Annotated in this window: 111 protein-coding genes, 7 pseudogenes, 2 riboswitches and 1 other annotated feature (1 of these 121 cut by a window edge); of the genes and pseudogenes, 36 read left to right on the forward strand and 82 right to left on the reverse strand. The window is 35.7% G+C overall.

Going from position 1 to position 115,343, the window contains the following annotated elements:
- Together NSS97_RS16810 and NSS97_RS16815 are read left to right on the forward strand one after the other, a co-directional pair.
- Positions 1-1,328: the 3' portion of a DHA2 family efflux MFS transporter permease subunit gene (locus NSS97_RS16810; protein ID WP_165497883.1), read on the forward strand. 187 nt of this gene lie to the left of the window's left edge; the window shows 1,328 of its 1,515 coding nt (coding positions 188-1,515); its start codon lies beyond the left edge, outside the window; its stop codon occupies positions 1,326-1,328.
- Positions 1,329-1,495: 167 nt separating this feature from the next.
- On the forward strand, positions 1,496-2,752 hold the full coding sequence (locus NSS97_RS16815; protein ID WP_113770827.1) for a cytochrome P450: 1,257 nt from the start codon (positions 1,496-1,498) through the stop codon (positions 2,750-2,752).
- Between the two features lie 503 nt (positions 2,753-3,255).
- Here NSS97_RS16815 and NSS97_RS16820 read toward each other — a convergent pair.
- The 7 genes and pseudogenes from NSS97_RS16820 to NSS97_RS16850 all read right to left on the reverse strand — a co-directional run bounded on the left by NSS97_RS16820 (position 3,256) and on the right by NSS97_RS16850 (position 13,966).
- Complete coding sequence (locus NSS97_RS16820; RefSeq protein ID WP_341113506.1) at positions 3,256-3,801, reverse strand: alpha/beta fold hydrolase; 546 nt, start codon at positions 3,799-3,801, stop codon at positions 3,256-3,258.
- Positions 3,802-4,278: 477 nt separating this feature from the next.
- Positions 4,279-5,508: a serine hydrolase domain-containing protein gene (locus NSS97_RS16825; protein WP_002084484.1), complete on the reverse strand. Its 1,230-nt coding sequence runs from the start codon at positions 5,506-5,508 to the stop codon at positions 4,279-4,281.
- 507 nt (positions 5,509-6,015) lie between these two features.
- Positions 6,016-7,548 (reverse strand): thiol-activated cytolysin family protein, encoded by a 1,533-nt coding sequence (locus tag NSS97_RS16830; RefSeq protein WP_341113509.1) that lies wholly within the window; start codon positions 7,546-7,548, stop codon positions 6,016-6,018.
- 411 nt (positions 7,549-7,959) lie between these two features.
- Entirely contained in the window at positions 7,960-9,129 is a 1,170-nt protein-coding gene (locus tag NSS97_RS16835; protein WP_341113511.1) for a serine hydrolase domain-containing protein, read from the reverse strand.
- A gap of 782 nt (positions 9,130-9,911) precedes the next feature.
- A pseudogene (locus NSS97_RS16840) lies at positions 9,912-10,328 on the reverse strand (phospholipase D-like domain-containing protein); the annotation flags it as partial.
- Positions 10,329-10,616: 288 nt separating this feature from the next.
- The gene (locus tag NSS97_RS16845) at positions 10,617-12,701 is read right to left on the reverse strand and encodes a serine hydrolase domain-containing protein (protein WP_341113513.1); all 2,085 of its coding nucleotides are present in this window, start codon (positions 12,699-12,701) and stop codon (positions 10,617-10,619) included.
- Between the two features lie 95 nt (positions 12,702-12,796).
- The gene (locus tag NSS97_RS16850) at positions 12,797-13,966 is read right to left on the reverse strand and encodes a serine hydrolase domain-containing protein (RefSeq protein WP_341113515.1); all 1,170 of its coding nucleotides are present in this window, start codon (positions 13,964-13,966) and stop codon (positions 12,797-12,799) included.
- 366 nt (positions 13,967-14,332) lie between these two features.
- Here NSS97_RS16850 and NSS97_RS16860 point away from each other — a divergent pair.
- Both NSS97_RS16860 and NSS97_RS16865 read left to right on the forward strand, forming a co-directional pair.
- A pseudogene (locus tag NSS97_RS16860) lies at positions 14,333-14,590 on the forward strand (IS4 family transposase); the annotation flags it as partial.
- Between the two features lie 738 nt (positions 14,591-15,328).
- Entirely contained in the window at positions 15,329-15,892 is a 564-nt protein-coding gene (locus NSS97_RS16865; RefSeq protein WP_002128246.1) for a GNAT family N-acetyltransferase, read from the forward strand.
- A 270-nt stretch (positions 15,893-16,162) separates the two neighbouring features.
- Here NSS97_RS16865 and NSS97_RS16870 read toward each other — a convergent pair whose 3' ends face one another.
- Positions 16,163-16,831 (reverse strand): serine/threonine protein kinase, encoded by a 669-nt coding sequence (locus NSS97_RS16870; protein WP_341113516.1) that lies wholly within the window; start codon positions 16,829-16,831, stop codon positions 16,163-16,165.
- A gap of 649 nt (positions 16,832-17,480) precedes the next feature.
- On the opposite strand from NSS97_RS16870, the gene NSS97_RS16875 reads away from it, so the two are divergent.
- Complete coding sequence (locus NSS97_RS16875) at positions 17,481-17,699, forward strand: hypothetical protein (protein WP_044443376.1); 219 nt, start codon at positions 17,481-17,483, stop codon at positions 17,697-17,699.
- 177 nt (positions 17,700-17,876) lie between these two features.
- On the opposite strand, the gene NSS97_RS16880 is transcribed toward NSS97_RS16875, so the two are convergent.
- Together NSS97_RS16880 and NSS97_RS16885 are read right to left on the reverse strand one after the other, a co-directional pair.
- Positions 17,877-19,517: a M20/M25/M40 family metallo-hydrolase gene (locus NSS97_RS16880; protein WP_044443374.1), complete on the reverse strand. Its 1,641-nt coding sequence runs from the start codon at positions 19,515-19,517 to the stop codon at positions 17,877-17,879.
- Positions 19,518-19,592: 75 nt separating this feature from the next.
- Positions 19,593-20,342, reverse strand: coding sequence for an IclR family transcriptional regulator (locus NSS97_RS16885; protein WP_341113525.1), 750 nt, complete (start codon positions 20,340-20,342; stop codon positions 19,593-19,595).
- A 263-nt stretch (positions 20,343-20,605) separates the two neighbouring features.
- On the opposite strand from NSS97_RS16885, the gene NSS97_RS16890 reads away from it, so the two are divergent.
- The gene (locus NSS97_RS16890; RefSeq protein WP_341113527.1) at positions 20,606-22,030 is read left to right on the forward strand and encodes an amino acid permease; all 1,425 of its coding nucleotides are present in this window, start codon (positions 20,606-20,608) and stop codon (positions 22,028-22,030) included.
- 272 nt (positions 22,031-22,302) lie between these two features.
- Entirely contained in the window at positions 22,303-22,650 is a 348-nt protein-coding gene (locus NSS97_RS16895) for a VOC family protein (RefSeq protein ID WP_002033235.1), read from the forward strand.
- 162 nt (positions 22,651-22,812) lie between these two features.
- Here the strand turns inward: NSS97_RS16895 and NSS97_RS16900 are convergent.
- A pseudogene (locus tag NSS97_RS16900) lies at positions 22,813-22,956 on the reverse strand (IS6 family transposase); the annotation flags it as partial.
- Positions 22,957-23,254: 298 nt separating this feature from the next.
- Between NSS97_RS16900 and NSS97_RS16905 the strand changes: the two are divergent.
- Complete coding sequence (locus NSS97_RS16905) at positions 23,255-24,601, forward strand: short-chain fatty acid transporter (protein WP_002128252.1); 1,347 nt, start codon at positions 23,255-23,257, stop codon at positions 24,599-24,601.
- A gap of 40 nt (positions 24,602-24,641) precedes the next feature.
- Here NSS97_RS16905 and NSS97_RS16910 read toward each other — a convergent pair whose 3' ends face one another.
- The 4 genes from NSS97_RS16910 to NSS97_RS16925 form a co-directional block, all read right to left on the reverse strand.
- Positions 24,642-24,995: a hypothetical protein gene (locus tag NSS97_RS16910; RefSeq protein ID WP_002165385.1), complete on the reverse strand. Its 354-nt coding sequence runs from the start codon at positions 24,993-24,995 to the stop codon at positions 24,642-24,644.
- The gene (locus NSS97_RS16915; RefSeq protein ID WP_044443366.1) at positions 24,992-25,567 is read right to left on the reverse strand and encodes an NAD(P)H-dependent oxidoreductase; all 576 of its coding nucleotides are present in this window, start codon (positions 25,565-25,567) and stop codon (positions 24,992-24,994) included. The genes NSS97_RS16910 and NSS97_RS16915 overlap by 4 nt, the downstream gene beginning before the upstream one ends.
- Positions 25,568-25,589: 22 nt before the next feature.
- On the reverse strand, positions 25,590-26,027 hold the full coding sequence (locus NSS97_RS16920; protein ID WP_080784602.1) for an SWIM zinc finger family protein: 438 nt from the start codon (positions 26,025-26,027) through the stop codon (positions 25,590-25,592).
- A 215-nt stretch (positions 26,028-26,242) separates the two neighbouring features.
- Entirely contained in the window at positions 26,243-26,563 is a 321-nt protein-coding gene (locus NSS97_RS16925; RefSeq protein WP_002110869.1) for a hypothetical protein, read from the reverse strand.
- Positions 26,564-26,601: 38 nt separating this feature from the next.
- A riboswitch (SAM riboswitch) is annotated at positions 26,602-26,700 on the reverse strand.
- Positions 26,701-26,821: 121 nt separating this feature from the next.
- On the opposite strand from NSS97_RS16925, the gene NSS97_RS16930 reads away from it, so the two are divergent.
- Positions 26,822-27,013, forward strand: a complete 192-nt coding sequence (locus tag NSS97_RS16930; RefSeq protein WP_002084448.1) for a hypothetical protein — start codon at positions 26,822-26,824, stop codon at positions 27,011-27,013.
- Between the two features lie 30 nt (positions 27,014-27,043).
- Here NSS97_RS16930 and NSS97_RS16935 read toward each other — a convergent pair whose 3' ends face one another.
- From NSS97_RS16935 to rraA, 7 genes are all read right to left on the reverse strand, one after another.
- On the reverse strand, positions 27,044-27,766 hold the full coding sequence (locus tag NSS97_RS16935) for a YwiC-like family protein (protein WP_044443362.1): 723 nt from the start codon (positions 27,764-27,766) through the stop codon (positions 27,044-27,046).
- A gap of 184 nt (positions 27,767-27,950) precedes the next feature.
- Positions 27,951-28,652, reverse strand: a complete 702-nt coding sequence (locus NSS97_RS16940; RefSeq protein WP_341113533.1) for an ECF transporter S component — start codon at positions 28,650-28,652, stop codon at positions 27,951-27,953.
- A complete protein-coding gene (locus tag NSS97_RS16945; protein ID WP_044443359.1) occupies positions 28,625-30,286 on the reverse strand; it encodes an ABC transporter ATP-binding protein in 1,662 nt (553 codons plus the stop codon). Before NSS97_RS16945 ends, NSS97_RS16940 begins: the two co-directional genes overlap by 28 nt.
- A complete protein-coding gene (locus tag NSS97_RS16950) occupies positions 30,259-31,137 on the reverse strand; it encodes an energy-coupling factor transporter transmembrane component T (RefSeq protein WP_044443357.1) in 879 nt (292 codons plus the stop codon). Before NSS97_RS16950 ends, NSS97_RS16945 begins: the two co-directional genes overlap by 28 nt.
- Before the next feature lie 23 nt (positions 31,138-31,160).
- Positions 31,161-31,988, reverse strand: coding sequence for a DUF4430 domain-containing protein (locus NSS97_RS16955; RefSeq protein WP_341113538.1), 828 nt, complete (start codon positions 31,986-31,988; stop codon positions 31,161-31,163).
- A gap of 123 nt (positions 31,989-32,111) precedes the next feature.
- Positions 32,112-33,932 (reverse strand): DUF4430 domain-containing protein, encoded by a 1,821-nt coding sequence (locus NSS97_RS16960; protein ID WP_341113539.1) that lies wholly within the window; start codon positions 33,930-33,932, stop codon positions 32,112-32,114.
- Between the two features lie 395 nt (positions 33,933-34,327).
- Positions 34,328-34,813: a ribonuclease E activity regulator RraA gene (gene rraA, locus NSS97_RS16965; protein WP_107888012.1), complete on the reverse strand. Its 486-nt coding sequence runs from the start codon at positions 34,811-34,813 to the stop codon at positions 34,328-34,330.
- A 198-nt stretch (positions 34,814-35,011) separates the two neighbouring features.
- On the opposite strand from rraA, the gene NSS97_RS16970 reads away from it, so the two are divergent.
- Positions 35,012-36,442 (forward strand): YfcC family protein, encoded by a 1,431-nt coding sequence (locus tag NSS97_RS16970; RefSeq protein ID WP_341113543.1) that lies wholly within the window; start codon positions 35,012-35,014, stop codon positions 36,440-36,442.
- 142 nt (positions 36,443-36,584) lie between these two features.
- Here the strand turns inward: NSS97_RS16970 and NSS97_RS16975 are convergent, their stop codons facing one another.
- The 5 genes and pseudogenes from NSS97_RS16975 to NSS97_RS16995 all read right to left on the reverse strand — a co-directional run bounded on the left by NSS97_RS16975 (position 36,585) and on the right by NSS97_RS16995 (position 39,278).
- On the reverse strand, positions 36,585-37,412 hold the full coding sequence (locus NSS97_RS16975) for an endonuclease I family protein (protein WP_341113546.1): 828 nt from the start codon (positions 37,410-37,412) through the stop codon (positions 36,585-36,587).
- Between the two features lie 474 nt (positions 37,413-37,886).
- Positions 37,887-38,075, reverse strand: a pseudogene (locus NSS97_RS16980) (phosphorylase family protein); the annotation flags it as partial.
- Positions 38,076-38,427: 352 nt separating this feature from the next.
- A complete protein-coding gene (locus tag NSS97_RS16985) occupies positions 38,428-38,637 on the reverse strand; it encodes a glycine zipper domain-containing protein (RefSeq protein ID WP_000764044.1) in 210 nt (69 codons plus the stop codon).
- 92 nt (positions 38,638-38,729) lie between these two features.
- A pseudogene (locus tag NSS97_RS16990) lies at positions 38,730-38,963 on the reverse strand (DDE-type integrase/transposase/recombinase); the annotation flags it as partial.
- Between the two features lie 114 nt (positions 38,964-39,077).
- On the reverse strand, positions 39,078-39,278 hold the full coding sequence (locus tag NSS97_RS16995; protein WP_000218933.1) for a DUF1657 domain-containing protein: 201 nt from the start codon (positions 39,276-39,278) through the stop codon (positions 39,078-39,080).
- Positions 39,279-39,488: 210 nt separating this feature from the next.
- Here NSS97_RS16995 and NSS97_RS17000 point away from each other — a divergent pair, with 210 nt between their 5' ends.
- Positions 39,489-40,715, forward strand: a complete 1,227-nt coding sequence (locus tag NSS97_RS17000) for a phospholipase D-like domain-containing protein (RefSeq protein ID WP_341113548.1) — start codon at positions 39,489-39,491, stop codon at positions 40,713-40,715.
- Between the two features lie 212 nt (positions 40,716-40,927).
- Here NSS97_RS17000 and NSS97_RS17005 read toward each other — a convergent pair whose 3' ends face one another.
- The 3 genes from NSS97_RS17005 to ybaK form a co-directional block, all read right to left on the reverse strand.
- Positions 40,928-41,794 carry a PhzF family phenazine biosynthesis protein gene (locus tag NSS97_RS17005; protein ID WP_113936101.1) on the reverse strand — a complete coding sequence of 289 codons (867 nt, stop codon included), beginning with the start codon at positions 41,792-41,794 and terminating at the stop codon, positions 40,928-40,930.
- A 227-nt stretch (positions 41,795-42,021) separates the two neighbouring features.
- Complete coding sequence (locus NSS97_RS17010; RefSeq protein WP_165927688.1) at positions 42,022-42,198, reverse strand: hypothetical protein; 177 nt, start codon at positions 42,196-42,198, stop codon at positions 42,022-42,024.
- A gap of 194 nt (positions 42,199-42,392) precedes the next feature.
- A complete protein-coding gene (gene ybaK, locus NSS97_RS17015) occupies positions 42,393-42,869 on the reverse strand; it encodes a Cys-tRNA(Pro) deacylase (RefSeq protein ID WP_107888007.1) in 477 nt (158 codons plus the stop codon).
- A 341-nt stretch (positions 42,870-43,210) separates the two neighbouring features.
- Here ybaK and NSS97_RS17020 point away from each other — a divergent pair, with 341 nt between their 5' ends.
- A complete protein-coding gene (locus NSS97_RS17020; RefSeq protein WP_341113555.1) occupies positions 43,211-44,506 on the forward strand; it encodes a histidine--tRNA ligase in 1,296 nt (431 codons plus the stop codon).
- Positions 44,507-44,665: 159 nt separating this feature from the next.
- Here NSS97_RS17020 and NSS97_RS17025 read toward each other — a convergent pair whose 3' ends face one another.
- Positions 44,666-44,947, reverse strand: a complete 282-nt coding sequence (locus NSS97_RS17025) for a DUF1292 domain-containing protein (RefSeq protein WP_002013967.1) — start codon at positions 44,945-44,947, stop codon at positions 44,666-44,668.
- A 363-nt stretch (positions 44,948-45,310) separates the two neighbouring features.
- Positions 45,311-46,363: a pyruvate kinase gene (locus tag NSS97_RS17030; protein ID WP_341113557.1), complete on the reverse strand. Its 1,053-nt coding sequence runs from the start codon at positions 46,361-46,363 to the stop codon at positions 45,311-45,313.
- Between the two features lie 267 nt (positions 46,364-46,630).
- Here NSS97_RS17030 and NSS97_RS17035 point away from each other — a divergent pair, with 267 nt between their 5' ends.
- Positions 46,631-48,304, forward strand: coding sequence for an alkaline phosphatase (locus NSS97_RS17035; RefSeq protein ID WP_341113560.1), 1,674 nt, complete (start codon positions 46,631-46,633; stop codon positions 48,302-48,304).
- Between the two features lie 84 nt (positions 48,305-48,388).
- Here NSS97_RS17035 and NSS97_RS17040 read toward each other — a convergent pair whose 3' ends face one another.
- Positions 48,389-49,069 carry an NAD(P)H-dependent oxidoreductase gene (locus tag NSS97_RS17040; protein WP_107888003.1) on the reverse strand — a complete coding sequence of 227 codons (681 nt, stop codon included), beginning with the start codon at positions 49,067-49,069 and terminating at the stop codon, positions 48,389-48,391.
- A 127-nt stretch (positions 49,070-49,196) separates the two neighbouring features.
- Here NSS97_RS17040 and NSS97_RS17045 point away from each other — a divergent pair, with 127 nt between their 5' ends.
- Complete coding sequence (locus NSS97_RS17045) at positions 49,197-49,571, forward strand: winged helix-turn-helix transcriptional regulator (RefSeq protein WP_002167960.1); 375 nt, start codon at positions 49,197-49,199, stop codon at positions 49,569-49,571.
- 240 nt (positions 49,572-49,811) lie between these two features.
- A complete protein-coding gene (locus tag NSS97_RS17050) occupies positions 49,812-50,270 on the forward strand; it encodes a hypothetical protein (protein ID WP_107888002.1) in 459 nt (152 codons plus the stop codon).
- A 54-nt stretch (positions 50,271-50,324) separates the two neighbouring features.
- Here the strand turns inward: NSS97_RS17050 and NSS97_RS17055 are convergent, their stop codons facing one another.
- The 7 genes from NSS97_RS17055 to NSS97_RS17085 form a co-directional block, all read right to left on the reverse strand.
- Positions 50,325-50,612 carry a hypothetical protein gene (locus NSS97_RS17055; RefSeq protein ID WP_044443329.1) on the reverse strand — a complete coding sequence of 96 codons (288 nt, stop codon included), beginning with the start codon at positions 50,610-50,612 and terminating at the stop codon, positions 50,325-50,327.
- 248 nt (positions 50,613-50,860) lie between these two features.
- Entirely contained in the window at positions 50,861-51,562 is a 702-nt protein-coding gene (locus NSS97_RS17060) for a hypothetical protein (protein WP_341113565.1), read from the reverse strand.
- Between the two features lie 336 nt (positions 51,563-51,898).
- Positions 51,899-52,657: an SDR family oxidoreductase gene (locus NSS97_RS17065; RefSeq protein ID WP_044443324.1), complete on the reverse strand. Its 759-nt coding sequence runs from the start codon at positions 52,655-52,657 to the stop codon at positions 51,899-51,901.
- Positions 52,658-52,713: 56 nt separating this feature from the next.
- Positions 52,714-54,378, reverse strand: a complete 1,665-nt coding sequence (locus NSS97_RS17070) for a putative ABC transporter permease subunit (protein ID WP_002167957.1) — start codon at positions 54,376-54,378, stop codon at positions 52,714-52,716.
- Positions 54,371-55,096 (reverse strand): ABC transporter ATP-binding protein, encoded by a 726-nt coding sequence (locus NSS97_RS17075; protein WP_002033261.1) that lies wholly within the window; start codon positions 55,094-55,096, stop codon positions 54,371-54,373. Before NSS97_RS17075 ends, NSS97_RS17070 begins: the two co-directional genes overlap by 8 nt.
- 88 nt (positions 55,097-55,184) lie before the next feature.
- Positions 55,185-55,379 (reverse strand): hypothetical protein, encoded by a 195-nt coding sequence (locus tag NSS97_RS17080; RefSeq protein WP_002142517.1) that lies wholly within the window; start codon positions 55,377-55,379, stop codon positions 55,185-55,187.
- Between the two features lie 305 nt (positions 55,380-55,684).
- Positions 55,685-56,647 carry a tubby C-terminal domain-like protein gene (locus tag NSS97_RS17085; protein ID WP_012261291.1) on the reverse strand — a complete coding sequence of 321 codons (963 nt, stop codon included), beginning with the start codon at positions 56,645-56,647 and terminating at the stop codon, positions 55,685-55,687.
- Positions 56,648-57,181: 534 nt separating this feature from the next.
- Between NSS97_RS17085 and NSS97_RS17090 the strand changes: the two genes are divergently transcribed.
- Entirely contained in the window at positions 57,182-57,679 is a 498-nt protein-coding gene (locus NSS97_RS17090; protein ID WP_002128293.1) for a DinB family protein, read from the forward strand.
- A 424-nt stretch (positions 57,680-58,103) separates the two neighbouring features.
- On the opposite strand, the gene NSS97_RS17095 is transcribed toward NSS97_RS17090, so the two are convergent.
- From NSS97_RS17095 to NSS97_RS17110, 4 genes are all read right to left on the reverse strand, one after another.
- A complete protein-coding gene (locus tag NSS97_RS17095) occupies positions 58,104-58,814 on the reverse strand; it encodes a YjjG family noncanonical pyrimidine nucleotidase (protein WP_107888000.1) in 711 nt (236 codons plus the stop codon).
- A 48-nt stretch (positions 58,815-58,862) separates the two neighbouring features.
- Positions 58,863-59,807 (reverse strand): phosphotransferase family protein, encoded by a 945-nt coding sequence (locus NSS97_RS17100; RefSeq protein ID WP_044443315.1) that lies wholly within the window; start codon positions 59,805-59,807, stop codon positions 58,863-58,865.
- A 163-nt stretch (positions 59,808-59,970) separates the two neighbouring features.
- Positions 59,971-61,002, reverse strand: a complete 1,032-nt coding sequence (locus tag NSS97_RS17105; RefSeq protein WP_107887998.1) for a tyrosine-protein phosphatase — start codon at positions 61,000-61,002, stop codon at positions 59,971-59,973.
- 180 nt (positions 61,003-61,182) lie between these two features.
- Positions 61,183-61,905 (reverse strand): GNAT family N-acetyltransferase, encoded by a 723-nt coding sequence (locus tag NSS97_RS17110; RefSeq protein WP_044443311.1) that lies wholly within the window; start codon positions 61,903-61,905, stop codon positions 61,183-61,185.
- A 123-nt stretch (positions 61,906-62,028) separates the two neighbouring features.
- On the opposite strand from NSS97_RS17110, the gene NSS97_RS17115 reads away from it, so the two are divergent.
- Together NSS97_RS17115 and NSS97_RS17120 are read left to right on the forward strand one after the other, a co-directional pair.
- Complete coding sequence (locus NSS97_RS17115) at positions 62,029-62,868, forward strand: DUF2785 domain-containing protein (protein WP_002013997.1); 840 nt, start codon at positions 62,029-62,031, stop codon at positions 62,866-62,868.
- A gap of 17 nt (positions 62,869-62,885) precedes the next feature.
- Positions 62,886-63,344 carry an NUDIX hydrolase gene (locus tag NSS97_RS17120; RefSeq protein WP_088293872.1) on the forward strand — a complete coding sequence of 153 codons (459 nt, stop codon included), beginning with the start codon at positions 62,886-62,888 and terminating at the stop codon, positions 63,342-63,344.
- Here NSS97_RS17120 and NSS97_RS17125 read toward each other — a convergent pair.
- Positions 63,341-64,339, reverse strand: a complete 999-nt coding sequence (locus NSS97_RS17125; protein ID WP_341113578.1) for a tryptophan--tRNA ligase — start codon at positions 64,337-64,339, stop codon at positions 63,341-63,343. The two genes, NSS97_RS17120 and NSS97_RS17125, sit on opposite strands and share 4 nt — an antisense overlap.
- A gap of 51 nt (positions 64,340-64,390) precedes the next feature.
- Positions 64,391-64,598, reverse strand: a binding site (T-box leader).
- 135 nt (positions 64,599-64,733) lie between these two features.
- Here NSS97_RS17125 and NSS97_RS17130 point away from each other — a divergent pair.
- Positions 64,734-65,891, forward strand: a complete 1,158-nt coding sequence (locus NSS97_RS17130) for a 1-deoxy-D-xylulose-5-phosphate reductoisomerase (RefSeq protein WP_002084398.1) — start codon at positions 64,734-64,736, stop codon at positions 65,889-65,891.
- A gap of 28 nt (positions 65,892-65,919) precedes the next feature.
- Here NSS97_RS17130 and NSS97_RS17135 read toward each other — a convergent pair whose 3' ends face one another.
- Positions 65,920-67,041: an AI-2E family transporter gene (locus NSS97_RS17135; protein ID WP_002033358.1), complete on the reverse strand. Its 1,122-nt coding sequence runs from the start codon at positions 67,039-67,041 to the stop codon at positions 65,920-65,922.
- A 64-nt stretch (positions 67,042-67,105) separates the two neighbouring features.
- The gene (locus tag NSS97_RS17140) at positions 67,106-67,354 is read right to left on the reverse strand and encodes a GlsB/YeaQ/YmgE family stress response membrane protein (protein WP_002033357.1); all 249 of its coding nucleotides are present in this window, start codon (positions 67,352-67,354) and stop codon (positions 67,106-67,108) included.
- 231 nt (positions 67,355-67,585) lie between these two features.
- On the opposite strand from NSS97_RS17140, the gene NSS97_RS17145 reads away from it, so the two are divergent.
- Together NSS97_RS17145 and NSS97_RS17150 are read left to right on the forward strand one after the other, a co-directional pair.
- Positions 67,586-68,056 (forward strand): GNAT family N-acetyltransferase, encoded by a 471-nt coding sequence (locus tag NSS97_RS17145; protein WP_044443305.1) that lies wholly within the window; start codon positions 67,586-67,588, stop codon positions 68,054-68,056.
- Positions 68,057-68,084: 28 nt separating this feature from the next.
- Positions 68,085-68,227, forward strand: a riboswitch (cyclic di-AMP (ydaO/yuaA leader).
- 97 nt (positions 68,228-68,324) lie between these two features.
- On the forward strand, positions 68,325-68,468 hold the full coding sequence (locus NSS97_RS17150; RefSeq protein ID WP_000945246.1) for a hypothetical protein: 144 nt from the start codon (positions 68,325-68,327) through the stop codon (positions 68,466-68,468).
- Between the two features lie 81 nt (positions 68,469-68,549).
- Here NSS97_RS17150 and NSS97_RS17155 read toward each other — a convergent pair whose 3' ends face one another.
- The 4 genes from NSS97_RS17155 to NSS97_RS17170 form a co-directional block, all read right to left on the reverse strand.
- A complete protein-coding gene (locus tag NSS97_RS17155) occupies positions 68,550-70,451 on the reverse strand; it encodes a collagen-like protein (RefSeq protein WP_341113582.1) in 1,902 nt (633 codons plus the stop codon).
- 23 nt (positions 70,452-70,474) lie between these two features.
- Positions 70,475-72,982: a collagen-like protein gene (locus NSS97_RS17160; protein ID WP_341113585.1), complete on the reverse strand. Its 2,508-nt coding sequence runs from the start codon at positions 72,980-72,982 to the stop codon at positions 70,475-70,477.
- Between the two features lie 147 nt (positions 72,983-73,129).
- Positions 73,130-73,885, reverse strand: a complete 756-nt coding sequence (locus tag NSS97_RS17165) for a class I SAM-dependent methyltransferase (RefSeq protein WP_044443301.1) — start codon at positions 73,883-73,885, stop codon at positions 73,130-73,132.
- Between the two features lie 41 nt (positions 73,886-73,926).
- Positions 73,927-74,469 (reverse strand): CGNR zinc finger domain-containing protein, encoded by a 543-nt coding sequence (locus NSS97_RS17170; RefSeq protein ID WP_044443502.1) that lies wholly within the window; start codon positions 74,467-74,469, stop codon positions 73,927-73,929.
- A 112-nt stretch (positions 74,470-74,581) separates the two neighbouring features.
- Between NSS97_RS17170 and NSS97_RS17175 the strand changes: the two genes are divergently transcribed.
- Positions 74,582-75,778 (forward strand): MDR family MFS transporter, encoded by a 1,197-nt coding sequence (locus NSS97_RS17175; protein ID WP_341113588.1) that lies wholly within the window; start codon positions 74,582-74,584, stop codon positions 75,776-75,778.
- Positions 75,779-75,860: 82 nt separating this feature from the next.
- Here NSS97_RS17175 and NSS97_RS17180 read toward each other — a convergent pair whose 3' ends face one another.
- Entirely contained in the window at positions 75,861-76,775 is a 915-nt protein-coding gene (locus tag NSS97_RS17180; RefSeq protein ID WP_044443297.1) for a tetratricopeptide repeat protein, read from the reverse strand.
- 369 nt (positions 76,776-77,144) lie between these two features.
- Here NSS97_RS17180 and NSS97_RS17185 point away from each other — a divergent pair, with 369 nt between their 5' ends.
- Positions 77,145-77,525 (forward strand): hypothetical protein, encoded by a 381-nt coding sequence (locus NSS97_RS17185; protein WP_002084382.1) that lies wholly within the window; start codon positions 77,145-77,147, stop codon positions 77,523-77,525.
- A 75-nt stretch (positions 77,526-77,600) separates the two neighbouring features.
- Positions 77,601-77,828, forward strand: coding sequence for a DUF3923 family protein (locus NSS97_RS17190; RefSeq protein ID WP_107887992.1), 228 nt, complete (start codon positions 77,601-77,603; stop codon positions 77,826-77,828).
- Positions 77,829-77,924: 96 nt separating this feature from the next.
- Here NSS97_RS17190 and NSS97_RS17195 read toward each other — a convergent pair whose 3' ends face one another.
- The 4 genes from NSS97_RS17195 to NSS97_RS17210 all read right to left on the reverse strand — a co-directional run bounded on the left by NSS97_RS17195 (position 77,925) and on the right by NSS97_RS17210 (position 81,016).
- Positions 77,925-78,476, reverse strand: coding sequence for a DUF2179 domain-containing protein (locus tag NSS97_RS17195; RefSeq protein WP_002014015.1), 552 nt, complete (start codon positions 78,474-78,476; stop codon positions 77,925-77,927).
- A gap of 220 nt (positions 78,477-78,696) precedes the next feature.
- The gene (locus NSS97_RS17200; RefSeq protein WP_002084378.1) at positions 78,697-79,110 is read right to left on the reverse strand and encodes an ATP synthase subunit I; all 414 of its coding nucleotides are present in this window, start codon (positions 79,108-79,110) and stop codon (positions 78,697-78,699) included.
- 53 nt (positions 79,111-79,163) lie between these two features.
- Complete coding sequence (locus tag NSS97_RS17205) at positions 79,164-80,492, reverse strand: hemolysin family protein (RefSeq protein ID WP_044443291.1); 1,329 nt, start codon at positions 80,490-80,492, stop codon at positions 79,164-79,166.
- Positions 80,493-80,611: 119 nt separating this feature from the next.
- Positions 80,612-81,016 (reverse strand): MerR family transcriptional regulator, encoded by a 405-nt coding sequence (locus tag NSS97_RS17210; RefSeq protein WP_078178706.1) that lies wholly within the window; start codon positions 81,014-81,016, stop codon positions 80,612-80,614.
- Positions 81,017-81,310: 294 nt separating this feature from the next.
- Here NSS97_RS17210 and NSS97_RS17215 point away from each other — a divergent pair, with 294 nt between their 5' ends.
- From NSS97_RS17215 to NSS97_RS17235, 5 genes are all read left to right on the forward strand, one after another.
- On the forward strand, positions 81,311-82,078 hold the full coding sequence (locus NSS97_RS17215; protein WP_107887990.1) for a glycosyltransferase family 2 protein: 768 nt from the start codon (positions 81,311-81,313) through the stop codon (positions 82,076-82,078).
- A 117-nt stretch (positions 82,079-82,195) separates the two neighbouring features.
- Entirely contained in the window at positions 82,196-82,963 is a 768-nt protein-coding gene (gene rfbF, locus NSS97_RS17220; RefSeq protein WP_044443287.1) for a glucose-1-phosphate cytidylyltransferase, read from the forward strand.
- Between the two features lies 1 nt (position 82,964).
- Positions 82,965-84,020, forward strand: a complete 1,056-nt coding sequence (rfbG, locus tag NSS97_RS17225; protein ID WP_341113591.1) for a CDP-glucose 4,6-dehydratase — start codon at positions 82,965-82,967, stop codon at positions 84,018-84,020.
- A 12-nt stretch (positions 84,021-84,032) separates the two neighbouring features.
- Positions 84,033-85,256, forward strand: coding sequence for a class I SAM-dependent methyltransferase (locus NSS97_RS17230; protein WP_044443282.1), 1,224 nt, complete (start codon positions 84,033-84,035; stop codon positions 85,254-85,256).
- A complete protein-coding gene (locus tag NSS97_RS17235; protein WP_326997156.1) occupies positions 85,253-86,176 on the forward strand; it encodes an NAD-dependent epimerase/dehydratase family protein in 924 nt (307 codons plus the stop codon). Before NSS97_RS17230 ends, NSS97_RS17235 begins: the two co-directional genes overlap by 4 nt.
- Here NSS97_RS17235 and NSS97_RS17240 read toward each other — a convergent pair.
- Positions 86,145-86,930 (reverse strand): glycosyltransferase family 2 protein, encoded by a 786-nt coding sequence (locus NSS97_RS17240; protein WP_326997180.1) that lies wholly within the window; start codon positions 86,928-86,930, stop codon positions 86,145-86,147. The genes NSS97_RS17235 and NSS97_RS17240 overlap by 32 nt on opposite strands.
- Before the next feature lie 333 nt (positions 86,931-87,263).
- Between NSS97_RS17240 and NSS97_RS17245 the strand changes: the two genes are divergently transcribed.
- Complete coding sequence (locus tag NSS97_RS17245) at positions 87,264-88,151, forward strand: DMT family transporter (protein WP_044443276.1); 888 nt, start codon at positions 87,264-87,266, stop codon at positions 88,149-88,151.
- Positions 88,152-88,174: 23 nt separating this feature from the next.
- Here the strand turns inward: NSS97_RS17245 and NSS97_RS17250 are convergent, their stop codons facing one another.
- Together NSS97_RS17250 and NSS97_RS17255 are read right to left on the reverse strand one after the other, a co-directional pair.
- Positions 88,175-88,708, reverse strand: a complete 534-nt coding sequence (locus NSS97_RS17250; RefSeq protein ID WP_012261303.1) for a hypothetical protein — start codon at positions 88,706-88,708, stop codon at positions 88,175-88,177.
- 21 nt (positions 88,709-88,729) lie between these two features.
- Positions 88,730-89,584, reverse strand: a complete 855-nt coding sequence (locus tag NSS97_RS17255) for a pentapeptide repeat-containing protein (RefSeq protein ID WP_341113594.1) — start codon at positions 89,582-89,584, stop codon at positions 88,730-88,732.
- Between the two features lie 195 nt (positions 89,585-89,779).
- On the opposite strand from NSS97_RS17255, the gene NSS97_RS17260 reads away from it, so the two are divergent.
- Positions 89,780-89,953: a DUF1272 domain-containing protein gene (locus NSS97_RS17260; RefSeq protein ID WP_001162783.1), complete on the forward strand. Its 174-nt coding sequence runs from the start codon at positions 89,780-89,782 to the stop codon at positions 89,951-89,953.
- Between the two features lie 69 nt (positions 89,954-90,022).
- Here the strand turns inward: NSS97_RS17260 and NSS97_RS17265 are convergent, their stop codons facing one another.
- From NSS97_RS17265 to NSS97_RS17295, 7 genes and pseudogenes are all read right to left on the reverse strand, one after another.
- Entirely contained in the window at positions 90,023-90,499 is a 477-nt protein-coding gene (locus NSS97_RS17265) for a heme-degrading domain-containing protein (protein ID WP_002033314.1), read from the reverse strand.
- Positions 90,500-90,804: 305 nt separating this feature from the next.
- Positions 90,805-90,999, reverse strand: a pseudogene (locus NSS97_RS17270) (esterase); the annotation flags it as partial.
- 25 nt (positions 91,000-91,024) lie between these two features.
- Positions 91,025-91,849, reverse strand: a complete 825-nt coding sequence (locus NSS97_RS17275) for an MBL fold metallo-hydrolase (protein ID WP_107887985.1) — start codon at positions 91,847-91,849, stop codon at positions 91,025-91,027.
- Between the two features lie 29 nt (positions 91,850-91,878).
- Complete coding sequence (locus NSS97_RS17280; RefSeq protein ID WP_341113596.1) at positions 91,879-92,436, reverse strand: DUF7010 family protein; 558 nt, start codon at positions 92,434-92,436, stop codon at positions 91,879-91,881.
- 27 nt (positions 92,437-92,463) lie between these two features.
- On the reverse strand, positions 92,464-93,303 hold the full coding sequence (locus tag NSS97_RS17285) for a phosphotransferase (protein ID WP_341113597.1): 840 nt from the start codon (positions 93,301-93,303) through the stop codon (positions 92,464-92,466).
- A gap of 111 nt (positions 93,304-93,414) precedes the next feature.
- The gene (locus tag NSS97_RS17290) at positions 93,415-93,906 is read right to left on the reverse strand and encodes an NUDIX hydrolase (RefSeq protein ID WP_002014049.1); all 492 of its coding nucleotides are present in this window, start codon (positions 93,904-93,906) and stop codon (positions 93,415-93,417) included.
- Between the two features lie 5 nt (positions 93,907-93,911).
- Positions 93,912-94,661: a Nif3-like dinuclear metal center hexameric protein gene (locus NSS97_RS17295; protein WP_241138512.1), complete on the reverse strand. Its 750-nt coding sequence runs from the start codon at positions 94,659-94,661 to the stop codon at positions 93,912-93,914.
- An 84-nt stretch (positions 94,662-94,745) separates the two neighbouring features.
- On the opposite strand from NSS97_RS17295, the gene NSS97_RS17300 reads away from it, so the two are divergent.
- Positions 94,746-94,955 carry a hypothetical protein gene (locus NSS97_RS17300; RefSeq protein ID WP_341113605.1) on the forward strand — a complete coding sequence of 70 codons (210 nt, stop codon included), beginning with the start codon at positions 94,746-94,748 and terminating at the stop codon, positions 94,953-94,955.
- Positions 94,956-94,990: 35 nt separating this feature from the next.
- Here NSS97_RS17300 and NSS97_RS17305 read toward each other — a convergent pair whose 3' ends face one another.
- The 6 genes from NSS97_RS17305 to NSS97_RS17330 all read right to left on the reverse strand — a co-directional run bounded on the left by NSS97_RS17305 (position 94,991) and on the right by NSS97_RS17330 (position 100,331).
- Positions 94,991-95,890: a PhzF family phenazine biosynthesis isomerase gene (locus NSS97_RS17305; RefSeq protein ID WP_044443256.1), complete on the reverse strand. Its 900-nt coding sequence runs from the start codon at positions 95,888-95,890 to the stop codon at positions 94,991-94,993.
- An 11-nt stretch (positions 95,891-95,901) separates the two neighbouring features.
- Positions 95,902-96,678: a GNAT family N-acetyltransferase gene (locus NSS97_RS17310; RefSeq protein WP_131929406.1), complete on the reverse strand. Its 777-nt coding sequence runs from the start codon at positions 96,676-96,678 to the stop codon at positions 95,902-95,904.
- Positions 96,675-97,379, reverse strand: coding sequence for an SDR family NAD(P)-dependent oxidoreductase (locus tag NSS97_RS17315; RefSeq protein ID WP_088039858.1), 705 nt, complete (start codon positions 97,377-97,379; stop codon positions 96,675-96,677). The genes NSS97_RS17310 and NSS97_RS17315 overlap by 4 nt, the downstream gene beginning before the upstream one ends.
- Positions 97,376-97,939, reverse strand: coding sequence for a GNAT family N-acetyltransferase (locus tag NSS97_RS17320; RefSeq protein WP_002142553.1), 564 nt, complete (start codon positions 97,937-97,939; stop codon positions 97,376-97,378). Before NSS97_RS17320 ends, NSS97_RS17315 begins: the two co-directional genes overlap by 4 nt.
- 144 nt (positions 97,940-98,083) lie before the next feature.
- Positions 98,084-99,586 (reverse strand): class I adenylate-forming enzyme family protein, encoded by a 1,503-nt coding sequence (locus NSS97_RS17325; protein WP_044443249.1) that lies wholly within the window; start codon positions 99,584-99,586, stop codon positions 98,084-98,086.
- A 211-nt stretch (positions 99,587-99,797) separates the two neighbouring features.
- Positions 99,798-100,331: an NAD(P)H-dependent oxidoreductase gene (locus NSS97_RS17330; protein ID WP_012261316.1), complete on the reverse strand. Its 534-nt coding sequence runs from the start codon at positions 100,329-100,331 to the stop codon at positions 99,798-99,800.
- 124 nt (positions 100,332-100,455) lie between these two features.
- Between NSS97_RS17330 and NSS97_RS17335 the strand changes: the two genes are divergently transcribed.
- Entirely contained in the window at positions 100,456-100,779 is a 324-nt protein-coding gene (locus NSS97_RS17335; protein WP_002167925.1) for a winged helix-turn-helix transcriptional regulator, read from the forward strand.
- A gap of 192 nt (positions 100,780-100,971) precedes the next feature.
- On the opposite strand, the gene NSS97_RS17340 is transcribed toward NSS97_RS17335, so the two are convergent.
- Positions 100,972-101,772: a hypothetical protein gene (locus NSS97_RS17340; RefSeq protein WP_044443246.1), complete on the reverse strand. Its 801-nt coding sequence runs from the start codon at positions 101,770-101,772 to the stop codon at positions 100,972-100,974.
- A gap of 355 nt (positions 101,773-102,127) precedes the next feature.
- Here NSS97_RS17340 and NSS97_RS17345 point away from each other — a divergent pair, with 355 nt between their 5' ends.
- Positions 102,128-103,330 carry an ankyrin repeat domain-containing protein gene (locus NSS97_RS17345; RefSeq protein ID WP_044443245.1) on the forward strand — a complete coding sequence of 401 codons (1,203 nt, stop codon included), beginning with the start codon at positions 102,128-102,130 and terminating at the stop codon, positions 103,328-103,330.
- A 160-nt stretch (positions 103,331-103,490) separates the two neighbouring features.
- Here NSS97_RS17345 and NSS97_RS17350 read toward each other — a convergent pair whose 3' ends face one another.
- From NSS97_RS17350 to sigI, 3 genes are all read right to left on the reverse strand, one after another.
- A complete protein-coding gene (locus NSS97_RS17350; RefSeq protein WP_002167922.1) occupies positions 103,491-103,757 on the reverse strand; it encodes an ArsR/SmtB family transcription factor in 267 nt (88 codons plus the stop codon).
- 180 nt (positions 103,758-103,937) lie between these two features.
- Positions 103,938-105,266: an anti-sigma factor domain-containing protein gene (locus tag NSS97_RS17355; RefSeq protein ID WP_341113609.1), complete on the reverse strand. Its 1,329-nt coding sequence runs from the start codon at positions 105,264-105,266 to the stop codon at positions 103,938-103,940.
- Positions 105,259-105,981, reverse strand: coding sequence for an RNA polymerase sigma factor SigI (sigI, locus tag NSS97_RS17360; protein WP_002128341.1), 723 nt, complete (start codon positions 105,979-105,981; stop codon positions 105,259-105,261). Before sigI ends, NSS97_RS17355 begins: the two co-directional genes overlap by 8 nt.
- Before the next feature lie 530 nt (positions 105,982-106,511).
- Here sigI and NSS97_RS17365 point away from each other — a divergent pair.
- A complete protein-coding gene (locus NSS97_RS17365; RefSeq protein ID WP_044438759.1) occupies positions 106,512-106,718 on the forward strand; it encodes a hypothetical protein in 207 nt (68 codons plus the stop codon).
- 68 nt (positions 106,719-106,786) lie between these two features.
- On the opposite strand, the pseudogene NSS97_RS17370 reads toward NSS97_RS17365, so the two are convergent.
- The 5 genes and pseudogenes from NSS97_RS17370 to NSS97_RS17390 all read right to left on the reverse strand — a co-directional run bounded on the left by NSS97_RS17370 (position 106,787) and on the right by NSS97_RS17390 (position 111,051).
- Positions 106,787-107,156, reverse strand: a pseudogene (locus NSS97_RS17370) (hypothetical protein).
- A 61-nt stretch (positions 107,157-107,217) separates the two neighbouring features.
- Positions 107,218-107,802 (reverse strand): recombinase family protein, encoded by a 585-nt coding sequence (locus NSS97_RS17375; RefSeq protein ID WP_107887982.1) that lies wholly within the window; start codon positions 107,800-107,802, stop codon positions 107,218-107,220.
- Positions 107,803-108,086: 284 nt separating this feature from the next.
- Entirely contained in the window at positions 108,087-108,275 is a 189-nt protein-coding gene (locus NSS97_RS17380) for a hypothetical protein (RefSeq protein WP_002137395.1), read from the reverse strand.
- 237 nt (positions 108,276-108,512) lie between these two features.
- Entirely contained in the window at positions 108,513-108,698 is a 186-nt protein-coding gene (locus NSS97_RS17385) for a hypothetical protein (RefSeq protein WP_002137396.1), read from the reverse strand.
- Between the two features lie 1,609 nt (positions 108,699-110,307).
- Positions 110,308-111,051 (reverse strand): M15 family metallopeptidase, encoded by a 744-nt coding sequence (locus NSS97_RS17390; protein ID WP_033709884.1) that lies wholly within the window; start codon positions 111,049-111,051, stop codon positions 110,308-110,310.
- 244 nt (positions 111,052-111,295) lie between these two features.
- Between NSS97_RS17390 and NSS97_RS17395 the strand changes: the two genes are divergently transcribed.
- Entirely contained in the window at positions 111,296-111,550 is a 255-nt protein-coding gene (locus NSS97_RS17395) for a SunI/YnzG family protein (protein ID WP_044438768.1), read from the forward strand.
- A 513-nt stretch (positions 111,551-112,063) separates the two neighbouring features.
- Here the strand turns inward: NSS97_RS17395 and NSS97_RS17400 are convergent.
- Entirely contained in the window at positions 112,064-115,333 is a 3,270-nt protein-coding gene (locus NSS97_RS17400; protein ID WP_044438770.1) for a VaFE repeat-containing surface-anchored protein, read from the reverse strand.
- Between the last annotated feature and the right edge of the window lie 10 nt (positions 115,334-115,343).

The following is a 115,343-nucleotide window of genomic DNA, read 5'->3' on the forward strand; positions in this document are numbered from 1 at the left end:
ACATGCTAGTAAACGGCGTCTTGATTCCTATTACCGCTTATTTAATGCAACGGTTTACCACACGTGAACTTTTTCAAACTTCCATGCTTATATTTCTAGCTGGAACCATTGTTTCAGCTGTAGCAACAGGATTCCCGGTCTTGTTAACCGGACGTATGATTCAGGCAGCCGGCGCAGGAATCATTATGCCATTGCTTACACATGTTATTTTGACCATCTTCCCTCGCGAAAAGAGAGGAGCAGCTATGGGAATGGTGGGGCTTGCTGTCATTTTTGCTCCTGCAATTGGTCCTACAATTGCAGGATACATTATTGATAACTACAAATGGGAAACGATGTTTTACGGAATGATTCCATTTGCTGTCCTTGTTATTGTGCTGGGATTCATTTATCTCCGAAATGTATCCGACCGAATCAAGACAAAATTTAATATCCTAAGCGTCATTCTCTCTACCATTGGTTTCGGTTCATTAATTTATGGTTTCAGCCAAGCCGGAAGTCTTGGATGGTCAGATATAGAGGTAGTAGGTACGATTACTGTAGGTATCTTAGCCCTTACACTCTTTTCATGGAAGGAATTAAGATCACAAAATCCATTGCTTGACTTACGTGTATTTAAATACAATATGTTTTCTTTAACAACAATCATTAATATCGCAGTTACTATGGTTATGTATGCAGATATGATGTTACTTCCGTTATACCTCCAGAATATGCGTGGTTACACTGCTATTGAGTCTGGTCTTCTGCTTCTTCCAGGTGCGTTGGTAATGGGATTCCTTATGCCAGTTACCGGTAAGCTATTCGATCGCTTTGGTGCGAAATGGTTAGCTATTATTGGAATGACAATTACCATTATTACAACAATTGGTTTTATCAACCTGACAGACTCTACTAGTTATACCTATTTGGTTCTCATGTCAACAGGACGTCGCATTGGAATGGCCTTAATGATGATGCCTATACAGACTGCTGGTCTAAATCAATTGCCACAACGGTTACATGCACATGGAACAGCAATAAGCAATACGATTCGTCAAGTTGCCGGTGCCGTCGGTACTTCGCTTCTCGTGACAGTGATGACGAGCCGTACGAAATCACATCTACAGGATTTGATTCCTACCGCAGCTGCTAAAGGATTGACTCAAAAAGAGCTTGTTACAGAAGCCTCCATACAGGGGATAAATGATGCCTACCTTGTCATCATTGGAATTGGTATCATCGGATTACTACTTACCTTCTTTATAAAGAAAGTTAAACAGGCTTCCGAATTAGAATCTAACAATCCCGCAGAGATGGTAACGACAGAGAAATTAAAAACAAATTAAAACCATTTGAATTTCTGAATAAAAAAGAAGCAATTTATACCAATTGTTAGTCAACATGTTTGCAGTAAATCGCTTCTATCCTTATGCTGGCTAGGAATGGGATGTACTCCAAATATGACTATTTATAGAGTGATTTATACAATTTGTAATTTTAAGGAGGAATATCAGTGAATAAAGAGGTTATTGCAATTCAAGAAATCCCTAATTTCCAGACGCGTACTGAAGAGTTTTTCCCTTTAAAGTGGTATAAAGAAATGCTTCACAATCATTCTGTTTATTATCACGAAGAAACGAATACATGGAATGCGTTTAAGTATGAAGATGTTAAACAGGTGTTAACCAATTATGAATTCTTTTCAAGTCAAGGGCCTAGAAGTGGTATTTTTGTCGGCGATAATAAAAAGCAAAAAAACACTTCACCTATAACAATGATTACGTTCCTGGATCCTCCTGATCATCGAAAAATACGTTCCTTATTGGCAGCTGCTTTCACTCCCCGCAGTTTAAAAGAGTGGGAACCTCGTATTCAGCAAATTGCAACGGAGCTTGTAGGAAATATACAAGAAAATTCTACAATTAATATTGTGGAAGCTTTGGCATCCCCTTTACCTGCTCTAGTAATTGCCAATTTATTCGGCGTACCTGCACAAGGTCAAGGTCAATTTAAAGAATGGGTTGATATTTTGTTCCACCCATACGACAAAGAAAGGTTAGAAGACCTTGAACAACAAAAACAAAAGGCAGCGAAAGAATATTTTGAATACCTTTATCCTATTGTAGTTCACAAACGTTCGAATCTTTGTGATGATATTATCTCTGACTTGATTCAAGCGGAAGTAGATGGGGAAAAACTTACGGATGAGGAGATTGTACAAACAACTATGTTACTTTTAGGGGCAGGTCTTGAAACAACTAGTCACGCAATAGCCAATACATTCTATTCATTGCTTTATGATGACAAGTCATTATATGGAACACTAAGAAATGATATAGGATTAGTCCCAAAAGCCGTTGAAGAAATGCTTCGATATCGTTTTCATATTTCAAGAAGAGATCGTACGGTCAAACAAGATAATAATCTATTAGGGGTTGAGTTAAAGAAAGGTGACGTAGTCATTGCTTGGATGAGTGCATCTAATATGGATGAAAACATGTATAGCGATCCTTTCTCTATAGACATTCATCGTTCAAACAATAAAAAGCACCTGACTTTCGGAAGTGGTCCACATTTTTGTTTAGGTGCACCTCTTGCACGATTAGAAATGAAAATTGCATTAGAGGCATTCTTACAAAAAATTTCTTCTATCGAATCAGTAGAAGGGTTTGAATTAGAAAAAAACTTAACTGCTTCTGCTACGGGACAGTCCTTGACTTATCTACCAATGAAAGTTTATGGGATTCAGCCGAAAAACGTGAGAAAATAGGTCATAAATAAGCTTTACTTTATTTCTATTATTAGTTTTTTAGATAAAAACAACGACCTGATGCTACACAAAAAGCCAATTTTCTATAAGCTAAGGAATCAACTCTTTTATGTTCTTACTTTGCTGTATAATTGTTTACAATATAGAGGTGCAATTAGCACCTCTATTGCATTTATTTTAGTATTTAAATTAGCGCCCAAATTACATGGATTTTGGTCAAGCCCCATGCTCAACAACTTAAGAATTTTATTGTACCCCAGATTGAAAATTCTATCTATTCTTGAAAGAAAACTGCTTATTTTTTTCGTTTTTGGCATTTGCTTTTCTTAGCTTGATGGTGATGTGGTACTACCCCTTACAAGACAGAATTATCAATCACTGAGTATTAATATTCTATAATTGAGTAACAGCTCCAAAACTGATTTTCAATAGAAAAAAAGAGTTACAAATTCAATTGTGGCCCTTTTTCCAAGTGTTTTTGTTTTATGCGATTCCTATAATGATTATAAGAGTGAAGTATGGTTCGAAATAGCGCTGATTATATGAACCCAATCGTCGCAATGAATCTCGTGCCCCGATCCTTCGGTTAGTAATACAGCATGGGGAATTCCATTAACAAGAGCAAGACCATGCTCGTATGGAAGCACTGTATCTTCTGTACCGTGGATAACCAAAGTAGGTATATTAATTTCTTTTAACTTCCCCTCATAAGAATCATCGCCTTTAAGAAGTGAGTGATTAAACATACTGAGTAGGTTATTTGCTCGTTTTATTTCTTTTTCTACCTGCTTATAAGCCCTCTTCTCATCGAACTTATGCTTTGAACCACAGAGTAACACTGATCCTGTAACCAAGTAATTTGCAACAGATTCTTCATCCGACCAATTTAGTTTGGCCCCATTAGCATGGTAAGTGAGTATCTTCTCATCGATCGGAGGCAAATTCCGTTTGTTGTCTTCAGAGCCAAAAATATTTGATGCAATCAAAGTTATACTTAGAACTCGCTGAGGGTTCCTCAAGGCTACAATTTGAGCAATCATTCCACCCATTAAAAAAAGCAGGACAATAATATTAAATTGGCTTCCATTCGCAGGAGTTTAAGCCTTGTATTTATGACTATTTGGTTAAGCAATCGATATGTTGTGCTGAAACGTCAATATATTTTAAAAAGGATCTCTCTTGATAAAGAGAGATCCTTTTCTTATTTCTTCTTCTTTTCTGTCGGTTGGCTTTGTTTAGCGAAATTAGATGAATCATCGAAATTCGGTTGCTTTTTACCAGCATTATTACTTCTACCTTTTCCCATATGTAATGCACCTCCCCTCATCCTTACTATTCCCAATAAAAAAAATCCTCTTGCATCCAAGAGGATTTTTTATTTGGCTCTTATTAATAATGCCAAACTGTTCTCGTAGTACTTCCAACACTTCCCGTCCTGCCATAGCTTTTAACCATGGTGTTGATGGTGGCCATCATGCGTATAATTTGTCTTGGAGTTTTCCTTTAAACAATACCTAAGTTCGGTTTCAGTCTTCGATTGCTTGGTAGACCGTGGTCCAGAAGTCTTGGATAAGATGCGATGGGGCCGGAGTTGACATCCCAACCTGGGTGAACAGAATTCCAATAAACTGTTTGTCTGGATCAGCGTAAGCTGTAGTGCCAGTTCCGCCATCCCAGCCGAATTGACCGATAGACGCGTAGTCTCCAAGATAGGTACGCACCCCCATCCCAAAGCCCCAGCCACCTTGTATCCCTTGTCCAAACGACAAATGGACGTTGTTTTTGGCCAAATCGTCTCGGTATACTTGTTGTTCAGGAGTAAGACGGTTGGTGGTCATCAGCTGGACTGCGGGCCTAGACAGAATCCGTTTGGTTCCGTGCATCCCTTTGTTCAACAGCATCTGCAAATACGCGTGATAATCGTCGATGGTTGCGAGCAGCCCACCACCGCCTGCTTGAAATGCTGGAGGTTTGCTGTAACGTCCGCCTGTACCCTCATCCCACACGATGAACTCACCTGTCTGCGGATCTGGGTTGAAGGCAGGTGGAAGCCGGTCAATCTTGAGCTCAGGCACGTAGAAACCAGTGTCCTTCATTCCCAGTGGATCGAATATGCGTTCGCGCAGGAACGACTCGAATGTCTGACCCGTGACCCTGGCAACAAGAATGCCGAGCACTTCAATACTGATATGATACTGCCACCGCTCTCCGGGCTGGTAGCTTAGCGGAAGTGCACCTAGGCGACACATAAACTCATCTGGATCGGGCATATCCTGCCCTGGCGTGTCGAATATCCCACTCTCGAAGAACGCGTTCATGATCGGAGAACCCATCAACGTGAGATCCACTCCGAGACCGAATGTGGAGGTCAACAGGTCTCGTACAGTGATAGGACGCCGTGCTGGGACGGTCTCTTCCAGTGGACCATCGGGCTGTTTCAACACCTGCCGGTCAGCGAGTTCGGGCAGCCATTTGTCTACTGGGTCGTCTAAATGCAGTTTGCACTCGTCGAGCAGAACCATTACTGGTGAAACTGCGATCGGCTTGCTAGTGGACGCCAATCGAAAGATCGTGTCCCGACGCATTGGTGCGCCACCATCATGCCTCATTGTTCCAAGCGCTTCGACGTGCGTCTCCCCGTTTCGGCTGACTAAGGCGACGAGCCCAGGAATCTTTCCAGAATCGACATGCTGCGCCAGTACATTGCGCATTTTGCGCAATCCTGTTTCAGAAAAGCCTTTATTGTTTTGTCCCATTTTGTTCTCCTTTAGTTTAGATTGAGATTTCTAATACATATTGACAATCAATTATTAGTTCTTCAAATAGAAAAATTCCCCTTTTTAATAATTTCGACAAAATGTATTTATGTATATGGAGGCATCATACATCACTATCAACCTAAGATAAATTTATATCCATAATTCACAGAGAACGTTATTCTTTTTGTAGAAATATACAGAAAGGATGGCGATGTGTTGCTATCCCATTGTAGATTAAGTAAGAAGAGGCACTTTGATGATAGTGCCTTTTCTTTATAAAAAATCCAAATGCTGATACATAATGAATTAATAAAGATAGGCTAATTTAAATTTATGGAGATTTAATAATAAGGAATGAAATCATTGAAAACATTCATGCAGCCATTAAAAATATGATTATAAGATTTGCGAATTGATTATGATATATTTGAAAAACGCCGATATACTTTCAACTAAGTAAAAAAGCGCCCTGTAAACAGGGCGCTTCGGACGTATACGTTGCCTTTAATTATGATTAATATTAGCAGTTGGGTATAATGTTGTTCCTCCAATTGAAACCTTTATTTCATTTGTTAACGGAACATTTTGTTCATTAATAATTGTTCTCCACCATTCCCATGCAAGACCTGTACATTCTCTCGCTATGACTTTTACATTTTTTGAATTCGGTGGAAGTAGTATGACTGTAGAGAAATGAGCAGTTTTGTCTCTACCGCTTCCTTCCCAAGTTTTATGTGTTAGTACTTCTTTCCCATTTTGATCATATGAGAATTCATCCCAAGATACATCAAATTGAGCAACATATGCACCGTAATGATCAAGCGTCATTTTAGCACTTGAATATTCTGTAGTTGTAGTCTCAATATAATCTGTATTGTTATGAACAGCCACAGTTGAATTATCTTTTAAGAAAGTGCTTGTATATGAAATTGGGTATGCTGGATTTTTAAGACTTAATTCTGCATTATCTTTAATGATATTTCGTATTTCATTAAAATCTTTTGTAACAACCTTGTTATGCTCTTTTGAATCTCCACCTAATACTACAGCGGTAAAAGTACTTTCTTCAAAAATATCTTTGTACTGTCCACTCGTTTCCACGCTGTTATTCTTAAGTAAGGCTTTAAAGGCAGCTTGTACATCTTTGCTCTTAGATGTTGTTTCTAACTTCACATAAATTGTTCTGCCATAAGCTACATGTGACACCATAACAGGGGGAGCCGCATTACTTACCCCTTTACGAGTTAACTCACTAAAAGTAACACTATTATCAAAAAGATCTGATGGATTGTTAGGTAGTTCAGCACTTACTGTATAAAATATTTGCTTATATGCCGCAACCATCACTTTTTTCTCTCCATTTACAATCGCACTAAAGTCAATGTTCAGCCCATTATCAAGATATTTAGCGTTAACATTAAGAGCACTCGCTATTTGTGATTTACTATAAACCATAGATTCTGCATACTGCATTCTTGCAGGTAACGTATGTGTTGTTGAATACTTTTCATTCCAAGTAGATACTAAATCATCTACTGCTCCAGACACATTACCATATGTTGGATTTGGAACGGTTATTGTATTTTCTTTTCTCATGCCAGGTAAGTCTATACTAATATTCAAAGGTTTTCTCTTAGCCACTAATAAACTAGGTTGATTATCTGCAAAAGCTTTATTTGCAAGTTGTACGGCTCCTGGATAAGTACGATTAGCCACAGAATCAATAATCGAAATATCGACTGGTGAAGTTGTAAGTGATTTTTTCTCACGGTCAACTACTACAAATTTACCATTTGAATTGATACTTTCTTTCGGAACAAAACTCTCTACTCTATCACCATTTACTGCTAAAATATCTCTACTATCATACTTTAAACTTGCTATGCCAGTATCAATGCCACTAGCATTTTTTGTTGCATCATTTGCATTACCTGTTTGTGTTTCCGCGAAGGAAATAGATGAATAATTAATAGTGCATAAACTAACTAATAAACATGTTAGAAATTTTATTCCTTTGTTGTTTTTCTTAATTTTCAAAAAATATCCCCTTCTGTTTTTCGTATTAAGGTATGATAATTATTTATAAATAATTGCCGAATAATAAACTTACATAAATACTTTTAAAAGTTCTTGAACTAATGGAATTACTCCACCTAAAAATTTCAAAACTGCCATTGCGATTTCCATATTATTTCCTCCTCTTTTGTTGTTGCTAAGATGTGATTTATCTTTATGTTTCTATTATGTTAAGCGCTTTCATTCTCATCAACACATTCTTATATGCAATACTACATATAGGAGTCACCATACATATCTATCAATTTAAGAAGAATAAACGCCACCAAAACAAAAAAAGCCCCAAATTTTTTTAAAAATAAGTTGGGGCTTTTGAACTAGAAAAGTATATTTTTAACTATGAAAACTATGAAAAAAATTTTTCCTTTTTACCTACTTACCAAATTCAGCAAGTAAAATATTTTTAAAAGGATCAGGACTGTTAGCTCTACCCATACTGTTCAAACTGACGGCCAACGTATGCTTACCTCCAAGTATACCTCCAGCAAAAGTACTAAATCCTGGAATACCACCTGTGTGTCCCCATATCGGGACACCGTTTGGAAGCTTAGTTTCATAGATTCCAAGACCGTATCTCCCGATTTCAGCTCTTCCTGTAGGAACTGTAGTAAGCATTTGTTTTAGTTGCTGTTCTTTCATTAATTTGCCACCGAGCAAGTAAGAAAAGAATTTGTTTAAGTCGTCAGCAGTAGAAATCATATCTCCAGCCGAGCTACCTATACTTGGATTAAAATAAGTAACGTCTTTTAGCTCACTTGCTCCGTCTGGTTGGACATATCCACGGGCATGCTTAGTGCCTGGAATAACGCTTGAATTGCCAGGTAGGAATGTATTCGACAATTCAAGCGGTTCAATAATCCGATTTTCAATCTCTTCCGCATAACTGTTTCCGGTTACTTTTTCAATAAGGATACCCAGTAATACGTATCCTGTGTTTGAATAAGACCAGCCCTTTCCTGGGGCAAAGTCTGGGGGCATCGAAAGTCCAATCTTCACTAGCTCTTCAGCGGTATACAATCTTTTTGTATGCGTAAAATCAGCTTCTTTTGACCTTGAGTATTCAGCGATACCACTTGTATGGTTCAACATCTGACGGATAGTAATCTGTTTAGCATCATATCCATTTCCTTGAATGACACCAGGCAACCATTTTTCGATGGAGTCGTCTAGATTCAGGCGGTTCTCTCCAGCTAATTGAAGTAAAACCGTTGCCGTGAACGTCTTCGTCACACTGCCAATGCGAAAGCGAAAATCTGTTTTCATTGGTTGCTTGCTACTCAGATCCGCTACCCCAGCGGCATAACCCCACGTTTTTCCACCCTCGGAAGTTTTAGCAAGTATCCCCGGGTATCCAAGTTGCAATGTATCCCGCATTGCTTGCTTGACGGAAGTACGATCTCTTTGAGTGCTTGTTTGTAACGAACTAGATACATTTTGAGTGGGCTCTGCTTTTACAATTGAAGTTGGCGTTGTGTATAACAGGGCACTTCCAGCTATTAAAAGGGCAAGACTTGCAAATTTAATTTGGCTACGTGTTTTCATAAGGCGTTCCTCTCCTCTATTCATATTGTATAGGTGGTTGCTTGCTGTTTCGTACTCACCACACAGCTATCATCTCTACCGATGACAAAAAGTCAACATTGAATTCGTAATCATCTTCATAATTATTATTTTTACAAACACCATTCTGTCCTAGGTAAACCCCTCTTTTCCCACATATATGTTAACCCCAAAAATTACTTCTTTTCCTTGAAACACTCTTGTTACTGGTTTGTTTTTCATATATAAGTCATATCTGTTCCGCCTTTCACGCCTCTTTATATTTTTATCATACACAATGAAAATCTCTTTTTTCTTACCCATTTCTTACAAATTACTTACGTTCAAAATAGCTTCTATAATAGGATAGAAGGAGTATCTGTACCGGAAAGTTCAGTAAATATATTAATCAAAAAGAAACACAGAGGTTTTTCACCTCTGTGTTTCTTTTTTCCATCCTTTTAAATATTAAAAGTCGATTTACTCTTAACAGGATGAATTCTGGCTCTTTTTTAATGTAATTTTTCTTCTTGCAATACAACACAAATGACATTGTGCTGCATGAAACACTCCTAACGTTGTTAAAATCAATTGTTTTTAAGTCGAAATTTATTAAATATCCATCAACCTAACAGAACAGATTGCCCAAAAACGATAAAAATGAACTTTGTATCTATAAAAAACACAAAATTTTCGTTTAAGAGGAACTTCAAAATCTTAACTTGATAGGCATGTGGCGAGACCCCTATCATTTTACTATTCCTTAATATAAAAATTCTTTGTTTTTACAAATAATACTCAAACATTTTTGCAACCTTTTCTTTCATTTTTTCTTTTATAGATAATTGATTGACGTCAGAGGATGTTACCCTCTTTGAATTTTGTAAGTCTGCAGTAATGACTGGCTTTATTTTCGAAATATAGACAGGGTCTTGGATATAACAGTTCATTTCTTCATTTAAATGAAACGAGCGCGAATCAAAATTCACGGTCCCAACCATCAATACTTTTTCGTCAATCAAAAATACTTTACCGTGTAACACTCCCTTTTTATAACCATATACTTCTATTCCCTGTTTTAATGCTTTTCGGATATATGGATACGCTGCTTCTTTAACTAACAGTGCATCCGAATGAGGTGAGAACAGAATTTTGACACGGACTCCCCTCTTTCTTGCATCTACTAATGCTTTCCAAATAGTAAGGAATAATATTCATACTATAAACTATGTGGTTACTTCATAGTCAATAAATAAAAAAATTTAAAATCAAAACTGGCTGTTTTTAGTGATGAAGGAGTACATGTCTGGTTCTGTTGCAAAGTTTCTTAACAGCTAAAAAGTTGGTATGATAGCTGTTCTTGCAGAGTTTGAGCGTGATATTATTCGTGGAAAGCCTCTTCGTAAAGATAATGCGTAAATACAAACAAAACCAGCAAAACACCTTTTCTGTGTCGTACTGGTTTTGTTGAAGTCCATCTTGAATTGTAGCTAGTTCAACGTGATTGCAAATTCCGAGTTCGGCGCGCCAGCAAATACAACCGATCCGTTTTTCGGCAGTTTTACTTTGTTATTGCCGCTCACAACGGTAAAATTGACGCATACTCCCTTCTCATCATACACCGCGAATGAACTCTTCGATGACAACGTCACGCTCATCGTTTTCCCTGCTGTCGCTTGTGGGATCGTAAACCATTTCGCATGCCCATTTGCTTGTAGCGTAACTTTGGATGATTGGCCTGCATCAAGCGGTTTTACGTTGGATCCACTTACGTATAACAATCCGGCCATCTCCATATATTCACTGCCGCCTTCTGTATAGAAATGAGTTTCCGTCGTATCACGGCCATTCATCACGGGGATCTGGAGCTGATGCGCCGCGGTGTTCGGACCTGTAATTTTTCTGCCGTCCCAATAGCCCTCCAGGCCTTCCTTGCGAGTAATTTGTGTGGTAATAAGTTTCGGTTGAACGAGATATTCAATAGAACTAAATTTCTCGTTCACGAGATAGAACTTGACGCCTTCCCGCTTCGCCCATGCGGCAGCGGTTTTCTTCGATAGCACGTTGTCTTCTAGTTTCTCGGCTAAATAGTGAGTCATCACATTTTGCCCTAAGCCTGGCGTCGATTTATATGTGCTCTCCTTCAAATAAGTTCTTCCATTCTTCTCAGTGACGAAGTTGAGCTTGGAAGTACCCTTCTCATTAATAAAGCTTCCATTCGCAGTATATACATATTTTTCTTCTCGATTAGATGGTAAGAACAGTTCTCCATTCTTCGTAATTTCTATTTTGAAATGACTTTCGCTATTGCCGTAAAAGCCCGCTTTCTTCGTCACGTCTTGAGGCATCTTGGCCTTGACCGGCTTGCCAAAGGATTTTTTTGGCTTGATGTCCTTAATTGTGCCCTTCTCTTTAAGCGCGGCGAGCAGTAATTCAGTTGCCAGTAGTTGATTTGTAGAGCTTTGGCCGCCGGATGACAACACAGCCACTGCCATCTTCTGTTCCGGAAGCACGACCAGTATAGCATGTTGCAGTGTTGTATCGCCGCCCTTAGCCATGCTTTTTATCCCATATTCACTGAATGGGTATAGTTTCACACTATCCCAGCCAAGACCATAGTTAAAAATATTACCTCCATCCCCCGGCCACATTCCTTTTTTATATTCCTCTTGCTCCATCGCCTTGACTGCCTTATCAGAGAGGATCCCTTTTCCCTGTCCCATAAATAATTGTGAGAATCGTACCATATCTTCTGCCGTGGAAGAGATCCCTCCCGAACCAATCACATTCACCGATTCAATGGGAAGCTTCCCTTGGTACGCCGGAAAATAGAGTCCAGCCCGCTTATCGTCTTCCCATTTGTCCTGCGGCGTTTTCGTATGATTCAGCTGTAAGGGTTCTGTAAACCGTTGATGTATAAATTCGGTAAAGCTCATACCGCTGACTCTTTCCACCAAAATCTCGGCCAGCGTAAAGCCGTCGTTGCAGTATACCGAGAACGCGCCAGGATCCGCCTTCAAGCTTTGGTTGGACAATTGCCGCATCAAGACATCATGGGCATAGGTATCATTATCGTTAAATAAAAATGCATTACTTAACGTGGAACCTTGCAAGCCGGAGGAGTGGTTTAACAGCATACGTGGCGTAATGCGTTTGTACCGCTCGTCTTTCATCTTGAAATCAGGAACATAGTGGACGACAGGAGCATCCAAATCGACTTTTCCTTCGTCGACCAATTTCATTACAGCCGCTGTTGCATACATTTTACTGACTGAACCAATCCCATATAGAGTATCTTTGTTCAGCCGCTGTTTTCCTTCCATATCGTTCTTGCCTGTCTGACCCGACAAAATAAGTTTACCATTATCAATTAGCGCATACTGCACGCTAGTCGTCCCATAGGACTTCGTGAGTAGCGCAGCCTTCTCTGCCGCAATCTTCTCCAGTTCTTGGTTAGCAACTTCTTGGTTAGCTACAACCGGAGTCTTACTGCTTGAAGATGCTATCGCCCCTGTTGGTAGGATCATCGTTAGCGCTAATGTAGCGGCTAACACCCCAGATAGTTTATTTTTCATGAGAGAATTGCCTCCTTAGATAAGTAATCGAATTCATCACTTATTTGTTTAACTATAAAAAAATATGACAAAATTTATCCGTTTTCCTTTTTTACCTACTTACCAAATTCAGCAAGTAAAATATTTTTAAAAGGATTAGGACTGTCAGCTCTACCCAAACTATTCCAATTGACGACCAACGTATGCTTGCCTCCAAGTTTACCTCCAACAAGAGTAGTAAACCCTAGAACGCCACCTGTGTGTCCCCATATCGAGACATCGTTTGGAAGCTTAGTTTCATAGATTCCAAGACCATATCCATCGATTCCTTCTTTTCCTGTAGGAACTGTAGTAAGCATTTGTTTTAGTTGCTGTTCTTTCAGTAATTTACCCCCGAGCAAGTAAGAGAAGAATTTGTTTAAGTCGTCAGCAGTAGAAATCATATCTCCAGCTGAGCTACCTGCACTTGGGTTATAATAAGTAACGTCTTTTAGCTCACTTACTCCGTCTGGTTGGACATATCCACGGGCATGCTTGGTGCCTGGAATAACGCTTGAATTGCCAGGTAGGAATGTATTCGACAATTCAAGCGGTTCAATAATCCGACTTTCAATCTCTTCCGCATAGCTGTTTCCGGTTACTTTTTCAATAAGAATACCTAGTAATACGTATCCTGTGTTTGAATAAGACCAGCCCTTTCCTGGGGCAAAGTCTGGGGGCAGAGAAATCCCCATCTTCACTAACTCTTCAGCCGTATACGATTTTTTTGTATCCGTAAAGTCAGCGTCTTTTGACCTTGAGTATTCAGCGATACCACTTGTATGGTTCAATATCTGCCGGATAGTAATCTGGTTACCATCATATCCGTTTCCTTGAATGACACCAGGCAACCATTTTTCGATGTAGTCGTCTAGATTCAAGCGGTTCTCTCCGACTAATTGAAGTACAACCGTTGCCGTGAACGTCTTCGTCACGCTGCCAATGCGAAAGCGAAAATCTGTTTTCATTGGTTTCTTGGTTCTCAGATCCGCTATCCCAGCGGCATAACTCCACGTTTTTCCACCCTCAGAAGTTTTAGCAAGTATCCCCGGGTATCCAAGTTGCAATGTATCCCGCATTGCTTGCTTGACGGAAGTACGATCTCGTTGAGTGCTTGTTTGTAACGAACTAGATACATTTTGAGTGGGCTCTGCTTTTACAATTGAGGCTGGCGTTGTATATAACAGGGAACTTCCAGCTATTAAAAGGGCAAGACTTGCAAATGTAATTTGACTACGTGTTTTCATAAGGCATTCCTCTCCTCTATTCATATTGTATAGGTGGTTGCTTGATATTTCATACTCACCACACAGCTATCATCTCTACCGATGACAAAAAGTCAACATTGAATTCGTAATCATCTTCATAATGATTATTTTTACAAGCTCCATTCTGTCCTAATAAACGGTAAATCCCTCTTTTTGCATGTATGTTAACCTCAGAAATTATTTCTTTTCCATGAAACACTCTTATTAACTGGTTTGTTTTTCATATATAAGTTATATCTGTTCCTCCTTTCATGCTTCTTTATATTTTCATCATACAAAATGAAAATCTCTTTTTCCTTACCTATTCCTTACAAATCCCTTACGTTCAAAATAGCTTTTGTGTCTCAAATGTGCCAATTAATTCTCATCAAGAAGAAACGAGAATTAAGCGAATATAAAGCGATTTATATCATAAAAGATTATTTTCTACTTATTTATGAATCTCTACAAAAAGACACCAAAGAATTAACAAAGATATTGTTTCGTCTGTTTGATCTCTTACAGAAAAACGGACGAAAATCCCATAGGTATGAGAAGAAAACCGTCTTTGATATCTTAGGCGTCGTATATAACCTTTCTATGCCTCACAAGCATGTAGCGTAATCCAAAAAATTAAAACCCAATAGGGTTTATCTGGTATGAAAATATTTAAAGAACTTACACTGGATCTTTAGAAAAAAGAAAAAAGCCCATCAAACTAAGGTTTTGAAGTACCCCCTAAATGAAAATTTTCTTTCTCTACAGTTAATTTTTTTGAGAAGTCAGCTCATTTTTTTGTTTGTGGGGTGTTAACTTTTCTTAAGTTGATAGGAATGTGGTGCTACCCCATTATGCAAAAGACAAAAGTTGGAATCTGATAGATGAAAAATAATAATTCCTTATTCAACTAACGCATGCATTAGTTAAACAACCTAAGGCTGCTTCGGTAGCCATTTTTTGTACCAACTGGCAGTTTAGTTTTCAATATGTGAAAAGGGATTTCTAAGTGATTAATTGAATATATATTTATTGTTTACTACTTTTTGGGAGGTCCCTTTATGGGAGATAAGCTTTGCTGTATATCAAGTTCTTAATGAAGAAAGACTAGGAGCTTCGCACGGTTCTATAATAACTTATAGTGATGCTTTGACGGGATCTCCTGTTAGTGAGATAGGGTGTTTTTTAATTTATTTATCATAATAACGTAACCGAAGAAGTTGATATAGTGACATATCAACAAACTGAGGTGGTACCACGAAATTGCAACTCTCATCCTCAAGAATTATTTCTTTTGGGTGAAAGTTTTTTTATTATATAAGTTTCATTCTGTCATAATTTAAAGTTTTCGAGAGGAGAAATGATATGAATTCTATTTTATTAGATGTTCCGTTACAAATAGAAACAGACAGACTAATTCTTCGAGCACCACTTCAAGCTGGTGATGGGAATGTCGTACACCAAGCTATTAAGGATTCAATTAATGAGTTAAAACAATGGTTGCTTTTATTTCAGTCAATTCCTACTGTTGAAGAAACGGAAATTCTCCTGAGAAATGCCCATATAGATTTTTTGAAAAGAGAAAGCTTTCGCTATCTTATCTATCATAAGGATACTAATGATTTTATTGGAACTGCTAGCCTTCACGGAATTAATTGGAAAATTTCTAAATGTGAAATTGGATACTGGATTAATACGCAATTTAGTGGCAATGGATATATGACAGAGGTAGTAAGTGAGTTAACAAACCTTGGATTTCAGTTACTCAAATTTAGAAGAATTGAAATACGCTGTGAATCTACTAACACTAAAAGTCGTACGATCCCTGAAAAACTAGGTTTTGAGCTTGAAGGGATATTACGTAATGAAGATCTTTCAGCTGACGGTAAAAAACTAACTGATACCTGCATCTATGCAAAGGTAAATTAGATTGAAATTTTAATACTCAATTGAGTCTGTGTACATTGTTTATTCCCCTTCTAATCCATTATTGTGATTTGTTTAGAACTATAGTACATCAATATATTTAAAATGAAATGTACTGAAATGGTATATTCTATTGTTACAATAATTTTATAAATAAATTACTTCATGAAGTTATAAAATTAGGACCGTACATATTAGACCTATCTAAAATGTACGGTCCTTTTGTTTACTAGTGGTTCACTTAGCTAACCTAAAGATAAGTATGTGGTCCATTTACAATTTGAATTTCTTTGTAAGCTTCTTATATTTTCTATATGAACGTCTAACAATGTTTAACATGAAATACGGTATTTTAACAGGGAAAGGCAATTTATAAATGAAAGGCAAGTAAAAGGTGAAATATGCCTTTTCTAAGTCTCTCCACTTACTATCTTCTTTTGTTTTTAAGAAATCAGATACATCGACTACATATCCCCTTCCGTTTTCCATCATCACATTTTTTCCGTGAACATCACAAGGAGTTAATCCTTTCTCCCTTGCATACTCTATAGCTTCATTGATATCAAGGATTACCTGCTTAGGAATTTTAATCCCCTTATGGATAGCATCGTATAAGGTAATTTCTTTTAAACGTTTCAATACTATGAAATTTTCTCCTTTATGCATAAGCTTCGAATAAGAAGGATGATTTCCGATTCTTCGGTATACTTCTGACTCTTTTTCAATTCCTTCTCCTTCTCGCGCGTAAACTTTCACTACCCAATCTTTGTATTCTTTGTGCATAAATACTGCGGCATAATTACCTGTCCCTAAACACTTCCAAAGTCTAGGAATATCTTTAACTACTATAGGCTCGAATTCATCCTCACTTCTTATGCTTACCTCTTTTAATAATTCGTCCTTTATCAATCTCACAAAACTATTTATACTCATCATTTCCACTCCGGTTTTGCTAAAAGGGTCCCCCCATACCCATCACAAGTTAAGAAGTACCTTCTTCCCTAATACGAAAAAATGAGCAAACTTCACTAAGTAACTAACTTTAGAGAAATAAAATTTTCATTTAGGGGGGTACTTCAAAACCTTAAAATGGATATTCTACGCAAATATATATTATTGATACAATAAGTTATGTTAACTTCACATAATTATATTATACAAAAACTCAGCAAATACCGTTACAAAAAGTGTACAAGCCATATCTACTCTCTCTAAATAGTTTACTGCGAATCTATTTTAAGGAGATAAGTAAATGGCATATTATGTAGGCTTAAATATATTTGTTTCCCCAAATGCTAATAGTAGTAATGATAGACTTGCTCAAATATTTATAGGAGCTCAAGACTATTGATTTGCCTATACCAATGAAGAGTATTCCGCAGATAAAATTGACTGTTTTAATCCAGATATTTTAAAAGATTTACTCCCATATACTCAAGAAGTTAACGAATGGATTGGTTTATTTTTTGCCCGAGGAAATAGATTAGCAGATGGAGAAAGTACTGGGTGCACTTCGTATGTACCGATTGTTCAGAATGGTGAAACAACTGATTCCCAAGCTAATATTGTTGTCACTGATGAAGCAGATCATTTGTTACTTGCTCATGAAATCGGACATGCACTATTTGCTAGAATAGTAGGGAACAATATAGAAAGCACAGCACCTTGTTGTCCAAATGATCCTACAGGTCATAGTAACGAAGAAAATGATTTAATGCTTCCTATAGTACCAGCAATTCCTAACCCTATTCTCACACAAGAAGAGGTAGAAAAAGCTCTGCAAAGTCCTAAAGCTTTTTATGTTAAATAATTAATATAAAAAAGGAAAAGAAACTTCTGACATCATAATTTTCTCCCCTTTCTCTACTTATCGAGTAACATTAATAAATGAGGTACCGTCACATTGTCATAAAGCTAAGGATTCACACTAATTATTAAGCAAAAAAGACCGTATCACTACGGTCCTTTTCTCGCTCTTATGCAAACACTATGACTGTGTAACTTTATTAGAAACAAGTAGTTTTTCAATACATATAGGTAACATATCTAATAACGTTTCAAATGCGTAATTTACGTCCAGACGCTCCGTCCATTGATGTGCATCTTTTCCTACTGGCCCCATATTTAATACTGGAACGTCAAACTCTTCTAATTCCTCTAGTGGAATCGAATAACCTTTATCCCATAATGGCATATTGTCTACAAGAGAACTCATTGAATCCAATGGGTTTTGTAAGCCCACATAGCTTAAATCTGAAATTCCTCCAAAATAATTTTGGTTTTCAAATGTAATGCTATGATTATAGTGGGCATACTTTTCCATTTCTACAACTACCTCTTTAATGAAAGGATTGTTGCGTGAACTCACAGCTGGATAGTATGGCGGCGCAAAGAAAAGTACAATCATTGGAGCCTTTTCTTTACATAAGATAGATAATTTGTCTACTAAATCAATAGTTACTGCACGATCATCTTTATCTTCTCTATTTTTTATAATATTGGATTGAATTTCATCTATTTTTTCTCTTCCATGTTGTTCAATTGCATAAGCGATAAGCTCTTCATACGTTAATACATTTACTTTAAGATTCGGCGGTATGAACGGATTATACTTAGAAAAATGATACGCTCGCTCCTCATACGATTCTTCGATTTTCTCTGCTACTTTCGTTACTTTTTGGCGTAACAATGAAACTACATCTGTCATCGTTTTTTCAAGTAAAAACAAATTAAATAATGTGACTGCACGATGAGGAATTTGTACAGAATAATCCTCCTTTAAGTCTCTTTGCAGCAAGTTAGTTGGTGGAGGACTCGCTTCACCATCTACAATATCACAAAGGTCCGTATTCAACTCTAATTCAGCTGTTAATAATGCAGCCATATAGCTCCCATTTAACCCTGCAAAAGGTTCGCCTACATGTGTCTCTTTTCCATAGCAAAGGAAACCAGGTAACACCTTACCAATAGAACCAGTATAAATATACTTATTTTGGTCACCAGGATGTCTTGAAAACATAGGCTCTGAATTTAGGACCGTTTTATACTCTAAGTCATGTTCTTTTGCTAAGTCTAATAATCTTGGAACAGCAGCCCTCATCCCTACAGAGTTCACTTCTTCATCTGGAACAGCCAATAAAAGAACATTCCCATCAAATCTTCCTTCACAAGCTTGCTCAACCATGGCCATTTGTAAAGCTAGACCACATTTCATATCCATCGTTCCTCTACCAAATAGCCAATCTCCTTGTTCAATATCTTCACGTACATGATCTGGTAGCTCATCTTTATGAGAATAAAACATAGATGTTAACTTTTTAGGGTTAAATGCATCTTCTTTCCACACTCCGTAATCTTGTACATCTACAACATCAAAGTGACTAACAAGAATTACAGTATTTTTCGTACTATCACTTTTCTTTACTAGAGCTGTAACAAAATATCGTCCATCCCCCGTCGGATTTTTTTGTAAATGATGCGGATTTTGTTTGAAATACTGTAAGTCAGATAATTGTTCTACAACAAAGTCTGGCAATATAACTTCAGCTTCTGAACCTGTAATACTAGGAATTTCAACAAGATTGCTTAATAATTGAACCAATTGTTCTTTAGATTGCCACTTTGACATATAAATCCCCCTATTTTTCCGCATTATGAAATTCATTTCCAATATATGAATAAAAAATGACGACAGCAATCAAAATTATAATTCTGATGTACTGCCGATTTTTACTGATATTTCATGAGCTGCTTGTTTTACCTTACTAATAAGAAAAGATAGTCGATCATCATTAATCCGATGACTAATTAACCCAACACTTAATGCTCCTACTACTTTATGATTAAATCCTATAATAGGTGCAGCTACTGAAGCTGTCCCCTCTGTTTTTTCACCATAACTCACAGCATATCCTTCATTTCTTATCTGCTTTATTTGATCGAAAAGAATTTGCTTTAGTTCTGGTAAAGAAGAAAGTAAATGTTCTACAATGTGTTCCATTTCATTCGTGTTCATATTGGCAAGCATCGTTTTATTTGCGGCTCCAATCGAAAGTGGAATCTGCTCCCCTAAGTTATCGATAACTCGAATTTTTAAAGGGCTATCAATTCTTTCAATGATAATAGAATGTGTTCCATTTGGAATGTTCAAATAAACACTTTCTTCAACTTCAGAGGCCAAACGCTTCATCACTTCTCTTGCAACAGATCTGTAGTCTACCTTCTCCAATTGACGTAATCCTATTTCCATCCACATTGGTCCAATCTTGTACTGTTTTGTTTCTGAAATTTGCGTAACTAATCCATGCTCCATTAAAGAGTTCAGTAACCTATGTACTGTACTAACCGGGAGATGTGTTCTATCAGCTATATCAGAAATAGCCCAATACTCTTTTTCATTTGTAGAATTCAGTAACTTAATAATACCTATCGCTCGATCAATGGACTGTACCATAACTCGCCTCAACTTTACTTGTAGTATGTTTAGCCTAATTACCTATCAATTTATCAAAAATTCAAACTGAAATCAATTAATTTATTTAATTTTCTAAAAATAGAGGTATAACACTATCAAAAAATGAAAACGCAAACAAAAAAATATTGACTTTTCTTTTTAATTATCTGAAAATTAGAACAAGATTTCACATCACGGAATACATTCCATAATACGGAAAAACATCAATTTTCATACTACCAATTATGAAAGTGAGGAAAACAATGACGCAAGTAAACAATACAAACAATGAATTAAAGCGCACGATGAAAGGTAGACATTTATTCATGATTGCACTCGGTGGTGTGATTGGAACGGGGTTATTTAACGGATCTGGTTTTATTATAAGTCAAGCTGGACCTGGTGGATCCGTACTTGCCTTTATGGCCGGTGGATTATTAATGTATCTCGTTATGCTATGTCTTGGTGAGCTTGCTGTAGCAATGCCAGTTTCAGGTTCCTTCCAGGAATATGCCACTAAGTTCATCAATCCCGCAACTGGGTTTACCATCGGATGGTTGTATTGGCTAAGCTGGGCGAATACGACTGGTCTTGAATTTACCACTGCTGGTATTACAATGCAGCGATGGTTTCCTGATATTCCTGTCTGGGTTTGGTGTTTAATATTTGGTGTTACAATATTCACTATTAACGCATTATCCGCTCGTAGTTATGCAGAAACAGAATTTTGGTTCTCAAGTATAAAAGTATCTGCCATTATTGCTTTCATTATTCTTGGCGGCGCCGCTATGTTCGGCTTTATTGATTTAAAAGGAAACGAACCCGCTCCGCTTCTTTCAAATTTCGTAAATCATGGTGGTTTATTCCCAAATGGACTTGCCGCTATCTTATTAACAATGGTTACAGTCAATTATTCCTTCCAAGGTACAGAACTTGTTGGAATCGCAGCAGGTGAAAGTGAAGATCCAGCAAAGACTTTACCTCGTTCTATTAGAAATATAATATGGCGCACGATGTTCTTCTTCGTCTTAGCAATCTTTGTTCTCGTGGCTTTAATTCCTTGGGAAGAGGCAGGATTAACAAAGAGTCCGTTTGTTGCTGTATTTGATAATATAGGTATTCCATATGCAGCTGATATTATGAACTTTATTATTCTTACTGCTGTTCTTTCTGTCGCAAACTCAGGACTGTACGCTGCAACTCGAATGCTTTGGTCATTATCAAAAAATGATATGGCTCCAGCCTTTTTAAAGAAATTATCATCACAAGGAATACCTTTAAACGCTTTAATCTTAACGATAGCTATTTCTGCTTTTTCTCTTTTGACAAGCGTTGTAGCTGCTGAAACTGTTTACTTATGGCTCATTTCAATTTCTGGAGTCATTACAATTATTGTTTGGATGTCAATTTGTGTTTCTCAATTCTTTTTCCGTAAACATTATTTAGCCGACGGTGGAAAATTAGAAAACTTAAAATTTAAAACTCCACTTTATCCTCTTGTACCAATTCTTGGTTTTGGATTGTATGGCATTATATTAATAAGTCTTATCTTTATCCCAAGTCAAAGACTAGGAATCTATTGCACTGTACCATTTATCATTTTTTGCTACACCTACTATCACTTTAAGATTAAGAAAAGAATTGCTAATAACACTCATACAGAGACTAAAATTAGCGAAACTTCGTAATACTATACTTAAAAGCCCGCACATTACTCTTACTTAATGTACGGGCTTTTATCATTCCTTCATTCATTTTCTCAGGAACAGTTCCCCCTATTTTCCCCACACTATTAGAAGAATAATGTCGGTATCATTAATGTGGTAAATGCTACAATACCTGCAATTATGTTTACTGTTCATAAGTTGCTGATTTCCCTTACTATTCCTGTTTTGTTTTGATATATTAAATACATACTACGTCACATTAAAAATTAAAAGACAGACAGGAGTTAAATACAATGATAAAAGGTTTCGGAGGAATATTTTGGAGAACTAAAAATCTTGATGTTATAAAAAAATGGTACAGTGAAGTGTTGAAGATTGAAATAGAAAATTGGAACGGGACTGTGATTAAACCCGAATTAGGAACTGAGACTATCTTTTCTTTCTTTGCCGAGAATGATAGTTATTTTCCTACAGAACAACAAGTGATGTTAAATTTCCAAGTACATAATCTAAACGAGACTATTCAGCATCTTGAACAAATTGGCGTACCTCTTGAAAAGAAAGAAGAGATTAGTGAATTTGGAAAGTTTATTTGGATTAAAGATCCTGAAGGTCGATTGATCGAACTGTGGGAGAAATAGCCGGTTGCAATCATTTGCTATTAAGCTAACAGGTGCTTTAGTTCAATAAAAAAAGTTGATTCCTTTGAAGTGCACCTTCGTTTATTAGACACAGTCTAACAATCGGAGGTGCACTTTTTTATGGATTAAAACTTCTTAGTGTTGTAAATTCGCATTTTCCTGTGTGTTAGCTATTGATAACCCTCTTTCCTCCATCATTTGCACCAGGTTACGGAAGCTCAAATTGTACCGTAGATACCATCTTACTGTTAATAAGATTAGTTCAGACTGATAATGCTTCCATTTAAACAAATTTTCCTTTTCCATACTTATCACGCACCTGTTTTAGAGTCATACTTTCAATATGTCCAGGCTTAAGAGATTACTTGCAAGGGTCTTGAATTTTTCGTACCAGAACCATAAAAAGTCATCCTATTATTTCTAAAAATTGTATAAAAATATTGTCCCACACACAAGATTAAGTGGCCTTATATATCTAAATGAAAAAATAACCCATACTTCATTGACAATCACTTTAAATATCTGAATTTTCCATATATTAAAGGATATTACTCAATCAACCTCGAATAATTGTAATAAATATACATAAGGAGGTTGAGCTATTTTGTTTCGTTCATTTACAAATGGATGTGTTGCCCTTGTGCAGCGTTTCTTACCAGAACCGTTTATTTTATCATGTTTATTAACTGTTTTCGTTATCTTCTTCGGTATGTTTGCAACGAGCCAAACACCTGTAGAAATGATTAATCACTGGGGTAATGGAATTTGGGGACTTCTCGCTTTTTCTATGCAAATGGCTCTTGTACTCGTGACAGGATCTGCATTAGCAAACGCTCCTCTTATTAAAAAAGGATTAACGAGAGCAGCGAAATTACCGAAAACAAATGGACAAGGTATTATTGCTATTTCAATCGTAAGTTTACTAGGAGCATACATAAACTGGGGATTTGGTATTGTTGTATCGGTTTTATATGCAAAAGAAGTGGCCAGACAGTTAGAAGGATTAGATTATAGGTTAGCAATTGCTTCTTCCTACTCTGGATTTCTCATTTGGCATGCAGGCCTTTCTGCTTCTATCCCTCTTACGTTAGCAACTGGCGGCGAAACGTTAATTAAAACGACAGCTGGAAGTATTAAAGAAGCGATTCCAATAACAGAAACGTTATTCTCACCATACGCACTCGTGCCAGTTATTATTTTTCTCGTTACGATGCCTCTCATTAACCGGGCCATGCATCCAGATGAAAAACATACGATAACTGTAGATCCTAGCGTATTCCATGAAGAAGCTGCCGCTCAAGAAGTAGGGAACAATACGTTCGCTGAAAAAATGGAAAATAGTATGATTATTACACTTTGCATCGGATTATTAGGTCTTATTTATATTTTTAACTATTTTAGTACGAAAGGCTTTAACCTTACACTTGATATCGTTATTTTTATGTTATTAATTGCCGGTCTTATTTTCCACCGTACTCCGATTCAATATATTCGCGCTTTCTCTGACTCAACTAAGAGTGCTTCAGGTATTTTACTTCAGTTTCCGTTCTATGCTGGAATTATGGGGATGATGATTGGAGTAAATAGTGAAGGTCTTTCGCTTGGAGGAGCTATTTCTACTTTCTTTATTAGTATTTCAAATGAAACCACATTCCCGCTCTTTACATTTTTAAGTGCTGGCATTGTAAATATTTTCGTTCCATCTGGAGGCGGTCAATGGGCAGTGCAAGCACCAATTATGATTCCAGCTGGTGCTGAACTTGGTGTACCTGCCGCGAAAACAGCGATGGCAATTGCATGGGGCGATGCTTGGACAAATTTAATTCAACCTTTTTGGGCATTACCGGCATTAGCGATAGCTGGTTTAAGCGCGCGTGATATTATGGGATTTTGTGTTGTTAACTTACTATATGCAGGATTTATCATTAGTCTATGTTTCTTATTTATTTAAACGAAAAGCTAGTTTTATACTAGCTTTTTTATATAATAAATCATTCATTATCTATACAGCTTATTACCTTCCTCCACTCTACCTCTGCATGATTTAATGCTTCATATGTAAACAAATCTTCACATACTTTTTCAATCATATGAGGATTGTTCTTAAGGAAATTCCACTGCAATACTTTAGGGAGCACGTACGTTTCATATTCTTTACTTCCCTTTATTACCTCATCAACTTCTCTTTCACAAATCCCTCTTATTAAATAATCATTTCTTAATTGTATTTGAATTTGTTGAAACGTTTCGCTGTATTTCTTCAATTGGACTAAACAATTAATATACGTACGCAAAAGTTCGTCATCACAATTGCAACACTTTATAATACGATCGATTTCATTCATAATGTACGAGCCGCTTCTTCTATTTGTAACAGCCATTTTTCACGCTTCTCTAGTTTACTCGTTTTCACAGATTGAAAAGCAGAACGTTTTATATCGCGAATACCACAAAAACGTAAAACCCCTCTTTTCATCATAATCCAATCCGCTGATCGATATAATAGGGCCACGTACCATAACGGTGAGTCTAACGTATTAATAACCCATGCTTTCTTTCCTTTAAATAAGCCTTTCGGTAATGACCCCTCATATTTATAAGCAAATCCAGCTACAAAAATACGATCGATAAATCCTTTTAAAATAGCAGGCATGCCCCACCACCATATCGGATATATGAAAAGAAGAATATCCGCTTTCTGCACTAATTCTCTATATCGCTTCGTCTCTTCTTCATTTAGTAAATCACGTCTTTTCTTCTCTTCATTAAATACAAGCACTGGATCAAATTGTTCTTTATATAAATCAAGTAGCGTAACAGAGTGATTTGTTTCCTCAAGTCCTTTTTGCACATGCTCTAAAATTGCCCCATTAAAGCTTGAAGGATTAGGGTGAGCATATATAATTAGTACGTTCACTACAAAACAACTCCCTCTTTAGTTAAAGTTTCCCCTTCTTTAACATCGTCTCTACAATTTGCACATTTTTCGAACTTTGTAACAAACGATTTAATACTGTTAGTAACTCTTCTTTTTCTAGACCTTTCAATTGCTCTTTAACTGTACTCTCACCAGCACCTTGAATTTCATACACAACTGCCGCCATATGTTTACAATAATTTTCATAAGGACACTCACAGCTACTTTCTGCAAAATCTTCAAGATCAATAATCACTTCATAATTCCCTGCATTTCCAGTAACGAACGCAGATACTTTCTTGTCGTGTATTTCAACATCTTCTACATGTCCCTCTTCATAATATTCATATCCTCTATCTATAATGTACTTTGGAATCCATTTCATTATATCTTTTAATAAGTAAGCGTACATAACAACACCTCTTCCTCTAATTCCCTTTTGACTTCCAAAATCCTGCATGTTATTCTAATAACTGTCAAGTAGCGAGTCTACGTGACAAAACGACTGACACCTATTCGGCGGAGGTGTCTCTTTTCATTTGCAGCCGATATGAAGTGCCTCTTTCAGGCACATTCAATCTTTGACACTACACACTCAACACCATTCCCTTGTATCAGGCTGCTTTAGCAGTCTTTTACGCTACATACTTTGTTATTTCAAGAAAAAAAGAGAGCCTAGCTCCCTTTTCCCGCTTTATAAAATACCCCTTTTTCAGCATAGCGATATTCATCATCAGCTAAAGTAATTTTCCCATCCAGTTTGAGTTCATCTAATAGTCTTGATAAATAAAATTGATGTAACATTTTTTTAGTGAATTTTCCTTCATGATGCGAAACGATATGTTCTTGAATATCTAACAATGATATTGGCTTATCTTGCTCTATCATATATTCATAAACTGTACTACGCAGTTTTACGTATTTCTCGAGTGTCACAGTACTTCGCAACCCCTTTCTTCTTATTATATGTTTTCGTAATCGGTTTTTTTGCAACAAAAAAACCTCTCCGATAAGAAGAAGTTACGTATATCTTCGTCTTATCTCCCAGAACAAATATGTTCTGCTGGAATTAGCACCTGCATCGCGGTTGCTGGGTTTCATCGGGCCAGTCCCTCCACCTCTCTGGATAAGAAAATATTCACTTTAAATTTAACTATACGTAATTTTATTATAATTGTCAAATAAATATAAAAAATTATATTTTCTTCTTTATTGTTCATACTACAAAAAGATGTACAAAAGGAGGCTACTACTTTGAAAAAGAATGCTCGTGGATACGTACAAGATTCTTTTCATTCCTTACAAGAAGCGAAACATTGTTTAGAAGATGCATTACAGACTGTTGAAGAAGACTTTAATCGCGCACGTATTGAACAATCCCTTTACGCTGTAGAGCAAGCATTACAAAGATGCGATTATACCGTTCACATTTTAGAACAAGAATGAAAACTTCCCATCAAAAGATGGGAAGTTTTTTCAAATGGCATACTTCATCATTATTACCGTTATTATTAAAAAATATACAGAATTAACAATTTCTAACATCCCTACTTTTAATATAGAAATCTTTTTGCCGTACAACATAATGGCCCGAATTACACTTGGTACAAATATGAGTGAACACCATGGATTTATAGCAAATACAATTACCGTTAATACAATATGGTATCCCCAAGATATAAAACGATACTTCGGATTATTTTTTTCACGAATCATCGTTTTTACATAAAACGTACTTCCTAAAAAATATAGAAATGAAATAAGCGCAATGAATAATGCTGTTTTATCTATGAATTTCACGGAGAAATAATAACTGATTAAACCACCTATACAAAACACTATAATCGCACAAACATCATTTAGTAATGCTCGTTCATTTTTTTGACGAGCGTAATACATATTTACAATAAACAATGGAATCATTAATACTGCGAATAAAAGAATTCGCCATTCATATAATAAAGAAATCATCCCAAATATAAATGCAATGATAAAATAAACAATTGCAGCGTGTAGAAATTTTTTTTTTCGTCTTTGCCTTATGTACATGAGAAATGGATAAGTGGCTAGATAGATAAAGAACCAGGCTAAAAACAGTGGGATATGATAAAAAGTAGGTTTACCAAGTAATACACTTAATAGAAATGGTATGACAAGCATCGCCCATGCTCCATGTTGCTTCGGAATAACTAACTTCATTAACTATACACCTCCCTCTTGAAAATAATTCTCACCTACTATTATACAAATAATTTCATATAATAACGGATATATATTGAATCTATTTTTTGACAATAAAAAATGCTTCTTACAATATGTAAGAAGCATGAAAGAGGCAAACGAATATGTAAGTCGCGACCCTACCTTATATGAGTATGCTTTTCTATGTCACGTTATGCTCATCTAATATACCGTATTTCTTTTTAAATCTTGTGAGGATCGTAATCCATGACGTACTAAATAGCAGAAGGAAAATAACATTCGATATCGCGTGACTCAGATCAAAGTAAAAACTTGCGACATAGTAAGCAATAACTGTTTCCCACGTTGCTTCCTGTATAAAACCAAGAAGACCCCAAAAATTCATAATCCAGCCAAATAGAAATCCAAAGGCAAATCCGTACAACAGTCTTCCCCACAGTTTTTTCATTAAAAATGTATTACGTAATAGTCCAGCTATAAACCCGATCATGCCCCAAGAGAACATTTGCCACGGCGTCCACGGACCTTGTCCTAAAAAAATATTAGATACAATAACCGCCGTTGCCCCAATCATAAAGCCAGTTTCACTCCCAAAAACAATTGCAGAAACGATAATGACAAAAGAAGTCGGTTGTACACTTGGTAAAATAGAAAATGGTACCCTGCTAACCGCTGCAATCGCCGCTAACACAGCAACGATAACAATTTCACGTGAAACAAACGCCTTCCTTTCAAAACGAACATAGAAAGGTAACATAATGACAGCTAATAAAAACAAACTACTTACCATGTAATACCCGTCCATAATAAAAGTCGTAAAGAGTAGTGTACATATTACAACAGCAAAAATAAATATTATGAATGCAACATATCGTTTGGACACGCTTCGTACACATCCTCCCACGTTAATGCAAATGGCAACTCTCTACGGATGAATCGATTAATAGATGTTGTATAAAAGAAGTTACCACTAAAGAACTCTTTCGGTGCATCATTCATAATGACTTTCCCGTCAAATAACATCATGCACTGATCAACGTATTTCGCTGCAAACTCAATATCATGCGTTGCCATTACAATTGTTGTACCTTCTTTTTGCAACTGTTTAAATAGCTCTCCTACTCTTTCCTTTTTCCATGGATCTAGTCCCTTTGTCGGCTCATCGAGTAATAATAAAATTGGCTTTGATAATAACGTTGTACATAATGCGAGTAATTGTTGCTCTCCGCCGCTACAATCATGCGGATGGCGCTCTTTAAGTGAATCTAACCAGAACTTTTTCAACATTTCTTCTGCTATTGTTTTTCCCTCTTCACCATATGATTCACGCGCACGCTCATAAACCTCTTCCCATACTGTATCAAAAGTAAAATGATAGTACGGATGTTGCGATACGTACCCTATACTTTTAAACCGTTCTTTTGAATCAATTTTATGTATCACTTTTCCATTCCACTTTACCTTACCTCTTCTAGCTTTTTGCAATCCTGCTAAAATCGTTAACAGTGTAGACTTCCCTGTTCCGTTTTTCCCAACTAGAGCTGTCCATTTTCCCTTTTCGATGTTCACTGTTAAATCTCGTAAAATAAGTGGACTATTTTTTTCATATTGAAAAGATATATGTTCTGCACTTAAAATTACATCTCGCTTTTCACATTGTTCTACTTGCCCATTCCTATATGATATCGCTAAAAAATCATTCATTTTCATTTGTGCTTCTCGCACTGTAAATGGAATCTCTTTCACATTCCACTCTAAAAACAATCTTGGAATTTGCGGAATGAATGGACGAAACTTTTCTACTTCCCACATGTTCGCTATCACATTTTTAGGAATATCATCATAAATAATTCTGCCATTATCCATACAAACAACGCGTGTTGCGAGCGGTATAACTTCATCTAAACGATGTTCACTTAAAATAATCGTAATTCCAAGTTCTTCATTAATACGTTTTAATAATCCTAAAAACTCTTTCGCAGCAATCGGATCTAGTTGTGCTGTCGGTTCATCCAGTAATAATAGTTTCGGCTGCATGACTAACACCGCAGCTAAATTTACAAGTTGTTTTTGACCACCAGATAAAGTATGAACAGATTGATGTAATAAATCTTGAAATCCCAAAAAGCTAATGAGCTCCGCTATTCTTTGTTGAATAATATGTGATGGTAGCCCGATATTTTCTAAAGAGAATGCTAATTCTTGAATAACGGTATCCATTACGATCTGATTTTCTGGATTTTGAAATACCATACCAATTTCTTGGGCAGATAATAAATCTGGTACTTCTTCTAATAAAGCACCATCATAATATGTATGTCCAGAACGCGTGCCAATTGGAAGTAACTCCTTTTTAAAATGTTTTAATAAAGTTGTCTTCCCAGAACCTGAACCGCCAGCAAGTACTATAAATTCTCCTTTTTGAACAGAAAGAGAAATATGCTGTAACGCTTCTTCATTTTCATCAGTATATATAAATGATAAATTCTTCATTTCTGCATGCGCCACCATATCCATTCCCTTCCTTCCATCATAATTGGTAAACTAACAAACATCATAAATACTATAAACATAATTCCATCGTATTGCTGGAACAGTATTGATTCCACTTTCGGATAAATAATCAATTTCCCTCCGCCATAATAACTAAATATAAATGAAGTTATTAATAGAAAAACTAAATAACTTAGCGTATACAAATCACGTCTTTCCATTCTATATCGAATATATGTCGTACGCTTCGTTACACCAAACCCACGAGCTTGCATAGAATCTGCCGTTTGAAGTGCATCTTCTAGTGAACAAATTAATAATACTTGCAGTAATTTCATTCCATTTTTTATACGCTCAATGATTGAACCTGAATCTAATTGCACACCTTTCGTTTTTTGGACGAGTGTAATTTTCTTTAACCGCCTAATAAACAAAGGAACAAACCTCACTGTAATCATCGTTAACAATGCTACTTTCGGTGAAATTCTTGAAAATAAATATAAAAATTTATGACTCGAAATAATATCGTTATAAGAAGCAAACGTAAACATAATCGCAACTAATAATAAACCCATAACAAGTCCATACATACAGGCCTCAAGCTTAATCCGGCTATCTCCTAACCAAAATAACGTAGTCGCCCCTCTATGCGTTAATAAAGAGTTAAATAAAATAACCATCAAAAAGAATACGATAGTACTAGGTAACATCTTTCTGATTTTCTCACCATTTCCCTGTACTATATTTAAGATTACAATTAGTATAATCGCTCCAATTAAAAAAAGAGGATGAAGACACATCATACATAGTATCATCACCCCAATATAATAGAAAAAATTAACAAAAGGATGTAAAGAAGAAAAGCTTATTTTCATAGTCCTTTACCGAAGATCCTTTCCTATTTTAATACAAACACCCACTCGATTGTATCGCCTGGTTTTACTTTAACTACACCAGCACTATAGTTTGGAAAAGCACCGTTCACACGATATTTCCAGCCACTAGTAGCAGTAATATCTTTCTCGTATAAATCATTAATACCTTTTACATAAATATCACCTTTAGAGCCCATTGCATCAATCTCTAATCCTGTGCCCGTTAGCACACTGTAAACTGTGTCGCCTTCTTGTACATCAACCTTTTTCGCACCTAATAAGTATCCTTCATGACCTTTTACGGAGATAGTAACTTGTTTCGATTGCGGTTTCGGTACTGGTACTGGATCTGGTTTTTGTGGTTCAGGATTTGGTACTGCCGGAGTCGGTATCGTTTTCTCCTCTTTATTCGGATCTTCCTTTTGCTCCTGCTTTGGTGTTTCTTTCGGCTGATTAACAACCTTTGCTTCTTCTTTTACTTCTGGCGCTTTCTGTTGCTGGGGTTTCTCTTCTTGTACTTTTTGTTGCTCTGGTTGTTTATTTGCAGCAGGCTGTTCCTTTGGTTTCTCTTCTTTCTTTACTTCAGGTTGTTCCTGCGCTTTTTCTTCTTTCGGTTTCTCTTCTACTTTTTGTTCTTGTTTATCTTTCTGCTCTTCTTGTTGTTTCTGTTCCGGTTCAGCTTGCTTCTCTTCCGGTTTCGGTACATCTTTTTGTTCTTCCTGTTTCGCTACTTCTTTTTGCTCTTCTTGCTTCGGTTCTGCCTTCTTCTCAGGTTTTACAGCCGTTTCTTCACATCCGGCTAATAATCCCAATGAAAGAACTAAAGAAATGAACCATTTCATCTTACTCATGCTGTCCCTCACCCTTCATATTAAAGTGAAACTTTAATGAGTGGAGATTTTGTTCATCCCCACTCATTATTAGCCCTCACTTTTATAATAAAATTAGGAGCAAATGATTGCTCCTAATTTTTGTTAAGCTGCTTTACGTCTCCATAATACATATGCAGAAGCGATACATAATACACCCATACCTACTTGTGTTGCTGCACTATGAGAAGATGCTCCTGTTTGTGGTAATTGATTCTTATTCTTGTTTGTTTCTTTATTAACTCGTTCGTTATCTACAACAACTTTTAGATTTTCATCTTTTGGTTGTTTTTGTAACTCTTCTTGTTGTTTCGGCTGTTCTACAACTTCTTTTTCTTCTACAGTTGTCTCTGGCTCTACAATTGGTTTCGTATCAATTTCATTCTCTACTACATTTGACCAATCATAAATCGATTTCCCGAGATCTTTAAACTGAAGTAACGCTAAAAATGCTTGCTCTGTAGCCATTCCGCTACCTTTTTGATCACTTGATAACCATTTGAACTCACCATTTGGAAGCTGGTATGACATTAAATTTTGTACTGCTTTATTAAGACGATCGTGATCTACATCTTTAACTAGCGATAGTCCAATAATTGCTTGTGCAGTACTATTAGAATTCTCTTGTCCATCAGCGGCAAAACCACCATTACCTAGCTGCTGCTTGTATAAATAATCAACAGCTTTTTGAATAGCTGGCTTTACATCTGCTTGATCTTGATAAGGAGCTAATGCTGCTAATACCATACTTGTTACATCAACGTTACTAGCACTTTCTTTACTACTTGAACTATCATATGTCCAGCCACCGTCTGTATGCTGCGCTTGTAAAAGTGCTTGTACTAAAGCAGCTCGATTCCATTTTGCTTCGGCCGGAATCTCATATTTCTTTGTATCTAATGCAAGTAATGTAAATGCGTATCCTGTAACAGAATTCACTTTATCTGATTCAAATAAATTTTGCACTAAATTTTGTCCCTCTACCTTTGTAGGATCAACATTCATTGCATTCATCATAATAATCGTTCTAGCTAAATCTGTTGCTGAAAAACGATTTAAACGCTTCTTAACCTTTTCAGCTACTGGCTTAACATAGTTTATTTTCGTTTCAAGCGGAACATTTACACCTGAACGAGCAAGTCCAATCGCAACCCAATCACTACCAATTCCATCTTGTAACATCTTTTCTGACGTTTTAGAAATCGCTTCGTTTAATTGTGCTGCTGGAATTTCGACTTTTTCTTGCTTTGGTTGTTCTGTTACTTTATCTTCTGGTTTACCATCTGGCTTTTCTGTTTTCGGTTCTTCTGGCTTACCATCTGGCTTTTCTGTTTTCGGTTCTTCTGGTTTATCATCTGGCTTTTCTGTTTTCGGTTCCTCTGGTTTACCATCTGGTTTTTCTGTTTTCGGTTCCTCTGGTTTACCATCTGGTTTTTCTGTTTTCGGTTCCTCTGGTTTTGGCTCTTCTACAGTTTTACAAGTGCCAAATTTATCTAACGTTTGTTGCAACGTTTGTTGACTCATATTGCTCCAGTCTGCAACGTAACGAAATGCAACAACATCCCCAGACTCTAATTTATAACTATCCGCCCCAACTTCTGCAGATTTATCATTTACATCATACAACCAACCGCTCGTTGCTCCGGCCATTAATCCATCGATGCCCTTTATATACGTTCCAAATGACATACTTTCAGATGTTACTTTGTCACCCATAACTTTTTGTAGCAAACTAAAAGCTGTTTCTCCATCTTCAATGGAAACTTCTTTCGGACATAACATAATTCCTTTTTGTGATTCACCAATAATTGCAAGTTTCGCTGTCTTTCCTTCAGCAAACGTAATATGTACTGTATTCGCAAAAGAAACAAATACAAGTGCCACTGCCATTAATGATGTAAGCAGCCATTTCTTTAACATTGCCATCCCAAAATTCCCTCCCTTTACTAACATTCACACAAAAAAAGACCCTTTAAGGGTATGCGGTTGACACTCTCTTTTTGTAAGTGTCGAAAAAAAATGTACAACACCTCCTACCCGCATTAACGAGCAGTAAGACCCCCACCTCAAATTCAACGAAAGCAAAGAAGTTAGGTAGGGATCAACTGCCCGTAAATGCCCGATTGGTGAAGGCTAATAATCAGTGGGATGAACAAAATCCCCACTGATTAAAATTTCACTTTATCGTAAATACGATAAACCTATACATTCTACAAATTTTGATTTTCTGTATTATTTTACTATTGACAAAGAATTTTGTCCATGCTTTATCGGATTTATTTTCTAAGAATAATAGCTTAATAGCCTTCCATTATTAGAAGTCATCCCTCACTATGTAAGCTTTTATCACTAACTATAATTCCATCTTCATCTACATAAACATATTCATTCGGTTTCCATTCGACTTCACCAAACTGCAATGAAATATTTCGCTCTCCTTTTCCTTCTTTTACACTTCTATTTGGCATCGTCCCTAACGCTAAAATACCAATATTAATATTTTTTAATTCACTAGAATCACGAACATATCCATTTACAATAATTCCCGCCAAATTTCTTTCTTCCGCAATAGCTGCTAAATTATCACCGAGTAACGCGCAATTTTTAGAAGCTCCGCTATCAACAACTAATACTGTTCCTTCTGGCAGTGTTTGTAACCCCTCTTTTACTAGTACATTATCATCCTTCACTTTTACCGTTGCGATTTTTCCATAGAATTGTTCTTTCTTCCCGAAAGACCGAAAAGACTGGCGACATATTTGTAATTCCTTTTCAAATTCATCACATAGATCCGTAGTTTTCCACATCTCTTTCCCTCTTTTCTTTTCCTTTTATATTACATATTCTTGGATTTTTTTCGTTTCCCTGTCTAATGTTGCAACAATTTGTATGTGCAGAAAAAGGATAGAAAAACTATTGCCTTAAGAAGCCACCTTTATTATAATCTATTTCACAGATAAATTTCAGAATATTAAAAATTAACCAGGTGAAAAAGGAGGGGTTTTATGCAATTACAGACCGAGGTAAAAAAACAGCCGAGTAAACGAAAGTTTAAAATGCCTGACGCGTACGTACTACTATTTTTTATCGCCTTACTTTGTGCCATTGCTACATATTTCGTTCCTGCTGGAGAATTTAAAAGAGTTACAAACGGTACTGTTACAACGACAATACCAGGAAGTTATCATTCTGTTCCACAATCGCCGGTAGGGTTTGTTTCTTTTTTTACCGCTATTGAAAAAGGAATGACACTTGCTGCTCCGATCATCTTCTTAATTTTATTTACAGGTGGAGCTATTGCGATTCTTGAAAAAACAGGTGCTCTTGACGGTTTAATCTATCATGTAATTAACAAATTTCGTAATCAGCAATTACTTTTCATTTGCATTGTCGCCGCACTCTTTTCTATTCTCGGCACGACTGGCATTATCGTTAACTCAGTTATCGGCTTTATCCCCATCGGCATCATCGTTGCGCGCACATTAAAATGGGACGCTATCGTCGGCGTAGCAATTATTTATTTAGGCACTTATGCTGGTTTTAATGCTACTATTTTATCTCCCTCACCTTTAGGCATTTCACAAAAAATCGCAGAACTCCCGATGTTTTCAGGAATTGGTTTACGTACGGCAAGTTATATCTCTTTTTTAATTGCTACCATTTTGTATATTAATTGGTATGTAAAACGCTTAAAAAAATCGAATAAAGGAAGCATACTCGGAGATAACTGGTTTCCAAGTAATGCTCTTTCAAGTGAGAAAGAAACAGAGAAAACAGAAGTTCCTTGGACAATACGTCATAAATTAATTTTACTCGTTTCAGCTTTATCAATAATTGCATTTTTAATAGGCGCTTTTCGTCTACATTGGACGGACGCAGAAATGACCGCTACTTTTATATTCATAGCAATTACAGCGGGAATAATAGGTGGTATGAAAGCAAACGATATCGCTTCTACTTTTCTAGCAGGCTGCCAAAATCTCATATACGGTGCTTTGATCGTCGGAATGGCTCGTTGTATTTCAGTCATTTTAGAACAAGGCAAATTACTTGATACAATCGTTAATCAACTCGCACAGTCTCTCGAAGGACATAGCCCTGTATTTGGCGTTCTCGGCATGTATGTAAGTAGTGCCGCATTACATTTCCTCATTTCATCCGGGACAGGAGAATCTGTTATTTTCATTCCGATATTAGCTCCATTAGCCGATTTCATGCATATTACACGCCAAGTTACAGTACAGGCTGTTATGCTTGGAGAAGGTGTAGTGAACTGCCTCAATCCAACTTCCGGTGTTTTAATGGGCGTTCTCGCAGCGAGCGGCATTTCTTATGGAAAATGGATTCGCTTCATGGCTCCACTTGCATTCATTTGGTTTATCATTGGACTTATTTTTCTTATTGTTGGCGTGAATATTGAGTGGGGACCGTATTAAAAGACTCATATTATACTTAACTTAATAAAATATCTATTCTATTCTCCAATCCTATAAAAATCACTTATTCTAGTATAGATATAAACAGGGATTGATCATAGTGATCAATCCCTTCTCTCAAAGCAAAATACCTTTAAATATTTTAATTCCAAATTTTATTTATCCATTCTGGATGATCAATAAAAGGATTACGATTATGTTGATATTTCGTAAAAATCACTTCATTACGCTTTCGCTCTAAATCATCTACCGGGTCTTGTTCATTCCATTTTAGTAAAACGGATAGTTTACCCATGTATGGATCTTTATTGTTATTCACCTTTTCATTTAATTCTAAGTCTATTTCGCCGTTGTCTCCTTCATAACGAACAGCCATGTAAAATAGCATTCTAGCGATATCTCCTTTTACACTATCACGAGGTTCCCAAGAATCACTATCGTACTTACATTCTGTCGCTTCTGAATGATTCACACCACCATTATCAAAATCCAGATTTCCACGTGAGCTATTTACAGATACATCCGTCGCTCTTAAATGATGCAAATCTGTTCCAGCTCCTGCAGTCGTTCCAAAATCACCGTGAGATTTTGCCCAAACATGCTCTCGGTTCCAATTATCAACTCCTGAACCATTCGTAAGTTTCCCTTGCGAACGCCCAGTATATAAGAGTAGCACATTGTTTTTATTATTTGGATCTTCATCAGTATCTCTTAGTGCTTCCCAAACCGCACTGTATGATAACTTTGTATGATCATCAATAATATTATGAAGTTCCTTCTTTAATTCTAAACCCATTTTTCCTATTGCATTATTATAATATGTATCGTCATAGCTTTTTACAATAATCTCTTGTGGTGATGCAGCAGCTACTTCACCGTGTATGATATCTGTGAATGATAGAGATGCAGTACCTAAAATAAAAAATGAAGATAGTGTAACCATAGCAAGCCTTGTATTTCTAAACTTCATATACCCATTTCCCCTTTAAAATATAATTTGAAGCTATTAACTAAAAAATGCTTTCTAGCCCCCAAAAACTTTTAGAAAGCCATACCCATCCTTTTCTTTTTATTTAATACAAAACTCTATTGAGTCTATATTATTTCCACACTTTTTGTTTATCTACTTTTCACAAGGAATATCCTTCTCTAGTAAAGATTATTAAAATATTCTTTACAATTAAAAAGTAGTTTAATGTTAACTTATAAATTTCAATTTTTTTATGCAATTATGCATATTTGATAAATCGTTCGACTTTTCTTTTTTCTATAACTGTCTTTATTTTTTGTGTAAAACCCTTCTTCCTCTGTAGAATAAGTACAAAAATAGATTGGATACCATGTAAGGCACCAATCTATTTTAATTAAAGAAACTTTGGTAATTCTGAGTTCACAACACATTGTGCAGTAATGATAACATTTTTATATTGAGACAGAACTACTACTATTTATTTGGTATCGAATCTATATACTTTTTAACTACTTCATATACATATTCTTGATTTGCCGCCGCTGTATTTGGATTGTATTTTCCGCCGTTTGTTTTATTGTTAGATAATACTCGAATCCCTAAAAATGGTACGTCATAAGCTTTTGCAATTTGCGCTGCGGCAGCGCCTTCCATTTCTTCTACTTAGGTGGTGCTATTAAATTTTAAAAGCTAAAACAAGCATAACCCCGTTCTAAATTTAGGACGGGGTTAAAATATAGTTGTTTAATTTCCAATATAAGATACTTCACTGTACTCAAAAATATAACAATAAAGTCGATTAAAAATCTAAGGTTTATTCAGGCGCCCGATTGCGGAAAATCAAGAAAATGATTATGATTGCTGCCTATAGCTTGTTGAACTAACGCACCCGTTACTTTAAGTGAATTGATTCACAATCTCACCGGAAATTCACTTGAAAAATCTGAATTAACTTAATAAAAAAAGGACTCCCTTTTTGGGAATCCAATTCATTCAGTGTCACTTTGGTTAAAGTCTAATCTTCTCGGTTCGCAACACTGTCATTAGCCTCATCGGCACCTTCGCCGACTTTGTTACCCATCGCTCCTCCTGCAACAGCTCCTGCAACGGTACCAAGTGGACCAAGAACAGAACCCAAAGCAGCTCCAGCGACAGCACCGACACCAGTTCCTACCGCTTCGCCAGCATCATTATCAACACGGTTACGTTCGTTTTTATCAGCCACTCATCTCACTCCTTATTTAGAATAGGCAAGTGCATTCCAGCACAATACCTTACATATTTTGACCTATAAGGACAGATTTATTCAAAGTGTTAGAATCCTGAGGATTTAGCAAACCGGCGCTTTACATAGCGATGATCTTGGTCTATGTAATTATTGAAATGTTTGATTGTAGAATGAGTAGTACTTTTATAAAAGTCATTCACCTTTAATTTTTTGAGTGAACAAAGTAAAGAAAGGGCCTTATCTGTTGTCAGAACCGTTGGTTCTCCAAAAGTTTGAACGAGTCGTTTCATAAAAGCATACGCAGATTGTTTATTCCGTTTCTTAAGTTGATGGGCATATGGCGATACCCTTTAATCGTAATCAGCATTATAATAATCGTTATTTAAGCTGGGCACTCTTCTATGGAGACGATATTCTATGTGAAAGGTATTATGTGATTACTTGTACTGAGGCTCTTCATGTTCAATTTGTTGAAGACGAGGATTTAAAGATTCAATAATTTCTTGAGTTTGTTGTGCTGCACCTTTATATAATTGTTTTGCTTGCTTGTTATCAGTATCAAGAACAAATCCTTCTAGGCATGCTTGAGCACTCTTTAATCCAGCGATAGTTTGTTTAAGTTTAGTACTTACTGTCATGTAGTATTCCTCCTTGTAAATGTACTTCAAAATATAGAATGCCTATTTTGTTATCATAGTACGATTTCCAATTTTAGGGTTATGCGAATGAGAAATTTTATAGTTAATCATTCAAAGGAGGATTTTTTAGCTAATAGATGCATGGAATAGTTTTGTCCCAATAACAAAAACTAACAGAAATAAAACGATAATATATAAAGGAGATTAAATATGCTGAAAAAGATAGGAAGAATTTTCCGAGTATTCCTCTTTTTATTTATCGGTGGATGTTTAGTTCTGTTTGTTTGGGGTGAAATTGACAGAACAATAGCCGAAAAAAATGGGGTATTTAGCCAGAATTCTAGTCAATACCCTATGCGTCAAAGTGATATTACTATGTATACAGATGGGAAACAGTTAAACAATCAACTATTCTCAGATATAGAGAAAGCAAAGCATTACGTGCATATTAACTTTTTTTCTATTGCTGATGATAAAGTAAGTCATCAGTTTCTAGAGCTATTGCGGAAAAAAAGTCAAGAAGGTGTAGAAGTATACTATGCATTGGACAGGTTAGGTGGAATTTTACTAAAAAAAAAGGAAAGAGAATTATTAGTTAAAAAAGGAGTTCATTTTACATATTACAATAAACCTGCTTTCCCTTATCTTTTTTCTTCTTTGGATCATCGGAATCATCGTCGTATTTCAGTTATTGATGGAAAGGTTGGTTACATTGGCGGATTCAACATCGGAAAGAAGTATTTGGGGGAAAAAGAAAAACTTGGTTATTGGAGAGATTATCATCTTCAAATACGAGGAGAAGGAGTTCAAGATTTAGAACACCAATTTGTATTAGACTGGAAGAAAAATTCAGAGAAATCGATTCCGATACACAATGCGGTAAAGGAAAAGGGAGCAACCTCGCAACGATTTACTGCATATTATAGTGGAAAAAAACTTGGACAAGATTATGCAATGCTGTTTCAACAAGCAAAAGAATCCATCATTATCTTAACACCTTATTTTATACCAAAAGACAGAACTATTTGGAACGCATTAGTAGATGCAAGAAAGAGGGGAGTCCGTGTCAAAATTCTATTCTCACCTCATTCGGATGCACTATTAGTTAAAGAAGCAGCATATCCATATATCCGAAAAGCATTAAAACAGGGGATGGAAGTATATGGTTATAAAAATGGGGTGTTACACGGTAAAGTATTTTTGATTGATGAAAAAGTATTGATGGTTGGGACCGTGAATTTTGATTCACGCTCGTTTCATTTAAATGAAGAAATGAACTGTTATATTCATGACCCTATCTATATTTCGAGAATAAAACCAGTGATTAATGCAGACTTACAAAATTCAAAGCAAGTAACATCCTCTGACGTCAATCAATTATCTATAAAAGAAAAAATGAAAGAAAAGGTTGCAAAAATGTTTGAGTATTATTTGTAAAGACAAAGTATTTTTATATTAGGGATAGTTTCACATTGCTATCAAGATAAGAAATGCAAATACCCCATATCCATCAAGCTAACAAGGACGAGTTACCCCAAAACGATAAAAACGATCAACATGCATCAAAAAAAACACGCTAAGCAAAAATACAATGAGCTGTCCATATGGACAGCTCATTTACATAATTTTCGAAAGTGGAAGTTATTTTCTTAAATAATAATATATTTTTCTTGAAAATTAGAAGTAAAGCCTCCTACGTGAACATCTGTAATATTATTAAAATCAGTTGATACATTTACAATAATCTCTGAAGGCTGATCCATTACATATCCTTGCTCAAAAGTGAAGGTATTATGTTTTTTTAAATTTTTATTTTGTTTTATTAAATAACATGCTAGTGCTGCATTTGATGTACCAGTGGCACTTTCTTCTGGAACATTAAACAAAGGTGCAAAGTTTCTACAATGAGCTGTAGAATTATATAGTGTTTCCAGTGTAAATACATGATAACCAATTACATTATATTTCTTACTTATTTCAGCAATCCTCTTCATATCAGGAATAATCTTTAACAGGTCTGAAAGTTTTCTGACAGGTATAATAATATCGTGTAAACCTGTAGACACGATTTGAATAGGCATATCAGGTATTAGTTGTTCTTCATCTAGATTTAAAGATTCAATAATTTCTTTACAAGGAAGTGTTGTAAGGAAATTAGGGAGATTTTGTTGTAAAGATATCATTTTATTTTCGTCAATTTTTACGTTAAGCATCCCCGCTTTAGTCTTTATTGTATACACTTTTGAATTTATTTCTTTCATTTGGGCTAATAAGGAAAAAGTAGCAATTGTAGCATGTCCACATATAGCAACTTCTTCATTTGGTGTAAAATATTTAATTTCGTAATCTGAATTTACAGAAGGAAGTACAAAGGCAGTTTCGGAGAAATTTAGTTTGTTTGCAATAGCTTGCATATCTTTTGTTGTAAGATCCTTTGTGTCTAAAACAACCCCAGCTGGATTCCCACCTTTTGTATTTTTAGTGAAGGCGTTTAACATATATGTTTTAATCTTCAATCCAATCACTTCTTTCCCTTTTTTCCCAGTATATCATCTTGTAGATATAAAAAGTGACATGTACATTCCATACATCTCTAGTTAACATGACGTCTCATTATCGGTAGCAAGGAAAACGGAGGAACCTGCTCTCACAAGGGAACCTTCTTTTTTAGTTCTATGAATCTATACATTTTTTTATACATTCCTATCCTGGCACGGTTTTAGGGCTCTTGTTTGTTACTGGATTAGCCAAAAAACTGTATAAAATCTTGCATGCTCTTAGCGTGGGGGTTTTCCAAAATACTGGCATCCCCCAATATGTGCTTTCTTATGGGTATTTCTTGAACCCTCATTAAAACACTTTCCCGCCCTTTGTCTATCTTTAAAAGTAACTCTGCTTGTTTATCCTTGCAACGAGGCATTGTACTCCTCCTAAAGCCAAACAAATGATTAAAATTACACATCCATATTATACTGATTAAACTAAAAATTCATTCTCTTTTTATTTCATTCATTATGTAAATAAAAAAGGATAATCCGCCCTCATAATGGACTAATTATCCTATAAATCTTTATCTAAATTTAATAAAATTAGAACTTCTTTTCCTATGTATACTTATTTCGTTATTTCACCAAACTGCGCTCTCGTCACTTTCGCCAAGTCATCAACTTTCAGCTCAATTTGTACTCCAATTTTCCCGCCACTTACAATGATCGTTTCAAGCGATTGAGCACTCGCATCAATACATGTAGAAAATAACTTCTTCATTCCTACTGGTGAACAACCGCCGCGAATATACCCTGAAACTTTCGTAATATCTTTAACAGGAATCATTTCTATCTTCTTTTCACCGACCGCCTTTGCGGCTGATTTTAAATTTAGTTCCTCATCTACTGGGATAATGAACACATGATAATCTTTACTATTCCCTTGAGCGACAAGTGTTTTATATACTTCTCTCACTTCTCTACCAATTTTCCCAGCAACTGATACGCCATCAATTTTCCCATCGTCCGGATCATATGACATCATCGAATATTCAATTTTTTCTTTATCTAATATTCGCATCGCATTTGTTTTATCTTTTTTCATAGTGTTCTCCTTAAAAAGTTATTTCATATTATTAAATTTTCTTTTATTATACACTCTTTTCAATTTCTCCTACATAACTTCACGTATTCTTCAAAACTGAAAATATTGATATTTCCAAATTCATCTGATATAATTTGGAAAAACTTATGTTAAGGAGAGATTTTAATGCGAACTTTTAATACGTCTTTCCAACTTCATCATCATACGTAACGCCGTGTATCCGAAGAAAAATTTTTCTTCGTGGGTACAGGGCTTTTCCTGTTGACCCACGAAGCGTTCATAAAGCTATGTGGGTATTTTTATACCCGCATAGCTTTTTTTAATTTAAAAGAGGAGTGATTATGGTGGAAATGAAAAATGTAAAAGGGACAAAAGACTATTTACCAGAGGAACAAGTACTACGAAATAAAATTAAAAGAGCTTGTGAAGATACGTTTGAACGTTATGGCTGTAAACCTTTAGAAACACCAACGTTAAATATGTATGAGCTTATGTCTTACAAGTACGGTGGTGGCGATGAAATTTTAAAAGAAATATATACACTTAAGGATCAAGGAAAACGCGATCTTGCCTTACGTTATGATTTAACAATTCCATTCGCAAAAGTCGTGGCGATGAATCCGAACATCCGCCTACCCTTTAAACGCTATGAAATTGGGAAAGTATTTCGAGATGGGCCAATTAAACAAGGAAGATTCCGTGAGTTCATTCAATGTGACGTTGATATAGTCGGTGTAGAATCAGTCATGGCGGAAGCTGAACTCATGAGCATGGCGTTTGAGCTGTTCCGAACGTTAAAATTAGAAGTAACGATCCAATATAATAACCGAAAATTATTAAACGGTATTCTCCAGTCTATTAACATCCCTACTGAACTAACGAGTGACATAATTTTATCATTGGATAAAATCGAAAAGATTGGGATTGATGGTGTACGAAAAGATGTATTGGAGCGCGGGATTACTGTAGAAATGGCCGATACAATATGTAATACTGTTTTATCTTGCCTAAAGCTCCCTATAGCCGACTTTAAAGACACTTTCAATAATACACTTGTCGCCGATGGAGTAGAGGAACTACAACAACTACAGCAATACTTACTCGCTCTCGGAATAAATGAAAATACGATATTCAATCCGTTTTTAGCAAGAGGACTCACAATGTATACAGGCACTGTGTATGAAATCTTTCTAAAAGATGGCACGATTACATCTAGCATCGGTAGCGGTGGTCGATACGATAATATTATCGGAGCATTCCGTGGTGATAATATGAACTATCCAACAGTCGGTATTTCATTCGGATTAGATGTCATTTATACAGCTCTATCACAGAAAGCAACAACATCATCTACAGCGGATTTATTTATCATCCCACTCGGGACAGAATTACAATGCTTACAAATTGCCCAGCAATTGCGCTCTACTACTTCTTTAAAAGTCGAACTTGAACTAGCTGGACGTAAATTGAAACGTGCCCTTAATTATGCAAATAAAGAAAATATCCCGTATGTGCTAATAATTGGTGAAGAGGAACTATCTACAGAAACCGTTGTATTGCGCAATATGAAGGAAGGTACTGAAGTGAAGATTCCCCTCTCTTCCTTGGAAAATAACACATTTAATAACTATATATAATAAGCGCCACCCTCATTTGGGTGGTTTTTCTAGTGCATAAATAAAGGGTCATTCAGTTTACATAATATAATTATTGATTTCTATAAATGTAATTTTCAACCATATACAAAAAAAGAGGACAGATATGCATCTCCCTCTTTTTTCTAACTCTTTTTATTATTATTCTTGTTCTTGCTCGTCCATAATCTTCTCGAACGCCGCAGATACTTTTTCAAATTCCTCGTCATTCTCTATGTATGAGAATTCATTATCTTCTTCTACTTTTAAAAAGAAGATATCAATGTCTTCCTCAGTTTCTGTTTGAATGTCTTCTACAAAGGCAACTGCAATGTATTCTGCACCTTCGACATCCATCGCTCCAAGCACTTCAACTTCCTGTTCTTCATTATTCTCATCGGTAAGACTAAAAATTTCGCCTACTTCAATTGCTTCCATATTCATTCTCCTCCTATCATACTCTAAAAAATAAAACGTTCAAATTGCACACTTACTAACATATCTTTCCATAAAAAAGTTGAATTCATACAGAAAGAACAACAAATTCTTGCTGATTCAGCAAAAGTATTCAACTATAAGGATATCATTTATGAATAGGAATGAACATATTTTAAATGAGATAATTGGATTAATTAATTTAAAATCCTTCTTTAGATTTCCGAAAGACCTCCATGTTCCATAATGGTTCTTTCATATAGGCAGCTGGAATGCCACCTTTCAATCTGTAAGTAAATACTAAAATAGCACCTCCTATCCTGATTCCTTTCCGTACGTTTTTAGGTTGAGAGATAAATCCTTCTATATAAACTAAAGAGACTTATGCAGCAATTCCAATACATCTTTCATCGCAAAAGGACCGTCTTTTTTTACATGCTCAGCGAATTCCGAAACGAGACGTAACGTTTTCACACTTTCGATTGGATGCTCTCCTGACGCACTTTCAGCAGAAAGCATAACAGCATTCGTTCCGTCCAATACAGCTTGAAATACATCTGTCACCTCAGCTCTTGTAGGAATAGAATGATCTACCATAGATTGAAGCATTTGTGTCGCTGTAATGACATATGTATTCGTTCGATTGCACTCACGAATCATCATTTTTTGCAAAAGCGGAATAAATTGATACGGCAATTCCACACCTAAATCTCCCCTTGCGATCATAATGCCATCCGCTTCTTTGCATATGTCTTGAAAATTCTCGATTGCTTCCATCGTTTCTATTTTTGCAATTAAATTTGGGGAAGTTTCTTTATGTTCATGTATAAAACTTCGTATTTCCTTTATATGACTAGGTTTTCGAACGAAAGAACACGCAATAAAATCAACTTCCTCTACTAAAAGAAATTGAATATCTTTTTTATCTTTCTCCGTAATAGCTGGCAAACTAACAATTGTACCTGGTAAGTTCACCCCTTTATGAGAGGAAATATTTCCACCTGTTTTTATTCTTGTTTCTATTTTTTCCGAACTTATCTTTTCAACGATTAACTCAACTTCTCCATCATTAATAAGAATTCTACTTCCAACTTTCACGTCATTCGCGATCCCTACATAATCAACACTTGCTTCTTCTTTATTCCCTTGAACTGGATTGGTATGTAAAGTAAATAACTCCCCTGCTTCAAGTGTAATTTGTTCCTCTTTCATTTCACCCAATCTTATTTTAGGACCTTGTACATCCCCTAGAATTTTAATAGAATCGTCTAACGATTTTACTAAACGAATGATGTCTTTATGACTTTCATGCGTACCATGTGATAAATTTAACCGAACAATTTTCATACCATTGTTTATTAACTGCGCTAACGTTTCTTCATTATTACTCGCTGGCCCAATTGTACAAACTCGATCAATTGTCATGTCCCCACCATCCTTTTTTAAATGTTTCCCATAAAATAAAGAGAAGATTCTTTTTATAGGAAAGACCATGTAACTAAGGGTGCAAAGAGGTTTTATATGAAGAGAATATTTTGCTGAAGAAATAGCTTTAATTTAACTTTTTGTGCCCAACATTTTGACTCAATCGTTATTGTTAGTTTCGTTGCAATGGGGTACTACTAATAATAAATCTTGTTTACATACGAACGTTAGATTGGGATATCGAAAACGACCTATGGAGGAACCACAATGACTACTCTTCGAAAAAAAATAATGGGACTAACATTAGCGGGAACGGTAGCACTATTTACATTAGCAACAGGAATCATAATGAACGATAATGAGGTAAAAGCTGAGGTAAAAAAAGCAGGAAAGCAACCTAAAAATGTGATTTTCATGGTTATAGATGGGACAAGTTCTTCTGCTACAACATTAGCCCGGTGGTACAAAGGTTCACCTCTTGCCCTAGATCAAATTGTATCCGGAGGTGTTCGTACATACTCAGCAGAATCGGCTATTACGGACTCTGCACCAGCAGCCACAGCTTTAGCGACAGGAAATAAATCAAATTCCGGCTACGTGGGCGTATTACCTTCTGTTGTGAATTCACCTGGCTTAGAACCAGTTAAAGAAGAATGCAAGTTTCGTCCAGTTGCCAACGTCTTAGAAGGCGCAAAAAGTTCCGGCCGCGCGACAGGAATCATTGCTACATCAGAAATTCAGCATGCTACTCCGGCTAGTTTCTCTGCCCACCACGTTAACCGTAAAGATTTCGAAGTACTTGGTGAACAGCAAGTTTATCAAAATATAGAAGTTGTATTAGGTGGTGGAAAAGCAGCACTTCAGCCTACGACAAGCAACGGAATTCGTAAAGACAACGAAGATTTAGTAAAAGTGATTCAAGACAAAGGGTATGACTTTGTCGAAACAAAAGATGCATTATTAAACTCCAAATCAAAGAAAATCTGGGGTTCTTTCTCTAATACTGCCCTTGCGTTCGATATGGATCGTAGAATAACCAATCCTAAGCAGCCAACTCTTTCCCAGATGACGAGAAAAGCCATTCAAACATTATCAAAAGATAAAGATGGTTTCTTCTTATTCGTAGAAGGCAGTAAGGCAGATTGGGCAGCACATGCAAATGACCCAATCGGGATGATTAGCGATGTATTGGCATTTGATGATGCAGTTACAGAAGCATTAGAATTTGCGAAGAAAGACGGTAACACTATGGTCATTGCTTTATCGGATCATGGTAATAGCGGTATTTCCATTGGCAACAGCAATACCACAAAAGGCTATGATACTACACCAGTATCAGCTTACATTGCCCCACTGAAAAAGGCGAAAATGACACTTGAAGGTGCTACAAATAAACTAAAAGATGATTTATCTAATATAAAAGAAGTTGCTGCTCTTTACGGTTTAGACAACTTAACTGATGACGAAAGAGAAAGGTTAAAAGTTGCAAAAAAGAAAGCTGATGTAGGTCCAATCCTTACTAAATTATTGGCCAACCGTGCGAACATCGGTTTTACAACTGGTGGTCATACGGGTGAAGATGTATTCTTATACTCTTACGGTCCTCAAAAGCCATACGGTTTAGTCCAAAATACAGACATTGCGAAAATAATGGCCAAAGCAATGGGCTTTCAATTAGAAGAATTATCTAAGAAATTATTCTTAGATGCTGAAACATCCTTTAAACAAATTGGTGCAACTGTAACGATTGACAAAAAAGATGTACGAAACCCGGTGCTTGTAATAAAACGCAATAATACGGCGGCCAAATTGTTTGTTAATAAAAATATTATCTGTATCGGTGAAAAAGATTATGAATTAGGAAGTGTTGTTGTAGAAAGCAACGGGAAATTCTATGTCCCTGAAAAAGCAATTCAACTATTCACAAAGCATTCTCGCTAAATTTAAAAACAGACATAAAAAAACGCTATCCTTTCTATAGACAGGGTAGCGTTTTTTTCGTTATATGGATACAAATTTATCTTATTAAATCCATTCAACAATAGTATCCATAGTTTGTCTTGTTTTATTAAATTGTGGTTCTCCTTTACGGTATCCAAATGCAACCATAACTGATACCTCAAGATTATCATCTTTTAAAATTCCTTCTTGACGAAGTAAAGAATCTACTTTTTCTTTATCGAATCCTTCCATTGGACAAGAATCAATACCGATTTGAGCTGCACTAGTCATCATATTAGCTAAAGCAATATAAGATTGCTTTGATGACCAATCAAATACAGCACGTTCGGAGTCTAACAATTTAAAATCCGATTCTTGGAATTTTTTGAAGAATTCATATCTCATCTGTTGAGCTTCTTCAGGCAATCCAATAATATCTTTCATCATGTGCTGAATATACTCTGCATCATAGTGCATATCTTTGATGGTTCTTGAAAGAACAATGACAAAATGACTTGCTGTTGAAAGCTGCCCACCTGCTCCCCATGAATATGGTAATAGTTTTTCTCTTAATTCTTTATTTTGAACCACAATAAATTTCCAAGGCTCATATCCAAAAGAAGAAGGAGATAATCTTCCTGTTTCTAAAATAAATTTAAAATCATCTTCTGAAATTTTCTTCATAGGATCAAATTCTTTACATGCATGTCTAAAGTTAAAAGCCTCAATAATTTTTTGTTTTGTATTTTGTTTTGTGTTAGTCATAAAAGATCCCCTTTTCATTAAATTATTATTTAACCAAATTATATTTTTAAAGTAACAATGATACAAGTACGCACATTTATGTGCTATAGTATCAAAAAAGATACTATTGTTAAGGGAGAGTCTTTTTATGATTAGTTCAAAAGAAGATGATGTAAATTATCCATTTTTAAATAAATATTCTTGTCCAGTAGAAGCTATGGTCGAGGTTATTGGCGGGAAATGGAAAGGTGTTATTCTTTATCATTTATTAGATGGTAAGAAACGATTTAATGAATTAAAAAGATTAAAACCTAATATCACCCAAAGAATGTTAACACTTCAACTTAGAGAACTTGAAGCAGATGGCATCGTACATCGGGAGGTATATCGTGAAGTGCCCCCTAAAGTAGAATATTCGTTAACTGAACTTGGCGAGTCATTACGTCCAATTATCCTTTTAATGATGGAATGGGCGACTAATAATATGGAGCAGGTTTTGGAAAGTAGAGATAACACTAAATAGTATTTAAAACCTGTAATTAGCCATTACAAACAACTCAAAAAAGATTGCCTCTTAGGATACTGGCAATCTTTTTTGAGTAAAAGGATTATTTTTTTTAACTTTTTGTCAATATGTTGCGTTATTTGTAAATTATTGCTTACTTTTGTAAAACATAATATTTATCTATTAACTTATTCATCTTAATTGGTTATTATGTGTTTGAGAGAAAATCTCAATTAGAAACCATAAGGAGTGTTTATCTTGAAAAAATTCTTAGTTATCCCTGTAATTGCTGCATCTCTTATCGGCTTAGGTCAAACTTCAACATTCGCGGCAACCGAAGAAACAAAGGTAAGTCCTGCAAGTACTGAGTCTAATCAAGTGCAACTTCCACCAGTTCAATATGCTTTAGAGGCTAATGAAGAGTTCGCTTTTTACGGTTCAGGAATTTACAAATTTCACCATGAAGGCGGGAAGGATCTAAGAGTTTTCCTTAAAAATATTGGTAATGAAACTTTCAGTTATGATTTATATAATTCTAAAGGTGGATGGTTATCAAACGGAAAGTTAACACCTGGACAACAAACTATTAATGAATTTAGTACTGAGTGGTCTGATTGGCTTCCTAATGGTAAATACCAGATTGTATTTAAAAATAACAGTGGTGCATTTTCTAAAGTCAAAATTGCTGCAAGAGCACTAGACGAGTTTGAAAAATAGTACTTTTGGAATAATATTACCGATTGGAGCAGTTAGCTTTTGCTAGCTGCTCTTTTATTCTTTTCGTATTGTTGCTGCCATAAAGTATGGAGGACCATTCTTTCCATATTTCATTACCTCGTCGATATCCTGCAATTGTTGGATACCTTCCTCATCGTTACGATCACCAGGAATAATAATTGATGTGCAATATAATGGTGTAACTGACTCCTCATCATATGGCGACTCTTCAGCGAGATAAAACTGAACTACCATTGGAAGTTCTTCTCTTTTACAGATTTCAAGAATCTGCTGCATTAACGGTGCAATTTCTTCATCATAAACTTCCTCTTTATCGTACATATCAATCCATTCTCCTTTTCTACAAAATGAAATTTTTGTAGAAAATAATGAACTTTAAAAACTACTAAATTGCAAATATAAATACAAGGGAGCGTTTTATATGACTTCCTATCAAAAAATATCTTTAATAGTTATCACTCTTTTTTATCATTGTGATGTTCCTTTTAAATGAAGTCTTTATTTCTTAACACCAAACGAGAATGTACAACAAACTAAAAAGGCCTACTCACTCGAGTAGGCTTTTGAAACTATGAAAGCTTCGTTAATAATTGATTTAAATCTTTTTTCGTTTTCGTCGTTAATGACTTCATTTTATTAATATCGATCTTTTCTTTCTCCGCTCCTACAATTAACGGATACATACTTTGGCCAATTGTTTTATATTCAGTCGGATGTGATGCTTCTAACTCTTTTTCAATGACATCCCACTTCTCATTAATTTGTTTTCCAAGTTTATTAACTGTTTCTAATTTAGGATTTGCAGCTAATTGCTTGTCCAAGCTTTCAATTAATGTAACGACTTCTTTTATATTTGTTTTCACAGCGACGCTTTTCTTCGGATCTTTCGTTGTCTTTCCACTTGACGTTTGGTCTGTCGTTTTCCCGCTAGTTGATTGATCTGTTGTTTTCCCGCTAGTAGTTTGATCATTCGTTTTTCCTGTCGTTTCTTTTTCTTTTGTTGTTTTACCGTTACTTTCTGTTCCTGATGATTCCTTTGTATTTTTTGCATCCTTATCTGTTTTTTCATTCGAAGAAGTATTTGTGTCTTTTTCAGTATCTTTCGTTGTTTTTGACGCTTCATCTGCACTTGTCGTTTTCGATTGCTCTTCATTTTGTGCAGTTGCCTGATCCTTCTTTGCTGCATCTTTATCTGTGTAGGTACTACAAGCTGCCATTGTAAGCATTGTACCAATTGCTACTGATGCGATAGCGACCTTTTTCATTTTCATAAAAATCCCCCTATGTTTACAATTTTATCCTTCTCTTTACGATTCTATTTCCCCTTAAAAAATCCCTTTTCATACGAATCACCATCTTTCCGACAGTAATCTTCATAATAATACGTACAAAAAACGATAAATTCATTTTAATATTCGAGTTTTTTCTACTACATTTTCCTGCTCTGTAGCAAAAGAAAAAGAGTATGTTGTCACATGAAGATTTACAATCTACAAATGACAACATACTCCCCTATCAATTTTTTATCTTTCTTGACATTTTATTTATACAAAAAACAAAATAATTACTAATTTTTTTATTTCTCAACAATTGTTAACATAATATTTTTATGAATAACCACCGTTCGAATGAATGACTTGCCCAGTAACCCACTTCGCTTCTTCACTTACTAAAAAAGAAATTAAGCGTGCCGCATCCACCGGTTCTCCAACTCTTCCTTGCGGGAATTTCCATACTAAATGATGCTGTAATTCCTCTGTAATCCATCCTGTATTCGTCGGTCCTGGATCAACAGCATTGACTGTAATCCCCTTCTTCATAGCTACTGGTGCAACTGACTTAGTAAATGCTTCTATTGCTCCCTTTGTTGCTACGTATGCTAGTTCATCTGGCATCGGGCCTAATGACTGCCCAGAAGTAAGATTTATAATACTTCCACTCGTTTTAAGTGAAAAATGTTTAATAAATAATGAACTTAATAGCATAGGAGCACGAACATTAACCGTATAATGTTTATCTAGCTGTTCTACATCTAACTCTTCAATTTTCGTAGGAGTAGAATACGCCGCATTATTAATAAGAATAGATGGATCCCCTAAACGTTCTGATACCATATACAATACACGATTAGGCGAATAAGACTGCGATAAGTTTATTTCTGCCATTTCACATCGAACGCCGTAACTTTCAATTTCCTTTTTCAACAAAAAGGGCTCTTGATCATTCATTCCCCATGGCATCGCTTTATCATACCGAGGCCAGTACGTGAAAAAAATGTCTATCCCATTTTGAGCAAGCACCTTGCATACAGCTGCACCAATTCCATTCAGACGAGTTGCCCCTGTTACAATTGCTATTTTCTTCACCTTTTCTCCTCCATCTATGGATAAATCCCCTGCACGAATACAGAGGATCTACCTTTTTAATTAATATTTGACAATATACGCTCAGCGCCTAATTTTAAAATTTTAATAAAGATATAATTTACAATCGTAAACATTACAAATAAAACGATAAACATAATCCAAAGTCCTACTTGAAGGAAGAAGTATAATACACTTACACCCGCTACAATAACTAAAGCTATTAAAATATTAGCTAAAAAATTCCACAAAGTTGTATATCGACTTTTAAATAATTTCTGTTCTGTATCCCAATGAATATCTGCAGTTTGTGCATCCCAGCGTGTACCGATTAAATTAATTAACAATAAACCGTTCGCACTTAGTAAGAACCAAAGTATCATGAAGACTGGCGAAATACCTGCTACAAATGCCATTGTAATACCGAATACTCCTAAAATGACTACATTAATTAACCAGGCCGTTATCGCTTTCGCAAAAAAGATATCCGAAGCCTTTACTGGTAAGTAACGATTCACAAACCAAGAGCTTCCATCTCGTGAGAATGACGTTGTTGCAATAACGTTACTCCCCATTAAAAATAAGGATGCACAAAGGCCAACACCAATTGCGAAACCTGCTGATTCTGGATTATCAATATACCCTGTAATCCATTTTAAATTTCCATCTTGTACAAACAAAACAAAGAACAGCATAATTGGCATAACGAAAGTTTGCACAATACAATTTAAGAAAAATTGTGGTGTACGGAATAACGTTTTAAATTCTTTTTTCACATACGCTTTTAAATGAGAACTTTGTACTGTTGATTTCTGTAAACCTTCTGCTGAAATTACCTCTTTCTTTGCTGTACTCGTTGAAAGTCCAATAACCCCTTTTAAATATGTACGCTCTGCAATGTAATAAAACAAACCGAAAAATGCGATAGAAATAAGAATGTATATTAGTACGTATAATATTCCCTTCCACGATGCATTTTCTACTAATCCCATTGCACCAAAATATGTAGTCGGAAAATAATTTGTCATTTGTATGAAAAGGGAGGATTGATTATTTGTAAGATAATTCGCAACTGAATCTCCAGCTCCAGATACTGCACTTTTATTTCTCCATTGCATAAATACATTGATTCCGACGATAAATAGTATACTTACGATTCCAATAAATATACTTCCTCGATCTTTATTTTTCGCTATATTCGTATACCTCATAATAATTGTCATAATTAACGAAGCTAAAACTAGCGGAATGATCGGGAAGAATAAGTAAATGACAATCATATAAATGTAATATGTAATGAAAGCACCACTTTTTAAACCGTAAGTAATAAAGATAGGCAATAAAATAAACGAGCTCATTACGTATTGTGTAATTAACACTGTAAAGAACTTTGCCGAAATAATTTGCGCTGGTTTTAACGGTAACGGTAGCAACATTTCAACATCATTACTATAGTAAAACACTGTTAAAATGTTCATAATACTCATCAAAAATACCCATATACTAGCAACTGCTAATCCCATCGCAATAACAATTCCTGGATCCTGTCCGAGGTGTATCATTCCTTCATATATTCCATGGGTCATCGAACCGAATATTAAAAAACCTACAAATAAAATGGCTGCAAATGAAAATAAATACGCCCATCTTTTCTTTTTATCTGTTATGAAATCTGCATAATTTAATTTCAATAATACTTTCGTTAACGTCCAAATTTTACTCATTGCCCGTCATCTCCAAGAACATTTTTTCAAGTGATTCATTGGATTCAAAATGATCTCTCATTTCATTTAAATTCCCTTTAAACTGAAGATTTCCCTTATTAATAATCGCGACGCGGTCACATATTTTTTCAGCTACTTCTAATACGTGTGTCGAGAAAAATACAATCTTCCCTTTATCAGCATGTTCTCTCATCATTTCTTTTAAAATATATGCAGATTTCGGATCAAGACCTGTTAACGGTTCATCTAAAATCCACACATCTGGTTCATGTACGAGCACACCGATAATAACAATCTTTTGTCTCATACCGTGTGAATAACTTTGAATTTGATCAGATAAAGCATTGTACAGATCAAACTTCTTCGCTAATGACTCTATTCGTTCTTGTCTTACTTCCTTCGGTACTTCATACATATCAGCCATAAAGTTTAAATATTCAATCCCTTTTAATCGTAAAAACATATCCGGGCTATCTGGAACATAGCCAAATGTTTTCTTCGCTTCCATCGGATTTTTCATAATATCTTTACCGTTGATTGTAATGGTTCCTTTGTCCACCCCATGAATACCAGTAATCATCTTAATTGTCGTTGATTTACCCGCACCATTCGGTCCTAAAAACCCAAAAATTTCTCCGCTCGGTACAGATAAACTTAAATCTTTTACTGCATAGGTAGATCCATTATAACTTTTTGACACATTCAAAATTTCGATCATTACATCCAATCCTTTCCTTAATTACCAATTAACTACATTAACATTATAGCATACTTATATTTTTAGATTTTTACATTTTTCAGTTTTTTTAACCTTTAAAATAAATATAAACTCCTAATCCAACGATTAAAACAACGGCTAGTATTATATAAATCATCGTAAGTCGTTTAATATTTCCTTTTGTCGCTTTACTATAATTCGCATCACCATTTCGCCCAATTAACACCGTTCCAATTACAGTAATAACTACAAGTAATATAACGATCATTATCCCAGTTAACATTTCGTCCTCCCCCTCCTTACATCCATTTTACGATATTTCCCTTTTTATTTTACAGAATATTTAACCTTTTTTACTATTATTATGAAATAAATCGCAAAACTATTATTACTATGAATTTCCATATGTGATATATTTATAACATATAGTTATTTATCCCGCATTAACTGGCAGTAAGACTCCCACCTCAAAATTCGGCTGGAGCAAAGAAGTTAGGTGGGAGATCAACTGCCCGTAAACGCCCGATTGGTGAAGGCTAATAATCAGTGGGGGATGAACACCCCCCCACTGATTAAAGTTTCACTTTATCACCCATACAAAACAGCATGAAATACACCTAACAGTAAGTATTGATCCTCTATATAATCCTCATCATATACATCCATCTCGATATAATACATATCTTCCTCAAGACGAATATTCCAATCTGCGATTACATAGCCGTTTCGTAATAATTTTCCAAGCCCAATTGAAGTTTTGTGAACAACATATTCTTCTGTCTTATATGTAAAAGTAAATAAGAAATTTGCATCTAATAACTTTCCGTCACATACAAGTATTTCATGCTCTGCATCATTATTATCGATGTACGTTACTAAAATCCTTCTTTGACGCTGCCTACTTACATCCTTTGCAATGACGCGAATATTGTTCTTACTATCCTTTATTTCATAAATGATATTACTACCGACTTTCGGAATGAAGTCTAGCACTTTCATCAACGTATTTTTATAATAGCCCCGTACTGCGCCTACTCCTTCGCTTCCATTGTAAACCTCTATCAAAGTCGTATCCGCTTTACTATCACACAGTCGTTTATAAGAAAGCTGCATCATTCGCTCTCCTCTTAAGTACTGATCAAACGTCACAGGATATCCTATCGCGCGCAGTTCCTTATTTAGCTCATATAAATAGCGTTGAACGCTCTCTACTAATGTTGTAGTTGATATACGCTCTTGAAGTTCAAATTGCTGCCAACTGGAAAAAACTCTCCACTGATCTTCCTCTTCATATACGAATCCGAGAATTACTTCCTCACGGTCACTCGTTTCATAATTCAATTGTTCTTTCTGCCCATGTTGCACTTGTTCCATCCACTGTCCTAAATAAATGCCAAGCTCTGCAACCTTCATGCATGACTTCTGAAAAAATACGCTGTCACTCACGCGAATTGTTAAATCCCCTTCAATAAAGCCATTTGCATAAGCGGCATACCGTGGCTCATCCTTCTGCGGGATAGCCTTGTCTAACTCAAATAAAAACGTTAACATCCTTCACTCACCTCTAGTTGTTACACAGCTCATACATGACATCGCATCACTCTGAGAAACTATGTATATATGAATATTTAATTATCGCATTATAACACGTGAAAGACCTTAGTATAGTCACTATTTTTGCTTCGCGAACTCCCTCATAATAGAATAACTATCCTTTTATTATTTTTTTCTTGACTTAGAGTTCACTCTAATTATTATAATCAACTCATAGTTCATTCACAATAAAATCAATTGGATAAAATTCAGGAGGGATCGGAAAAGCTAAAATCAAAAGTGGCTGACATTAACGCAGACCTGAATGTTGTCATTCGAACCTTTGATTTATCTGTTAATACAATTGTACATTAAGGTACTAATCAAATAAAAACCTACGATTTCCTGTACGTTAAGAAGTCAGTGATTCTTGCCTTATTTTACTTTCTCTTAATAGTCGTAAAGCTTCTATAATTTATTTAGTACATATAAAAAAGACGGAATCATAAAATCAGCAAATTAGAAAATAAAACAGGATGGGAGTCAGTTATTATGGAGCAATCAAATAAAGCGTTTAGCCAGGCATTAGTAAAATCGTTAAGAGGAGAACGAGGACATCTTCCCATCAAGAATGCTTTATCGGATATAGACGTGGCGCTTGCGGGAAAACGCAGAGAGGAACTGCCTTATTCTATTTATCAATTAGTGAAACACATGACCTATTGGCAAGATTTTCTCTTATTATCCGCTCAGGGGAAGAAGCCTACATTGCCTGCCCATGTAAAAGAGAGCTGGCCTGAAGAAGAATGCCCTGGCAGTGAGGAAGAGTGGCAACAGATTATTCAGTATTTTCTTCAAGGGATTGAACAGGCATGCACGATTGCCCAAACTGTTCAATTGGACAAAACATTGGAGGAATGGCCTGGTGAAACCCCTGGCGGTGTTCTACGGAATATTGCATCTCATAACTCCTACCATTTAGGAGAAATTGTGCTGATTCGCAGATTATTTAGTGCTTGGCCACCGCCAACAGGCGGATATCCGGTCTAAACAAGGAAAGGGTTCCACCCCATGCCCATTAACTTAAGATTTTAAATTACACCCAAAACGAAATTTTTACCACTTTACAGTTATTTATGAGAATTAAATTCATTTTTTTCATTACTGGGGAACAAACATTTTTTAAACTTGATGGAGATAGGGTATAAAAATACAAATTTCATCTCCGAAAAAAATAAAAAAACGATTGCTTGGATCCTAAGAGGCAATCGTTTTTTTTAGCTGTTTGTAATGACCAATTACAAACAGCTAAATATATTATTTTGTGTTATTTCTGTTTTCTTTCAGTAAAATTGTTTTGACTTGGTGCCATCTTTTTTGTCTCATATCTTAGTATATGAAATTATATGCACGATTTTCAAATACATCTACCGTAACTTACAATATATCAACTATTCGACAAATCTTAACAAGATTAAAATGAGACTACCTTTTCTTCCGCCACTTCCGCAATTTCTAAAATTTGTAGCAGGTTCTCCACTTCATAGGTCGGCTTAACGCCTGCCGTATTTTCTTTCAGACTCGGATTATACCAACACGTATCAATACCGTAATCTTCTCCGCCTTTCATATCAGAAGTTAGCGAATCTCCAACCATTAGTACACTTGATTTATCAGTAATCCCAAGCTTTTCAAACGCATAATCAAAAATCTCACGCGCTGGTTTTTGATGGCCGACTTCTTCAGAAATAATAATATGATCAAAGAAGTTACATAAAGGGGAATTTCCAATTCTAGATTGCTGTACCTTAGTGTATCCATTCGTAATTATACCTAACTTACAATCTTGAAGATTCTCACATAATTTCACTGCACCTTCTATAAGATGTACTTCTTTCCCTAAGTTTTCAAGGTATACGTCACTAAAATGCTGCGCGTCTACTTCTATATTATGAAGATCAAATAATTGTCTAAATCGATCTACCGCTAATTCACTTAGCGTAATCATTTTATTCTCTAAATCTCTCCATAATCCATTACTAATCTCTTTATAACTTGCAAGATAATCATTATATCCTGTAGGCATGCCAAATTGTACAAACGCGTTATGTAATGCGTTTCTTTCTGTTTCAGGGAAATCTAATAATGTATCGTCTACGTCGAATAGTATTACTTTGTATTTCATGATGTTCGCCTCAATTCTTAATTTAAAAACTTCATTCTCATAGCTTAATTATAAGCTTATATATATTTCATTATAAAGTGCTTTAACCCGCTCTTTATAGAATACACCTTTATCTTCTATTTTCAAATGTGCTATAAATAAGTTTGCAAGCATGACTGCTGTATCTAACCTATAAAATAAACTAACAATATGCGGGGTAGCGTTAAAGATACTATCATTCTTATATCCCTCTTCAAATTCTTCCCAATTCACCTCATTCGTTTCAGCTATTCTCATAAGCTCCAATAACGGATGACCAATTAGAGCGTTATCCCAATCCACTATCGCTTTAATTTCTCCATTATATCCAATTAAATTGGCTGGTCGAATGTCCATATGCAATAAACTCTTTATATGATCAGCTGTACTAAGAATATGTTCAATTGTTTTTGCCTCTGGAAGTTTAATTCCAGAGTTCGTAATTGTATTAAAACCTTCTATCCGTTTCACAATGCGTTCCGCTATATACTTACTAATCGGCTCTCTAATGTTCTGCTCATATTGTAAACCATCGATTGGTATACTATGAAGCTCACTAACTAACTTCCCTATTTTACATGCAGAAATTGGCATATGATCAGTAGATACATAATCCGATATTAAAAAATCAAGTTCGGCAGTAAGATGCAATCCATGTATCTTTGGCACTGGAATACCTTTTGAATAACAAAACTTAGAAAGCTCTGTTTCCTTTTGCAATGAAATCCGACTATTAAATAAATCTTCATTTATATTTTCTACTTCTCTTTCCCACGGCACTCGAAAAGCTAAAGCTCCCTTTTCTGAATCTCCGCGAAAAACAATATTTTGCACTCCCGTTCCAATCACCTTTAAATCCTGAACAGCTAGTTCCTTATAATCTTGACTTAGTATTGTTGCTAGCTTTCCTCTTAACCCCTCTGCTTTTAAACGTGTATGAATCATTTTATCCCCCGATTCGTAAGTTCTTTTCATCCATTTTCTCCCCGGTGCACAACAATCCTCATAAACAAAATTATAGCAACAATAATAAAAGGAGGCTAATCCAATCAGCCTCCCTCCTCATTATTTATCCCGCATTAACGGGCAGTCCGATTGGTGAAGGCTAATAATCAGTGGGGATGCCCCCCCACACTGATTAAAGTTTCACTTTATCTTCTAGCAATAACACTTTCATTTCCTCTAACGATTCTTTCGTAAAGCCAAGAGCTTTTTCAGCGTATACTTCAACTGATCCATATTGCTTTTTAACTTCATCAATCGCAGCTTGTAAATACTCAGCACGTGCTTCAAACATTGCACCTAATATTGCTCTACTTTCGTCGTTCTGTAATTTCGCACCTAAAAAGGCCATCATTTTTTCATTTAACTTTTCACGGAAACCGTTACTTAGTAAGTAGTCTTCCATTACTATTTTTTCCGGTACACCTAGTAAAAGTAATAATAATGCCGAGCCAAATCCTGTACGGTCTTTTCCAGCTGTACAGTGGTTTACTAACGGTAAGTTTTCCGGGTTTTGCGCCAGTTTTAAGAAGCTCACGAATGCTTCATTACCACTTACGAAATCTTGATTCATTTTCACAAGATACTCGCCTGGTTTCCCTAACATAGAAAGGTCACCAACTTGGAAAAATTCATTTATATTTAAATCTTTCGCTAATTCTTGCATTACTGGTAAGCATACTTGGCGAGCACCTGTAATGCCTGGATTCGGCTTATGTTTCACTTCAAAATCTGTACGGTAATCACAAATTAACTTTAAGCCCGACTTCTGTAAATACTCGATATCCCATTCTGTTAATCCTGCTAATTCTTCAGAACGGTACAACTTGCCCCATTTTACTTTACGGCCTTCAGTCGTTTCATATCCTCCCATATCACGGAAGTTAAACGCTCCTTGTAATGGCAATCTACGCTCAGCTACTGTCACTGCTTGTCCATTACTTCCTACTAGTCTAAAATATGGACGCTCATTTTCACTCGGGTTTTCAATTGTACATGATGATTCTCCATTTACCGTTGCAAGTAATTCTCCCGTTTCTTCAATATGATCTGGTGAAGTACTCCAATAAATACGAACTTCTTCTATATTATTTTCCCACTTTATATGTAACGTATTATCTTCATTTCGTTCTACAGTTGCTTGTAGCCAATTTCTTTGTTGCTTCATACTTTCACCAACGCTTTCTTCTTATAGTCTAATCCTTCTCTATTGTATTATAGGAAAGCTTACTTTGTCGTTTCGATTTTTCTTTTTATCTTACAAACATGCAAAAAGTTCTTTTACTTGTTCAAAATTTGTACATGGATTCCCGCTAAATGAGTTCGAGAGAGTAAGCCATCCATCCTTCTAAAACCTTCTCACATATCGCTCAGTAGAGCTCAGCTGCTGACATCCGTTCTTTTCAAAGACATCCTTCATCCACTCGTTTTGTACATTTGTCTCGCCAATATAATAAGATGCGCCTATTTCTTTTAAGACAAACATTGCCCGTGTAAAGAATGCTGCTTCATACCCTTTATTTCGCATATTTGGAGCGACTGCGAAATACATAAGTTTTCCTTCTTCTAACGTACCTCTTTCAATATGCGGGATTACAATTCCTATTGGCTCTTCATCGATACTTGCTGTTAAACAATGTTCTTTCCATTGCCCACCTATTTCTTGTAGCATCGTATTTACAAATTGATCATAATCGATTTGTTCTCCCGTCACTTCATTCCACAGTGAATAAAAAGCGTCTTCGCCTATCTCTTCAATAAGCTTAAAATCAATATCACTTTCTATATCTTCCACTTCATATATATCCTTAAATACAATCATGTTTTCAGTAATATATTCAAATGAATACGTTTCGAAACATTTCTTATACACATCATAATTTGGGCTTTTTGAAGAAATCTCAAATTGCAATTCTTCTATTCCATCTTTTTCAGCTTCAGCAACGCAATATTGCATTATCTCTTCTAATTGCTCTTCTGTAAAAACCTCTGCATCATTTTCTTTTATCATTATAGAAGAAGCATTTTTTCTTATTTTAAAATGTTTTTCTAACTGTTCTATAGTCATCATATACTTCCCTCATCTATGTCATACTCGAATTTCTACTTGTTCTCCTTGCATGAGCAGGATTGTCCTTGAATATATAGAATACTAGAAAACATTGCATCTTTAAAGTGCGGAGGAGGTTCTCCATTGGATATTACAGCATTGCAACAACAGTTAGAGCTTATACAACAAAATGACTATACGCAACTGCAACATATAGATATTAATGAGTTAACGCTCAATATGCTTCAGTATATCGGAACAACTGATAGTTACGTTCGTTACCAACTTATATATAAATGTTTTGCACATTTCATTCATCATGAATTCCTTATGGATGATCAGTTGAAATTACTTCTACAAACTTGTTTAAGTGATGAGTATTTATATTGTGACATTCACTCCCCACTTACAGATGGGGTTTTCACACGTTCTTATACTGTTTCGTTACTTGCATTAATACTCCAATTCGCTAACTCGCACTACTTTTTTACAGAGGAGGATATCGAAGAAATAAAAAACAAACTCATTACATACACAAACTTAGAAATGGATTTTCGAGGCTATATTGAAAATAAAGGATGGGCTCATTGTCTTGCCCACGTATCTGATGCCTTTTCTGAAATTGTTCACAATTCCTATACGACCTTTGAATGGTACGAGGAATTAATTCATTGTTTATTAAATAAAATTTTCATCCCATCGGATCTTTTTCATAATAATGAAGATGAACGAATTGTTACACCGTTACTATCTATGCTATATCATGACTTTCCGCAAGATGAGTTAATTTCAATTATTTATAAAAAAATAAAAAGGCTTCCTCAAATTAGAAAACGCCTTTCCCTTAATGAGTATTGTATTTTATGCGCAAACATTAAAATCTTTTTACGCACATTATTTTTTAGAACAAAAGATGATCATAACTTAGCATTTACAGCACGTAAAACAGAAAAAATGTTAAAAGAACTGCCTAATTATTATTAAATATAAGGAGAAGAATTATGGGCTATATTGAAGACATGAGAAATCTAGTAGGAAATCATCCACTCATTTTAATCGGATCACACGCCATTATATTAAATGAGAAAAATGAAATATTACTGCAGCTCCGTACAGATTTTAACCGCTGGGGTATTATTGGTGGCGCCTTAGAATATAACGAAACGTTAGAAGACGCTTTACAACGAGAAGTATATGAAGAAACTGGACTTATCATTAAAAATCCAGAACTATTCCGTACATACTCAGGACCTGATTTCTTTCAAATCTATCCAAACGGCGATCAAGTACACGGTGTACTCGCTGTTTATATTTGCCGAGAATTCCACGGTGAGCTTGTATGCGATCAAACGGAATCGAAAGAACTGCGCTTCTTTTCACTTGATGAATTACCTAGTAATCTCCCTCCTGTTATTGATAGGATTATTACAGATTACCAGCAAAAACAAGGGAACGCTTAACGTTCCCTCTCAAATCCGATTCGTTTTTTAATTTCCGCTAAATTTACCTTCGCGATAGCTCGTGCCCTCTCAGCACCTCTCTCTAACGCTTCATATAATAAATGCGGCTCATTCATATACATTTCGTATTTTTCCCGAGGACCTGCTAATTCACGGTCAACAACACGGAATAATTCTTTTTTCACATCGCCCCATCCAATGCCGGTCTCATACTTTTCACGCATCGACTGCATTTCATCTTCTGTCGCAAATTCTTTATAAATTGTAAATAACGTTTCTAGCTCTTTCGGTTCATTTGGAAGTGAAGAATCGGTTTTGATTTTAAATATTAACTTTCGTAGCTTTTCTTGCTCTGCAAATAACGGGATCACATTTCCGTAACTTTTACTCATTTTTCTTCCATCAAGACCAGGTAATATTGCACCTTCTTCTTGTATGACATACTCCGGAAGTGTAAATGTCGTGCCGAATGTATGATTAAAATACGTCGCAATATCACGCGCAATTTCAATATGCTGAATTTGGTCTTTTCCAACTGGTACATGAGTAGCTTGAAATAGTAATATGTCAGCTGCCATTAAAATCGGATACGTATATAATCCCATATTCACACCTGCATCAATTTCTAATCCCGCTTCTTTATTTTGCTCTACCTTCGCTTTATACGCATGGGCACGGTTCATAAGCCCTTTCGGAGTTAGACAAGCTAATATCCAAGCTAATTCTAGAATTTCCGGCACTTCCGTTTGTCGGTAAAAAATAACGTCTTCGCTAAGTCCAAGTGATAACCAAGTAGCTGCTACCTCTTTCGTATAACTACTGAACTTTGCTGGATCATGCACAGCATTTAACGCATGATAATCAGCTATAAAGTACAATGCTTTTCCTTCATTATTTTTTGACATTTGCAATGCAGGTTTAATTGCACCAATATAATTTCCTAAATGCGGATAACCTGTCGGCTTAATTCCTGTTAACATTATTTTCCCACTCATACTAACTCCTCCTTTCTCAAAATAAAAAACAAAAAGAGCCTCTCATCCTTAAAAAAGGACGAGAGACTCCCGCGGTACCACCTTTATTAGCTATCATTAGCTCACTTCATACTTCGATAACGTGAAGTAACCGTCTTTACCTACTCATTTCAGTTAGAAGCTCCAGAGCCCATTCCATATTCATCCCTTACTGATTCCCACCACATATCAGCTCTCTGAAAAGTTTTGAACATGTACTCTTCTCTTTCATTGCTTTTTCGTTTTTTACAGTTTATCACATTCCCTTTCCAATTAAACCCTGATTTTCTGTTTTATATAGCAGGAATTTCCACCTTGATTGTCTAATAGTATATAGGTTTGCAGAAATACTCGAAACAACTTTGGAGGTTTTTTCATGGTAAAATATATATCCATTTTAGGTTCAACAGGATCCATTGGCACATCTGCATTAGATGTCGTTTCCGCTCATCCTGAACATTTTAAAATCGTCGGTTTAACCGCGAATTATAATATCGATCTTCTCGAAAAACAAATCGAATCGTTTCAGCCTCGTATTGTAAGCGTAGCGACAAAAGAATTAGCGGATACATTACGTTCTCGTATTTCAACAAATACAAAAATTACATATGGAACTGATGGTTTACTTGAAGTATCTACCCATCCTGATACAAATCTTGTATTAAGTTCAGTTGTCGGTGTTTCAGGTTTACTCCCAACAATTGAAGCATTAAAGGCGAAGAAAGATATCGCTATCGCTAACAAAGAAACTTTAGTTGCAGCTGGACATATTGTCACCGAACTAGCGAAACAAAACGGATGCCGCCTAATTCCAGTTGATAGTGAACATTCAGCCATTTTCCAATGTTTAAATGGGGAAAATAATAAGGAAATCGAAAAATTAATTGTTACAGCTTCTGGCGGCGCTTTTCGTGATAAAACACGTGAAGAAATGAAAACATTACAAGCGAAGGATGCTTTAAAACACCCAAACTGGTTAATGGGCGCAAAACTAACGATAGATTCTGCCACGTTAATGAATAAAGGGTTTGAAGTGATGGAAGCTAAGTGGCTATTCGATATTCCTTATGAAAAAATTGATGTTATGATTCATAAAGAAAGTATCATTCACTCTTTAGTGGAATTTATTGATGGATCAGTCATGGCACAGCTCGGTGCTCCTGATATGAGAATGCCGATTCAATATGCGTTTCACTACCCTACTCGACTACCTTCATCCTATGAAAAATTAAATTTATTAGAAATTGGTAGTTTGCATTTTGAAAAACCAAATTTAGAGAAGTTCCCCTGTCTACAATATGCATTTGAATGTGGAAAAATTGGCGGTACAACTCCGGCCGTATTAAATGCAGCGAACGAAATTGCAAATGCACTATTTCTTAAAAATGAAATTGCATTTTTCGATATCGAAAAAACAATTTACAATACAGTTGAAGCTCATCATAACGTAAAAGATCCTTCACTCGATGATATATTAGAAGCTGATCAATGGGCACGCCAATACGCAAATCAATTGTTAATGAAAAAGAGCTAAAACAGGTTTCTCTGTTTTAGCTCTTTTTTCACGTATTCAACTTCACAAATCTATAACCGTGCGTAACTAAAACTTTTAATATCGCATACCCTGGAATTGCTAAAATAATCCCCATAATTCCAAATAAATTTCCCGCAGTTAAAATGATAAATATAATAGTAATCGGGTGAATATCTAACTTTTTCCCCATGACTTGCGGAGAAATAAATTTACCTTCTGCTAATTGTACAATCATCATAACGATAATTACTTTTAACACCATTGATGGCGAGTCGATAAATGCGATAATTAAAGCCGGTGTAATTGCAATGATTGGTCCTACGTACGGAACGATATTTACAATCATCGCTAAAATAGCAAGTAGTACCGCATATTTAATACCAATAATAAGATAACCGATTAATAGCATAATACCGATAAATAAACTAACAATAATTTGTCCTCTAATATACGAACTAATCGCATAATGCATATCATCTAGTATTCTCTTCGCAGCTGGTTGTCTTTGCTCAGATATAAACTTTAAAAAATGATTCGGTAATTGCTCACCATCTTTTAAAAGATAGAACAAAATAAATGGAACCATTACAAATGTTAAAACAACTTCAGTAATTGTACTTAAAAATCCAGTTACATTTCCTGTTACTGATGATAATGATTTTGTAAAGTTCATTGTAGAATCTTTTACGATATTAGCAAAATCAATATTTAAACTTTCCTGCATTCTACCAATTACATTACTTTCTCCAAATTTACGTGCTGCCCTTTCGATTTCATGCCCGAAATATGGCAAGTTATCTATTAAAGCATTTACTTGATCTTTAATAATTGGAATAACCGTGACCGCAAGAAAAACAAATAATCCAAGAACAATTATATATATCGAGGCAATTGACACAATTCTCGACACACCTTTTCTTTCTAAAAGAGAAACGAATGGATGCAATATATAAAATAGTACTCCCGCTAATAATACTGGGAAAAAGATTGTTTTTAAAAATACGACGAACGGTGTAAAGACGAATGATATTTTTGTAAGTAATAATATATTTACAAACAGCAACGCGAATCCAAGTAGTACAGCTAAATAATTTTGTTCTTTAAAAAACTTTTTCAACTTATCTCTTTTTCTTATATTTACTTTTTCCAAGTGTACCACCTCTCTAATTAGGAAAAGCCCTAAAAGGGCTTTATAAAACAATCAGTAATAGCCTTTATTTTCTTGCAGCTTTTACTACAAATGATACAATAAGAATTAACACAATTGCACCTAATAATGCTGGTACGACATGAATCCCACCAAACGATGGCCCAAAAGATCCAAATAATCTACTACCTAGCCAAGCTCCTAGTAAACCAGCAATTATATTTCCAAACATACCAGCTGGAAAATTTTTACCCGTTATAGAACTAGCAATTATACCTATAATAGCACCAACTATTAATGTAATAATCCATCCCATTTTTAGTCCCTCATTTCTATTATAGTTTGTATTATCAAATACAAGAGTAGCTAAACTCTTATATAAGATTACGTATTTATCTACGCTAACCATATCCTACTATAGAAATATACCTACGAACATTTTATGTATGGAGATACATATATTATATGCAAAAAAGAAAAAAATTGTCAAACTTACCCACAAATCAATTATATTAATATATCATATTTAAAGGAGGCGTTATTATCTATGATTCATAAATTACTTCCCACTTCTTATGAAGTAGCATCATCCATTTTAAATGTTCAAATTCCAGCTTATAAAATTGAAGCAGACTTTTTAAACAGTACTGCAATACCTCGTTTATATGATACTGTAAACGATATTCAAAATTGTGATGAAACATTCTATGGATATTTCTCTGAAAATAAACTCGTCGGCTTTATTTCTTTTATACAAGAAGAAGAACTAATCGATATCCACAGATTAGTTGTATCGCCCGATTTTTTTCAAAAAGGAATCGCAACGAAACTGCTACTTTATATATTTAACATGTTCTCGTCTTCAATGACATACATTGTACAAACAGGTAAAGCCAATACTCCAGCTCTCGCATTATATAAAAAACACAGCTTCATTGAAGTAACAGATATAACACTACCCGATGGCATGATTCTTACGCAACTTAAAAGACAGAAAACACAAAATAGTTTGACTTAATTATTTATTTATGTTATTTTTTACTTTATACAACCTTTTGCTGAGTCCAAATTTTGGAGCGGGGGAACCATTTTTGTAGCTATGCTACTTGGGGCGAATCTTTTTCAAGTAGGGAAACTCTCACTTCCCGAGTCCGACAGCTAACCTCGTAAGCGTAATGGGAGAGGAAGGTGCTTTTTGCCTATGTTACACACTTTGCCTCCTTAGTTATAAATATGGAATCGATATCAATCAGAAAACTATATTTATAGAAAAGGAGACTGGTACAATGTTACGTTTATCAGATCACGCAATAAAAATGATGGAGCAAAGACTTCGACTCGAACAACACCGCACATATCAAGCAAATAAAGTTGTAGATAACTTACATCACAAATACTTCTTTCAGCATATTTTTCAACCGAAAAGATAAAGAAAATGTTTATTTAATATTAAAAAACACAAGGTGTGTCTATAAAGACATTCCTTGTGTTTTTTATATTCCCTATACTTTTTATAATATCCTCACCACATTTAAACTTGCCGTAATCGCACCTGCTATAGTGGTCACATGCCCTACACCTAACGGACCATTTTGTAATACTAATGTTGAATTTGCACTCGCTACATTCACAAGAAGCGTATTTGAAATGGCTGGCTCGATTACTACAGTTGATGTCGTTACGTTTTGTATAAAACTCCCTGTTAATTGACTTCCATTTAATAGTAATCTGACAGATACTGTTTGATTCCCGGCACTTGCATCACCTTGAAAATAATAACTTACTAAATATATTCCTGGCGTAGATACGGTAACGGTTGTGAAACTAGTTAAAGATACACCTGTTCCATATACGGTAGATCCACTATTAATTGGAATATTGGCATTTGCTGCAATTGTACTTGTTGAGGTAGAAAAGAAATAGCCGCCACCTGTTGATATTGCAGACGATCCAGTTGGACCGGTTGATCCAGTTGAACCTGTAGCACCAGTTGGACCCGTTACTCCGGTTGAACCGGTTGCACCGGTTACTCCTCTTATTCCTTGTATCCCTGTCGGTCCAGTCGCACCTGTTGAGCCAGTCGATCCAGTTGCTCCAGTCGATCCGGTCACTCCTTGTGGACCTTGCACTCCTTGAATTCCTTGAGAACCTGTTACTCCAGTTGCACCGGTTGCTCCGGTTGCTCCCGTGGCACCTTGTGGACCTTGTATTCCTTGCACGCCTTGTGGACCAGTTGCTCCCGTCGGTCCTGTTGCTCCTGCCTGCCCCGTTACCCCTTGTGGACCTTGTATTCCTTGCACTCCTTGTGGACCAGTTGCTCCCGTCGGTCCTGTTGCCCCTGTTAGACCGGTTGGACCTGTTGATCCGGTTATTCCTTGTATTCCTTGAGGTCCAGTTGGGCCTGTTGGACCAATCGGACCTTGAATTCCTTGAAGACCTTGAATGCCCTGTGGACCGGTTGGCCCCTGGATTCCTTGTATTCCCTGAATTCCTTGCGGGCCTGTTGCACCCGTTGGACCAGTTGGACCCTCTGGACCTTGCACTCCTTGTATTCCAGTCGCACCGGTTGGACCTATATCTCCTTGTGGACCTTGTATTCCTTGGATTCCTTGAGGACCAGTTGGACCTGTTATACCACTTATCCCTTGCACTCCTTGTAAGCCTTGAGGACCGGTTGGACCGAGTGGACCTTGGATTCCTTGCAGACCTTGTAAGCCTGTTGGTCCAGTTGCTCCCATTACTCCTTGCTCACCTTGTATTCCTTGTATTCCTTGCGGGCCTGTTGGACCAATTGGACCTTGTGCCCCTTGCACTCCTTGTTGACCTGCCTGGCCTGTTGCTCCTATCGGTCCTTGTACTCCTTGTAAACCCTGTAATCCAGTTGGACCGGTTACTCCCATTACTCCTTGCGGACCTTGAATGCCTTGGTCACCCGTTGGACCAGTTGCCCCCATTGGTCCCTGTACTCCTTGCAAACCTGTTAAACCAGTTACTCCGGTTGGGCCAATCACTCCTTGTACGCCTTGTATTCCAGTCGTCCCAGTTGCTCCTGTCACTCCGGTTGCCCCAGTTGCTCCCGTCGGACCAGTTGGACCTCCTGGAGATCCTGCTGGACCAGTTGGGCCGGTTGGGCCTCCTGGCGGACCGGTTGGACCGGTTGCTCCTGTTGGACCAGTTGCAGATCCAGTTGGGCCTATTGGACCGATTTCTCCCTGCACCCCTTGCACTCCTTGAATTCCGGCCGGACCGGTTGGACCAATTGGCCCTTGTACGCCTTGTATTCCTTGCGGGCCAGTCGGTCCACCTAAAGAACCTGTCGGACCGGTTGGACCAGTTGGTCCCGTAATACCTGACGCCGGAAAAGGAATAGGTGCTTGAAACTTACTACACTTATCTTGATCCTTCACAAGCATCTCCCCCCATTATGACTAACGTATCAAACTATTTTTAATACATTTAAACTAGCTGTTATCACACCAGATAATGTCGTTACATGCCCAATAGCTAATGGACCATTTTGCAAAGATAAAGTGGCATTTGAAGAAGCAACATTAATGACCATCGTATTAGAAATCGCTGGTTCTAATACAAAGGTACCTCCTGTAACATAATAAATAAAACTCCCTGCGACTTGCGTTCCATTTAAAGTAAGACTCACAGAAATCGTTTCATTCCCCCCATTTGGATCACCTTGAAAATAATAGCTTACTAAATATATTCCCGCCGTACTTAACGTTACAGTTGTTGCATTTGTTAAACTGACATCAGAACCAAAAGTTGTAGCTCCTGAATTAATTGGTATTAACGCATTCGCTGCAATTGCACTCGTTGAAGTAGAAAAGAAATAACCGCCCCCGCTAGGTAAACCAGTCGCCCCTGTTGCACCTACTATTCCTAAGAAACCTATAGACCCTATACTACCAGTGGCTCCGGTAGGTCCCACAGCTCCAATCGGCCCTTGACTACCTTGCGCTCCGGCTGGCCCTATACTACCACTAACCCCTGTCATTCCCCTTACTCCAGTTGGGCCTTGCAGACCTTGAATACCTTGAGCACCTTGTATTCCGGTTACTCCCGTTGCACCGGTAGGTCCTGTCATTCCTGTACTTCCTTGTATACCTATAATCCCTTGAACTCCTTGTATTCCTTGTGTCCCGGTCGCCCCTGTTTCTCCTGTCGCTCCTGTTTCTCCAGTTTCCCCCGTAACCCCAACATTTCCTTGTGGTCCCTCGGGTCCCTCAATACCTTGCGCACCTTGCACTCCTTGTAGACCTGTTATCCCGATTTCTCCTAAATCCCCTTGGGGACCTCTAATTCCTTGTGCACCTGCCGGACCTGTTATTCCTTGTATTCCTTGCATACCTTGAGAGCCTTGCGCTCCTGTTGGGCCTACTATACCTTGTATTCCTTGAGACCCTTGCAAACCAATTGCTCCTGCCGGACCTGTTATTCCTTGAACTCCTTGCATACCTTGAGCACCTTGTGGACCAGTCAATCCATTTTCCCCTTGTATTCCTTGTGAACCTTGTAGACCTTGAACGCCAGCTGCTCCTGTTTCCCCTCTTATCCCTTGAGGGCCTTGTATACCTTGTGCTCCAACTGCTCCTGTTTCCCCTCGTATTCCTTGTGGTCCTTGGACTCCTGCCGCTCCTGTTGTGCCTGTGGGACCTATTATTCCTTGTAACCCTTGTATTCCTTGCGCTCCTGTTGGACCTGTTACCCCTTGTATTCCTTGCACACCTTTAGAACCTTCTGCACCAGTTGGACCGATTTCTCCCTGCGGACCTTGTATGCCTATTGGACCTTCTACACCGGTTGCTCCTGTTATTCCTTGGTTACCTTTAGAACCTTGTGCACCTTGTACGCCAGCTACACCAATTACTCCTTGAGAACCTTGTGCACCCCTTACACCTTGAGGGCCAGTGGGACCAGTTATACCTTGTAACCCTTGTATTCCTACTGCACCTGGTCCCCCTGTTACACCCCGTGCACCTGGTCCACCCGTTGGACCCGTTGGCCCCCCAGGTGGACCGGGTGGGCCAGATGGACCTGTCACTCCACTAGATGGACCAATTGGACCAGTAGTGCCCATCGGACCACCCGGTGGTCCTTCTAGGCCTTGCGTACCAATACTCCCTGTTGCTCCTGTTATCCCTCGTACTCCTTTTGCTCCTTGAAAACCTGTGGATCCGTTTATTCCTTGTATTCCTTGAACACCTTGTGGACCTTGGGGGCCTATTACACCTGTTATCCCCTTTATTCCACTTATACCTTGAGACCCTTGTATTCCAGTAGAACCAGTTGGACCAGTTACACCTTGTATCCCTTGATCACCTTGGTGTCCTTGCTCTCCAGTAATTCCTTGTATGCCTTGTGGACCTTCTTCTCCTTGTATACCTGTAGTTCCGTCCTCCCCTTGTATTCCTTGCGCTCCTTGGGGACCTTGCGGACCTGTTACACCTGTAATACCAGCTTCACCTATCACACCTTGCATTCCTTGTGCTCCTGTTTGTCCTCGCTCGCCTATTTCTCCTTGTATCCCTTGGGCGCCTTGTATACCTTGACTACCAGCAGGGCCTGTAATTCCTTGTATTCCTTCTAGTCCTTGTAATCCAATATCGCCAACAGGGCCTTGCTCTCCAATTAATCCTTGAGGACCTTGTAAGCCGACCGGACCAGTAATTCCTTGCTCTCCAGTATCACCAATGGCACCTTGTATTCCTTGAGCTCCCGTTGTTCCTCGCGAACCTTGTATGCCTTGAATACCTTGAGGACCTTGTGGACCCGTTGCTCCTATAGGTCCAGTGATTCCCGGAGGCCCGACCGGACCTTCATGCCCTCCAGTTGGACCCGTTGGACCACTATTACCAGTAGGACCCGTTGCTCCTATAAGCGGAAGAGGCAGTGCCACTCCAAATTTTTTGCACTTTCTATGATGACGCACAACAATCCCCCTTCCCCAAAATAATTACACTTTTTATATGAAATGCATTTTCATATGAAAAGTACACCTCTGAACTCATTTTTAAAAAAATAAAGAAGCCTATCATTTCATTTATTTGAAATGATAGGCTTCTTTTTATAAAGCACTTTACTTTCTCGCCTTAATAATAAAAGTCGTTGGCACCATTCTAGCTTTATATAAAGAATAATATTTCGTAGACGGCTCAGCTCGTTCTTCATCAAATGAGCTAGATGGTTCAGGTTCTTCTATTCTCTCAATTGTAAATCCCGCTCTATTTAACTCATTTATGTATGTACTTATTTTTCTCTTATATAATGTCGCTTGTACATTTTCTCCTTTAAATGTTTCAAACGTAATAGGAGTTTCCTCATGGTATGAAGACTTTAAAACAATTTCTTCTGTACCATACTGTAAGTTTGAATACACTGGATGCTCCCAACTAAAAATAAAACTTCCTCCTGGCTTTACATATGAATAAATCAGCTCTAACGTTTTCCCTAAATCTGAAGTCCAACCTAATGCATAAATGGAGTACACAATATCAAAATACCCTTTCGGAATATCCGATTCCTCTTCCATTGCTCCGCATATTAACTTTGGATTCCAACACTTTAACGTTTCACTCGCTGTTTTAATTTGTTCACTTGAAAGATCAAGCCCCCATACTTCCTCTGCCCCGTGTTCTGCCATATATTGCAACGAATGCCCACTTCCACATCCAATATCAAGAACCTTTTTATTTCTAATTGAATCGAACAAATGAATCTCATCTTCAGACGCTGTATACGGACCATATTTCGGTAAACAATCCACTTGAAAGAAATAAGGTGCAACTGTATCCCAACACTTTTTATTTAAAGCTAACATTTGTGTCCCTTTCATATTCTACATTCCCCCATCCACTTTTCTTCCCCTAATATAAATTACACATTATAACCCGATCTCCCTTTTCTCTTCGCCCGGTAATTTTTCACTTTCGCAATCGTACCGCACGCTCTTCCTCCTGTTTCTCCAGCATACATACCGCACCATCTTTTACTTCCATTTCGCGAATGATCATAAAATACCCAGCGACAATCTGGGCATGCTTTTAACCTTCCCCACAAATTTTCTTGAATCGCCATTAAAACAACGCTTAATACTTTTGTATATACATTCTCTTCGTGCACAGGCTCATATGTAATACCTTTCATATCTTCCTTTACATGTACATGAAATGGGTATTTCTCTAACCACTTTTGCAATGATCCTTCGCCTTCGACCGTTAACCGAATATCTTCTCGAAAACTTTTTAATTCCTCTATCGTATGAAATGGAACCTCTTCATGAAAATATTCTTTCATAAAGAGCTTTATATCCTCTTCTGTTTGCAGCATGTCAATTGGCTCTCTCGTATCGTTTGGTATTTTCCATGTATTTAAAAATTCCCGAATATATTCTAATTCATTTGGTGCATTTTGATTCAATTCCATCCACCTTCTTCTTAAAATTTACTTTTTTCTGACTTTATGTATAATTATAATATAAACTAGTTAACCATTAAAAAATTTTACCGGTTACAACATTAGGAGGAGTTCTATGAAAAGTTTCTCAATACCGATACGTTTCATGCTTATTTCTTCATTTTTTATGTCTTTTGGGTATTTTGCAGTATACGCATTTTTAGCTATTTATCTATTAAGCTTTCTTCATTTTTCTGCTGTTCAAGTAGGAACAGTTTTGACGGTTATGACAATCACATCACGAGTTACCCCATTATTCTCAGGATTAATTGCTGACAAAATAGGCTATATCATTATGATGATAGCCGGATTATTTTTAAGAGGAATCGGATTTATCGCTTTAGGAATATGCTCTGATTTCTATACAATTTCTATTTCTTCTGCACTTATTGGCTTCGGAACTGCATTTTATGAACCTGCTGCTCGTGCCATATTCGGCTCACAACCAGCTCATATGAGAAAAAATTTATTTACATATTTAAACCTTAGTTTTAATTGCGGTGCAATAATCGGACCAATTGCAGGAGGGTTCTTACTCTTACTCAATCCCATCTATGCTTTCTCTCTAACAGGATCACTTATGCTGTTATTCGCTTTTATCTTTTACTTACTTAAAAATCACTTCCAAGTCACTACTGAAAACACGTCTATTGCATTTGGAATACAGGCTATCTTACAAAACAAGCCTTTTCTTCTGTTTTCATTTATCATGATTTTCTTCTATATTATGTTTACTCAGCTTACTGTCGCACTTCCACTTCATATGAAAAACATTAGTAATAGCAATCCGCTTGCTACACTCGTTATTACGATAAATGCAATAACAGGCGTCATATTTATGGTATTATTTCGTAAACTATTTCATAAATACAATACACTTTCGATTATTAAATACGGTGTTTTATTAATGAGTTTTTCTTTTTTACTCATTCCTTTATTTCCACACCCATATTGGCTATTTATTTGTGTAATTTTATTTACAATTGGCGAAACACTCGTATTACCTAACGCTGATATTGCTATTGCAAATTACAGTAACGAATCATATACAGCTACTTACTTCGGATTTTATCAACTATCACTCGCATTTGGTTTTATCATCGGTAATTATACCGGTACATCTTTTACAGCCAACTTAAGCGGAATGTATACACCATGGCTTATTTTCGGTGGAATAGGACTTATTGGTTTTATTTCACTACATATTTTAAATATAAAAAAAGGATTCCCTAAAGAAGATATATACCTATGTAATAATACAAAACACCTTTAACACATTACAATTGAGATGGTACCTTTAGACAACCAGCCTATAATAAAAAAATTCGACCATCATATGTGACAGTCAAATTTTTTTATTCTTCATATTCAAGATGATTATGTCTTTTACAACCAAATAAATAGCAAGCCCCTATATAATCAGTTTCAAATTCTAACCCTGGAACATATCCAGATTCGATACGTTCTATCATTTTTTTATAACAATTGTTCTCTTCTATATATTCCTCAATTAACTCTTTCTTATCGTTTTCTGTCCAATTTTCTTCTACTTCTTCATTCTGAACATCTTCTATTTCTGCTGTCTTCACTTCGATAGATTCCCGTATAACTTCATTTATACGGGAGAAATTATTAGCTTTATATAGAGCATAAACAAATCTACCAATCCAATTGGGACTTTTCCAGTATTCTTTGTATCCCTTTTCGAACCATTCAATTGCTTCTTTATAGCAATTCAACTCAACATATAAATCTGCTACATTAATTTCTCCTACAAAATCATCAGATTTCCTGTTAAAAGCATCCAACTTCTCTTTCGCTTCTGTTTTTCGCCCTAAATCAATTAAACACTTTACATAGTTATACATTATAATGTCTGAATCCCCTGCAACTCGCAAGAAAAATTCCGAAGCTTTTTCCAACTCTCCAAGATTATAATGAGCTACAGCTACATTGTGATATGCTTCATCGGATGGTTGAATCGAAATAGATTTTTGTAATGCATCTTTCGCTTCTTCCCACTTTTCTTGTTTCATGTAAATTTCCCCTAAGATGTTATAAGGAAAGTATGAGGAAGGATTCAACTTAACAGCTTCTTTTATTAATTCAAGAGCTTTACCATCATTCTCTTCCTCATAAAAGTACATCCAAGCAAGATTATTGAGAGATTGTACACCTCTAGATTCATGTACTGCTTGTTGAAACAGTTCCATTGCTTCCTCATATTCATTTTGTTCAAACATTTCAATTGCCTTCTCTTTAATGTTCAAGTAACTACCTCCGAAGTGAATGAATTCATCTATTCCCTATCATCATTTTAATATACAAAAATTGTAATTTCTATAATAATAAGATTGCTTCGTATTAAGCTCTTTCTCCTGTCTACATTTCATCATATATTTGGATATCCAATTCGTAATGATTTTATCAACACCGCTTTGTAAAGAAAATAAATACCTACTGTAAAAATACTGATTCTCAACAATAAGTAAACTTTTCAATCTCCCTTAAATTGGATATATAACCTATTTTAATTTACATATTATGGTACAATAAAAAAGTGCTAGCTAAACATTTACGTTCCACACTAGCAGTCTAGCAATACCAAAATCAAAAATCACTTGAAATTGGGGGATGTTATGAAAAAGAAATTAATTGTTCTTCTATTCATCGGAATCATTTTATCCGGATGTTCAACTATAGTAGAAAATTCTTTAGAAACCGGAAGCGGCAGTATTGAATTATTAACACCAACGATTACAACAAAAGATAATGAATTAGAAATTAAGACTGAAGGTATTGATGAAAATAAAGTAACTTTTATTTATGTTGCCAATAAAAAAGTATTGGAACAAAAAATAAATAATGGTGAATCCTACAAACTTAACATTAAAGATATCGAGCACGCTCATAGGACAGACTACAAGCCAAGAGTTCAACTTTTGCAAACGAAAGATGATAACGAAGATGGAGACATGGCAACCTTTAAACAAGTTAGATATACAGTTGAAAAAAAGTAGTTTTATAGTTATTTCATTTAAATATAACAACCGAAAATATACTTTTAACAGAGGGTAAATATAAGAGGTGCTAGCATGAAAAGCAGATGGATTTATTGGTGGATTGGTAACATATTTTGGATTACCATTTTTGGGATATTGGCAGCTATCATTTGGCTAAGAGAGGTTGATGGTGCTGGTGTTACTCAAACACCTGAGCTGAAATTAATAGCATTTATCGTTTTATTAATTGCATTTATATTACCACTAATTATTCAAGTTGTATGGTTAATTGTTAATCTGAGAAAAAGCAGAAAAAAATAACGCAGAAAAAAGAGAGGAATCTTTTTCAATATAGATTCCTCTCTTTTTTCTATGGGGATTATGCCGTGCTTTTAAAGCTGCACTACTCCCTTTTCTTTACGATGCATGTTCATCTTTCTTCTTCTTCAACAATGCTCTCTTTTTCATCGCCTTCGTTAAATATCCACCTTTAAACGAACGGATTTCATAAGAAGACATAAACGCTTTCGGTGCAATTTCATTAATAATTTCTAACAGTTCTTTTTCTCTAGAACGCTTTGCAACGATATCTAAGCGATAACGTATAGAATTTATTCCTTCACCTTCAAATACTGTAACGCCAAATCCAAAATGGCGTAATTCATTTACTAATTCATTACAACGGTCTAGCAAACTAACTTGATACGTAATATATCCAATTGCTAATTTATTTTCTATATAACCGCCTAATAATAGTCCCGCACTAAAGCCGATGACATAGGCAACAATGTTCATCCAATTTGATAAATCTTGAAACACAATACCTAAACTGACAATATAAATTGCTCCTTCTAACAATCCTACACCTGCAGCGGATCTTGTTTGATTCTTTACAAGCAAAATCGTACGGATTGTTAAAGTTGGAACGTAAATAATTTGAAGCACAAAAATAAGTAAAGCTTGTAACATTGGTATCCACCTCTTTCGCAAATTCTTTTGTCATGATAACATACAAAAGCTTTAGAAATCGATGGGTTTTTTAATTTTTTTTAATTTTTTTTCATACTATTGAAATGCCCCAAAAATAAGCGTATTATGTTTGGCATAAATTCGATAAGTACCAGTAAATCATTCGTATTATATCATTTATTTTTAAACGCAAAAAAGGAACCTGATTAGGTCCCTTTCATCAGAGCTCTATGTTTTTCGAAGCATTTTCCTTTTGCTTCTCTTCTTCTTTTACTAGCTGCATATTTGCATAGGCTAAATTCGCAATCATTAAAAAGTGTCCACCCAATATTCCAGTACCGAATGCCCACATTTCCATTTCATGCTCAATTTCAAACATAATGATAGCCCCTAATATTGCGGCTGCAAATCGGTTTAGAACTCCTAATCCAGGAGCCTTTTCTTTCATCACGATACTTCTTCCTAATTTCTCCACTCTGCGAGCTAATAGCCAAAGACAATATGCGCTAACTGCTAAACCGATACCGAACCCTGTCACTTGTTTCCCAAACGGAGTAACCGCCCACATTAGTAGTAAACCACTAAAGATCGTATACAATTGTAATCGATATACACGTAAGGCTACTTGAATCAAAATATCCGCTCCTAATTTCACATTTTATTATGTGTCAGAAGAAAAGCAGCAACTTACACAGTTGCTGCTTTCTCTTGTTCTTGTTCATGATCCATTTTTTGAATTTCAACACGTTTAATTTGATAAGCATCTTTTTCTAATACTTTAAATTCATAGCCTTCTGCTTCAACGTATTGTCCTTCTTCGATTTCATGATTTTGCATCATAATCCATCCACCGATTGTATCCACATCGTCTTCTTCAATGTGTAATCCAAACAAATCTTTTACTTCTGAGATAAGCACTTTTCCATCAACAATTTTATGATACTCGTTCACATGTTGAATTGGTGGTGCTTCATCTTCATCATATTCATCACGAATTTCGCCGACGATTTCCTCCAATATATCTTCAAGCGTTACAATTCCAGCTGTTCCTCCGTACTCATCATATAAAACAGCCATTGGAATTCGCTTCTTCTGCATTTGCAGTAATAAATCATGAATTGGAGTCGTTTCCATAACTTCAATAATCGGACGCATATACGTGCGAATCGATGATAAATCTTCTTGATCGTTGTTCATATATCGAATAAAGAAATCTTTTACGTTGACCATACCGATAATATCATCTTTATCTTCTCCAAAAATCGGATAACGTGTGTATCGTTCATTTTGGATTACTTTCATGTGTTCTTCTACTGAATCTTCAAGATAGAAACCAACGATTTCTGTACGCGGTACCATTATCTCTTTCGCGATGCGATTATCAAATTCAAAGATATTATTTACATACTTGTATTCAGCTTGATTAATTTCGCCACTTTCATAGCTATCTGAAAGAATAAGACGTAATTCTTCTTCTGTATGAGCTACTTCATGTTCAGAAGCTGGTTTCAAACCGAATAAACCAGTTATAACACGAGCTGAACCGTTCAATACCCAAATAAATGGATACATGATTTTATAGAACATCATTAACGGCGTTGCCAATAACAACGTTACTTTTTCAGCCTTTTGAATTGCCAGCGTTTTCGGAGCTAATTCCCCTACTACAACGTGTAAATATGTCATTAGCATAAAAGCAAGACCAAAAGTTAATACTGATGAGATAGAAGGATTTACGTTCCATTTCTCAAATAACGGGTGTAATAACTTTTCGATTGTCGGTTCACCTAACCAACCAAGTCCCATCGCTGTAACTGTAATACCTAATTGACAAGCAGATAAATATTCATCTAAATTTGTTGTTACCTTTTTCGCTGCTAACGCACCGCGTTTCCCTTCCGCAACAAGCTGATCAATGCGACTTGAACGTATCTTAACAATCGCAAACTCTGCTGCTACGAAAAATCCAGTAAACGCGATTAAAATCGCAACCATGACTAAATTAAATATTTCCAATGAATCCCCTTAGTTAAAAAACTAAGGTGTCCACCTCCTGTATACTATAATGTTTTCTTATTTGTTCGTTAGAAAACATAGCCCGATACAAAAATTAAAGAGGTCGGATTTCACTTATTCTATAATAATAGAGCAAGTGTCTGTATTAAAGCTGTCGTTTGACCTGATAAAGATTTCGATATTTTTTCACGTTGTGAATCAGTCAATTCATCTAAAAGAGGCTTTAACTCTGTTAGTTCTGCTTCTAATCTATGAATATGGTCTGTCACTTCATTCACATGTTTCGAAACGTGTTCATTGATACCGAGCAGCTTCTTCTCCTCGATCTTCTCTTTAATCTCACAAAGCGGCATATGCATTTCTTTGCACTTCTCAATAAATTGTAATGTCTCAAATGCTGTTTCGTCGTAATAGCGATAATTAGATTGAGATCGCTCCGCTTTTAAGATTCCTAGATTCGTATAATAATCAATCGTTCGTTTCGACACGTGAGCCATGAGAGCCAACTGTCCGATTCGATACACCTTCCCAACGATCTTCCCCCCTTGTTTATATTACTATTATCATACAATACATAAACTGTACAGTCAAACGTGACGGTTTGTTATTCACAATTTATATAAAATTTCTCGTCTCATCTTATACTATCCATAAACATATAATCTATTAATTTAATTATATATAAAAATCAATATTTTTATTAAACCACCACTACCGAAATGTAGCCATTGAATAGCCCGTTCCTTCAACCTTTCTTATTTACGAACATATCATAATAATATCGATATAAATTATTTATTCTATAGGAGGAGATTGAAATTACCACAACTATTATTTCTCATTTTTATAACGAAGAATATTTGCTTCCTTGGTGGCTTATGCACCATACAAAAATATTCGATCACGGTATATTAATTAATAGAGGTTCCACTGATCGTTCCGTTGAGATTTGTAAATTATTCGCCCCCCACTGGGAAGTGCGAGATTCAAGATTTATTGAGTTTGACCCAACAAATACTGACATTGAAGTTATGGGAATTGAAAGAGAAGTTTCAGGTTGGAAAATCGTTTTAAATACTACGGAATTCTTTTGTTGTAATAATAAAGAAGAGTTTTTCTCATCTCTTCATACACTAGGACAAAATATGTATGCAATTAGAATGATTTTAATGATTGATAACCATAATTATTCGAAGCCAAGATATTCTATCCCATTAGTAGAGCAACGATACCACGGCGTCTTCCCTTATAACCCAAAACTCGGATGTGCCTGGAGATTTATTCACAACCACCTAGATGGAGCATATTTACCTGGTAGACATTATTCGCGGCACGGGAACATAGTTTATGACTATCCTTCATTTATTTTAAAATTTTATTTTAGCCCTTGGAATGAACATACAAAGGCTAGAAAATTACAAATTACACCCACCCTTTCAAAAATGGGTGTTCAAATGGGACTCCAAACTCATTATGGACAATCTCCTGAGGAACTCGAAACCCGTTTTTTAGAGCTTAGTAACGTAACACAAGACCTTCGTAATCATCCTGAATATCAAGAATTATTCCCAAAATTCAAACCGTAATGTTGTACGCACTGGCATATTTTCACACAATTCCTCCTACTTAGCAAAAAATATAAAACCATTCGCATAAAATATGAATACTGTAATTACTATAACTTTTTATTTTAGGAGGACAAAATGAAAGCTGTTATTCTTGCTGGTGGATACGGTACAAGGATTGGGGAAGAAACACACTTAAAACCAAAACCTATGATTGAAATTGGGACAAAGCCTATTCTATGGCACATTATGAGTCTGTTCAGTCATTACGGTATTACTGAATTTATTATTTGCTTAGGTTATAAAGGCTATGCAATTAAAGAGTTCTTTCTAAATTACAACTTACACATGTCAGATTTCACAATACAATTAAGCGACAACACAATCACTAGCCATTCACATCGTATAGAACCATGGAAAGTTACTCTTATCGATACTGGTCTAAATACAGAAACAGGTGGCCGAGTGAAAAGGATACAAAATTACGTCGGGAACGAACCTTTCTTTTTAACTTACGGCGATGGATTAAGTAATGTAAATATAAAAGAACTCCTTACGTTTCATAAAAAACATGGGAAAATGGCTACTGTAACTGCCGTACAACCCCCTGGTAGATTCGGTTCCCTTGTTATAGATAAGCAATCAGTTACATCATTTCAAGAAAAACCTTTAGGTGATGGTGGATGGGTTAACGGTGGATTCTTTGTTTTAAACCATGACATCTTCAATTATATTAGCGGAGATAAGTCCATTTTTGAAACAGACACTTTAGTTCAGTTAGTAAATAAAAACGAATTGGCAGCATATCAACATACTGGTTTTTGGCATCCAATGGATACATTGCGCGATAAAAATAAATTAGTCGAGCTATGGGAAAGTAATAACGCTCCGTGGAAGGTTTGGTAATATGGCTTCATCATCTTTTTGGAATAAGAAAAAAGTATTTATTACAGGACATACTGGCTTTAAAGGCTCATGGCTCACCCTTTTTTTAACTTCATTAGGTGCAGAAGTAGTTGGCTATTCTTCTCACCCCCCATCCATCCCTAACCTTTTTGAACAATGTAACGTATCAAAAGAGTGCATAACAATTAAAGGCGATATTACAGATTACGATTCTTTATTCCATGCCCTGAGACAACATAACCCTGACATACTATTTCATTTAGCAGCTCAGCCAATCGTCACCACTTCATACAAAAATCCTATCGAAACATTTAAAACGAATGTTTTAGGTACTGTTCACGTATTAGAAGCGGCAAAGCATATAGAAAGTATACGTGGCATCATTAATGTTACAAGTGATAAATGCTATGAAAATGACGGGAGCGGTAACCGGGCATTCGTGGAAACTGACCGACTAGGAGGTTTCGACCCTTATAGTGCTAGTAAAGCTTGTGCTGAACTAGTTGCAACATCATATCAAAAATCATTCTTCCACACTAACACTCCTAAACTTGCCTCAGTAAGAGCAGGTAATGTCATCGGCGGCGGTGATTGGGCAGAAGACCGATTATTCCCAGATATCATTCGTGCATATTTACAAGATAATACATTAAATATTAGAAACAAAAACGCTATTCGCCCATGGCAACACGTATTAGATCCTTTACATGGCTATATTCTTTTAGCTGAAAACCTTTCGAAAGACGCCGAATATGCAGCAGCTTGGAATTTCGGCCCGATGAATGAACTTAACAGAACCGTTCATGATGTCATTCAATCTATAATAAAATTATGGAATCAACCACTAACAATCCTTTCCCCTCATACAAATACTCTTTATGAATCACCTATTTTAACACTTGATAGTACAAAAGCAGTAAATAAACTCGGTTGGACTCCTAAATTATCAACAGATCATTCTATCGCTTGGACTGTTGATTGGTACAAAAAATATGCATCTGGTCAAAATATGGAATCTTTCACGCGACAACAAATCGATGCATTCAAAAATTTATAAGGGGGCTATAAAATGGAACAGAAAAAATGCCGTTTTTGCCACTCATTACTCACAAATACTTTTTTAGATTTAGGCGTTTCTCCTCTCGCTAACTCATTTGTAGCTCCAGAACACTCATATAAAATGGAGCCATTTTATCCGCTGCACACGTTTGTTTGTAACTCTTGTTTACTTGTACAATTAGATGAATTTGAATCTCCGCACAATATTTTTCATGACTATTTATACTTTAGCTCTTACTCCTCCAGTTGGCTACTACACGCTAAGCAATATGTAGAAATGGCGATTACGCGTTTCAACTTAACAAACCATTCGAAAGTGATTGAAATCGCAAGTAACGACGGGTACTTGTTACAATACTTTCAAAAAGAAAATATCAAAACGTTAGGAATTGAACCAGCAAAAAATGTAGCAGAAATCGCTATCCAAAAAGGAATTCCTACTGAAGTGAATTTTTTCAGCAATGACTTAGCAAAAAAATTACCGCAAGCAGATTTAATCGTCGCAAATAACGTATTAGCACACGTTCCGAACTTGCATGATTTTGTTGCCGGTTTAAAAACATTATTAAAACAAGATGGCACGATAACAATTGAATTCCCGCACTTATTAAACCTCATATCCTTTAAACAGTTTGACACAATCTATCATGAGCATTTCTCCTATTTCTCACTTATAAGTCTTCAAAAAGTTTTAGCTCATCATCATTTACAAATTGTCGATGTAGAAGAACTTGCAACGCACGGTGGTTCATTGCGTATTTTTGTAAACCATCACAGTGACTCATCCACTATCCATTCCAGTGTTACAAATATAATCCAAAAAGAAGTAGATCACGGGCTAGATACATTAGATTGCTATCTCCTTTTTTCTGAACGCATAGAACAATTGAAAATAAGTATTTTAAAGTTTTTTATCGAAGCAAAAGCTTTAAACAAACAAATTATCGGTTACGGCGCTCCAGCTAAAGGAAACACCCTTTTAAATTATTGCGGGATAGGAAAAGAATTTTTAAATTATACTGTAGATAAAAACCCTCACAAACAAAATCTCCTTCTACCAGGAACCCGCATTCCAATACAATCTCCGGAAGAAATAAAACGTACAAAACCTGATTACATTCTCATACTTCCTTGGAACTTGAAAGACGAAATTATGAAAGAATGCTCTTTCATTCGTGAATGGGGCGGCAAATTTTTAGTAACGATTCCAGAAGTTGAGGTAATTGAGCCATGAAAAAAATCCTTGTAACAGGCGGTAGTGGATGGATTGGTAAATATGTTGTAAATTCTCTTATACAAAAGGGCTATGAAGTGCACGCCACTTTCCATACAAATAAGCCTTCTCACCTTTCTTGCGATTGGCATAAAGTAAACTTACTTTGCGATGAAGAAGTAAAAAAACTCATTTACGACATTAAGCCTAGTCATCTCATTCATTTAGCTTGGGAAGCAGTGCCGCCAGCGTGTTATGTATCTATTAATAATTACTATTGGCTTATATCCAGTATCTCATTACTTCAACACTTCACAACGTGCGGCGGAAAGCGAGTCATCGTTGCCGGTACTGGCGCAGAGTATGAATGGTTTAACGGCGTATTATTTGAAGATTCACCGCTTCTTTCCTATAAAACCCCGTATTCATTATGTAAAAACGCACTACATTCCTGGCTACAATCATACGCTGGGCAAACCGGCCTCAGCATATGTTGGGGCCGCATTTTTCATATGTATGGCCCTCACGAACAAGGGAATCGACTCGTTTCTAACATTATCACGTCCTTATTAAAAAATGAGGACGCACTATGTACACATGGAAAACAATCAAGAGATTTCCTCCATGTGAGTGACGTCGCTGATGCTCTCGTAACAGTATTAGAACGCAACGTTACAGGCACAATCAATATCGCTTCTGGTCAATCTGTACAAATTAAAGAATTAGCTTCTATCATTGCTAAAAAGATAGGAAAAGAAAATTTAATTAAACTAGGTGCGATTCCTTTCTCTAAAGATGAACCTTTATTCGTCGGCGTTAATGTAGAACGTTTAAAAACTGAAGTAAACTGGAAACCGACATACGATCTAAATATTGGAATCGAAGAAACAATTTTATGGTGGGAATCATTTATAAAAAAGCATAACGATACGCATCACTAAAACGTAAATCCTTCGTCCCTCTTGCTAAATCCTTATACCATTCTTCTAATCTTTCAGGTGTAATAATATGATGCGTTCCCATTCCCCCATGCTTACTAGCTTCAGAAAGAGTCGGACCAATTTGTAATTTCCTCTTTCTCATCGCATCGTTCCAAGGGCTGAAACCAAACCATGCAATACACGCAAGTGGCGGGTAAGCCATAGATTCATGCACAGATAAATGTCTTCCAACCGTATAACTTCCGTGTTCATGATTATGAATAAATCTACCCCTTCTCCATAACGCCCAATCTTCTGGTAAATAACCGTGAAATCGCTGTTTCATTAAAGGTATTCCAAAGTTAAGGTCCGGATAATTATAGTTAAGATCATCGACCATAATAAGCCCTTCCAGCCAATACATCCTCCCTCCCAATTCATTTAGTGATTTCCAAAACTGATTTTTATCTTGCACACAAAGAAACTCAGTCGTATTTAAAATCATTTTCCATCCTTCTACTTCTTGTTCTATCCTCATCACTTCATGATCTGTCGCTAGTGCATCAAATTCTGGATTTGCAGAATCTCGTACTTCCCAGTGTGGTGCGAATTTTTTACAAATTTCAACCGAACGATCTGTTGAACCTTTATTAATTAAAATGCCATGATCAAACAGTTTCGTATGATGAGAAAGCCACCACGGTAATAAATACTCTTCATTGTAAAAATGAGAAATAACGGTCGTAGTTATAACAATCTCCTCCTCTTTTTCTATTAATCTACTTTTTTATCCTACTCTTAATATACTTATCAGTTATGTAATTGGTTTCTTTTATTTTAAAAATATGTTTTTCTACCATATACTATGCTTTCTTAGACAACCATCATTTCCATTTTCTAAAGAAACATCCCAATAAACTGAAAATTAAGTTATAATATCATTATAAAATTATGAAGGAGGAATGCGCTCATGTACTACAACACTTCATTCGAAAACGATCAACCTGTAGTCCGTCTATAATCTAAGACGGGCATTCATATAACAAGTGCACCATGCCCCGTCTTAGGGAATAAATCATAACCCTAAAAATAGACGGAGGTCATTCAAATGAAACAAACCATTTTAGGAGCTATATGTTTATCACTAGCAGCAAGTATTTGGGGCGGTATGTACGTCGTTAGTAAATACGTACTCGACTTTATTCCGCCACTTACACTCGTTTGGCTACGCTTTATTATCGCTTTTGTTGTTTTATATGCGATTTTGAAAACAACTGAAAAAAAGCAAAAGAAAAAAGTAACCATACACAAAAAAGATTGGCTATTATTCGCTTGGATTGGATTCATCGGGTATTTCATTTCGATCACATGTCAATTTATCGGAACGAAATTATCCGATGCTCATACAGGCTCCTTAGTAACATCAGCTACACCTGCATTTATGGTTATATTTGCAGCGCTCCTTTTAAAAGAGAAACTAACTGCTCGTAGACTTTTATCAACTATAATAGCGACAATCGGTGTCATTATCGTTATCGGATGGGATATTGAAATCGGCTCCTATTTTATCGGTACAATCATTTTAGTTGGAGCCGCTATTACGTGGGCTTTACTATCCATTTATGTAAAAATCGCTTCCGCTCGATTTTCATCTTTAATTATTACAACGCACGCAATATTCTTTTCACTCTTTTTCATTACACCGTGCATGGTATGGGAACTCCAATCAAGTCCTATTGAACATATAAACATGTACGTATTATTAGGCGTACTCTATTTAGGAATCGTCTCAACCGCAGGTGCATTTTTTCTTTGGAATAAAGGGTTAGAATTAATGGATGCTAGCATCGGTTCATTATTTTTCTTCTTTCAACCGATCGTAGGATCATTACTTGGCTGGCTCCTGTTAAATGAGACGTTAAACAGTAACTTTTTCATTGGTGGTATCCTTATTATATGCAGTGTTATAATTACTACTTTTGAAAAGCAAAAATAGTATAAAAAAAAACAGGCAGAGACTTAGTCTCTGCCTGTTCGCATAATTGGGTCTTGGTCGTGAAAACCGATGCAAATTGGTATATTACTTTGTAATCCACTGCATGCACTTATAAAACTACACACCGTTCTTGCGATTAAATATAAAGTAATACCTACAGCCTTTTTATCTGAATCAAAGCCATTTTCACCATAAATATCAGCTAACTCTCCTAAAGATGGTCCTTCTATTTCATCCGTCCAATCACTTGCCCAATCCTCATCTTCTTCAAGAAACATATAATCGTCACAAATATAAAACTGACTATCCCACTCATTATCAAGATCATACTCAAAATAAATCGCCTTTGCTTCTTCACTTTCAGCAATTTCTAACGCTTCTTTCAAACCTATCCTCATACTTTCCTTGTATGAATCTAATGGAATCAATTTAATGCGCTCCGCATCCTCACTTGACGCTAGTGTGCGACAAATATCATAATACTTCAATTCTATTTGAGATACTGATAACAAAAATACATCTTCCTGCATTTCCTCTAAATACTGAAAAATATCCACACTATTACAACTCCCTACACTTTACACAGTCCAATGTGCTGGACGAGACAACACTTTCGGTAATTTCGTATGTTTGTCCCCTTTCGCCGCATTAATTTGGACTTGCGTAAGAAAAATACTATTCGTAAAATCTGCCCCTCTAATATCTGCATCACGCAAATCTGCTCCAATGAGATCAGCTCCGCGTAAGTCTGTACCATTAAGGTTAGCCGCAATTAAATACGCCCCTCTTAAATTGGCTCCTTGTAAATCTCTCTTTTTAAGGTTAGCTCCCATAAGATCTGCTCCGCGGTGACTGATTCGTTTTTTACGTGCAGCATTCATTTCTTTCCAAACTAATTCACTCGTCTCTAAAAGGAGAATGTTCACTTCTGCACGGTGTAATGGCACATTTACTTCCATTAACTCATCTGAACTTAAATTAGAAAGACGCTCTGTCTCTTCAATTGCTTCCTTCAGCTCTTTATGAATTGTCTGCGTCGCCTTTAAAAGAACAGCTTCCTTCAAATACCAAAGCATTTCATGAAGCTGATGCATAACCGGAAAAGCATCATACATTTCTCTCGCATGCTCGGCATCTGTCCGCCAATCAATTCCTTTAAACGTAACTTGAGAAATCTTTTGTCCGGCGCCGAAACATTCAAACACTGTACAACCTTTATACCCTTTTCCTCTAAGATCTCTATGTATACTACATTTATAATCTGATTGTAAATTTGTACAAGGTTTACCACCATCTTTATTCACCGCAAAATCTATTGACGCTGCGAACGGTAATGCTACACAACATAAACCAAAACACTTTTCACAATCTGCTTTTAAACTATTGTGATTTGTATCCTCTTCTACATGAAAATAATCGTTATTATTAGTCAAAATATATACCCCCTGTTGTCTTTTGACTATTTCATAATATTCCAACTACAATAAATAATCAATTTTAAAATAAATAGACCTATTTCATTTCAAACAACAACATAATCCTTTTATTTCTTTTCATTTAAAAAGGACATCCACTACAATGTTAATTATAATTAAATTATGAACTTTCGAATAACAAGGAGGATTACTATGGCATTAGAAATGAAAACAAACTGTCAAATTTGCGACCATTCCCTTCAGCCCGATTCTGAAGCATACATATGCGTGTATGAATGTACATTTTGTGCACCATGTACAGAGGAAAGGCAAAATGTTTGCCCGAATTGTGGCGGCGAGTTAGTACGTAGGCCGAAAAAGAAATAATAAAAAGGCAAAAACGAACAGGAATATGTTCATTTTTGCCTTTTTATTTAACTATTAAAATTACTTCTATTATTGATTCAAATGATTTTTAACTGCTCTTATAACCAATTCATGATCTACTTCTGGTGGTAATCCTGAGACTGTTATCATTCCAATAACCCCTACATTTTTTATTTGGATAGGAAAGCATCCACCAAACGCAGCATATTCCGATCCATCTAAACGGTATTTTTCATGATATGGAACTCCGCTTATTTCACTTTCTATCTGCATATAATACGAGCTATGATTATGCAGGGAAACGACCCGTTTTTTACGCTCAATCCATTTCGTATTTTCCTCAGTTGTCCCCGTCATCTTGAAATGAAATAATTGCACACCATTTTTGGCTATATCAACAGCAATCAATTTCCCCTCTCGCTTTGCTGTTTCAACGATATATAAACCTAATTGCAAGGCATCTTCATTTGTAAAAGAGGAAAATTGAAGTGTTTCCTCCTCTATTAATATTTGTTTACTTATTTCACTCAAATTTGAAGTACTCATATCTTTAACCTCCCTAATTGTCTTATACCACATTGGCATTTTTTAGAATTACCAGATTCTATAGTACCGTAACGCTTGTTTTCTTCTTACTGGTGCTATTATGAATTATATTTAACACATTAAAAATGTATGTACTTTAAAGTGCTATAGGTACTAAACATTTAGTACAGGAATTGTCTATTTCTGTGATTAATTAGAATATATTAAGGTGTTTGCATTTTTGCCTTGCTACAATGCCCTTGCGAAAAGATACTATATTTTACTTATGTGAATACAAAAAAAGCAAAGCGCCCACGCTTTGCTTCTTACAAAATCCCTTTTAACTTTTCATAAATTAACTTCGCTAAATACGCATAGCCTTCTGCTACAAAGTGTAATCCATCTTTTTCTTCATCTTCTACGAATATTTTATAATTTTCTTCTTGAATCATCTCAGCATATAAATTGAGAAAATGGCTCCCTGTTTTTCTTGCTACTTCCTCTTCCGCCGCTGCATACTGACGTTTTCATTAATCTAACACTCCTTTACGTACGAAACAGCTTTCCTTCTATCGCTTTCACATATCTTTCCGCAGAACGTTCAACTGCCTCATTTGCATTTTCTTTTACTACTCGGTGAAAAGCATTATATAGACGATTAAATTGTAACGGTTTCACTCGATTCGCCATTTCCTCAACTTTTCTCGCCGGTAATGGAATTAAGTTTGGATAGCTGTACATGAAGCTCACCCACTGTTGATCCGCTACAACTTGAATGATATCACCTGTTAATAATATACCTTTCCCATCATTTCCTTCTTCCCAATGTAATACAGAACCGCCACTAAAATGTCCTCCGAGACGATGCACAGTAATTCCATCTGCTAATTGTAAAGACTCACCAGTCCAATAAATAATACGACTACTCGGGCGCATAACCCACTCTTTATCGTCTTCGTGTATATAAATTGGTACATCAAATGTTTCTGCCCATTCTACTTGTGTTGAATAATAATGCGGATGAGATAGTGCAATCGCATCTAATCCGCCCCACTCTTTTATCTTCTCAATTGTCGTTTCATCTAAATAAGTAATACAATCCCATAACAAACGATATGACTCTGTTTTTACTACAAATGCCGTCTGACCGATCGCAAATTCTGGTTTTGTCGTAATACTATAAAGCCCATTTTCTTCTTCTATAATTTCATTTTTATATGTATCACTCGTTTGCAAGTTTTCTAAACTCGTCCAAGACTGCCCTTTCGGATTAATATATTGTCTCTCCTCATCACAAATAACACAACTTACCGGTTCTTCCACACTCGCTGCATACTGCACGCCACACGTTGTACAAACGAAATTATTCATAGTCATTCCCCTATCCCTTTAATTTTTTATTAAGCTGATATTTGTTGATAGTTTTCTGCTTTTTTATTTTCGATTACTAAACCTATTAGAGTCAGTAAATAGACAGCTGTAACTGACAATGGAATTACAATAAGTCCATTGTCTGCAAAAAGAATCCCGCAAACTGACGTCACAAATACGGTTCCTACTGACAATACACCATAACTTTTACTTTCATAAATCCATACGTATGGTACAAAATGAACACCTATTAACATTGCTACTACAAAAGGTAACCATTCTGGAAATTGAAAATATGCAAGTAATACAAACGGAATATTCAATACATTTATCCCACCAATTACTCCAGCTAAAGTCCCTAGCGGATTTCCTTTCGCAAACATGTCAATTTTTAATATAGCAGCTAACATTAAGCCGAAAGGAAACACACAACCCATACCAATTAAATACACCCACACAACTTGTTTTTCTGAAAGAAGAATACCCGTTACACTCGCTACAATCCAAAACAAAATACCAGCTATTATAACAGGAATTCCCCTCTTCGTTCTTTGTGCTAAATCTCGTTTTGCTTCTGCTATGTTCATTTCACTATCTCCCCCAAACTATTTGTACTATAAAGCCGGCTCAATTTCGTTCATCCAATAACACCAAGCTACTAAGTAATCTTCTAAATCTTTCGGATGGTGTCTCAAACATGTATCTATACGCAAATATAAACTTATGACTATTTCCTCGTATAGATCTCGATTTTTTTTAAGAAATACACATTGTTTCATCACATAATCGATCGCTTCTTTTGTTACATCTTCCGGAGTTGAACAGAACGCATAAATTAAATCATATAAAGTATTTCCTAAAATAGGTAACGGATCAATTACCCCATGTAACCTATTCTCTCGAAATATAAAATTATGAAATCCGAAATCACCATGTAATAAAAATGGCTGATTTACTCCGGCTTCCCTATTTGCTAGTTTAAGAACAATTCTATAATCTTCCTCACTTATGTAACGTCTTACATTTTCATAAGCTTCCATCACATTTGCCGTTAAAAATTCATTCCAAGATTGAACCGGACTTTCTTTCCATCCCCAGCCTTCTGCCCCTGGAACCATTTTATACTTATTGATAACTTCTTTTACAAGTGTACGAAGCGTACTTCGTTTATATCCTTGTTTACACGAAGTATTACCTTCAAGGAAAGAATACACGAAATATGTATGTAAAGGTTCCTTATACAAAAGCTTTGAAAATAAACTATTCTCCTCATAAAATGAGAGAAAATTAGCTTCTTCACGTATTACTTCCGCTTCATTCAGCTTTACTACATATTTTTCGTCCAACAAATATACAGTACTTGTCGTTCCTCCGTTCAACGCTTTTACGCTATTTGGATCATGTGAAATAACTTTCTCCTTAACTAGTTGTGCAGCAATTATTGAAATGTCCATTCTCTCACCCTTTAATTCCGAAGATTCCCCCAATTCAAAAGACAACTTTACTATTATTTGACAATTGCAAGAGAATCCCTTCTAACATCTTAATATTGCAGAAATTAATTTTTATTTTATTAAAACGGCTTCCTTCAAGATTTCATCATATAATTCATTCCATTTATAATGATACGCTGCACTCTCTTCTACTCTAACAAACATCCTTTTATCGGATTCGTACTCACCGTCAAACTTATGCACTTCATTAATCTCCATCCGGTAGAACGGCTGATACCCTACTTTTGGATACGGACTATTTTCATTCCAATTTGGATTATCACTATGGTCAACGATAATATATCCAAATAAAGTACATTCTCCTTTTACATAACCTTCTTCCCACGCTTCTCTTTTAAAACATTCTTCTGGTAGTTCCCCTTCTTCTATATGCCCACCAGGAAAGTCCCAACCACGCTGCTCATGGTCTATCAGTAAAACCTTATTATTATGAAAACAAAAACCGTGAACACTCGTGATTCTTTCGTATTCTGGCAATATACAATCTTTTTTCCACGTTAACCTCACTTTTGATTCCCCATAATTTGCGCATATAGTTACCATTTCCCTCACTCCAAATGCTCTTCATTTAATCTAATAATCTCTATTGCACGATCTCTTTCTTTTAACTTACGAGCCAAACTTTCTACACCAAATACTTCTGTAAATGTGTGGCTTCCTACAATCAAATTGATGCCTTTAAATTTCGCATGTTGCACTGTATATAATGTTTTTTCTCCCGTTATGTACGTATCACAACCTTTTTCTAGCGCACGCTCAATAAGGTTTGTATTGTTTCCTGCACCTGTTAATATCGCAATCCGTTTTACTGGCCTGTCATGATTTTTCCAGTTCTTCACTTTCTCTTCCATTCTCTCTTCAAGTTTTTCAACTAAATTTGAAAACGGAATCGCTTCTTTATATTCTCCTATTCCCGGTAGCTCTTCTTCCTCATACGTGGAATATTCCAGTATTGTATCTATCCCAATTTCATTAAATAACGACGTACACGTGCCAAACTTTACAAAATCTAACGGCAAATGAATCCAAAAATGATTCATTTCATATTCTTTTAATTTCTCAATACAAGCCTCTTCCATACCGAATAGAAAACTCCACGGTGCATGATGTGTAACTATCATATCGACACCATTTCTATACGCTTCTTCAATTGTTTCTAGCGTCAAATTTGTCGTGTAACCTATTTTGTGAAATTCCTCTTTACTAATGTGAGTGAAGCCATACTCGTCATCACCGTATTTATTAAGATGCTCTTCAAAAAGTGATGTAATATGTTCTTTGAACTGCGTTATATTCATTTTCATTTCTCCTTTCATTTACTTTTATATTTCAAAAATAAGGAAATACTATTTAACGACGTTACATACATATAGGAGGACAATATGAAACCTGAATTTTTAAAAGCTATACATGAAGCGATTGGAAATGTTGAGCATATTCATATAGAAGAAAGTGGTGCAGATAGTTTACTCATTCATCACGATGATGCACAGCAATTAAAACAAGTTGCTGAAACGTTAGAAAACAATAATTTCCACTCTACTATTAGAACAGCTGGGGATGCTTCTTATATTGAAGTGTTGAACAGGTAAGAAGAAGTCCAGGTTATATACTGGGCTTCATTCTTTTATATTGAAATTTCAAACTCTTTTACATACACCGCTGTTCCCGCAATATCAATTTGTAAGTTATCATTTTCTACATCTTTCGTTACATAAACCATTACACGACCATCTTTATTTATTTCCTGTCCTTGCTCAACGATTAACTCCAGTTCATGGTCAAAATCTTTCTCCAAGTACGTCGCATAATACGCTCCCATTACACCTGAAGCTGTTCCTGTCACTGGATCTTCAATCGTTCCAGAATAAGGTGATGAAAAATGACGACCGTGCATTTTTGCTTCTGCATCATATGTCTCTAAGCAAAGTGGATGAATCGCAACCTTTGGCATTTCTTTTAGTACAGATGGAAATTCATTATTATTAGGTTTCATTCTTTCACATGCATCAATTTTTTTAATAGGTACAATTAAAGTCCAAATACCAGTATTTCCATATACAATCGGTAAATTTTCATCTAAATCATTCACTTCAAGACCAATAATGTGAGCTAATGCCTCTTTGGAACCTGCAAAACTTTGAAACTTAGGTATTGCTTGTCTCATTTTAATAAAAGTTTCCCCATTTTCATTCGTACCTATATGTATTGGTAAAACCCCCGCCTTCGTTTCAATCGTTAAATTATGTTTCCCTCCCAATATTCCTCTTTTATGAAGTGCATATATTGTCCCTACTGTCGCATGACCACATAAATCATTTTCATGCCCAGGTGTAAAATAGCGAATTCTTATGTCTGCTACTTCTGAAGAAAGAACGAAAGCTGTTTCGTTAAATCCAACTTTTTCAGCAATACGCTGCATTTCCTCTTCCGTTAATCCATCCGCCTCTAGTACAACACCTGCTGGATTTCCCATATTTGGTTTATTCGTAAATGCGTCGTAATGAAATACGTTTATGTTCTTCATTTATCTATCTCCTAACCCTTTTTAAACAATTTATAATAACTCTCTATCTCCGTTTTTATCACACAATTATTTCTCCAAAATATCCTCTGCATCTTTTCATTTGAAGTATGTGTGCTTCCGATGTAATAAGTAGCCCCCATTTCCTTTAACATATGTAAAGATTGAAGATGCAGTTGGGAAGCAATTCCTTTCCCGCGATAATAAGGCATTACCCCAAAGTAAAATAATCGTCCTTCACTTTCTGTTCCAGGCTCTATATGCGGTATGGACAAACCAATCGGCTCATTTTTATCATAAAAAACAATGCATGACTTTTCCCAACCTTTACCTAACTCTGTTTGCACTGAATGCAGATGTTCATCGACATTCAGAATTGACGGTCGATTTCCTGATTCCAACATACATTGCTCCCAAATGCATGTGAATTCTCTTTCCGATAATGTCCCTTCTTCTATCGAGCGATATGTATATTGTTTTTCAAGCGCCTCTATATTGTTCAACTCTCTACACACTTCTATCTTTGCCGCGTACAAATCAAAGCCCTCATCAAGTAACACTTTTACACTTGCGTTATAACTACTAAACCTTTTGTTTAATACAATACTCGCTCTTCTTAACTCCCAGTTAAAACAAACTTCTTCAAATCTACTTACCTTTTCTTTGTAAGTTTGTGCGCTATAAAAAACATCTTCTTCTATTTCTTCAATCGTTACTGCATTTGGTAAACCATTTAATACTTTTCTCGAAGGACCAAATAAATTTTGAACAACTGTAAGATCGTACTTCACCACTTTATTTCACCTACACCCGGCTCAATAAACTTCCCTGAAACCTTCTCATTTGAATCTATTACCCAATCATATATATTTTGTGCTCCTTCAGCCGGAGTCATATTCGCATCAAAGGCACCAATGTCAGTCTTTAATTTTCCAGGGTGAATTGCGGTTACACGAATTCCTTTATTCTCAAACTCTTGTTGTAAGCAGAGCGTTAACATATTTTGTGCGGCTTTTGCGATCCGATATGAATATGAGAACTTACCTTGTGGAAACTCTTTGTTCGCCATTTTATGCAATGAACCTAAACGAGAGGATACATTTATTATTCTTGGTTGATTCGACTTAGTTAAAGCCACATATGTACCTTTTACAGCTCGAATAACTCCTAAGCAATGAACATTAAATAGTTCCATTAACTCTTCAGAATTTGTACGTAAAATCTCGGTTTCCTTACCAGTAATTCCAGCGTTATTTATAACTAGATCAATATACTTTGTATATTCCTCCAGCTGGTTCTTAATTTGCTCCGTACTCTCATCAATCGATAAGTCTGCTAATATAGGAAAACATCTAGAACTAAACATTTTCTTCAATTGCGTTACCGCAACCTCAGTTCTAACTAGCGGATAAACAATATGTCCATTTTCATGAAACACTTTCACTAGCTGTAACCCTAATCCACGATTTCCACCTGTAATAAGTACCCTCATATATCCATCTCCTTATTTTTATAATAAATAAGAAAATCTGCCCACTTACCATTCCCCATAGAAAATGCCTCTCTCGTACATTCAAATGAAAAACCAGCTCTTTCTGCAAGACGAATGGATGGCTTATTATCGATATGTATATGTAATTCGATTCTATGAAATTGAAGGCCATTAAAAAATAATGGCAGCGCAGCTTTTACACTTTCTACTCCGTATCCATTTTTCCAATGTTGATTATGAATAGAGTAACCCATCATTGCCCATTGATAGTCCATACGTAAAATTTTTATAAGTTCTAGCTTTCCAATATTGGCGCCATCTTCTTTCTGAAAAATACCTAACACATACATTTCATCCCGTCGTGCCGCCTCATCAAATCCTCTTATCCATTCCGTAAACCATTCTTTCGTTGAAGACGACATGTCATGATAGCCATCATCGTATTTATATTGAGATGGTAACCTCTTATTGAATCCATCTAACCAACTTTCATAATCCTCTTTTTGAAATGGACGGATAATCAGTCTCTCTGTCTCTACTTGTAATAGTGGCAGCTTCATTTATATCTCTTCCTTTAATTATTAATTGAATATTCTTTATCATCTTACGCAAAATACAAAATCTAGTAAATTATTATGTTTTTTATAAACAAAAATCCAGTTATGGTTTATACATAACTGGATTCTTCATTATTTAATAACCTTTTATTTTACAAGAAAAACATCCCTTAATTCCCTCTTCAACACTTTCCCTAAAGCGTTTTTCGGTAATTCGTCCATAAATACAACTTCTGGTATTTTATAGCTTGCTAGTTTTTCTTTACAATGCTGAATAATCTCTTCTTCTGTTAAAGACGTTTGAATGTCCTTTACAATGTAAGCTGTTGGAACCTCCCCCCAAAAGTCATTTGGAATCCCAACTACTGCAACTTCTAAAACACCGTTTATTTCATGAATAACATCTTCTACTTGATCTGGATATACGTTGTCACCACCGCGTACGATAACGTCTTTATATCTTCCCATAATATGTAGAAATCCATCATCATCTATCATACCGGCATCACCCATGTTAAACCAATTATCTTTTACTACCTTCTTTGTTGCCTCTTCATTATTCCAATATCCTTTAAACATGTACGGGCTTTTCACGTGAATCTCTCCAACTTCATTTGTTGTTAGTTCATCACCTGTTTCTGGATGAACAATTTTCAGCTCTACATGTTTCAAAGTTTTCCCTACAGAAGACATTTTTTCTTTTCCCATATTTGGATGCCAAGAAGTTACTACCCAACCTTCTGTACTCCCATAACCTTGCACCATATAAATGCCTTTTTCCATATATTTTTGAATGAGTGTTTCTGGCATTTTTGTACCACCACTTTGCGCTACTTTAAAGGCCGAAATGTTGCGCTCTTTTTTATCTAATTCATCAAGCATGTAACTATAAACAGCTGGGAACGCAAGCATCGTAGTAATTTTCTCTTCTTCAATCTTATCCCAAATAAGAGTAGGGTTCGAATCAGCTAAAAAGACCATCGTAACGCCATGATAAATACAATTTAAAATAGAAAGCACGCCACTCATATGAAACAATGGGTGCACTGATAAAAAGCGTTCACCTGCTGGAATTTCTCTTTGTCCCGCAATTTCAGTAAAATAATGATGTAAGTTTTTATGACCAATTACACATGCTTTTGCCTGTCCAGTCGTTCCTGAAGTAAATAAGTAAATGGCATCATCATCTTCATGAACTTCCACATTCGGATCTGTTATTGGCTGTTCCTTTAATTTTAATTCAAATGAGCCAAATCCTTCTTTTGTCGTCTCAATTACATAAGGAATTTCTTTAACTCCATTAATCTTTAATACAACTTCACTAAATTCATCATCAATAACTAATACTTTTAATCTCGCTTCTTTTACAATCGATTCTAATTCATAAGCAGTAAGCTGATGATTAAGCGGAATAAATACCGCTCCAATTTTTAAGCTTGCCATCATAACGCTTGGAAACGGATGATTATTTTTGCATAGAATTCCTATACGATCCCCTCTTTTCACACCGGTATGTAACAAATAATGTGCAAGCTGATTTACTCGTTCATTATACTGCTGAAACGAATACCTTTTCTCTCCACCGATAAGCGCTTCCAAATTTGGTGACTGCATTGCTCTTTTTTGTAATAATTGTCGCATCGTTCTCAAGTAAAACTCCCCTTTATATATGTTAGGGTTTTTATTTTACCAGATTAATTATTAATTTACTAAAGATTAAACTTAGTGAATTTAAATGAAGTGAATCTTTAGTCGATGTGGGGTGTTCATCCCCACTGATTATTAGTCCACACCTTACGGACGGTTAATGCGGGATAAACAAAAATAGCCATCTACTTAACAAGTAAATGGCTATTTCTCCTTATATATTAGAAAACTCCTTATTCATCACATATTTCACATACTCAGGTGCACTTTTGTCAATCTCTTCATCACTGATTTCATATTCCGCACCATATAAATAAAATGATGGTATAAATTCCATTCCTGTATATAAGCTTGTAGCGTGGAATGGTTTCGTTAATTCATCCATTGTAATTCCGCTATTTTTATAGTCTTTTTCTAAGCCACCCATAGAAATAGCTAAACCAAATTCTTTCCCCTTCACTTTATCCCCTTTTGATCCGTAGGCAAATCCATATGTTAATACATCATCGAACCATTTTTTTAATAATGGTGGTGAGCTATACCAGTAGAGTGGAAATTGGAATATATATCGGTCGTGCTCTACTAACAGCTTTTGTTCTTCTTCAATATTAAATTCCCAATTTGGTGCCACTTTATATAATTCATGCACCGTTATTTCATCTGGATATTTCTCAAGTTCTTCTACCCATCTTTTATTAATTCGAGACTTTTCAATATCAGGATGTGCTACAATTACAAGTGTTTTCATATATTTTCTTCCCCCTTATAAATAATTCAAACGCTTTAGTATTAGTATGAATGAGTCACATATAATTGAAAAGTACGTACTTTAAAGTGCTATAGGAACCTTAAAGTACCTTTGGAGGTGTTATATGAATCAAAATGATAATTGCCCAATCGCAACGACACTCGACGTGATCGGTGGAAAATGGAAAATTCATATTTTATGTGTTTTGGCGGATGGAAAAATGCGAACAAATGAAATAAAACGAGAAATTCCAAACATTACACAAAAAGTTCTCACACAGCAACTTCGGCAACTTGAGGCTGATGGGATTATCCATCGTACTGTATATCAAGAAGTACCACCAAAGGTTGAGTACACAATAAGCGAACATGGAAAATCTTTAATGCAAATTATGGATGAACTATTTGAATGGGGAAAAGACCATCAAATGAAAAGATTACATGACTAGAAAAGTACTATAAATTTTGTTTAATCCTCTACGTTCATATTTCGTGTTTTTATAAAGTTTATTTTTATTTTCTTTAGGCTAACTTGTTTTCTTAGATTGATGGACGTGACCCCACATCCATCAATCTAAAAAGATATAATTAGAAAAATGAAATTCCTATAAAGTTTCGCATATAAACACTGCTCCCCCTCATTAAACGCTCGCCCTATTTTTTCGAATTTCAATTGTATGTAAGCTATAAAGGAGCACCCCTAAACTGAGAATTTTTTCATTATTAGACGCATTAGAACCTAATGTAATAGTAGGTACATTTAAGCCCATGAACCTTTCACTCCATTCTATAGGCATATATCCTTGCTTACCGATTGCTAATATACGCCCATCTATTGTACTAAGAGTACTTTGAATAAAATCAAACTCTACTTCTATATCGGACAATTTTGTAGCCTTATCAGTCAGCAAAGTACCACGTATCATAGTAAATCCTTGTATCATTTTTTCTTTAAACATACCAATCTGATTATAATTCGAATCATAGATTACCCAATCATATCCGTCCACTTCAGTATGAAAATATGCTAGAATTTTCCCGCTACTCGTTTCTAATGCATATACATCTTTATTATGTAAAAAAGGTATTACTGAAAAAAGAAGGTTAGATGAAACTATCTTTGTTCCTGCAACATATCCGCCATCAGGATGATATAAACCATATTGCTTGTTCCGCTTAGGTAATTCTAATACGACAAAAGTCTCCACATCCCAAAACGTCATATTACTTTTCACCGTATTCTTTTGTATCAAATTCCCTTTTCTTAACTGCCAAAATCCAATTCCAAAAAAGATAGAAGAAGCGATAACAAAAAAGACAATCTGCCCCCAATTAATATATCCCCAATCGTCATATACAGTGCATAAAGCGAGAATAAAAATACCCGCTCCAATTAACAGCTTAAACTTCCCTTTTCGCTTATAGTAATCAAATAATTCCATTTCTATATCTTCACCCCTTACTTCTGTTCTCTAACTATTAATATATCAAAAACATAGAATGCTCTCTATCCAAAAGTATGAGTTTCTCTACCTAGGTTATTTGTTACTCTTCATAATTATCAACTAAACAAATTTTGTTGCTGTCAATTGAGTTTTCATAAAATTTGTACATAAAGAACAGATAACTTAGCGAACATAAAAGCCTTTTACCAACAAACTAAGATGAAATGTTATAATATATGTAAAAGTCAATTTTTTTTGAAATTACGTAAAGTGATGTTCAAGATTATTAGTATGTTAGAAATTCCAAATAATTATAACGTCACCCGTTCAAATATTAATAGAGGTGAAATCATTGAAGAATCAATATATAGAAACACTTGTCGAAATCATGTTAAAGCATATACCCAATACAGCTGAAAAATCGATGTTATTTGCATTTTACAATGGGGTTGTCACGACATATAGTTACTTTCATTATGAATCTATGGAAGTATTTGAACATGGCTCAGAAGGGCTTCCATCTAATGAAATTATGGACAATATTCAAAGAGTACGTCATACTGGGAAATCGAACTGGACTGCATTTGTTTTAACTGTCAAAACAAATGGTTTATATGAAGTTGATTATTATGATGATTTAAATCCTACTTTAGAGTGCAGTTCTGCACTACTTTTGCTTGCATACAGCCATTATCATATTGAACCAACCTCTGATTTTGGTAAATCACAACTACAAAGCGCTATTAAAGCAGAAAGTTTTAAGAAAACGTTAAACTACGCGTGTATGAGGAATGACATAGAAACAGTTAAAGAAAAGTTAGTAAACATTAAATTATCTGCATTAAATAAAAAAGGACCTGATAGAAAAACGCCACTTCACATTGCTTGTTTAAATGACAACATTGATATAGTTACATTACTAGTGGAAGCAGGAGCAAATCTGAAGATTAAATATCATGGAGAAACACCTTTTTCCCTAGCATGCGGAAAAGGTAACGTAGAAATTATTAAATACTTAATTTCTAGAGGTGAAAATGCAAATGAAATAATGGTCGGAAAAGTCACTCCTCTTCATTTAATTAGTAAGTCTGGTAATCAAGAAATTGTTCATTATATTTTAGAGCGTATTACAAATATAAATGCGGTGACAAGCAGAAAAAGTTCAGCTCTCCACTACGCAGTGGATGATAACAATCTTGAAGCAGCAAAGGTTTTAATAGACAACAGTATTGATATGGAATTACTAGAGGAATACAAAAGGAGTGCATTAAGTCTTGCTTGCGACCGCAATAAACCAGAGATGGTAGCGCTGTTGTTAGAAAATGGAGCTAATATCCATAGTACAGGACAAGGAAAGGTTACACCGTTACATAGTGCATGTGAACGAGGCTTTATTGAAGTGGTTCGAGTGTTACTACATCATCAACCGAACTTACATGCGAAAGCAACATTATACAGTATGCCAAAGAATCAAAAATTAATAGAAACCCCCATAGAAACCGCTAAACGCCTTGGATACGATGAGATAGTCGACCTTTTGAGTTCAAACTTATGAGAAAGAATGAAAACGAAAGCAACATTTTTATATTTTAGAGTTAATACCATATCACTATCAAACTAATAAAAAAAATACTCCTTAAAAGTAAAAAACGCTATTCTCTCTGTAAATACGTAGGAAAGAATAGCACTTTTTATTTTGAAATAGAAGTCAGCATTTAAACTAAACATGCTAATATTGATTTTGTGCGATTGTCAGTTACCTCATAATAAATTTCTAACCCTTTCCGAGTACCTGTAACGACCTTTGTAGCTTTTAGTTTAGATAAATGTTGACTAATTGTACTTTGAGGCATTTGTAATGTTTCATACATTGTCGTTACGTTAATAGGACCTTTTGCAAGCATTATCTTTACTAATGATAAACGGACAGGATGCGCCAATACCTTTAATACTTCAGTGATTTCTTCATACATTTCTTTCATATTTTTTCTCCCCTTTTATATAACTATTAATGATATCCATATATATAATTCGAAAGGATATACGATTTTATGTCCGTCATTTTAAAAAATATTAAGAAATTCCTTCAGATGGAAGGAATCCCTCTGTTCAATATTCTATAGATTTTTCTTTCACTCGATATTATGTGGTAGGAGCTTTCCTTACTGAGACCCTCTACCGTTGTTCTCTTGCTGATTCCCATTATTTCCTTGTGATTCTCTTCCGTTGTTCCCTTGCGATTCTCTTCCGTTATTCCCTTGCCCATTCCCATTATTCCCTTGCGATTCTCTTCCGTTGTTTCCTTGACCATTCCCATTATTCCCTTGCGATTCTCTTCCGTTATTCTCTTGCTGATGCCCATTATTCCCTTGCGATTCTCTTCCGTTATTCTCTTGCTGATGCCCATTATTCCCTTGCGATTCTCTTCCGTTGTTCCCTTGCTGATGCCCATTATTCCCTTGCGATTCTCTTCCGTTGTTCCCTTGCTGGTTTCCATTATTCCCTTGGGACCCTCTTCCGTTGTTTCCTTGCCCATTTCCATTATTTCCTTGTGACTCTCTTCCGTTGTTTCCTTGCCCATTTCCATTATTTCCTTGTGACCCTCTGCCGTTGTTTCCTTGCCCATTTCCATTATTTCCTTGTGATCCTCTTCCGTTGTTCTCTTGCTGATTCCCATTATTTTCTTTTATTTGCTTCGGTTGTTGTTCATTAGATTGCTTTTGTTCTATATGCTCTTTCTTCTCGTTGCTTTCTTCTTTTACAGGAGATGCGTCCGATGATGCATCAGAAGATGACTTTTGTTGTTCTTGATTAGACGGAGGTGCAGGTGGAGTAAGCGATTTTTGCTTCTCATTCTCTTGTTTTATATAAACGCCCGTTCCAACCCCTGCTTTCTTGGCATCCTCCCGCATTTGCATCGTACTGCTTTGATATTCAACTGTAATATGTTTTATCTCATACTCTTTCTTTAATTCCTGCATAACCTTTTCCAACTGTGGTTCTAGCGACTTGTCCTTTGCAACAGCTGTTAGCATAACTTGCTTATCATTCGTTAAGTACTTATCCTCTTGACTCTGCTTTATAATAGTGCGTATCACATCTTGCAGATGCTTATTTTCCCACCCTTTCATTTCTTTTAAAATACGCCTTCCGTCATCATTACAAGCCCGCAAATCTATAACACGAAGATCTTCCGTTACGCTCGCCTCTAAACTTGGATTTATATCAACTGAGACATAAGCAAACACTTTTTCTTCTGGTTGATTGTAGAAAAACAGCAATACGCATAGAAAACCAGCAACAATTACTGTTGTAGGCTTTAAGAAAGGTGGCATTGAAAAACGCGGTGCTCTTTGCTCTTGTTCGTTAAACGAGATTTCCTCTCCAATCATGTAAGAGTGTACTTTTCTTTTAAACGTAATAAACTCTCCATTTGGAGTTAAAACAACTACGTTATGTTTCTTTATATCCATCACAATTCCTTTATTCATCATGCTTCTCCCCTCTTATATAATCCAGAATATATGTATAGTTGTTTGCAAAGATAATACACATCGCAATAATGTATTTTCGATGTCGCTCCAACGTTTTACGACTTACCCTAACACGTGGTTCAATATGTTTAAGGGGTAACTTTTTCTTTCGGAACAGCTCTTCCATCATTTTCTCGTCTTTTATAATAATCTTTACAATTTCTATTAAGTGCTCACGCGTATCACGATGCTTAGGGGATTCCTTAGCAAGCTCTGAAAATGTGATTTTAAACTCAGCTAGCACACTTTGAAAATGAAGAATTTCCTCTTTACGGTTACTATTTTCCATCTCTTTCATATACTCCGTAAGCGATACTTGTATTTCTAATATTTCCTCTTGCTTATCTTCTTTTAAAAAGACAAGATTATGCTTAGACTCCTTGCGTATATAGTCAATTACATCTCTTTTTATAAGAAGATCAGCAAACGCTAGAAAAGATTTTCCTTTTTTATATGAATACTGTTCAATTGCTTCGTTAAACGCAAACAATCCAATACTATATTCATCATCCTGTTCTGTAATGTACCTGCGGCAGACAGACGAGATTGATTTTCTAATAAACGGCTGATACTGTACGATAAAAGCTTCCTTATCTCCTCCGTTGTTTTGTATGTTAAATACGATATCTTCTATTTTCGTTTTTTTTAAGATTTTCATTACTAAACTCAACACTAGTAATCTCCCTGCCTCCTTCTGCTTCAAATAGCAAAATGGCCACTAAACAAGTGACCATTTAACCACATTTTCTTAGTACTTTTCTTTGGGCTTGTCTTCTTGCTGGTGCTCATATTTTTCGAGGCCGACTTTTTATATGACTATTTTTTCCACTTGTACTAAAGTGAAGTCTGTATTTTGTATTACTTTCTTGTTTTCTTTTGCAATACCACTTGTTCTTCTTGCTCTTTTCTATTTTAGCTGCAATCTTTGAATAACTCTTCGCTATATTTTTGGTAATTTTAGCTTTTTCTTTCATTTGTTTTCTTCTACTGTTTTCTTCTACTTATATATATTCGAAGGAACAAATAATTTTATGGGGGTCAAAAAAATATTTTTTATAAAATAGTTATTTTTTCAAAAATAAAAACCATCAATTGGAAGAAACTCGTTATAACTCCTCCTTATGGTAATTCCTTTGTAAACCTTTTTATTTAAATGTATAATTGTATTAAAAGTCTAAAATTTCAGAATCGGAGGGCAGCGTCATGAAAAGTTTTGGTACGTTAGTAATCTCTACCGTCATTTCAGCAGGCTTAGTGTATTATAATATCGATTCCTTTTATAATAAATTTACATCCGGGAATACATATTACTGGGTAAACGGTATCCTAGCTGCTGGATTCCTTATATCCTTAATTATCAACATAAAAGATATCCTCAAGAAAAACTACACAACTTCTGAATCAAATTAAGGAGCCTATTATGGTTCCTTTTTCTATGCAAAATAAAAAAGCAGCTGTTAAGCTACTTTGAATTCTTCTTATCCCCAAATGAAATGATATATATTCTCCCGTTACACGTTCATTAATTCCAGCGATCCTAGCGAATCTCATTAAGTTCGCCCCTTGAAGAAAATACACCGAGATCGTAACTGGTACTTGTGACCACATGAATTGATAAAGCTCATTCACTCTCTGATTCTTCGAAACGATTAAATCATTTACAGGTCCATGATTCCATGCAGAGGTTTGAACTGAAGTGAACGGAAGGTCTTTCCCATTAACCACTATTCTTACCACACTTTGAGTTATGTCCACAACAATCCCCTCCACCATTACAAAATTTAAGCCTGTTTCTATACTCATATTCTTGATTAATAATAAATGTTTAAGGCAAACCCCTATTTTCATTTCTACTCAAAAACAATTTATTTGATAAAATAAAAAAGCAGCGGATTCGCTGCTTTAAAATCTACATAACTCCCTTTTCTTTTGCTCTCTCATAAAGAACCGTGCGGCTTACACCTGTAACTTCACATATCTTCTTTACTGTAAGCTTGTTTTCCTTTCGGTTTGCAAGCAGATCTAAAGCATGTTCCATATTAGGATTATCATCATCGTACTTCTTAGGGCGCCCTTTATAAACACCACGCTCTTTAGCTAGTTCAATACCTTCTCGTTGCCGCATTCGAATTAGGTCACGTTCTAACTGATTAACACCAGCCATTACAGTGAGTAGGAAAGTGCTGTATGGATTATCGCTTGTAGTATCAAGCCAATTGTCTTTTAACGACTTAATAGAAGCGCCTTTTTCTTTAATTGTTTCTATAAGTTTAAATAAGTCTTGTGTACTTCTGGTAATACGTGCTAATTCAGTTACTACAATTACATCACCTTCACGCAGATTGTCTAACATACGTAATAACTCAGGTCTGTCTGTTGTAGCCCCGCTAACTTTTTCTTCAAACACATAATCACATCCATAATCACTCAATTGTTTGAGTTGCCTTGCTAAGTTCTGATCTTGTGTCGATACACGAGCATATCCAAGAATCATTCTATTTCTCCCCTTTGTCTGTAAATTAACTATAGCTTAATAACAGCATTTAATTTCCGTACATGTAAACCGAACATGAAGAGAGTTGTAAAATAAGATAAGTATTTTACATATGTCTAAATTATGAACGTATGCAATTCTAAATAAGTACACCCATAGCGGACGTTTCATTCTTTATTTTCATTCGCTGTGTTCATTTGTTTTGTTATCTTTCCTTAACAAGAAATCAGACCAGAAAATCCATAAAAAGAGCGCTTTTCTTCAAAGCACTCTCCAATAGGAATTTACCATTCTCGACGCTTATCACAATCACAGTCACGATCATGATTACGTTTACGACGACATTCATCACAATCACAGTCGCGGTCACGTCTACAACGACGGTCATCACAATCTCTGCGTCTGCAGAACATTAAATCATCCCAAAATCTATCACAATCTCGGGAACGTCTGAAATTACAATTACATCCCATAAATATAATTACCTCCTCTTAACTCTAGGATTCATCATATTCTATGCTAAAAAACAAAAACAGCTTGTTTACTAGTCTACTTTCTGCATTTTAAAGTAATAATGTTATTATCTAATCTTTAAGTTTCAAATCTATTTTACCCCTTATCTTTCCTTAACAGCAAACAAGACGCCACCCAGATCACGGCAGTGCCTACGAAAATTGCTATACACTTAATCAAACTCATTTATCCTCACATTATTTATTTCTTTGCTTCCATACCCCATTCTCTTTACGATAAGTATTCTTTCCATTCATGAAGTCAGCTGTATTACCAGGAATACTATATTTCTTATTCTTAGCCTTCTTCTCCAGCCTTTTTTCTTCTTGAATAGCTTGCAAATCCGCCTTCCATTGTTTCAACAAATCCTTTTCACGTCGCATCGAATTTGTACCCCTTGGATTAAAATGTGAACCAAATAATTAGATTCTTCCTATTTTAACAATAGGAACTTTTTTTGCTGGCATTATAGGATTTTCTAAGATGAATAATTGGATTGCGATGCTTAGGAGTGTAGCAACAGTCTTACTAACATTGTTATTATCAGTGTTTTTAACACTAACTTTGATTGTGGGTTATGCATTAAGTTAAACGTAGTTTTTTATGAGTAAAACTCAATATTCCGTCAATAATATAGATGACATTAGATTTTTCTCCTTGTTCCCCCTTGGAGATGAGCAGTTAGTTTTTGCTAACTGCTCTTATATTTATAACAAAGATAAGATTCTTTAGAATGATTCTTCTTTATTTCTCAATATAAGGAGCCTTGGATTTTCATTAAAACTCCTGTAGTATATGAACAAAGAGTAAGGTAAGAGTTACTCTTTGCCATTTTAGGAGAGGTTCTGTTGGAGACAACAGGACCTTTTTTCGTAAAGAGATGATTTTGTTTAATTTCTCACCACTAACCACAAAAAAATATCTTATAATCTTTATATACTAAATTAAATTAAAAGATTAGGAGTAGATCAAATGCCAGTTACACTAGAACTTATTCTTTTCATTCTTATAGCAATTAGCGCTGTTGGCTATTTAGTAAAAGAATTTCAAAAAACTAGGAAAAGAACACTTGGAATTCCACTAGAATTCTTGGTTCTTTTCTGGTCAATATGGAGAATATCGACTATCATAATCTGATTTGTAAAACATGAATTCCTTCGAATAAAAATCAATATTATGTCCATAATGTTGATAGGCTGTATGCCAAAATCCATTTAGTTTTCTCTGTATCTCCTTGTATTGAGCAGTTAGTTTTTGCTAGCTGCTCTTTTATTTATGAAAAAAGATAAAATTTTTTATAATGATTCTTCTTTATTTCTCAATATAAGGAGCCTTGGATTTTCATTAAAACTCCTGTAGTATATGAACAAAGAGTAAGGTAAGAGTTACTCTTTGCCATTTTAGGAAAGGTTCTGTTGGAAACAGCGGAACCTTTTTTCGTGATTTAAAGGTACTAAGACAAAATGAAATATTTACCATGAAGGTAATTGTTAAATATTTTACGCTTATACAGTATAATGGGATAGTTATTGTGTATTGGCATTAAGAGGAGCGTCCTGATTAAGCGCTTCTCTTTTTTTATAAAATAGCTCCAAATTACTTGGACACATTTACCAGTTTATTCAACACAAATATCATGTTAAAATCCCTTGTGAATACGACATAACTCAACTTGGTGAAGCCCTGTAATATTTCCTATAGGGCTTCTTTTTTTACAAGCAGTTATTTCATTACGCTGACTACCTTGTTGTGCAAAATAACGATTTTGTTCACTTTTTTGATACATTTATAAAACATTCATATGTTATCTTCAGTAAGTTCTATTTCCTTTATAATCTTGTGTGAAGTATACCAACGAACGAAGCCTAAAAAACTCTAATGAAGTGATGAAAAAAAACTAATTTCTCTACAAAACATTGAGAAATTAGGCTTTTCAATAGAAAAAGTAGCATTCATAAACAATGAATACAGTTTAACTCTTCAATTCTATTTTCACAGATTCATATATTCTTCTAAAGTCAGTTTTTCCTTATATATATTTTCAGCAATATCTCCTACATAGCGAATATGCCAAGGTTCATATGCATAACCCGTAATACTTTCCTTCCCCTTAGGATAACGAATGATAAACCCTGCACGATGCGCGTTTTCTTTCAGCCATTTTCCTTCCTTCGTATTAGCAAAGGATAGCTCTAGTTCATTGTTCGCACTTTTAGAAGAAACATCCATCGTTAACCCTGTTTGATGTTCGCTATGCCCTGGCTTTGCAGAGAAGCGATCCGTATGCTCTTGCCCTTTCTTTTTAACATTGTTGGCATACAGACCTTTTTGATACTCATAGGAACGAAATCCTGAAACAGCATTCAACTGGATCCCATCTTGCTTAGCTAAAAGGAATAGTTTTTCTAACGCTTCCGCTGCTTCTTTACGAAGATGACTCTTTTCTACCGTTCCACTAAATGAGAACGGTACATTTGGTACAACTAAATCCTCTGGCATATAGTCTTCGGGTAAACCATATTCCTTATTTACTACAGCCTGTATACTAGCAAAGGAACTTGCTATCTTATTTGAGGTCCCATTTTGCTTACTATTTTTTTCTTTATTTATGGAGTTTTCACTAGTTTCATGGTTTGTCTTATATGGTTCTTTACCAATAGATATATTGGTGTAAATGATAAAGATACCTAACATTACTACTATACAAGTTAAGGTTCCTACTAATTTAAGTCTCATCATTCATTTCCTTCCTGCAACTCCTACTGTTACTCATTCATCATACTTCAACCATATCAAATCCATATTAATTCCCTGTGAACTTTTCTTCATAACGTATTCCTTAATAGATTGATAGTATATCTTCCCTTTCTTTTGGCACCCTTAAAATATCAGCTCTATTCATACATGTAGAAAAATAATCTAAAAATTTGTATAATAAGATAAAAAGTGTAGCATTCTATTATAGAAAGGTCTTGGTATAATGCTAGGTATTGATGTCAAAAAAACAAAAGAAGAGTTAATTATTTCATGGCAATTTGCGGAGGTCACGATTCCATTACGTGATGTGATTGAGGTTACCGAAGAGGCTACCTATGCGGGTGTTGAAGAACCAAGTGCAATCCGTATCGGAACAGCATATGGGACAACTGATCGTATATTAATTAGAACTGTAAAACAAAATTATGTATTATTTACTACGAATAAAGTGTCGATTTTAAACGCAATTCACGCGTAACAATGAGTAGATAAACGCGCTTAAACAAAGTTCAAGTGAAATAAAAAGGTGCAAAGTCATAGAATTGACTTCGCACCTTTTTTAAAACAATCTATATGAATGAAAATTCCCTTTAACATTTCAGTAAGGCCAAAGCCACTTCTGTCACACCATACTACTTTGTGCCCCATTTATCTAAATTGAAGAGATAACGCTCTCTTTTTTTGATAAAATTATCTCTATAATGATAGCAGGAAAGGATTTGTTGCTTTATCACGGCAGAAAAAACACAGTTTGTAAAAAAAGAGCATTATATCCCCCAGTTCTCTATGAGACCTTTTGAAATAGCTAAGGGATTTTGTCTCACAGTGAATTTAGAAGCAGACACTTTGGAAGCTAAGGAAAAGAAAACAGGGAATTATTACAACAACTCAAAAATAATCAAATAGATTAAAATACTGTAAATAGGACTAAATTATTAACATAAAAATAAGCACATCTTGTAAAAAAACAGATGTGCTTATTTTTTAATTTTTATGCATTTTTACGTTTTAGGAAAATCACTCCACCAACAATTAACAATAATGCACCTGCAGCCATAGAGATCCAACTTGTAAGGTCAGCGCCTGTTTGCGGTAACCATCCAATTTTAGATTGAATTTCTTTCTTAGGTTGTGGTTGCTCTTTAGGTTGCTCTGATGTTGGAGTATTTTTATCTTGATGCGGCTGTTCTGGTTTTGGTTGCTCCGGTTTTACTTCTTTAAATTTCACCGTTTGACCCTTATCTTCGATGTCAACGTGTATAGCTACCAAGACATTATCTTGATACAATTCTTCAAACACTACCACTTCTTTACCTTGTAATGCAGAAGCATTAAATGTGAAATCTAATGTGATAGAACCATTTTTCTCTTTTGCAGTAAACTTAGATTCTACTGTTACTTCTTTACCATCAACTAATAATGGTTTTTTTGTTGCTTTATCCATTAGTTTGCCTTTTACTACGTACTCTTTACCCACGATTAAGTCTTTGTATTCCACTTTATCTTGGATTGTTACAGTTTTAGAAGCGTCTAACTCTTTAGAACCATCAGCTTTATTTGTAGCTGTCGTTTTAATTGAAGGCTCTACAAATCGAACTGTTTGACCTACATCGTTAATGTCAGCGTGAGTTGCAATTACTTGCCCTTCATGCAATAAGTCTTCAAACACAACTACTTCTCTTCCTTGCTGTTCAGCACCAACGAAAGTAAAATCTAATGTTACAAAACCATTCTTTTCTTTTGCAATAAATTTAGTCTCAGCTGTTACTTCTTTACCATCAATTAATAATGGTTCGTTAATAGCTTTGTTCATTAATTTTCCTTTTACAGTGTACTCTTTACCAACAACTAAGTTAGTGTACTCCACTTTATCCTGGATTGTGATAGAATCCTTTGAATGAATCTCTTTTCCTCCATCAGCTTTGTTTGTAGCAGTTGTTTTTACTGATGGCTTAACGAACTTAACTGTTTGACCTTTATCATTGATATCAGCATGTGTCGTAACAACTTTTCCGTCTTTCAGTAACTCTTCGAATACTACTACTTCTTTTTCTTCTAAACCAGTTGCATCAAAAGTGAAATCTAATGAAATAGAACCAGCTGCTTCTTTTGGTGTAAACTTCGTTTCAGCAGTTACTTCTTTACCATTTACAACTAATGGTTTATTAGTTTCTTTATCCATTAATTTACCTTTTAAAGTGTACTCTTTACCTACTTGTAGGTCTTTGTATTCCACTTTATCTTGGATTGTTACAGACTTAGAAGTGTGCATTTCTTTTGTACCATCTGTTTTATCAGTAGCTGTTGTTTTTATTGAAGGAATCTTTTCATCTTTGACAATATGTTTAATAATTTGACCATTCTCTTTGATCTCAAAAGAGAACGTTTCTTCATTCAATACATAACCTTTTGGTGCAACAGTTTCTTTATATGTGTATTTTCCAAATGGTAACTTTTCAAATTTAGCGATACCTTTATCGTCTGTTTTTCCTTTTACTACTTCTTTCCCTGCTTCATTATAAATAGTGAATTCTGCATTTGGAAGCTTGTTGTTTCCATCAGCTACATCTATCTTTGTAATTTCTAAATCACCTTTGATAAGATGATTAACTGCCAATAACTCAATAATTTTTCCATGTTCCTTTATTTCGAACACAATTGGTTCTTTAACAAGAACGTAACCGTTTGGGGAAGCCTTTTCTACAAATGAATATTTACCATACGCTAAATCTTTGACGTTAACTTCACCATTTTTATCTGTCTTATATTCCCCAATTACTTTCCCGCTTGCATCTTTTATCTCGAATACTGCACCTTCTAATTTTTTACTGATATCTTCATTATCTACTTTTAGTAATTTCACACTACCTTTCACTTCTGTATTTTCCACTGTAAAAGTAAGTGTTTTATTGTGCTCTTTAATTTCAAAAGGATACTTTGTTTTATTTCCAATATATCCATTAGGTGTTTTTGTCTCTAAGAAATAATATTTACCATACGTAAGACCATCAACATTTGCAATTCCATTTTCTTTTGTTACTACTTTTTTCACTTCTTTTCCATCTTCAGTAAAGACCGTGAATTCAACATTAGGTAACATCTTACTTGAATCACTAAGTTTTTTTATTTCGATGTTACCTTTTACTTTGTTGTTTACTACTTGAACAGCTCCTATTTCCCCTGTCTTAACTTCAATAGTTTGTGGTTTATCACCTGAAACATAACCTGTTGGTGCTTTAATTTCTTTTACTGTGTAAGTACCAATTGGTAGGTTATTTAATTCTGCAGTACCATCAGCACCCGTCGTGATTTTTCCAACTGATTCATTATTTGCATTAAAGACTTCAAATACTGCACCAGCTAATATTTCTCCATTTTCCCCAACCTTTTTAATTTTTAAAGAACCAGCAGCTTCCCAATTTACTGCAAGGTCACTACTAAGCTTTTCCTCATTTCTTTCTAGTAGCACTGTAGCATTCTGAACAGTATCAGTACCGCGATAAGCAATTGCTTGAACTTTAGTTAAATTTGCAGCAACACTTAGATTAAATTCACCTGTTTTTATATCTTTAGGAATTTGGATACGGAATTTTTCCCCAAGTGAAAGCTGATCTTTCACTTCTCCATTTTCACTAACAATTTTAACTCCATTAGGTGCATTTTTCGCTACTACTTTATAAGAACCACTCTTAGCATTTGTTTGTACTGTGTATAGGTTTGTTTCAAAAAACTCACCCTTTAATTCTGCCTTTTGCTTTTCAGCAGGAATCACATTCATAAAAATATCTTGAGTATCTTCACTTGTATTTGCAGCATTAATAATTGTCTTAGCCGCTTTTTCAACATTTTTATTTTCATGCTTTAATTCATTTACATCAAGTTGACCTAATGCATTCCAAACCGCAAGCTGAGTTGCATAATGTGCTTCATTCTTATTAGCTACTCCCAGTTGTTCTATACTTTTTTGTGGGAAACCATTTAATAGAACCCTATATACTACATTATCTGTTTTCCCCATTTCAGGAAGATCTTCACCATTTGGTGATTTTAAGCCAAGAGTTAAACAATAAGCAATTTGACCGCTTGAATTTTTAATAATTTCAGTTCGAATGTACTTACCTAAACTGTTGCTATAACTCCAGTTCATTGAATACTTTTCATGCGTCATAACCTCCGCATTTGCCTCCGGTAGAAACACATTAAAGAATAATGCTAGTACTGATAATAATGCAAAAACTCTTTTAACAACTCTTCTCCCCAATTTTAAAACC

This window comes from Bacillus sp. FSL R12-0074, from assembly GCF_038005725.1.
Classification (GTDB): domain Bacteria; phylum Bacillota; class Bacilli; order Bacillales; family Bacillaceae_G; genus Bacillus_A; species Bacillus_A mycoides.

Excerpts from the sequence above, each read along its gene's own strand:
- NSS97_RS16820 (WP_341113506.1), bottom strand. The coding sequence starts at position 3,801 with ATGGGTGGAATGATTGCTCAAATTGTAGCCTTGAGGAACCCTCAGCGA.
- NSS97_RS16825 (WP_002084484.1), bottom strand. The coding sequence starts at position 5,508 with ATGGGACAAAACAATAAAGGCTTTTCTGAAACAGGATTGCGCAAAATG.
- NSS97_RS16835 (WP_341113511.1), bottom strand. The coding sequence starts at position 9,129 with ATGAAAACACGTAGCCAAATTAAATTTGCAAGTCTTGCCCTTTTAATA.
- NSS97_RS16845 (WP_341113513.1), bottom strand. The coding sequence starts at position 12,701 with ATGAAAAATAAACTATCTGGGGTGTTAGCCGCTACATTAGCGCTAACG.
- NSS97_RS16850 (WP_341113515.1), bottom strand. The coding sequence starts at position 13,966 with ATGAAAACACGTAGTCAAATTACATTTGCAAGTCTTGCCCTTTTAATA.
- NSS97_RS16865 (WP_002128246.1), top strand. The coding sequence starts at position 15,329 with ATGAATTCTATTTTATTAGATGTTCCGTTACAAATAGAAACAGACAGA.
- NSS97_RS16880 (WP_044443374.1), bottom strand. The coding sequence starts at position 19,517 with ATGTCAAAGTGGCAATCTAAAGAACAATTGGTTCAATTATTAAGCAAT.
- NSS97_RS16885 (WP_341113525.1), bottom strand. The coding sequence starts at position 20,342 with ATGGTACAGTCCATTGATCGAGCGATAGGTATTATTAAGTTACTGAAT.
- NSS97_RS16890 (WP_341113527.1), top strand. The coding sequence starts at position 20,606 with ATGACGCAAGTAAACAATACAAACAATGAATTAAAGCGCACGATGAAA.
- NSS97_RS16895 (WP_002033235.1), top strand. The coding sequence starts at position 22,303 with ATGATAAAAGGTTTCGGAGGAATATTTTGGAGAACTAAAAATCTTGAT.
- NSS97_RS16910 (WP_002165385.1), bottom strand. The coding sequence starts at position 24,995 with ATGAATGAAATCGATCGTATTATAAAGTGTTGCAATTGTGATGACGAA.
- NSS97_RS16920 (WP_080784602.1), bottom strand. The coding sequence starts at position 26,027 with ATGCAGGATTTTGGAAGTCAAAAGGGAATTAGAGGAAGAGGTGTTGTT.
- NSS97_RS16935 (WP_044443362.1), bottom strand. The coding sequence starts at position 27,766 with ATGAAGTTAGTTATTCCGAAGCAACATGGAGCATGGGCGATGCTTGTC.
- NSS97_RS16945 (WP_044443359.1), bottom strand. The coding sequence starts at position 30,286 with ATGGATATGGTGGCGCATGCAGAAATGAAGAATTTATCATTTATATAT.
- NSS97_RS16950 (WP_044443357.1), bottom strand. The coding sequence starts at position 31,137 with ATGAAAATAAGCTTTTCTTCTTTACATCCTTTTGTTAATTTTTTCTAT.
- NSS97_RS16955 (WP_341113538.1), bottom strand. The coding sequence starts at position 31,988 with ATGAGTAAGATGAAATGGTTCATTTCTTTAGTTCTTTCATTGGGATTA.
- NSS97_RS16960 (WP_341113539.1), bottom strand. The coding sequence starts at position 33,932 with ATGGCAATGTTAAAGAAATGGCTGCTTACATCATTAATGGCAGTGGCA.
- rraA (WP_107888012.1), bottom strand. The coding sequence starts at position 34,813 with ATGTGGAAAACTACGGATCTATGTGATGAATTTGAAAAGGAATTACAA.
- NSS97_RS16970 (WP_341113543.1), top strand. The coding sequence starts at position 35,012 with ATGCAATTACAGACCGAGGTAAAAAAACAGCCGAGTAAACGAAAGTTT.
- NSS97_RS16975 (WP_341113546.1), bottom strand. The coding sequence starts at position 37,412 with ATGAAGTTTAGAAATACAAGGCTTGCTATGGTTACACTATCTTCATTT.
- NSS97_RS16995 (WP_000218933.1), bottom strand. The coding sequence starts at position 39,278 with ATGACAGTAAGTACTAAACTTAAACAAACTATCGCTGGATTAAAGAGT.
- NSS97_RS17000 (WP_341113548.1), top strand. The coding sequence starts at position 39,489 with ATGCTGAAAAAGATAGGAAGAATTTTCCGAGTATTCCTCTTTTTATTT.
- NSS97_RS17010 (WP_165927688.1), bottom strand. The coding sequence starts at position 42,198 with ATGCCTCGTTGCAAGGATAAACAAGCAGAGTTACTTTTAAAGATAGAC.
- ybaK (WP_107888007.1), bottom strand. The coding sequence starts at position 42,869 with ATGAAAAAAGATAAAACAAATGCGATGCGAATATTAGATAAAGAAAAA.
- NSS97_RS17020 (WP_341113555.1), top strand. The coding sequence starts at position 43,211 with ATGGTGGAAATGAAAAATGTAAAAGGGACAAAAGACTATTTACCAGAG.
- NSS97_RS17025 (WP_002013967.1), bottom strand. The coding sequence starts at position 44,947 with ATGAATATGGAAGCAATTGAAGTAGGCGAAATTTTTAGTCTTACCGAT.
- NSS97_RS17030 (WP_341113557.1), bottom strand. The coding sequence starts at position 46,363 with ATGACAATTGATCGAGTTTGTACAATTGGGCCAGCGAGTAATAATGAA.
- NSS97_RS17035 (WP_341113560.1), top strand. The coding sequence starts at position 46,631 with ATGACTACTCTTCGAAAAAAAATAATGGGACTAACATTAGCGGGAACG.
- NSS97_RS17040 (WP_107888003.1), bottom strand. The coding sequence starts at position 49,069 with ATGACTAACACAAAACAAAATACAAAACAAAAAATTATTGAGGCTTTT.
- NSS97_RS17045 (WP_002167960.1), top strand. The coding sequence starts at position 49,197 with ATGATTAGTTCAAAAGAAGATGATGTAAATTATCCATTTTTAAATAAA.
- NSS97_RS17055 (WP_044443329.1), bottom strand. The coding sequence starts at position 50,612 with ATGTACGATAAAGAGGAAGTTTATGATGAAGAAATTGCACCGTTAATG.
- NSS97_RS17060 (WP_341113565.1), bottom strand. The coding sequence starts at position 51,562 with ATGAAAATGAAAAAGGTCGCTATCGCATCAGTAGCAATTGGTACAATG.
- NSS97_RS17070 (WP_002167957.1), bottom strand. The coding sequence starts at position 54,378 with ATGAGTAAAATTTGGACGTTAACGAAAGTATTATTGAAATTAAATTAT.
- NSS97_RS17075 (WP_002033261.1), bottom strand. The coding sequence starts at position 55,096 with ATGATCGAAATTTTGAATGTGTCAAAAAGTTATAATGGATCTACCTAT.
- NSS97_RS17080 (WP_002142517.1), bottom strand. The coding sequence starts at position 55,379 with ATGTTAACTGGGATAATGATCGTTATATTACTTGTAGTTATTACTGTA.
- NSS97_RS17085 (WP_012261291.1), bottom strand. The coding sequence starts at position 56,647 with ATGTTAACGTTTTTATTTGAGTTAGACAAGGCTATCCCGCAGAAGGAT.
- NSS97_RS17090 (WP_002128293.1), top strand. The coding sequence starts at position 57,182 with ATGGAGCAATCAAATAAAGCGTTTAGCCAGGCATTAGTAAAATCGTTA.
- NSS97_RS17095 (WP_107888000.1), bottom strand. The coding sequence starts at position 58,814 with ATGAAATACAAAGTAATACTATTCGACGTAGACGATACATTATTAGAT.
- NSS97_RS17100 (WP_044443315.1), bottom strand. The coding sequence starts at position 59,807 with ATGAAAAGAACTTACGAATCGGGGGATAAAATGATTCATACACGTTTA.
- NSS97_RS17105 (WP_107887998.1), bottom strand. The coding sequence starts at position 61,002 with ATGAAGCAACAAAGAAATTGGCTACAAGCAACTGTAGAACGAAATGAA.
- NSS97_RS17110 (WP_044443311.1), bottom strand. The coding sequence starts at position 61,905 with ATGATGACTATAGAACAGTTAGAAAAACATTTTAAAATAAGAAAAAAT.
- NSS97_RS17120 (WP_088293872.1), top strand. The coding sequence starts at position 62,886 with ATGGGCTATATTGAAGACATGAGAAATCTAGTAGGAAATCATCCACTC.
- NSS97_RS17125 (WP_341113578.1), bottom strand. The coding sequence starts at position 64,339 with ATGAGTGGGAAAATAATGTTAACAGGAATTAAGCCGACAGGTTATCCG.
- NSS97_RS17130 (WP_002084398.1), top strand. The coding sequence starts at position 64,734 with ATGGTAAAATATATATCCATTTTAGGTTCAACAGGATCCATTGGCACA.
- NSS97_RS17140 (WP_002033357.1), bottom strand. The coding sequence starts at position 67,354 with ATGGGATGGATTATTACATTAATAGTTGGTGCTATTATAGGTATAATT.
- NSS97_RS17145 (WP_044443305.1), top strand. The coding sequence starts at position 67,586 with ATGATTCATAAATTACTTCCCACTTCTTATGAAGTAGCATCATCCATT.
- NSS97_RS17150 (WP_000945246.1), top strand. The coding sequence starts at position 68,325 with ATGTTACGTTTATCAGATCACGCAATAAAAATGATGGAGCAAAGACTT.
- NSS97_RS17155 (WP_341113582.1), bottom strand. The coding sequence starts at position 70,451 with ATGCTTGTGAAGGATCAAGATAAGTGTAGTAAGTTTCAAGCACCTATT.
- NSS97_RS17165 (WP_044443301.1), bottom strand. The coding sequence starts at position 73,885 with ATGAAAGGGACACAAATGTTAGCTTTAAATAAAAAGTGTTGGGATACA.
- NSS97_RS17175 (WP_341113588.1), top strand. The coding sequence starts at position 74,582 with ATGAAAAGTTTCTCAATACCGATACGTTTCATGCTTATTTCTTCATTT.
- NSS97_RS17185 (WP_002084382.1), top strand. The coding sequence starts at position 77,145 with ATGAAAAAGAAATTAATTGTTCTTCTATTCATCGGAATCATTTTATCC.
- NSS97_RS17190 (WP_107887992.1), top strand. The coding sequence starts at position 77,601 with ATGAAAAGCAGATGGATTTATTGGTGGATTGGTAACATATTTTGGATT.
- NSS97_RS17195 (WP_002014015.1), bottom strand. The coding sequence starts at position 78,476 with ATGTTACAAGCTTTACTTATTTTTGTGCTTCAAATTATTTACGTTCCA.
- rfbF (WP_044443287.1), top strand. The coding sequence starts at position 82,196 with ATGAAAGCTGTTATTCTTGCTGGTGGATACGGTACAAGGATTGGGGAA.
- rfbG (WP_341113591.1), top strand. The coding sequence starts at position 82,965 with ATGGCTTCATCATCTTTTTGGAATAAGAAAAAAGTATTTATTACAGGA.
- NSS97_RS17230 (WP_044443282.1), top strand. The coding sequence starts at position 84,033 with ATGGAACAGAAAAAATGCCGTTTTTGCCACTCATTACTCACAAATACT.
- NSS97_RS17235 (WP_326997156.1), top strand. The coding sequence starts at position 85,253 with ATGAAAAAAATCCTTGTAACAGGCGGTAGTGGATGGATTGGTAAATAT.
- NSS97_RS17245 (WP_044443276.1), top strand. The coding sequence starts at position 87,264 with ATGAAACAAACCATTTTAGGAGCTATATGTTTATCACTAGCAGCAAGT.
- NSS97_RS17260 (WP_001162783.1), top strand. The coding sequence starts at position 89,780 with ATGGCATTAGAAATGAAAACAAACTGTCAAATTTGCGACCATTCCCTT.
- NSS97_RS17265 (WP_002033314.1), bottom strand. The coding sequence starts at position 90,499 with ATGAGTACTTCAAATTTGAGTGAAATAAGTAAACAAATATTAATAGAG.
- NSS97_RS17275 (WP_107887985.1), bottom strand. The coding sequence starts at position 91,849 with ATGAATAATTTCGTTTGTACAACGTGTGGCGTGCAGTATGCAGCGAGT.
- NSS97_RS17280 (WP_341113596.1), bottom strand. The coding sequence starts at position 92,436 with ATGAACATAGCAGAAGCAAAACGAGATTTAGCACAAAGAACGAAGAGG.
- NSS97_RS17285 (WP_341113597.1), bottom strand. The coding sequence starts at position 93,303 with ATGGACATTTCAATAATTGCTGCACAACTAGTTAAGGAGAAAGTTATT.
- NSS97_RS17290 (WP_002014049.1), bottom strand. The coding sequence starts at position 93,906 with ATGGTAACTATATGCGCAAATTATGGGGAATCAAAAGTGAGGTTAACG.
- NSS97_RS17295 (WP_241138512.1), bottom strand. The coding sequence starts at position 94,661 with ATGAATATAACGCAGTTCAAAGAACATATTACATCACTTTTTGAAGAG.
- NSS97_RS17300 (WP_341113605.1), top strand. The coding sequence starts at position 94,746 with ATGAAACCTGAATTTTTAAAAGCTATACATGAAGCGATTGGAAATGTT.
- NSS97_RS17305 (WP_044443256.1), bottom strand. The coding sequence starts at position 95,890 with ATGAAGAACATAAACGTATTTCATTACGACGCATTTACGAATAAACCA.
- NSS97_RS17315 (WP_088039858.1), bottom strand. The coding sequence starts at position 97,379 with ATGAGGGTACTTATTACAGGTGGAAATCGTGGATTAGGGTTACAGCTA.
- NSS97_RS17320 (WP_002142553.1), bottom strand. The coding sequence starts at position 97,939 with ATGAAGCTGCCACTATTACAAGTAGAGACAGAGAGACTGATTATCCGT.
- NSS97_RS17330 (WP_012261316.1), bottom strand. The coding sequence starts at position 100,331 with ATGAAAACACTTGTAATTGTAGCACATCCTGATATTGAAAAGTCTCGA.
- NSS97_RS17335 (WP_002167925.1), top strand. The coding sequence starts at position 100,456 with ATGAATCAAAATGATAATTGCCCAATCGCAACGACACTCGACGTGATC.
- NSS97_RS17340 (WP_044443246.1), bottom strand. The coding sequence starts at position 101,772 with ATGGAATTATTTGATTACTATAAGCGAAAAGGGAAGTTTAAGCTGTTA.
- NSS97_RS17350 (WP_002167922.1), bottom strand. The coding sequence starts at position 103,757 with ATGAAAGAAATGTATGAAGAAATCACTGAAGTATTAAAGGTATTGGCG.
- NSS97_RS17355 (WP_341113609.1), bottom strand. The coding sequence starts at position 105,266 with ATGAATAAAGGAATTGTGATGGATATAAAGAAACATAACGTAGTTGTT.
- NSS97_RS17365 (WP_044438759.1), top strand. The coding sequence starts at position 106,512 with ATGAAAAGTTTTGGTACGTTAGTAATCTCTACCGTCATTTCAGCAGGC.
- NSS97_RS17375 (WP_107887982.1), bottom strand. The coding sequence starts at position 107,802 with ATGATTCTTGGATATGCTCGTGTATCGACACAAGATCAGAACTTAGCA.
- NSS97_RS17380 (WP_002137395.1), bottom strand. The coding sequence starts at position 108,275 with ATGGGATGTAATTGTAATTTCAGACGTTCCCGAGATTGTGATAGATTT.
- NSS97_RS17385 (WP_002137396.1), bottom strand. The coding sequence starts at position 108,698 with ATGCGACGTGAAAAGGATTTGTTGAAACAATGGAAGGCGGATTTGCAA.
- NSS97_RS17390 (WP_033709884.1), bottom strand. The coding sequence starts at position 111,051 with ATGAGACTTAAATTAGTAGGAACCTTAACTTGTATAGTAGTAATGTTA.
- NSS97_RS17395 (WP_044438768.1), top strand. The coding sequence starts at position 111,296 with ATGCTAGGTATTGATGTCAAAAAAACAAAAGAAGAGTTAATTATTTCA.